The sequence below is a fragment of the Treponema denticola genome, from assembly GCF_024400535.1.
Lineage (GTDB): Bacteria > Spirochaetota > Spirochaetia > Treponematales > Treponemataceae > Treponema_B > Treponema_B denticola_C.
In genome coordinates this window covers 1672471-1787813 of record NZ_CP038800.1, presented here as the reverse complement: position 1 = coordinate 1787813, position 115343 = coordinate 1672471, and the positions used below count along the sequence as shown (strand labels likewise).

Sequence of the window (115343 nt, the reverse complement as noted above, 5' to 3'; positions counted from 1 at the left end):
AATTGAGGCGGTATTTTAGTTTTCAAAACTTTATAGATGTTTTTAAGGTTGCGGCAGGCTTTATAAAGTCCTTTTTTATTCTTTTAAAGTTAAAACCTGTTTTGGTTTTTTCTAAGGGCGGCTTTGTTTCGGTTCCTCCCTGTGCCGCTGCAAAATTCTTAAAAATTCCGGTTATCACTCACGAGTGTGATTTTTCGCCCGGCCTTGCAACAAGGATTAATTCTAAATTTGCAAACCGTATTTTGGTTTCATATCAAGAAACAGCGGAGCTTTTGCCGGCTTCTCTCCGTTCAAAGGTTATATGTACGGGAAATCCCGTCCGCTTAAGTTTTTATTCGGGCAGGCCAGAAAAGGGGCGTTCTTTTTTAAACATAAAATCGAACTTACCTGTTTTGTTTGTTTTAGGCGGAAGTCTCGGTGCAAGACAGTTAAACGATTTGATTTCCGATTCAATCGAATATCTTGTAAAGCATTTTGTTGTGGTTCATCAGATTGGGGAAGCCAATATGGATCAGGGACAAAAAATTAAAGAAGGCCTTTTAAAGTCCTCCCCCGAATTTGCAGAAAACTATAAACCCTATCCCTTTATAAAAAAGGAGATGGCCGATGTTTTAAGCCTTTCTTCGATTGTGGTGTCGCGGGCAGGAGCCAATACGGTTTGGGAATCGGCAGCTGCCGGTAAGCCTATGATTTTGGTTCCTCTTGAAAAGGGAAGCTCCCGCGGCGATCAAATAGAAAATGCCGAATTCTTTAAGAAAAAAGGTTCCGCAGAAATTCTTTTGGGCGAAGATGTAAGGTCCGATATTTTTATAAAGCTTTTGCGGGATCTTGGTTTTGAAGAAAACATAAGCGGAAACGAAAGGCTAAAAAATATGGCTCAGGCTTCTGCCGCCTTGGCAGGTGAAAAACCTGCCCTCGTAATTGCTGACTTTTTAAAAAGCTTTTTTACATCTAAGAATGAAGATCTTTAAGCAGGATTAAGTGATGGAGAATAATTAAATGCGGATAGGAAGTGCCGATATAGTTTTTTTGATTATATTAAGTTTTTTTGTTATTAAGGTTACCGTAACCGGTTTTATAGACGAGTTTTTTTCAAAGGCTGCGGTTATTGTCGGCGGACTTGTAGCTTTTTTGTTTTATAAATTGCTTACCCCTGTAATTACCGAGCTTCTTGGAGGAAAATCCTTATCTGCCGTGATAGCCTTTTTGATTTTATTTTTATCTACTTATTTGATTATAAAATTGGTTCAAGTTTTTTTAGGCTCCCTTTTTTCAAGCGAGTCATTAAAAAATTTGGACAGGTCATTAGGTTTTTGTCTGGGCCTTGTAGAAGGCTTGATTGTCATAGGAGTTATCCTCATGCTTATCAATATCCAAACCTTTGTTTCATTCGATAAAATATTAAGTGAAAGCATTTTTGCGAAAATCCTTTCTCCATTTATTTTAGATATTACCAAGCAGTTTTAGGGTAGGAGTTGTAGATGTTTGAAAATCTCATAGATCAAGAAGCGGGGCTTAGGCTCATTCAAGATATAAAACAAAAAAAACTTCCACCTTCGATTTTGTTTTCGGGGCCTGAATGTTCGGGAAAGCTGACCGCAGCCCTTGAGCTTGCCCGCTCCGTTTCTTGTACCGAATCGGGAAACTGGACATGTACTTGTTCTTCATGCTTGAGGCAAAAAGAGATGATTTCTTCCGATGTTCTTATTTTGGGAGCACGGGACCACAGCCCCGAAATCAAGGCTGCCTGCGAGACCTTATTAAAAACAAAAACTCTTTCTTCGAGATATTTATTTTTGCGGGCTATTAGAAAACTTACCGCTCGATTCGATCCCCGTCTTTGGGATACGGATGAAACAAGATTCGTTAAAGCCGCCCCCGTCATTGCAGAGATTGAAGAACTCCTGGCCGATCTATGTTCCGGCCCTATCGAAACTATAGATGACAAGGTGCTTAACAAAACTGCGGAAGCTCTTGTTTTAAAATCCGCAAAACTTCAAGACGAATGTATGTACGATACTATTCCCATAAATCAGGTTAGAAAGGCCTCCTCATGGGTGCGCCTAATGCCTTCGGGAATAAAAAAAGTATTGATTGTCGAAAATGCCGATAAGATGCAGGAAGGTGCTAGAAATGCTTTTTTAAAAATTTTAGAAGAGCCGCCTTCCTATGCCGTCTTTATTTTAACCACCGCTCATCGGGGAGCGATTATGCCGACGATACTGTCAAGGGTACGCACTTATACTTTTAAAGAAAGAGATAAAAAATCCCAAGAAGAAGTTATAAGACGGGTTTTTAAAGGAGAGCCTTGCCATGAACCCTTCGGTAAGTTCAATCTTTTAAGCTCTTACCTTTACGGTTTTTTACCGGTAAGTTTTCGTATGATTCAAAATGCGGCAGCCTTATTTTATGAGTATGTTTTTTTGCTCATAGACAGGCAAAATAAAATTCTTCCCTCGGCTCTTTATAATTCGATCTCAAATTACAAAAATAAAAACAAGTATGACAATTCAAATTGCACGGTTTCAAACATTGTAAATCTTTTAAATAAATGTAAACCTCATACGATTTATATTTTGTTCTTAAACAGCCTTTAATTTTTTTTACAAGACGGCTTAAAAAATGAAGAATGTTCCGCCTTGGAACTTGAATCTTATTTTAAAATAACGGCTTTAATAAAAAATGCCGAAGCTGCCGTAGATATTTTTAACATCTCGCCTCAAGCCGCTTTAGAAAATTTGGCAGAAGAAATTAAGGAAAAACTTATATGAGAGAGTTTATGAGAAGGGGAATACAAAAATCCCCAAACATGAATGAAGCTCAACTGCGTACCTTTGTAAAGCTGCTTGCAAACGAGTATTCTCTATTGGATTCAGTAATGGATTCTTTAAATGACGGTGTTATAGTTGCAGATTCCGAAAATAAGATTATAAAATCGAATAGGGCTGCAGAAAGAATTTTAGGCACCTCTTTTAGAGGAACCTCTCTTAGAAGCACTTCACTTGGCGGTTCCGCTTTAGGAGAAGGCCATGAAAAAAATGTCTGGGAACATATAAAGATTCAGGATATTGCCGACTTTGTTTCTTCGGTTATTCAAAATGAAAGCGGACAAACTTCAAAAGAGTTTAACCTCAAAGCCGATAAGCCTGAAGGTAAAAATAAATATATTGAAGTTTCGGTTCTTCCCTTGGTAACCGAAAAGAAAATTCAAGGTACGATAATTATGATTGCGGATATTACCGAAAAAAGAATTGAAGAGATTAAAAACCGCCGCCTTGAAAATCTTGCAAGCCTTACAAATGTGGCAGCTGCCGTTGCTCACGAGATAAAAAATCCTCTTGCAGCAATCAGCATTCATTTACAGCTTTTAAAGAAAAATTTTACGGCTTGTAATTTATCCATAAACCAAAAGGCTCAAAAACATATAGGCGTTATCGAAGAAGAAATTGAAAGGCTCAATAAAATCGTGGTGGATTTTTTGTTTGCCGTGCGTCCCTTAAAATTCGAATTTGTTCCCGTAGATATAAATGCTCTTTTAAAGAATCTGTACGATACTTTTTTTGACGAGTTTAATGACAGCGGTATAAGTATTGCTCTTAGCTTTTCAAAGGATCTTCCTAAGATTCAAGGCGATGAAAGATTTTTGCGGCAGGCATTTATGAATGTCCTAACAAATGCAAAAGCCGCAATGCCTAATGGCGGCTTTTTGGATATATCTACAAAGGCAGTAAACGATTTTATTATTGTAACTATTTCGGATTCAGGGCAGGGCATCTTACCCGAGGATATGCATAAAATATTTGAGCCTTACTTTACGACAAAACATGACGGAACGGGCTTGGGGCTGACCATGACTTATAAGGTTATAAAAGAACATGGAGGAGACATAAACGTTTATTCGGATTACGGCATGGGAACAAGTTTTAAATTTTCTCTTCCGATAGAGCGTAAGGGTGCAATGCTTTTACTCTCCGATAAAACTTTCGATTTTGATTCGGTAAAGGATATAAAATGAAATTCAGTATTTTGGTTATTGATGACGAAAAAAATATTCGTGAAGGCCTTGCGATGGCTTTGGAAGATGAAGGCTATGAAGTAATTACTGCCGATAACGGAAAAACAGGTTTGGATATTGCCTTAAAAGACGAAGTCGATCTTGTAATTACCGATCTAAAAATGCCTGAAATAAGCGGTGAAGAGGTCTTACGCGAAGTTATTTCAAAAACTCCGGGGGTTCCCGTAATTGTTTTAACCGGACACGGGACGGTAGAAACGGCTGTTGAAGCCATGAGGATGGGGGCCTATGATTTTTTAACCAAGCCCTTGGATTTGGAACGCCTTTTTCTTTTAGTAAAAAGAGCCTTACAAAACAGGGCCCTTGTTCTGCAAAATAGGGCACTCTTACATGACATTGAAACCAAACAAAGTTTTGAAAATATTATAGGCAAAAGTCCTCTTATGGAAAAGGTTTTTGAGAATATAAAAAAAGTTGCGCCGACAAAGGCCAGCGTCTTAATTACCGGAGAAACCGGAGTCGGAAAAGAATTGATAGCTCGAGCCATTCATAATCTTTCAAACCGTAAAGATAAGCCCTTTGTTCAAGTCCACTGTGCGTCCTTTGCCGAAAGCCTTTTGGAGTCCGAACTTTTCGGTCATGAAAAAGGAGCCTTTACAGGGGCCGTACAACGCAGCCGAGGCCGTTTTGAAATTGCAAACGGCGGTTCTCTTTTTTTGGACGAAATAGGCGAAGTCAATCAAATGATACAGGTAAAACTTTTACGGGTTCTTCAAGAAAAAAAGTTTGAGAGGGTAGGAGGTTCTGAAACTATTAGCGTAGATACAAGGATAATCGCCGCAACAAACAGGGATTTGGTAGAAGAAATAAAAAAAGGAAATTTTAGGGAAGATCTTTATTTTAGATTGAATGTAGTTCATATTCACGTGCCTCCCTTGCGTGAACGCAAGGAGGACATTCCTCTTTTGGTTGCTGCCTTTATCAAAGACTTCGCCGAGGAGAACGGTAAAAAAATAGATTCTATGGAACCTCGTGCAAGAGCTGCAATTTATAATTATGACTGGCCGGGAAATATAAGGCAGCTTCAAAACTGTATTCAAAGTGCCGTTGTAATGAGCTCCGATAATGTAATTCACTTTGACGACTTACCGGAAACATTGCGCGAAAAGGCCGAGGCTTCTTCAATCCGTATACCGATGGGAGTAAATATGGCCGAAGCCGAAAAGCAAATTATTTTGCAGACTCTTGCAAACCAAAATAATAATAAATCCAAGACAGCCGATATTTTAGGAATAGGCCGAAGAACCCTCCATCGAAAACTTGATGAATATGATGCGGAGATTAAAGATGATACTTCGCGAATGTTGGAAGGAAAAGAAAATCAATCCAAAAAGGAAAAAGTAAATGGCAAAAAATAAATACAGCGAACCTGATTATTGGTCAAAAAAAGCTTTTGCCGAAAATTATCCTGCTCGTTCCGTATACAAACTTGAAGAGATGAATAAAAAATTTAATCTTTTTTCTCCTAATGATAAGGTCTTGGATTTGGGAGCGGCTCCCGGAAGCTGGACCGTCTATGTCTTGCGATTTTTAAATAAGGAGGGAAGGGTAACTGCCGTCGACTTAAAGCCCTTGGATTCTTCAGTCTATGATGAGAGGCTTAATTTTTTTCAAGGCGATATGTTCGATAAGGGAATTATAAAATCGGTAAAAGAATTGGGACCTTATGATGCTGTTATCTGCGATGCGGCTCCTGCAACAACAGGAAACAAAACCGTTGATACGGCCCGTTCTTCAGGTTTGGTAGAGCTTGCTCTTTATTATGCACAAGAGCAGCTTAAACAAGGCGGTTCTTTTGTCGTAAAGATATTCCAAGGCGGAGATCAGCAGATTCACTTAAACAATTTACGAAAATGTTTTAAGACGGCAAGGGCCTTTAAGCCTGAAGCATGCCGAAGTTCAAGTTTTGAAACTTATTTAATAGGTTTGGATTTTAAGGGTTAGAATCTTCCCTGTTGATTATTTTATCGATTATAACATTTATCTGAATAATCAATATACCTGTGTACCTCTCTATCTGTTCGATTATATATTTTTGGAGTTGATTGATCTTTCCGGTCAGCTGTGTTCCAAAAGGAATATCAACAGTCAGATCTAGTCTGTATCCGCCTTCTTCTTTTTTGATATTGAGCTTTTTAATAACTACTTCTTTATCGTACTCTTCAATACAATTAAATACCATTTGAGTTAAAGCGGATTCGGATATTTCGACCGTACCGACTTTTGAGAATTCCGGGCGGACTACGGATTTTTCAAAGAGCTTTGATTGTTCGGTTCCTACGAAGGGTGTCTTTTTATTTTTAAAAAATAGGCGTATCTTGTCGTAAAAGATTTGAGGGTAGGTGCGTTGTACCTCTATTGAAGGAACAGGTATAACATGTTTGCCTTCAACACGCCTTGATCTCATTGCGGTTTCGATTTCTTCTCTGCTTGCAATGTCTTCAATTTTAATTATTTTTTGAGGCTGAGGAATTTGAAGGCGGGCGGCAATCTTGTTTACCATTTTTTCGGAAGTTCCCAATATTAAAATCTTTTTAAAGCTATGGGATTGTAAAGCCTTTGCCACCCCGTCTCTATGTTTTTTATCGTCAAATAAGGCAACCTTTACGGCCGCCAAAAGAGTTTTTTCTCTTTTTGCAGATTGGCCTGCAATTATCTTATCGTTATAGATTAAAAGCCCGTCATCGATGATGAGCTTAATGCCGTATTTTTCGGCAAGCAGTTGAGCCCTAAAGCTCTTTCCCGTTCCGCTTTCACCGACAAGGGCATAAACCGAGACTCCTTTAATCTTCCATGAAATTTTTTTTAAAATTTTTTTAAAATCGATCATCGGCTCTTAGTTTCGTTCCGATAAGGTTAAGTTTAAATCGACAAGTTTTTTTCCTCTGATAATTTTAACCTTTACCGTTTCACCGGGTTTTTTGTCCTCCAGTACCGAGTAATAATCGGTTATGTTATTTATTTTTTGTCCGCCTATTTCAACGATTATGTCGCCGCCTATGTAAAAGACGGAGCTGTATCTGCCCACTCCCGAACGCACAGCTTCATTTCCTCCTCGAAGGCCGGCCTTTGCCGCATTGCTTCCTTTTTTTACCTCGGAAACAAGGAGCCCGTAAGAAACGGGGAGTTTTGCATAAGAGGCAAGTCTTCCTGAAACTTGAACCAAATCGGCATCGATAGAACCGCGGATAACCTTTCCGTATTTTAAGATATCTGCAACAACTCTTTTAGCCGTATTTACGGGAACTGCAAAGCCGACTCCGGCCGAGCTTCCCGATGTGGAATAAATCATAGTGTTTATTCCTATCATTCTTCCTTGAGTGTCTAAAAGAGGGCCGCCTGAGTTTCCGGGGTTAATTGCCGTATCGGTTTGAATCATGTTTTTGATGATAATATTTTTATCGTTTTGAATCGGGCGCTTCAGTGCCGAGACTATTCCGTCTGTAAGAGTTCTTTCCAGTCCGAAAGGATTTCCGATAGCTAAAACTCTTTGACCGACTTTTAAATTGGCTGAGTCTCCTAATTTTATTACCGTAAGTTTAATATTTTTAGGCGGATCAAATTTTAAAACAGCCAAATCGTTTTCGGCATCCGTTCCTACTACTTTTGCCTCATACTGACTTCCGTCAGAAAGAGAAATATAAATCTTTGAAGCTTCTGAAATTACATGTGCATTGGTCAATACCAATCCGCTTTCGTCGATTATGGAGCCCGAACCTGAACTGCCTTCAACCGGAACGGGCTCAAAAAACCAGTTTGCTCCCATAGTTTCGGTGGTTATGTTTACGACAGCTTCATTGGTCGATTCATATACATGAATATTCTGTGATTCGGCAGGAGTATAGCCCATGTAGCCTGTTTCATTTGAAGTGCTTACAGCAGCCGTATTTCCATGCTTCTGCATATTTAAATTGTGCGAATTTTCCGCCTGAACAAATCCGTTTCCTGCATTTTTTTCAAAATCGGCAGAGCCGTTTGAGGCTTCACTTTGAATTTCATTTAAGCCGATGTTTCCTGTATTGTATTTTATACCGGCAAAAAAACCTGCACTTGCAAAAATAACCGCTGCAATGAGCGAAAATACTAATGTTTGTCTTCTACTGTAAAGTTTCATAATGCTTAAAATTCTCCTATAATTATAGTCTATTAAAAATACGCCCTATTTGTCAAGCGTGGACGTAAAAATCTCACCGTAGTTATGTGCAGCAATGCGGTACTATACGAATAAATGATACTGTGATATAATGGAATAAAATAAGTGTGATTGTTAATTCTATCTGCAATCAATTATTTTTTTTAAGAAAGTCGATTTTGTTTGTTGACTTTTTATGGGAGCTGTTTATGTCTGCTGGTGAAATACCTATTGGCGAAATTGCTTTGCAAATCGTCCTTTCCGTTGGAATTATCGTTATTGTTGCAAAGTACCTCGGTCTTCTTGCAAAAAAACTGAATATTCCGCAAGTTGCGGGTGAAATTGTTGCAGGGCTTTTATTACGCTACCTGCCTTTTTTTCGTAATTTCGGCGGAGCCGAACCGAACATTATCTATGCCGAAACCAATCAGTTTATCGGATATATGTCGGAAATCGGCGTTATCCTGATTATGTTCTCTGCCGGATTGGGTACTAATTTAAAATCACTTGTTGCATCCGGTATCAAATCCACAGTGATCGCTGCTTGCGGCGTTATCGTTCCATTGGTTTTAGGTACGGCTATGGCCTTAGGCTTTTGGGGCTTCGACGGTTTTGGAACGCCCGTATTTTATCAAGCCCTATTTATCGGGACTATTTTAACGGCGACTTCGGTGAGCATTACCGTTGCTGCATTGAAAGAGCTGGGAAAGATAAATTCGGAAGTCGGGCAAACAATTATCAGTGCTGCAATCATCGATGATGTCTTAGGCATTATTGCATTGACGGTTGTACTCGGTGCAAGTTCCGGTAAGGGCGACTACCTCGCACTTATTATAAAAACGGCAGCGTTCTTTGCCGCTTCGTTGGTAGTAGGCTATGTGATTTACCGAATCTTCAAATGGTATGATAAGAGGCATCCTCATACTCACCGTATTTCGATTTACGGGCTAGGGGTTGCATTGATTTTTGCCTATTGTACCGAACGATTTTTCGGTATTGCCGATATTACCGGTGCCTATGTTGCAGGGGTTGTATTATGCAACTTGCATGACGCTTCCTATATGGAAAAGAAAATAGACATTAATTCGTATATGTTTTTTAGTCCTATCTTTTTTACCTCTATCGGACTTAAAACGGACTTTAGCGGACTGAATATGAGCTTACTATGGTTTTCGATAGCCTTTGTGCTTGTCGGTTGTATCAGCAAAATAATCGGCTGCGGCGGTTCAGCATTGACGTTGGGCTTTAAGCGGAAGGAATCGCTCCAGATAGGGCTGGGAATGATGGTGCGCGGTGAAGTAGCCCTCATCGTAGCTCAAAAGGGACTTGCGGTAGGGATGGTTAAAGCCGAATACTTTGCACCGGTCATTTTGCTGATTATCGTTTCCTCCATGATTGTGCCTATTTTGTTGGGAAAAGCATTTTCGGATAGGACTTTTGAACCTCCAATGAAAGAACAGGTATAAAATTTTTGCCTGCAACTTTTTTAATACGCCCTATTTGCCAAGCGTGGATTGAAAATTCTTCCGTTTTTTGATATACTAGTCACATGTCTGTAGTTTCTCTTGTATTCCAGATGCTTGGAAGTTTAGGTTTAATCTTATACGGAATGAAAATGATGAGTGACGGTATTCAAAAAAGTGCCGGCGAAAGTCTACACCGTACACTCAATTTTATGACGGGAAACAGATTTTTAGCTGTTTTGACGGGTATAATTGTTACCGGCATTGTTCAATCTTCCGGTGCTACAACCGTTATGACCGTTTCATTTGTCAATGCAGGAATGTTGAGTCTTCAGCAAGCTATAGGTGTAATTTTTGGTGCAAACATAGGTACGACCGTTACGGCATGGATAGTTTCTCTCCTGGGTTTTAAATTTTCTATAGCAAGCATAGCCATTCCTGCCTTCGGAATAGGCTATTTTTTAACCTTTTTTAAAAAACTTAAAAAAGACAATCTGGGTGAGGCCATCATGGGCTTCGGTCTCCTTTTTACCGGCTTGGATTTTTTGGCTTCAGCCGTGCCGAATATTTCGGGTGAACATATTGCCCTTTTTTCTCTTTTTAGACAGACAGGTATTCATAGTATTATAATCGGTGTTATCCTCGGTTTGGTACTTACTGTTTTTCTCCATTCATCGAGTGCGACAACTGCGGTTCTTTTGACGATGGCTCATACCGGGGTAGTCGGCTGGGAATTTTCTGCGGCTGTAATTTTGGGAAGTAACGTAGGTTCTACAGTAGATGCGGTATTGGCCTCAATAGGAACAAAGCTCAATGCGAGGAGGGCGGCGGCCGTACACGTTTTGTTTAATGTTGCAGGCAGCGTTTTTACATTAGCTTTTTTTACGCCGTTTTTATCCTTAGTGGATTTGATTTGCCCTTCAAGCAGTCTTATGACTAAAATTGCAGTGTTCCATACCTTGTTCAATGTAATCAACACTCTTGTCGCCATTCCGTTTGTAAATCAGATTGCAAAATTTGTGTGCTGGCTTATTAAACCAAGAGAAAATGAAGAGCCTGCCCGCTATGTTCTTACCTTTCAGGCACCCGGCATGAAAGAAAATACGGAGGCCTATGTGCTTAGGGCCGAGGTTGAAATTCTAAAGATGTCCAATATTGTCCGGGAAATGTTCAGCCTCTTGCGTTCTCTTTTGAGTAAGGAAGAAAATGTTTCAAGAGAATTTGTGATAAGGCAGTTGACCGAAAAAGAAGATTATACCGATCAAATGCAGGAAGAGCTTTCTGTATACCTTATTAAAACTTCTCAGCTTTCTTTATCCGAAAAAAACAGAAAGAATGTACGCCTTATGCTCGGTATTGTAGACGATATAGAAAATATGACCGATCAGATTTTTGAGCTGGGTCTTTTTATCAACCGAAGTATAGAATTAAAGATGCCCATCAGCCAAGACGATATGGATAAACTTTTGCCCTATATGGGAATTGTAAATCAGTTTATTCATTTTGTTCACGAACACTTAAATAAACCTCTTGCAGCGGAGCAGCTTGCAATGGCCCATGAAATGGAAGAATCTATCGATGCGATGCGACAACACCTAAAGCATCTTGCACGTACCCGCTTGGAAAAAGGTGCAAACGTAAAGGCCGAGCTTTTATATATCGACATGGTCCGCAACTTGGAAAAAATAGGAGATTTTGCTTTTAGCATTTCCCGTGCCCTTGCCGAAACCGAATAAGAATTTTTATGTATTTTTTCAATGAGTAGTAGTTTAGCTCTTTACCGCCACTATTTACAATACAATTCTGTCGTTGTCTTGCCTTTTTAGCTTGCCTTCTTTTTCGAGAAGGTTTAGAATCGGAAGAATGTATTTGCGGGAAAGGCCGGTTACTTCCCGTGCATCGGCTATCGAAATCTTATCCCCTGTTTTGTATTTTGCAAATAAGGAATTTACGGCCTTTTTGTAAAAATCCGTATGGTAGTGTAAAAAGTTTTCAAGGCAGATAAGCTTACCTAATTTTATCAGGGCTCTCGCTTCTTTTCTGGCTTGAGGGAGCTTTATCTTGTCTATTTCGATGCCTTCAAAGCCAGCCTTAAAGGCTGCATCCAAAAGGGCCTTTGCATTTTTAGAAATATCGTCGCCCGTTCTTCCGCTCAGTTTATAAATATGAGCTTCTTTTTCCAGCTTTTTTTCATCGCAAAGTTTTTTTAATACTGTAGTTTTTACCCTTTGCGGAACAGGTAAGTCCACTTCTTCAAGGGTAAAACCTGCCTGACTTTCTTGAGCCGTTTTTAAAATTTTATTTTCCCAAAACTCAAGTCTCTTTTTTAAAAAACGCCAAGAGCCATACTCAATGACTTCATTCTTATCCGATGTGAGCTCTTGGGTTTTGATTTTAGTATCCTCGACAAAGCCTTCAATATTAAACTTGTAGCTGTGAATTGAAGGAAGTTCCTTATCCCTGTAAACCTCAAAGGCTTCCTTAAACTGTATTCTTTTGTAGCTTGGAAAACTTGCGAGCACTCTGGCCGAGGCTAGAATTTCGCTTCCGCCGTGCCTTATTAAAACGGCTCTTTGATTCCAAGCAGAAGCAATAGGTTCTTCTAAAGAAAGACGGCCCAAGCTCCTGTCGAATTGGTTTAAGTGAATGCTGCCTATTGCATGAGCGCTTCCGAGGGCTATTTCAATTTCGGCATGATTTTTAAAGCCCCCTTCCTTGTTTGTAAAAACCTCATCGATGCGTACTAAAAGTTCTTTTCCGCTTAAAACAAAATTTGAATCTTTTTCAGCTAAGAGCATTCCTCTTTCAAGATTTGTTTTTTCTCCCAGCTTTAAGTTGAGGGCTGTCCGCGTACCGGGCTCTATTTTTTCCACATCCTTATGATGGTTTTGTATCGATTTAATTCTACATTCTTCATTTGAAGGATATATCTGCAAGCTGTCGCCCGTATGCAGGCCTTTTCCTCTTAATGTTCCGGTAACGGTGGTTCCTATGCCCTTTAGGACAAAGACCCTGTCTACATATAAAAAGGGAGTAGGCGGGCTTTGTTTTTTTGATGAAGAAAGAAGTTTCGTAATTTCGGCTTTGAGTTCCTCGATTCCGCTTCCGGTAAGGGAAGATACGGCAACGGCAGGCAGTTTTCTTCCGATTATTTTTTCGCATTGGGCATTGGCATCTTCGATTAGAAGTTCAAGCATGTCCTTTTCTGCAAGGTCGGATTTTGTGATTACAAGAAGAATGGAGTCTATCTTCATGGCCTTCAGTACACGCAAATGATCGGAGGACATCTGCATCCAGCCGTCATCGGCTGCCACTATTAAAAGAGCCGCATCCAAACCCCATGTGCCTGCAACCATGTTGCGGATAAAACGTTCATGGCCGGGAACATCTACTATGCCGACAGTACCGTGAACAGGATCTTCAAGCGAAGCAAAGCCGAGCTCTATGGTCATCCCCCGCTTTTTTTCTTCAGGCAGATGACTGGTTTCAATTCCTGTAAGCCTTTTTACCAAGGCTGTCTTTCCATGGTCTACATGTCCCGCTGTTCCCAAAATATACGGCATTCTTTCCCCCAATCAATATTTATCGTGTTCAGAGCATTTTAGCATAACTAAGGGATTAGGGGAAGGGGGAGAAGAGTTATGCCTAAGCGCTATTTTTTATTCGGAATACGGTATCTAAGTCCAAGACCGATATGCGGAATCCAATCTATAGATATTTGATCATTTATTTTTTTCTTAAATAATCCGGATTCATTGTTAGGGGCAAAGCTGTGATTCCTTTCTCCATAATAATAAGTAAAACCGATAGCAGGAGCTGCTTCGATAAATAAGTTGAATGCGGATGTTTTTTCAAAGTTTACTTCCCATCTTACGGGGAATAATACCGAAACACCAATACTGGCAGGTTTATACAATACCATCCAACTGTTGATATCAATGGCAGTGCCAATTGTGAGCGGACAGTTTTGACCTTTAACTACCGGTTCCCATACAGTAAAAAGAAGGGCACTACGGATATTCACTATTCTAGCAATAAGCGGTATTCCTGTTGAACCTATCAGTAAATCAAATTCTATCAGATTGTTAAATTCATGTGAATAAGATAAGCCTATAAACGGTACACCCAGCCATGCTCCGATCTTATCTTTCCCTCCATTACCGTTTCCATTTGATAAATCATTAGATTCTGTGAAAATATTTTGAGAAATCAAAACCGCACAGAAAAAAACTGCTAATAATTTTTTCATCTTAAACCTTCCTTTTTAATCGTTAAATTTAAGCTTTGAGAAAAATTAAATTGTAAGCCGATTAAAATTAGTTTTACCATAAAAGTATGCTAGTGTATAAACGATTATTTGTCAAGACTTGAATTTGGGATCTCAATAATTTATGTTAAAAATAATTATAACAAAAGTAAATAATAATTTTATTGAAAAACCATCCAAAAAAGGTTCTTGGGTTACTTTTTTGGGGGAGAAAAAGTTGCTTCCACAAAAAATACTTGACAATACGTGTTAATACGTGCTATAATGCTCTTGTAGGGTGAGCTATGACATCTAATGAAATTATAAAGCTCTTAAAAAAGGCCGGTTATGAAATAATAGCCGGAGCAAAACATGATAAAGCAATTCACAAAGAAAGCGGAAAGATGATAGCAATACCGCGTCATAAAGGTGATATTCCAAAAGGAACTGCACATAATATTTTGAAAGAAGCCGGTATTAAATAGTGTAGTGGAGGCAAAAATGAAATATATATATCCTGTTATTTTTGAAAATGATGACGGAAAAATAGGGGCAAGAGTTCCCGATATTTCCGGCTGCTTTACATTCGGAGACACGGTAACTGAAGCTATAGAAATGGCAGAGGATGCCATAGCTATGATGCTTGCCCATTATGAAGATAACAATCAAGCAATACCAAAAGCCAGTAATATATCGGAGGTAAAAATAAAAGACGGATTTGTAAACTATGTTATAGCCGATACGGATAAATGGCGCAGGCAATTTTCAGAAAAATCGGTGAAAAAGACGGTTACCATTCCGGCATGGTTAAACTACAAGGCCGAAACAGCCAATCTTAATTTTTCGCAAGAATTGCAAAATGCCCTTAAAGCAAAACTACAGGTTGGGGTGTAGAAGAAAATGTAATCAGCTTAGGCTTGCAATAATAATTCTCCTCGAATGCCCTATAATCAAAGAAACATTTTGCTCCCTTATCAAAGACTTAACTTCCTGTAAAGTTTTTTCGGGGTTTAGTATATCGAGTGACGGAACAATAAGTTAAATTCCGTGCTTTTCCAATAGCGTTTTTACTACTTGCCCCGTACCCGAATTTTTATCCGAATTAAGTCCGTGAATAAAGAGAGTTTTTTGCATACAGAAATTATTTTGAACCGATATTGTCATACTCGTACCTCTTATAAAAAATTTACAGTATTGCCGTTTTTGTTTATTTTATAACGGATTTTCCTGCATAATAAACATATTTCTAATCCTACAGGTTCGGCTCAACCGTAATTTGCTCGTCCCGTATTGCGGTGTTCCTTTTCAGCATTGCTTTTACTGCATCGGTTTTTACAGTAAAATGTATCAGTATGTACGTTTTCAAACGCAGTTTCGTCAATATCTTTTATAACAGTAGACTCTATAATTACCGTTTTGAGATTCCTACAGGTGGAAAATGCAAACGGACAAATTTCGATAACACTATCGGGAATAACAATAGCGGGTAAATTGAAACAGCAGGTAAATGCAGCGCTGCCAATCACCGTAACAGTGCGGGGGAGCGTAACGCTTGTTAGAGAAGTGCAGGCGGAAAATGCACCCAAAAAAATCTCAGTGACGCTGTCAGGTATAGCAATAGACTTCAAACTGCCTGCTGCAGTTACCAAGCATTTTTTATCTTTTGTGTAAATAATATTATTTTCACTACAATAGACAGGATTTGCACTATCAACCGTAAGCTCTGTTAAGCTGATACAGTCTGCAAAAGCCATTGGACGGATTTTGGTAACGTTTTTCGGTATTACAACACGTGTTAAAGCAGTGCATTTGAGGAAAGCCTTTTTATGAATTCCCGTAATACCCTCCGGAAGCACAAGGCTCCCTATCAGCTTATTGGGATCGGTTACTCCTATTACCATTCCGTCGGTTATTTCCAAAAGCTGTGCATTTGCTTTTTCTTCGTCAGTAAGCGGTATTTTTGTCTGTTGCATAGTATTATCCCATAAAAAGTCAATGAGAAAATATCAATTTTCAATTTGACTTTTTACGCCGTTTCGCAATATCTGTGAGAAACGGCAATCAATAATGCGATGTTTTGTGCAAAGCACAAAACTCATCAGATAAACAGTGAGGCAGAATTCCTGCAAAACTATTTATCATACCTCCTTTTACTATTATAACCTAATAAAAATACTACTGCTAATACTGTGCCGGTGTTATGTTGTTTCATTTGTTGCAACTCTTTTTTATCTTTATACTGATAATATAGTTCGTATACGAAATAATAATTCAAATAATATACAATTTTAACACTTTTTTGAAGAATACAACTTCTTTCCGGGTTTTTCATTTGTACGTGATATCGAATCAACACCCCCGATGCTCTGTGTCGGGGGTGTTGATTTTCGTAGTTTTACCGCTATCTATAACAAGCAAAGTATTCAACAGCGGAAAAGTTGGTAACATTATTTTTTCAACGAAATAACTGATTGTAATCTTTCCAGCATTTCGGAATATAAATCATTGAGGTATTCGGAAGCATGATATTCGAGTGCTTTTAAGAAATCTTCATAGTATGGCAGTGTGGAATTATAAGATTTGAAAAAATCTAAAAGCTGACTATATCTTATTATTTTGTATTTATCAAATTTTGCATATTTATTTAATTTTGAAGTATCTTTATAGGCATAGTTTGGAAGTAAAAGAAAATAGCCGGTAGTTTTCTTAGATGTCGATTTCTCGGCTTCTTTCTCTGCAAAAACATAATACTTTTCCAATTGTGAAAACTCTTTTTCTTCTTCTGTACTATCGTCTTTTTTCTGTGTCCCATTTATTGATGATTTTATTTTGTTTTCAAAAACATAGATGCTTTGTGAATCTTCATAATAAATGTCAATGTTATTTTTTGATTCTCTGATAATTTCGATATCTTCAAAACTACTTTTAGTCTTCCCGTCTTCATTTGTAAAATGTGTGATAAATCTTTTTAATAATTCCTTATCGTTTTTCAAATAATAGGAAATCCAATTTGAATATGTAATTTCATCATTATTTTTTTTAATTATATTCAGTAGTGAAGTTGATTTTATATTTATGTTATTTATATCAACTTTAGGAGAATTGTCTTTGTCTTCCCAATAAGGAGCGTTGATAAGCCTTTTGATTTCAGAATCTTCAAGATTTTCATAAGTTGCAACACTGGCACCGCACATTCGCTCTCTTTCCGTTAGTCTGAAGTAATGAGTATCCGTATTATCTGTATCACATCTATTGTCGCACAGATAGATAAGCTCTTTCGGCCGTCTGAAATTTACAACCTTAAAAGTAAGATATATAGCATGATCCGAATGTGCCGTATTATTATTTAAGAATAAATCGTATAGTTTTACATTTCCGTATGTTACGGAATGCTTGTCAATATAATCTATTTGTCTTTCATGTATTTTTTTATATGTTTCAATCCGATAAAGAGTTTTGTTATCTTTAGGAGTTCCATCAAGATTATTTTTGTTCATAAAATCTTTATTAATCAATTCATTGACAGATGGAAACATCGTATATTTATTCGGTTCATCAATTTCTGATGCGAAAATTTCTTCTTCAACATCACATATTCCTAAAATTTCAGCTTTATGCTGATCTATATTTCTAACAAGAATAATTTTTTTAATCGAATTGTTATGGGTTTTAGTATCATAATCACCTGCCGACATAGCATAGATATAATGATTTCCATTATCGCATTTAAAAAGGTTTATTACTTCGTGACCAAGATTTCCGGTTTCAAGATAATTTCCTGAATACATATGATTAATTAAAACTTCGTTCATCTTTCCTCCATTTGTGTCCCAATAAGGGCATCCGTTTAACATAATATACTATTTTCAGTATATCTTTGCAAGTATCTATGGCACTGCGAAAGTTGGCAAACTCACTTCCTGACAAAAAAGCCGATAGGTTTTTAATTTCTGGGATATCAGAGTAAGTGTATCATTTTCGCTTTCAGTCATCATTGTGTACTCCGCCTTTGCTTTTTATTTATCTATAAGAGAGATTTTTATTTTTTTTCATGGTACACTCCTTGTGTAGGTAATATAAACTTTAGTTTCCTATCTGCACAAATTGCCTCAGCAAGAAAAGCCGATTCTTTGTTCGTAATCATTGCCGATTTTTTCATGTTTGCAAAGCTCGTGTAGTGTTTCAATATTTGGTTGCATACCGGTTATGACTTCATCCATCATTACTTTGCGGACAATATTGTCTATTTGTCCTCCGCTTAAATCGTAATTTTCTGCAAAAGATGTTAGCTCGCGTTCGTCGAGAAACTTAAGTTTTGATTTCCAGATTTTCCGTTTTGCCTCAACAGACGGATTTTCAAACTTGATCTTAAAAAGGAAACGCCGTTCAAATGCCGTATCTAAATTGTCGGCAAGGTTTGTAGTTGCAATCAAGATACCATCAAGTTTTTCCATCTCTTCCAGAATAATATTCTGCATCGTGTTTTCTGTCTGAGCCACATTGCTCGCATTGGTATCCTTCCGCTTGGAAAAAATCGCGTCTGCTTCATTAAAAAGGAGAATCGGCAATTTTCCCTCTTTTTCCTTACGGCTTGCACGGCAGAGTTGTTTATAGTCGGTAAAAATCTTTTTAATTTTCTTTTCGCTTTCGCCGAACCAGCATGATTTTGCTTGGCTAATATCAACATGCAAAATCATCCGTCCCGTTGCTTTTGCAAGCTGGTACACCGTTTCTGTTTTTCCGGTACCCGGTGCTCCGTACAATAATACGGCGATCCCTTTCGGCAAGCCTTTTTCTGAAAGGCGGGCTTGTATTTCGCAAAAATTTTCTTCCTGCAAAGAAGAGGTAAGACGGGCTATTTCCGCTTCATTTTTTTGCTCATAAAACAGGTCTTTTGCCGTAATTGCGTCCGGTTGAATAATACCGGTTCCCTGTGCCGGTTTTGTAAAAAGATCGATGTTCTCTCCTAACAACATTTCTTTTGCTTTTTGGGTAATCTCAATCGTTGCATCGGTAAGTGTGCCTTTTTGATCGAAAGCGACTAAGTCCTCTTTAAATAAAATAAAACGTTCATCCATACACTCCCGTGCAAGGGCAAACTTTGCACTCGCCGGATACACGGTAGCGTCGAGTAATTCTGCAAGCCCTACTTCATCTCCGGTAATATAATGAGAACAGCAAGTGTAAAACATCATCCGCGCCTGAAGATTTTTTTCACCGGGCAGTAATTGCTTTGTTTCAATAACAAAGGGTTCGTCTGCATATCTTTTTTCTTCTGCATTCATTATCCGCACCTTTATCCCCAAAGAGTGCCGGCAGCATACTTCATGCCTAATTTTATTTACCATATCGAGTACATCCGTTTCAGCCGGTGCGGGGGCGGTGATAACCGGCTTTTCATTCTGCAAAAGACACTGCAAAAATTCTTCCGAAAACTGAAACGAACTGTCTAAACCTATTTTATCATCATGCAGTGCATTTACGGTATACATATACTGTTTTGCAATAATCGATTCGATATCTCCTCTACATGCAAGCATCGTAAGCATTGAGCAGTCGAAAAAATGTGCGATTGTATTTAAACGGCAAGGCTTTTTCCTGTTTTCAAAATGGAGGGCAAGCATACTGCAGAGAAGCCATGTTTGTCGCTCATTCGTTTCAAAGTAGTTATTCAAATGTGCAACGGCATGAGAAAATTCCTTAGAAGCCTTAATCTTGAACTTTGAATCGGCAAGTTGTTCCGCAACAGAGGCAACGGCTTCAATGACATTCATCGTTGATTCAGTAATTTTCGGCATTTAATTCTCCTTAGTTTTAGCTGGGGATTAAACCGCTCAAAATAGTGTGAAGTATTTGAGAGGTTATTTTTAGTATGTTTTATATAATGAATATAGAAAGATAAGGGCGTATATTTTATGAAAAAAAATAAATTTATTGATGATTTGATTAGTAAAAGTATATTGTATACAACAAGATTAAATATAGCAACTGTTTATATAGAAGCATTAAAAGCAAAAATCAAAGATACAAAAAACGTTAAAATATTATTTATACCTCCGACAGTAAAAAAACATCATACTATGAAAACAGTTAATCGATTACCCATCCTGCATCAATCATTTCTGTAATAGAACTGAAAGCGGCAATAATTTTATCATTCGGCATAGGCATAAAACCGCTTTCAATAACCCCTTTAATCACCACGCTGTCGCCTTCTTCAAAATAAATACCATAAGTATGATTTTTGTTTTTCATGACTGCACCGGGAAAAACTTCGTATCTTGTTTTCTCCTGTAATTCTTTACTCCATTTACTCATTTTATACCTCTTATTGTTTAATCAGTTTTTTAGCGGCAAAACGTATAATTTTTTCTTCATATTTTGTGTTCTATAAACCACTCTTGTATTGCTTCTTTTTTTATCTTACCTGAAGCTATTTTTAATCCAAAATCAACGAGTGCCTCCTGCGTATAGTTCAAATCAATACCATTTATTTTAAGAAAAACCAACGATAAATGAATTCCAATTCTTTTATTTCCATCTAAAAAAGGGTGATTTTCAATGAGTGAATAACAAAGTTGAGCTGCTTTGTCTAAAAGCGCCGGATATAATGCATTGCTATCGAAAGTTTGGAATATTGATTTTAGACTTGAATCCAAAAGATTGCATTCCCGAATGCCGTCTATTCCTCCGGTCTTTGTAATTAAAGATGAATGAATTTTTAACCCCTGTGCTTCGGAAAAGAATTTCATTTTGCCAATTCCTTATAGGCTTTTATATTTTTGGTGATTAAGGAATCGGAAGCTTCAAATAGTTGCTTGTTGGAAATAATCTCGTAACTATTTTTTTCATCTGAAACGGGGATTATTGCCTTTTGCTCATTATATTGCTCAACTGTAATCTGTTCGTCCCGTATACTTCGGCAGCTTTTTTTCAGCATTGCTTTTACCGCAGCTGTTTTCACGGTAAAATGTACATCATCATCATATATCGTTTTAAAAACATCGGCTTTGATTTTCTTTACACCGGCAGCGTTTATAATTACTGTTTTAAGCCTCGTACAACCGGAAAACACAAATATGCCAATATTAGTGATACCGGCAGGTATTGTAACACTTACTAAAAAAGCACAGCCTATAAATGCAAAGCTGCTAATTTCAGTAACACTATCGGGTATTTCAACTTTTGTTAACAAAGTACAGCCTGAAAATGCACCCCAACAAATCTTAGTAACACTGTCAGGTATAGCAATAGACTTCAAACTGCCTGCTGCAGTTACCAAGCGTTTTTTATCTTTTGTGTAAATAATATTATTTTCACTACAATAGACAGGATTTGCACTATCAATCGTAAGCTCTGTTAAGTTGATACAGCCTGCAAAAGCCTTTAAACCGATTTTGGTAACGCTTTTCGGTATTGTAACACGTGTTAAAGAAATACAGTTGGAAAATGCGCCCAAACCAATCATAGTAACATCGGCGGGTATTGTAACGCTTGTTAAATTGCCGGCTGCAGCTATCAGTCGTTTCTCATCTTTTGTATAAATGATATTATTTTCAGTGTAATAGACGGAATTTTCACTATCCGCCGTAAGCTCTGTTAAGCTGATACAGTCTGCAAAAGCCATTGGATAGATTTGGGTAACGCTTTTCGGTATTACAACACGTGTTAAAGCAGTGCATTTGAGGAAAGCCCTTTTATGAATTCTCGTAATACCCTCCGGAAGCACAAGGCTCCCTATCAGCTTATCCGGATAGGTTACTCCTATTACCATTCCGCCGGTTATTTCCAAAAGCTGTGCATTTGCTTTTTCTTCATCAGTAAGCGAAGTTTTTATTTCTTGCATATCATACCTCCTAAATTTATTTACAAATTCGGTTCAACTTTAATTTGCTCGTCTCGTATTGTGCTATTCTTTCTCAGCATTGCTTTTACTGCATCGGTTTTCACGGTAAAATGCACATAAGTATGTACGTTAGCAAAAGTGTTTACGCCGATGTGTTTTATGATAGTAGACTCTATGATAACCGTTTTGAGATTTGTGCAGCCTGAAAATGCTTCATCGCCAATTTCAGCAACACTATGCGGTATTATAACACTTGTTAAAGAACTACAATCGGAAAATGCATCTTTCCCGATTTTAGTAACAGTATCGGGAATAACAATATGTATTAAACCACAGAAATAAAAAACTTCATCAGCAATCTCAGTGACACTATCGGGAATAAAAATATTTGTTAAACCGCTACAGCCGATAAATGCACCTGTTTCAATCTTAGTAACGCTATCGGGAATAATAATACTTTTTAAACCGGAACAGCCGATAAATGTAAACATACCAATCTCTGTGATACCCTCCGGAAGCACAAGAGTTCCTAGCAGCTTACGGTGATCGGTTACTCCTGTTACTATGCCATCGGTTATTTTCAAAAGCTGCATATTTGCTTTTTCTTCATCGGTAAGCGGTATTGGGGTTTGTTTCATATTTACTTCCTTATAATGAGTTAGCATTAGGCTCAACTGTAATTTGCTCGTCCCGTATCATGCGGTTCTTTTTCAGCATTGCTTTTACTGCATCTGTTTTCACGGTAAAATGTATATCAGTATGTACGTTTTCAAATGCCTTGTCTTTGATAGTCTTTACGATAGTAGAGTCTATGATTACCGTTTTGAGATTCGTACAGCCGGAAAAGGCTTCATCGCCAATCCATGTAACATTGCTGGGTATTGTAATATGTGTTAAACCGGTGCAGCCGGAAAATACCACATCATCAAGTACCGTAACACTATCCGGTATGATGATATCTGTTAAAGAGCTGCAGTTTGAAAATGCAATCGGACAAAGTGCAGTAACACTATCGGGGATAACAATATAGGTTAAAGCGGAACATCCGAAAAATGTACCCCAAGTAATCACTGAAAGAGTATCGGGCAGCGTAACACGTGTTAAAGCGGTACAGTCGATAAATACTTGTTCATCAATCCATGTAACAGTGCGGGGTATTCTAACATCAGTTAAAGCGGTGCAGTCGGCAAATGCCTCATAATCGATCTCTGTAACACCGTCAGGGATTGTAATATAGTTTAAACGAGTACAGCCTGAAAATGCACAATTACCAATTCGGGTAATACTACCGGGTATATTAATACTTGTGAGAGAACGGCAATCCGAAAATGCATAATCGGCAATCTCGGTAACACCGTCAGGTATAACAATATGCCCTTTTAAACCGCCTGCCGCAGCTATCAGGCGTTTCTTGTCTTTTGTATACAGGATATTGTTCTCACTGTAATAGATAGGATTTCCACTATCAACGTTAAGCTCGATTAAGCCGGTGCAGCCTGAAAATGCACAATCGTTAATTCGAGTAACACTGCGGGGTATATTAACACTTGTGAGAGAACAGCAATCCCGGAATGAAAAAGCAGCAATTTCAGTAACAGTGTCAGGTAGAACAACACGCCCTTTTAAACCGCCTGCCGCAGCTATCAGGTGTGTCTTGTCTTTCGTATAAAGGATATTGTTCTCACTGCAATAGACAGGATTTTTATTATCAACCGTAAGTTCCGTTAAATGAGTGCAGTATAAAAATACAGCATCTCCAATCTTAGTAATGCTATCCGGTATTCTGATACTTGTTAAACTGCTACAGCGGAAAAATGCCTTTTTATCAATCACAGTAACCGTGTCGGGGATAACAATGCTTTTCAAACCGGAACAATCGGAAAATAAGCATTCAGTAATCCATGCAACAGCAGCGGGTATCGTAACACCGGTTAAACCGGTGCGGCCTGAAAATGCATACGGACTAATTTCAGTAACAGTGTCAGGTAGAACAACACACCCTTTTAAACCGCCTGCCGCAGCTATCAGGTGTGTCTTGTCTTTCGTATACAGGATATTGTTCTCACTGCAATAGACAGGATTTTCATTGTCAACCGTAAGTTCCGTTAAATGAGTGCAGTTTGAAAATACATAATCGCCGATCTTGGTAACGCTATCCGGTATGATAACACGTATTAAAGAGCTACAGTCTGAAAATACATCATGTCCAATCTTAGTAACACTGTCGGGAATAACAATGCTTGTTAAACCGGTACAGCAGGAAAATGCATAATCGGCAATCACTTTTACGCTATTGGGAATAACAATATTTGTCAAGCCGGAACAGTCGGAGAATGCAAATTTGTCTATCTTGGTAATACCGTCCGGCAGCACAAGACTGCCTATGAGTTTATCGGGATCGGTTACTCCTGTTAGTATTCCGCCGGTTATTTCCAAAAGCTGCATATTTGCTTGTTTTTCGTCTGTAAGTGGTATTGCGGTTTGTTTCATATTTACTTCCTTATAATGAGTTAGCATTAGGCTCAACTGTAATCTGTTCGTCCCGTATTGCGGTGTTCTTTTTCAGCATTGCTTTTACTGCATCGGTTTTCACGGTAAAATGTATATCGGCATTAACACGTTTAAAAGCATCTCCGCCGATGTGTTTTATAATTGTAGACTCTATGATTACCGTTTTGAGATTCCAACAGCTATGAAATGCCCTCTCGCCAATTATAGTAACACTATTGGGGATAACAATGCTTGTTAAATCGGTACACCACTTAAATGCACATGCTCCAATCTCAGTAACACCGTCCGGCAACACAACACGCCCTTTTAAACCGCCTGCTGCGGCTATCAGGTGTTTCTTATCTTTTGTATAGATGATATTATTTTCACTGTAATAGACAGGATTTTCACTATCAATGGAAAGTTCCGTTAGACGGCTACATCCGAAAAATGCATCATTTCCAATCTGAGCAACACCGGCAGGAATACTAATGCTTGTTAAACCGGAACAATAGGCAAACGCAAGCATACCAATCTCGGTAATACTATCGGGTAGCGTAACACCGGTTAAACCGGTACACTCCGAAAATGCCCACTCGCCAATTATAGTAACACTATTGGGGATAACAATAGCTCGTAAATTGTCACAGCTGGAAAATACCATATCACCAATACGAGTAACACCATCGGGAATAATAATGCTTGTTAAGCTGGAACAATACTGAAATGCACGCATATCAATCTCGGTGATACTGTCTGGCAGCACAACACGCCCTTTTAACCCGCCTGCTGCGGCTATTAGGTGTTTCTTATCTTTTGTGTAAAGTATATTGTTCTCACTGCAATAGGCAGGATTTTCACTATCAACGGAAAGTTCCGTTAGACCGGTGCAGCCGTAAAATGCATTTTCTCCAATCTTAGTAACGCTATCGGGAATAATAATGCTTGTTAAGCCGAAACAATAGGAAAATGCAAGCATATCGATCTCGGTAATACCGTCGGGCAGCACAAGACTGCCTATGAGTTTATCGGGATCGGTTACTCCTGTTAGTATTCCGTCGGTTGTTTCCAAAAGCTGTATATTTGCTTTTTCTTCGTCTGTAAGCGGTGTTTTTGTCTCTTGCATGGTATGCTCCTTTTACACTGTTAGACAGTCTTACTAGCCGTAATGCTTGTAAGCTGCAAACATAAATATGAATACGATGATGAATACTATCGGATTTCTACCAGCTGCGTGCCAAATCCGGTTGAACGTTCCATGAATAAAGTAACTGATGAATTCTAATCCGGGAATAGCTTTAAAAAACCACGCTGCAAACCCGAGTAAAAATATAAACGCTACTATGTTTTTCATAAGGTATACCTTCCTATAATATAGTTTGTATACGTGATAATAGACCTGTTCGATAACTGCGTTGTCAAACAGGTTTAATCAACAACCCCGACGCGAGCGTCGGGGTATTAAACCCTCCGCACGAATAATTTAAATCTTTCCCGGTGCGGTTGCCTTGAATATCGTTTTCTTTTGCATTAAGAACTTTTCTGCATCCGTATATTGCAAAACGATTTCGCCGCGTTCTACTAACTGACGGAGCTGCTCGATAATCTTCTGCCGGGATTCCCGTACTTTCTGTATGGGTACGGTTCCCATATAATCAAGTTCTTCTTTTAATGCTGCTGCTGCCTCTTTTGACATATTGCGTTCCATTTTTTCTTGTACGGCGGGACACGGTGCACTGAACGCCCGCAAGAAGTCTTCTTTATCAATTTCACGCAGCAGTTTGATGATAGAATGATTATGCAGTAGAGCAATATCTTCAAAAAGGAAGATGCGCTCCCGTAATGCTGTGTATGCTTCATAGTTGGTTTTCTCTAAAAAGGATAGTACATTTTTCGTAAACAGACTGTCCGTAAGCCCGATCATCTTTTCTAAAAAATCTATACCGTCAAGCTCGATATACGGCACTTGGGTATTCTGTTCTATTTCGTTCCGTATATGTTCTGCAATACACTCCACCGCATCCGCAGACTCAAAGTTACCTTGTGCAAGGTATTCGATGATCGGAAGCCGTACACTATCGGGAAGCATCTGTAAAAGTTCGGCAGCTTTATGCAAAGACATAGTTCCAATCAGCAGCGGTATGATCAGCTGATCTTCTTGCTGCAAAACCGCACACAGTGTTGCTGTATCGCAGTTTTCAATAAAGTCAGACAATGGTTTGGAAATAAACTCAAGCGGCGGTTTTCGAAAAATAATATTACCCGCCTCTTCCATAAAGTCAAACTCCGGTTTTGGAAGAACAATCTCACCTGTTTTTTCCAACCGGAAGATAGTATCAAGAATGGCAGCTTGTGCATTTTCCATTTTCATACTGAAGGTTTCATATTCATCCTCTGTTTCAGTATCTTCTTCCAACTTTGCGTGGATAGTTTTAATCTCTTCTTCCACTTTCTCCGTAGTATGTTTTGAGAGGTTTATCATTATTTTATGTTTTACCTCACAAGATGCAGTTGCCAACGCGGCAGCCGTTTGTGCAGTATCTGTTTTGTGCATTGTTTTTTGAATGGAACGATCGTCGAGCATAACAATATCTTCAAAAACAAAGGGCTCCGCATGTACTTGTTCATATAACGCCGGATTTGCATTTTTAAGAAGCGTAAGAATTTCCTTTTTTGATAATTCATTCACATTTATCAGTATTTTGTTGACAAAATCAATGCCGCCTATCAGTATAGTGCGTTTTTCCGTTAAGCGTTTTATTTTTTCTGCTATGTCCGCTTCGATAAGCTGCATACTCTCCGCTAATTCACTCGTGCCGAATGTCAGTTCCGTTAGAATGATTTTTTGCTGATCAGCAGTTAGGTGCGGCAACACACCCTCTAAAACGGCAGCTTTTTTTTCAAGCGGCAAACGTCCGATAATAAGAGCCCCCGTATGCGGGTCTTCCGTCCGTAAAACCTTAGCCAACATTTCATTACTGCACTTTTCGATAAGAGTGTGCGGTGTCTCCGTTTTTTGTTTTCCATCTTCTTTTTGCTGAATATCTATCATCATCTATGCTCCTTTAATGTATTAGTTGATAACGGCATCATCATCGTGTCGCGGAATGCTAATTTCTTTTGATTTTTCTAATCGGCACATGATAGTGGCAATACGGTCTTGCATTTCCTCCTTGACCTTAATGAGCTGCGAATAGTGTGTTTTCATATATTTTTCAAGCTCTGTGAATGCCCGTTTTGACATATTGCAGCTCACTTTTTGTTTTAATGCTTCCGGTGCATTGATAAGTACCGCAGCAAATTCTTCAATTTGTGCTTCCCGTAACACTTTTTGTACAGAACGGTTATCAAGGAGCATAATGTCTTCAAACGCAACAATAGCGGAACGTATCTTGCAAGAGCGTTCACTATCCGTTTCTTTTAAAATATTCAAGATGGATTTGACTGTTCGGTTATTGAGTTCCGGCATACTGTCTTCAAGTTCAGTCATAAAACCGGCAGATACCCGCCGCTTTTTGTCCGCCTGTATGTTCCGTATTGTTTCCGCCGCATCAGCAATTATCTTTTCATACACATCGGGATACATTTGAATACTGCGTGTAAGAGATGCAATAATCGGCTTCCTTATGTGTTCGGGCGTATGCTCTAACGTGCAGGATGCTTTTTCCGGTTCCAAAGCGGTAATAACGAGTACGGCTTGCAACAGGCTTTCGGTACGCAAAAAAGTGACCAATGCCTCGATAGGGCTTGTGTTAATAACCTTGAGGGATTCGGAAATCTTTTCGTTGCATTCAAGATTTTTTGTTTGTGTCATATCATTCCTCCTATAGAAACTCAAAAAGAAAGTATCAACTTTTCCGATTGACTTTTTACGCAAGCCTGCAACAAAGAAAGGGCGTGCGTATAATATTCGAGTTATAATTCAGGGTCAACCGTAATTTGTTCATCCCGTATACTATTGTCACTGTTTATGAGTAATTTTTTTTCCGTTTCATTTTTGACTGTAAAGTGTGCATCGGGATTAATACAGTAAAATGTTGATATATTATATTCAGCAACACTACCGTATATGACGATGTTTTTCAAAGAAGTACAGTCCTTAAATGCCCAGCAACCAATCTCAATAACACTGGCAGGTATCGTAACATTTGTTAAAGAAGCACAGCCTGAAAAAGCCCACGCCCCAATCTCGGTAACACCGTCAGGGATAATAATATGCTCCAAACCGCCTGCAGCAGCTATCAAATATTTAGTATCTTTTGTGTAAACAATATTATTCTCACTGCAATAGACAGAATTTTTACTATTCACAATAAGCTCTGTTAAACATTTGCAACCTGCAAAAGCCCTTAGTCCAATTTCAATAACACTAGCGGGAATAACAAGGGAGATTAAGCCGGAACAATCGGAAAATGCCCTTTCACAAATCTCGGTAACACCGTCAGGGATAACAATTCGACCTTTTAGACTGACTGCTGCAGCTAATAGTTTTTTCTTATCTTTTGTGTAAATGATATTATTTTCACTACAATAGACTGGATTTTCACTATCAACCGTAAGCTCTGTTAAGCATGTGCACTCCGAAAATGCATCCTCTCCAATTATAGTAACGCCGGCAGGTATCGTAATATCGGTTAAAGCGGTGCAGCCGGAAAACGCAGCGGTCCCAATCTCGGTAATACTATCGGGTATCGTAACACCGGTTAAGCATGTGCAGTCTGAAAATGCACACGCCCCAATTACGGTAACACTTTCAGGTATAACAATACCGGTTAAACCGGAACAGCCGGAAAATGCATGTTCTCCAATCTCAGTAACACCGTCAGGGATAGCGACACTAGTTAAACCCTTTGCCGCAGCAATTAGTTTTTTCTTGTTTTTTGTATAAATACTGTTGTCCTCACTGCAATAGACAGGATTTTTATTATCAACTGTAAGCTCTTTTAAACCGGTGCAGCCGGAAAATGCCCATATATCAATCTTAATAACACTGGAGGGTATTGTAATACTTGTTAAAGAACTGCAATTTTGAAAAGCACACATACCAATTTCACTAACGCCGTCAGGTATAATGATATGCTCCAAACCGGCTGCCGCAGCTACCAGTTTTTTCTTATCTTTTGTGTAAATGATATTATTCTCACTACAATAGACAGGATTTTCACTATCGACCGTAATATCCGTTAAGCAAGTACAGCCTGCAAAAGCCTTTGAACGGATCAGGGTAACACTCTTCGGTATCACAACACGGTTCAAAGAACTGCAATTTTGAAAAGCACCAAAGCCGATCTTAGTAACACTATCGGGTATTACAATACTTGTTAAAAAAATACAATTTTTAAAAGCATAAACTCCAATTTCTGTAATACAGTTGGGCAGTACAAGGCTCCCTACCAGTTTATCGGGATTGCTTACTCCTGTGATTCTTCCGTCAATTATTTCGAGAAGATTTACATTTGCTTTTTCTTCATCGGTAAGCGGTAATTGTGTCTGTTTCATAGTATTCTCCTTAGTATAGGTTGATATAAATGATTTGTTAAAATAGATATTGTTTTTTATAGTTATAATATAGTTTGTATACGTGAAAATAATTCAAATTAAATGCAATTTTAACACATTTTTTTTGAATACCATCCAAGAAACAATAAATAACCCCGACGCAGAGCGGTGCCGAGAAACGGCGGGTATTAAACCCTCCGCACGAATAACACGGACAGGTTTTTGATATTCGTCGTAAAAGTTCGGATTTTTATAAAATCTTCCGCTTCCAATAAGCCAAAGAACTTTATCAAATTCATAACACGAAATATTCGCATCATTTGCTATCTTAGAAAATGTGAGCCGCATTTTTGCGGCTCACATTTTTTTAATTAAATCTGTCTAGACGAGACTTCATTTCCGTTTTCATCATACACATATATATAATTGTCTCTTTTAAGACTTACAGTTGTCGCAGTGCTCCCTACAACTTGATCATCATCGTCAACCTGTTTATCCCAAAGCCGATTTCCATTCTCATCATAGACCTCAAGCCAACCATCTTTTATATTTGCATAAGCTATCATTTGTCATCTCCTTTCGAAGCATTGTGCTACTTCGACATATCAAAAAATTTTTTATGGCGGTTTTTACACAGGAGTACCGCCTGTCTCCTTCTTTTTTCACAACTTAGGCTGTTCTGTGAAATAACTTCAGTTTTTTCATAGTTTCACCTCCTTTCAATTTATATGGTTTATCTTCACCGTTTTTGTATTTATAAAAACGGTGAATACAGTAAATTGCAAAATCAAAATGCGGCTATTTTTGAGCTCGTTCTTTTCCAAGTTTCCAAAGATAAAGATCAATTTCTCTTAACTTAAAATCATTTAGAGCAAAGTTTTTTATAAATTCTGTATAAACTTCATAGTATTTTTTATAGTCCCTTAGATCAGCATTTTGAAACTTTGCAAAATGCGTCTGCTTCCGAAAATAACGCAGCATCTTATCGACAAAGCTGTCATAGATCGGGAAGATATCAGGCTGATGTATTGCACAGTATTTTGTAGCAAAGGAGTAAAAGTATTTTTCTTTTCCGTTCAGTTTGTTGCGGGCAATGTCATCGACAAGCGATATATCGCCTTTTTTAAGCCTCTCATCGATGTTTAAATCGACAATATGCTTTGCAACAGGATACGTTCTAAAGATGTTGGTTGAATAGAAATCGTTCAAAAGCGAAGCTTTTATCAGCACTTCTTCAATCACAGTATTTTTAGGGTATAGCTTAAAAACTTTCTCAACGGTTTTTCCTTCTACAATGTAATGTTCGTCAAGTTCTTTTTTCAAATACTTTGAACATTCTTCTTTTGATGGATTTGGAATTTTATGCATAAATTTGCTCCTTTTTTTCCACTTTTAAGCGGCTATTTTGAATGTGTGTTATAATATAGGGAAATAACTTTGTAAATTTTCTAAAAAAAAGTATGAAATTTTGAAAAATTAAATACGGCTTAACCCTTTGTTCTTTAAGTTTTAGGATGTAAAAAGAATTTTTTATATGAGAATAAAAATAAAATCTATCGATTAGAGATATTAGAGCTAATATAGAAAATAGGGGGGGGGTAAACTTAGGCTAACGTTTTTCTCTGTATCTTTCAGTACTAAATTTGAGTTTTGAGAAAAACTAAATTGTAAGCCGATTAAAATTAGTTTTATCATAAGGGTATACTAGTGTATAAACGATGATTTGTCAATGCTTGAATTTGGGATTTTGGGAGAGAAAAATAATCTTGACGGAATGTGTATAAATGCGTATAATATTACTATGAATGAACGAATGTAAGCAATAAAAGCGTTAGAAAAAGCAGGGTATTTTTTAAACCGGCATAGAACAGGATGCAATAAAGCAAATGGAAGATGCAATGTCGGCTTGGCTTTGTGTTGCAGAAGATGAAGGCTTTGATATTCCTAATGCGACGCCTCAACAGAAAATTATACATACTCAAAATGATACACTTTCTATTATCAAAGCTGATACAAAAAAATATCGAGCTATGACATATTCTAGGGCTGTGCGAAAAAATGTATCTCTTCCCGCATGGCTTGCAGAAGCTGCCGAAAATGCCAATCTTAATTTTTCGCAAGAATTGCAAAATGCCCTTAAAGCAAAATTACAGGTTGGGTTGTAGCAAAGAATGATTTTATTTAACCGCAAGGGGCGCAAAGAGCGCAACGAATTTTAATAGCTATGTATAATTTTAAGAACTTTCCCATTTGAGTAAATTGGAGACTTTAAAATAGTTAACGATAATTACATATTTTTTGCAATTTAGCCAACAAGATAAACTCTACAAAAAACAATTGACAACACGTGTTAATACGTGCTATAATACTCTTGCAGGTAAAAATGAAATATACATATCCTGTTATTTTTGAAAATGATGACGGAAAAATAGGGGTAAGAGTTCCCGATATTTCCGGCTGTTTTACATTCGGAGACACAGTAACTGAAGCTATAGAAATGGCAGAGGATGCCATAGCTATGATGCTTGCCCATTATGAAGATAACAATCAAGCAATACCAAAAGCCAGTAATATATCGGACGTAAAAATAAAAGACGGATTTGTAAACTATGTTATAGCCGATACAGATAAATGGCGCAGGCAATTTTCAGAAAGATCGGTGAAAAAGACGGTTACCATTCCGGTATGGTTAAATTACAAGGCCGAAAATGCCAATCTTAATTTTTCGCAAGAATTACAAAATGCCCTTAAAGCAAAATTGCAGATTGGGTTGTAGCAAAAGAATGATTTTATTTAACCGCAAGGGGCGCAAAGAACGCAAAGATTTTGAATGTGTTTTTTATATCTATAAATCAATCAAATCATATTTTAGAGCGAATAGTAGAAAATACATCTTCATGAGAAAGCCTAACAAAATATTCAATACGGCTATATAAAAAATTATGCCATATCGGCTTGACAGCGCAGCCTTGATATTTTATTATTTTATAAGGAGGCGGTAAAATTATGTGGGCGGTTTTTGCGTTTTTATCCGCTGTTTTTGCGGCACTTACTTCTATTTTGGCAAAAGTTGGAATTGAAGGGTTAAATTCAAATCTGGCGACAGCATTGAGAACAGTTGTTGTATTAGCAATAGCATGGGGGATGGTTTTTCTTACAAATACACAACACGGAATTATCGATATCAGCAAAAAAAGCTGGATATTTCTGACTCTTTCGGGCCTCGCAACAGGAGCGTCTTGGTTGTGTTATTACAAGGCCTTGCAAATAGGTGAAGCATCAAAAGTTGTTCCTATCGATAAATTAAGTGTAGTAATTACATTAATTTTGGCAGTGATTTTTCTGCATGAGAATCTCAATGCAAAATCGATATTGGGTTCGCTGCTTATTACGGCAGGTACACTTTGTATGGTTTTGTAAGGGCAGAACAGAGCTGCAAAGCTCTGATTCGTTATCCGCTTTAGCGGATATGATGAAAAATTTCCTTACAGAACAGAGCTGCAAAGCTCTGATTCGTTATCCGCTTTAGCGGATACGATGAAAAATTTCCTTACAGAACAGAGCTGCAAAGCTCTGATAATCCTTGCAAAAAGTTTTTATGGGGGAATGAAAATGACAGCTGAAAAGATTTTTGAAATTCCGCAAATGTCTGCGGATTGGATCAGGAATGAACTGAATAAGAAATTTCAACCTGATGAGGCCGAAAAAAAGTATCGGGAGGTTATTGAAACCTACGAAAAGTTTGCAAATGATGCACCGAGTATCGGCGGCAAAGACAATCCGATGTCTAAAAACTTTTACGGAGCCATTTCGGCCTTTGCGTATTATGAATGTATGAACCGCAGTATGCTGCCCGATGAAATTACGGCTATGTGTTACGGTATGATGATCGGCAATAAAAAAGGCGGTCAGCTTTCGCGGTTCAACCTTAACAATAGGCTGGTGCAAAAACTCTTTCACGGACTTTTCGGTCTGAGAGCACGCAAGCTGAACAAGCACAAAGAAGACGGCTCATGGAACAATACATGGGGAATGAAAATAAACCCGCTGCATCACAAAGAAGGAATCAGCATTCATCTGGTAGGATGCCCCATTGCCGATTTTGCAAAAAAGAACGGATACGGTGAATTGATGCCGTATTTTTGCGAAACGGATAAGGCGGTTATGGAACATTTCGGAGGCACTCTTTACAGAGAACACACCGTTGCCGACGGATACGAAGACTGCGACTATTGGATTAAAAACAAAGGCGAGTAAATCTAAGACAAACATCGAAAAATTGAGGCTTTTAGATGTTTGTTTCCTTTAAAAATTTTCCCATTGGAATAAAATTATCGGCAATATAAAATCCTGATTTTTTATAAAAATGTATATGTGCTTTATCATTAACACTTGACAGTTCTATAAGTGTGACACCATTTATTTTAACAATATCTTCCATGGCTTTTATTAGTGATGTGCCGTATCCCTTATTTTGATGTTTTGTATCTATTACTATTTCATCTAAAAAATATGCCAATAAATCATCGAATTGTTTATAATATCCTAAAGTAAAACCTATCAATAATCCTTCTTTATACATACCCAGACACATTGAATCGCTAATAGTAATAAGTTGAGAGATTCTTTTACAGGCCTTCTCTTTTGTCCAGCAGCCGTTTTCAATGTTATTATAGTAGTTAATATAAATTTGCGCTATACTGTTAATATCTTCAATCGTTAATTTTTTATATTCCAAATCAAACGTCATGCCACATTTTACATAAGTCCGGAAGTTTTTTCAATGTCTTGCTTTTTTGTAAAAAATCGCTTATAATCGGCTTCCAATGAATCTTGAAGCTTTTATTTTAGGCTGCGGCGGAATGATGCCGCTTCCATATAGACATTTAACATCGGTTTTGCTTCGCCGTGAGGGCGATTTGTTTTTGTTTGATTGCGGAGAGGGTACTCAGGTTGCCCTGCGCCGCCTAAACTTGCGCTGGAAAAGAATCAATGCTATTTTTATAAGCCATACCCATGCCGACCATATAACGGGTCTTCCGGGACTTCTGATGCTTTCATCCCAAGTTGACAGGGAGGAACCTCTTTACATAATAGGTCCTCCAAAGGTTGCCGAATATGTGGAAACCAGCCGGAAAGTTTTAGATATGTATATCAATTATGAAATTATCGTAAAAGAAATAAAGGAACCGGGAGTCGTTTATTCTACCGAGGAATTTCAGGTACGTTCTTTTTGGCTGGATCATACAAAGCCCTGTATGGGATACACCTTTGAAGAGTTTGAGAGGCCGGGGGAATTTAATCCCGAAGCTGCAAGAGCCTTAAATGTTCCATGCGGGCCACTTTGGTCAAAGCTCCAAGGCGGAAATGAAGTAGTCTCTGCTGACGGAAAAACTATCCGCCCCCAAGATGTTATGGGGCCTAAAAGAAAGGGCAGAAAATTCAGCTTTGTAACCGATACAAAATATTTACCATCCATTGCTCAAGAAGTAAAACATTCCGACTTTTTTGTATGCGAGGGGATGTTTGAAAAAGGTATGGAAAAAGATGCTGCCGAAAAAAAACACATGACCTGTACGCAGGCGGCTCAAATCGCTAAGGATGCCGAGGTCAAAAAGATGGCCCTAATTCATTACAGTCCGAGGTACACCGATAACGAGCTTAAAGTTCTTTTGGACCATGCCAGAGAAGTTTTCCCCGAAACGATCCTTTCAAAAGACAGAATGAATATTCAATTGGAATATGAAGACTAAAATTTTTGGCAGCCTTATCCCTTTACCTTCATCGCTCTTAAAAGCTCTTTTACTTCATTCGGAATGCGGTAGCTTTCGATGGCTTTTTGGATAGCCTTGTTGTGGGTGAAGGTATCAAGTTTTTAATTTTTGATGTAGGGGAGGGCTGTTTTATATTGCTTGATGAGGGCAAAGCTAAAATACCAAGCTATCATCATATTTACATAGTACTCATCGGATCTGAGTTTTGAAACAAGCTCCAACATTTCAGGTTTAAAATGCTCATCGAGATAATTTGATAGTAAAAGTCCGATGGCATACCTAATGGTATAGGTATGCTTCGATTTTATCCATATCAAAATTTTTTTGTAAATTTCTTCATGGTGCTTTTTGAATATCTTAGGAGAAAAGCTGTCGCAGGTTGCCCAGTTGTCAATGTAGGGCAAAAACTTTTCGGTCTCTTTTAGCGCCTCATTAAAATCTTTTATGTTTTCGATAAAGAATCCGTGCAGGTTGTTTTCTTCAAAATACTTGTGAGGTACGTCCTTCATAAAATCCGAAACTTGTTCCGGCTCGGTCTTAAAAAACTCTTTTGCAAATTTACGCAGGACGGGAGTTCTGATTCCTATCATCGTATTTTCGTCAATATTGGGAATCAGCTTTTTATTAAAGTCTCTGTACTCTTTATCTTCAAATGAAAAAAGTTTAGTTTGGATTATGGTTTGTTTGGTTTTCATTAAAAGTATTATACCGCTTTTTTTTATTTTTGTCGAGGAGAAGGATGCGGGAGACAGGGCAACCGCATCACAAAAGTTGAAGAACAGAGAATAAGAACTCATCGCTAATCATACAAAGACCTAGTTTTTGTTTCATTGAGGCTTTTTTCTTTGTCGGCCGTTGACGTACCGGTTCCGGAGCTAGTTTGATTAAATTCATAGTTATTTTTCTCAAAATAGCCGTATTTTGATATGAGCAAGTACCCGTAAAATAGTGTCTGCACTTGGAATACCGTTTTTCAGCTCAATAAACTTTTTCAATCTGCCGATTTCATATTCTGCCCAAAAGACTGGCGCTTATCCGTATGACCGAATATAAATCCTATGACACACAAAAGCAGAATGTCTACCAATGCGTGTTTTTTTCCGTGTTCTCTTCTAAAGTCGCTTATTTGTGATAAGGCTGCTTTTATTTCCTTATATATACCACCCAACCAGTAATATCGGGTTATTTATTCTTATTCATTATTTTTTATTTATTTATTTATTTATTTATTTATTTATTTATGGTGCGGTTGCCCTGTATCTTTTTTCCGGTCTGCTTGATTAAAGGCCCTATAATATGTTAGAGTAGGCCAATGGTAAAAGCTGTTTTTGCAGGATCCTTTGATCCGCCCACCTTCGGGCATTTAAACGTAATTGAGAGAGCTCAAAAGATATTCACCGAGGTGCATGTAGTAATCGCCGTAAATAACAACAAAAACTATTTGTTTTCGGGTGAAGAGCGTAAACATATGATGGAAGAACTGACCCAAAAATGGGATAATGTTTTTGTAAATACTTGGAATTCGCTGATAGTAAACTATGCCGAAAAAATCGGTGCCAATGTTTTAATCCGCGGTGTACGGAATGTTTCCGATTTTTCCTATGAATTCGATCTTGCCGTTATGAATAAGGGCTTAAATCAAAAGATAGAAACCGTATTTATGGTTCCCGACACAAAGTACTTTGTATTGCGTTCAAGCTCCATAAAAGAATTGGCAGCCTTCAAGGGCAATCTTTCCGGCATGGTTCCTCCTATAGTCGAAAAGGCCTTAAAGGAAAAACTGGTGGAAATATAAAACCCTTTGCGTAAGGGGGTATAGATGTTTATTATAGAAATTTTAGTTCCTATTTTCCTTTTGGTGTGGTCTATTTCATCTTTTTTAGGGTATTTATACACCCGTTATTTAATAGATAAATACGATAGAGCTGTCTTACCCGGATGCCGTATTAATGCCCAAAAATATCAATGGAGCTCAAAAGAGGTCTGGGAAGACTCTTTTACCCTGCTTTCCGGCTTGTGGTTAAAATTTTTTAGTATCTTTGCACCTATAAGCTTGGTTATTGATAGTCTTTGGTTCTTCCTTAAATCCTTCCGCTCATATATCTCGATAGCCGGAGGCCTGTTTTTTCTAATTTTTATGCTTATATTTATTATAAAGGGAATAAAAATACACAAGTCTTTTTGCTCAAAAGGGTGGTTTTGGACTTCTTATAATACCGGAAAATCAAACGGATTTAAGATAATTTAAGACGGTTTCAATTTATGATTATTCTATTTGAAACCATTTTGATAAGGGCATGGTCCGTCCTGCCTTGTTCCAATTATGGTAGTGTTCAAAAACCTTGAATACTGTATGGAATTTTTGAACCAAGATATCGATTGCCAAAAAACTGCGCCAGTAATTATAAAAAATTGAAGTATAATTCTCATCATAGGTTTCTTGTCCGAAACTTTCTATAGATGAAATGCCGTATTTTTCTTCAAAAAGTTTGACCAGACTAGTATTAATTTGTTTTTCTTTTTCAAATTCTTCGGTTGTAAGAAAAAATTTTTTGCTTATATATTCGACCATCCCTTCTTCAAACCAAATGCCTTCTGTCAATTTTTTTTCATCTTCGAAATCGTCAAGAAAGAGTTCGCTTTGATGCATTAATTCATGTCCTATTATTTGCAAAATACTATTTTCATTTATGTCATTTGAATAGTAACTTTGAATATTTTCCACAGCCTTGAGTTCGTAGACTTCGAGTTGTTTTAAATATATGGATTTCCAAATATTAAGTTCAGGTGTGATAACCATTCTAATTTCATTGGTATATGCCGGAATACTTATGCTGCTGTGTACCCTTGTTGCCATATCAAAATCTGCAAAAACTATATATTCAGGCAGATCTTTTACACTGTAGGAATTTTGAATAAAATCAATATAAGCCGCTATTTTACTTTTATGAGTTTCTAAAAATAAATTATATTCTTTAAGTTTATTGATGCTTCTAATTGAATATGCATATTCCATATGTTTTATCATAATACCAATTCTTTTAATGATGTTTCCAAGACTTGAGAAAAATTTATGCCTTGTTGTTCTGCTTTTAGCTTTAAACCATAGGGGATAGTACAGTTTGTCTTAACACGCCTGCTTTCTATTTCATTTTTTACAAGGTCAGGGTAAATAGTAATAGCACAAACTATATCTCCATCGTTTGTCTGTATGCCTGAAAACTCCTCAACAGGCAGTTTTTCTCCGTCTTTTTCCATTCCATATATATGAAGTTCTAAAGCTTCTTTTGCCATTTTTTGTGCATCAATAAAGTCTTTTCCATAGCTTACACAACCTAAAACATGCGGAAAATACACACTATATGCTCCATCGCCTACCGGTTCAAAAACAGCCAAATATGTTTTATTTCTCATTTTATACCTCTTATTTTAATCCTGCTTGTTTTAAAATACTATTCAATGTTCCTGCCTTCAAATCGCCGCTATGAAAGGGAATAGTTATTTTTCCTCTTATTTTCAAGTGTTTTAATTGATAATGTGAACCTTTAGTTTCACAAATATACCATCCGTTTTGTTTTAAGAGCTTTAACACTTCCTTTGCCGTCATATGTAAATTATATGTATAAAAAATGCGTATGTCAATGGTTGAAATTTATTTTCAATCTTACTGTTTTTTCCTCATCATAAAATAATAAAGGCCCGCGATAAGATAAAGACAGGCAGAACTTATAAAAAATGAATCGGTTTTGATAAGGCCTGCTGTAATTCCTCCGGCTAAGAAAAAAAGAATGTTGAGGCTGTAAAACAAAAAAAATCGGAATTTGTCTTTTTTGCCCCTAAGGCACATAGCTAGGGCAAAGGCTGCATCTGTAAGGTAGCCTGTTATGTGGGTGGTTCTTACAAGGATGTCTCCATAGAAGATAAACATGGCGTTTTGAACTCCTGCTGCGAAGCTTAGGGCAGATATTTTGAGGATTTGGGGTGTTTTAAGCAATGCCAAACTTAAAAATATCATAGCCAGCCCCATCAGCAAAATGCCGTATCTTTTCTTTAATCCGAATTTTCTTTGGTGGAATAAAAGACCTGAAAAAAAAGCTCCCGCAAAAAAAGCAAGAATCGCCGAAGCAACCATAAAAACTTCCGTTATATTTTTGTTTGCAATTGAAAGGGCAAGATGACTTACATTCCCCGTATGGTGGCTTACAGGCAAAGAAAAGCTGCGGATTGCTCCTACATTTATAAAACCTGACAAGAAAGTTAAAAAGGCTATCCAGATTTTAAATCTCAGGTCTTTTAAGGTGTCGGTCATAATCAACCTATCGGCCTAAAATCCGGCAGCTTGTTTTAAGTATCGGATTTATAATCAGCTTATAAATAAGCGGCTTATTTTTCTTCATCGAGGATAGAGTTATATATCGAAGAATATTCTTCTTTTCCTTTTTCCATTTCGAATCTGGAGGCTCTCTCCCTCAAAAGGAGCTTAACAGCGTAGGCAAAAATTCCATCGGAAGAGAAATTTTCGGCCCCTCTTACCGTATCGGCAGCCTGAAACCTTGCATTATCCAAAAAAGTTTCGGCCTCAAGAGGATTTTGAATTGAAGCGGCTGTTCTTGCAATTTGTACCGGTGTAAAAGCCGAAGAAAGCAAAACTCTTTCGTCATAGGAAATAGGAGCTTCCCATTTCAGCTTTGCCGAGCGTACCTGCTCAAGGGCTATTCTAAGAGAACGCTCAAACTCATACCACTTATCCAAATAGGCGGAGCCTGTGCTTTTTTCTTCTCTTGGAGGCTCAAGGGATAGATTTTCCAAAATTTGAGCATCTTTTTTTGAAAGAGAACGCAAAGCCAGTTCTTTAAAGGCTTTAAAGCTCATAGGAGGCTGTAGATTAGGAAAAATTGAAGGCAGTTGAGCCGTCAAATAATAGTAGGAGGCCACCTTTTAAAGCTCCTTTGCCGCATTCTTTAAAATTTCGGCTGTTTTGGGGCTTAGATATGACGAAAATAAATCTGCAACGGCTTCTGCCGAGAAGTCATAATAAGCCGCTCCGTCTTTAGTACCGATTCTAAATCCGCCTGCTATCTTGCTGTCGGCTTTAAGTTCCATGCCCTTAGCAATATGATCTTTTAAGGCTGCGCTTAAAGAGGATTCAAGCTCTTTAAGGTCCTTGTCCGCAAGAATTACGGATAAATTCTCGGTATTGCCGGTTTTTACCCAGCCCTTGACTGCTTCGGGAATCAGATTTTTTAGAACTGCTGAATCGTAATTTTTGGCTGTTTCAGCCTTTATAATGGCATTAAGTTCATTTAAAAGACCTTGTCTGAATGAAATTAGTGTATTTCTGCCGGCTTGGTCTATAGAAGATTCGGCAGCTTTTTGGAATCTAAGAGCTTCAGCTTCAGCTTTTTTTATGCTTTCTTGTGCTTCAGCTTCGGCCTTTTCGATAATATTTTTTGCTTTTTCCTCTGCTGCTCTGATAATTTCAGCTGCTTTTTCATCGGCAGCGGCAACTCCGTCTTTTTTTATCTTATCAACAAGCTCTTGTAATTGAACTTCCATATATGTCTCCTTAACAAAGTTATGCTTTCAACATTGTAACAGAAAATTTAATTCTTAGCAAGATAGGACTTGACAATTTTTTTAAATTTATTATAATTATATTTGAATATATGAGCATTTGTTCATATGAATAGGTGATAGAATATGATAGAAGATGATGAAATAGGTGTTTCGAATGAAGAAACTGTGGCTCATGCTAGGGCTAAGATGCCCGATGAACAGACAATGAGCGACTTGGGAGATTTTTTTAAAAACTTCGGCGATTCTACGAGGATTAAGATTGTTTCCGCTCTTATTTCAGGGGAGCTCTGTGTAGCCGATCTTGCGGAAGTTTTGGAAATGTCGGCTTCGGCCGTTTCTCACCAGCTTAGAATTTTAAGGCAGGCTAAAATAGTAAAAAGCCGCCGAAACGGAAAACAGGTTTATTATACAATAGATGACAACCATGTCGGAATCCTATATTCCGTAGGTTTGGAGCACATTAGGGAGGGCAGGTAAATGGATTTAAAAAAAGAAAACGAACACAAGCATGAGCACAGTCATGAAGAACATCATGACCACCATGATCACAGCCATGATGAACATCATGAACATGATCATCACAAACATGACCACCATGAGCATAAGCACGATGAACATTGTTCCTGTGGACATGACCATCATGAACATGATCATCATGGACACGGACATCACGAACATGACCACCATGAGCACTGCTCTTGTGGGCATGAACACCACGACCACCATGAACATGATCACCATGGGCATAGCCATCACGAGCATAAGCACGATGAACATTGCTCTTGTGGGCACGACCACCATGACCACCACGGACACGATCATTCAGGCTGCGGGTGCGAACATCATCACGGCTCATCAAAAGAGATGGTAGTGCAATTCGGTATTTCGGCCTTGTTTTTTGCCGGAGGTATTTTTGCCCGTATTTTTTTTGCGGAAGCCGGAATACAAATTAAGAATTTTTATGCAGCTTTTTCGACGGTTTTATTTGTCATAGCTTGGCTGACAGCGGGCTACAAGGTCTTGTTGACTTCGGTAAAAAATATTTTAAAGGGTCAAGTTTTTGATGAAAATTTTTTGATGTCTGTTGCAACAATCGGAGCCTTTATTTTAGGCGACTGGACCGAGGGTGCAGCGGTTATGCTCTTTTACAATTTAGGCGAGGTGGTACAGCACTCGGCCGTCGAAAAATCGAGGCGCTCAATCATAGATCTTATGGACCTCCGCCCGGACTTTGCCCGCCTTTATGATTCCGATTCTAAAGAAAAACTTGTAGATCCTGCAAGCGTAAAAATCGGTTCCTTGGTTCTTGTAAAAGCAGGTGAAAAAATCCCCTTGGACGGCGTAATTTATGAAGGAAGTGCCGAACTTGATACCTCATCTATGACGGGTGAAAGCCTTCCGCGTACTGCAGAAAAAGGCAGCCCCGTACTTGCAGGTTTTGTAAACTTAACGGGGATTATAACGGTAAAGACAACAGCTTCCTTAGAAAATACCGCTGCCTCAAAGATGCTTGAGCTGATTGAGTCTGCACAAAACAGGAAGGCTAGGGTAGAACGGTTTATTACCTCCTTTGCAAAGGTTTACACTCCGATAGTTACGATAGGAGCGGTTCTTCTTTCGGTTTTACCGCCTCTTTTAAGTGCGCTTATTTTTTCAACGCCTATTAACGGCTGGGAAAGTTTTGCTCCGTGGATTTCACGCGGCCTTGTATTTTTGGTAATTTCCTGTCCTTGTGCCTTTGTTATTTCGGTTCCGCTGGGTTATTTCGGCGGAATAGGAGGAGCTGCAAAACGGGGTATACTGATTAAAGGTGCCGATTACATAGACGCTCTTTCAAAGGCCGATGCCGTCGTCTTCGACAAAACGGGAACTCTTACCAAGGGAGTTCTAAAGGTTATGACCTTAATGCCTGCGGAAAATGTAGAAAAATATGAGTTTTTAAAATTGGCCGCCCTTGCCGAATTTAATTCTCATCATCCTATAGCTAAAGCTATTCAAGATTGTGCCCTAGTTAATTTGTCCGAAGAGGTAACAAAGACTTTTCCAAATGCCGAGCTTACAGACTATTACGAAAAGGCTGGAAAAGGTATCTCGGTAAATTACAAAGGAAAGAATCTTTTAGCCGGAAAAAATTCCTTTATAAGCGAAAGCATAGGAAAGGAAATTCCTTTATATGGAGATGAGATAGGCGGAACTCAAGTTTATGCCGCTTATGACGGTGAGTACATCGGCTGCTTGATTTTAACCGATACGCTTAAAAATGAAGCTAGGGAAGCTATATCCGATTTAAATAAATTGGGGCTTTCGAGGGTAGAAATACTTACCGGCGATAATGAAAAATCGGCCAAAAAGATTGCAGAAGATTTGGGCATAAAAAATTACACCTCAATGCTTTTACCCCATGAAAAGGTTTCAAGGTTCGAGGAAATTTCCGATGAAGTAAAAGCAAAGAATAAGAAGGCTTCTGTTATCTTTGTAGGAGACGGTATAAACGATGCTCCCGTATTGGCTCGCTCGGATGCAGGTATAGCTATGGGGGGCATAGGAAGCGATGCTGCCATTGAAGCGGCTGATGTTGTTCTTATGAACGATAATCCCCGTCTTGTTGCTGCGGCCGTAAAACATGCAAGATTTACCCGAAAAATAGTTTGGCAAAATATAGCCTTGGCCTTCGGTATAAAAATCGGTTTTTTAACCTTGGGAGCTCTCGGTCTTGCAAACCTTTGGGCTGCTGTTTTTGCAGATGTCGGAGTTGCCTTATTGGCCGTCTTTAATTCTTTAAGAGCAAAAAGATAGGTCAATATTGATAAATTACAAAATTAAGATAAACCGGCTCAGCTTTTAACTTGGCTCAGGGCCGGTTTGTCTTACTATAAAAAATATACATCTGGTGTTATCATTTCCGTTTCAGTGTAAATAATCCAATCGCTCATGTATTCTATTTATAATAAATCAAATTTTTAAGCTTGAAGAATTTAGAGAAAAGATTTAAAATTGATATAACAAATAAAGGAGAAAGTTTTATGGAAAAAGTTAATGTAATTGTTCCCCCTCCGCCAAAAAAGATTTTGGTTTTTGATCTATTTACCAATTTTGGTTGGATTTTTGGCAATTTTTTTACCTCTATTTTTGTCGGAAGTTCTTCTAATTTGAAGGCTGTTATAAGTTCAAAAACTTTTATAATAAGTATTCTAATTGCTGTTTTAAGTCCTATCATAAAACAGAAACTTTTTTTTCCTGCAATTATAAACTGGAAAGAAAATCCCGAAAAAGCAAAGAAAAACATACTAAGATATGAAGCCGTTTTGTTGGCGATGCCATGTTTGTTTACTGCCGGTGTCCCCCTTATTTCTTTAGAAGTGGGAATTATTGGTAAAACAGGTGTGTTTCTATCTTCTCTTTTTAGTACTATAGGAAATATATTTTTACTGGGTACTATATTTTCTTCAAGCACCATTAGAGCTTTTGAAAGATGGGTTTCCTTTGTTCCTGTCGAAGAAAAATTTTTATCTTTTTCGATGATGAAAAAAGTTACTATTGCAAGTATTGCCTGTATTATAGCAGTTATCCTCCTTGTACTTGCTCCTATTGTCCGTTTTGAAAACCAAAATATTTATAAAAGACTTATAAATTCCGTTTTGCCCTTGTTTATTTACGGATTGGTGCTATCTGTTTTAAGTTTGAGAATTATAGTAAAATCTATCGAAGTTCGAATCTTTTTGATTCAAAGAATAATAAAAGATTTGGCTGATGGAAATTATAAGAGTGACCCTGTTGCAAGCTGGAACAGGGATGAGATAGCTCTTTTGCTGGTGGATATCGGTAAGCTTTTGAGTTTTAACAAAACCTTTATAAAGGATCTTAATGAAAGTGTAGGTCTTTCCGGAGACACGGCCGAATTTCTTTCTTCAAACATGGATAAAACATCAGAGGCTGTCAGAAAAATAACCGATAATATTTCTTCAGCCAGAAATCATATCCAAGATCAATCTTCAGGTGTTGTAAAGATGCAGGGAACCTTAAATCAAATGGCCTCAGGTATAGAAAAATTAGGAAAGAATATTGAAAGTCAGTCTGCAGCCGTTACGGAATCCGTTTCAACGATAGAAGAAATGGTTTCCAATATTCAGTCCGTAACAAAAACCGTAAAAGAAAATGTCGACTCCATCGAAAAACTAAACGCTTCTGCCGAATCAGGCAATCAAGCCGTTTCTACAGCACACTCTATAGCAAAAAATATTACCGATGATTCAGACGGCCTTTTGGAGGCTTCTAATGTTATTCAGCATATTGCAAGTCAAACAAACCTTCTTGCAATGAATGCGGCTATTGAGGCTGCTCATGCGGGAGAGTCCGGGAAGGGCTTTGCCGTAGTTGCTGACGAAATCCGCAAACTTGCTGAGGAATCCAGTCTTCAAGGTAAAACAATTACAAGCGTATTAAATAATCTTAAAACCAAAATAGAGGAATTAAATTCTGCTGCTGAAACGACTGAGGTTCAATTTGCCGAAATAATGAAAATTCTTTCAATTGTAAATAACGGTACGGCTTCTATAATGAGTGCTATGACAGAGCAAAATTCGGGAAGTACTCAGGTCTTGGATGCTATAAAGGAAATAAGCGATATAACTTATAAGGTAAAAAACGGTTCTTTGGAAATTCTTAGGGGCAATACCGAGGTAAGCAAGGAAATCACAAAGTTAGTTGAAATTTCGGGAATGATAGAACAAGGAATGAGCGGTATAGGAAACGATACAGGACAAATAAATGAAATTATAACTCAGGTAAGTGAAATAAGCGAAACAAACAAGGATGCTGTTGCTAAGATTACGAAGTACCTGTCTCAGCTAAGTTTTTAAGTTTGTCAAATCTAAAAATCCAACAAGGTTTTTAGAGGTACTCTTAAATAAACTTTTGACCGCCCTCTTAAAATTTTCAGGAAGGGGGGCGGTAATCTCCTTTGGTAAGTCATCTAAAAACGGTTCCGAAAATCTTAACTTATAGGCGTGTAAAAAATATGCAGCTTTTTTTGACAAATCTTCAGAAAATACTTTTTTTTGTTTTGAGCCGTATTTTTTATCGTTTAAAAGGGGAGTGCCGAACTGCGAGCATTGTATTCTTATTTGGTGCTTCCTTCCGGTTATAAGGTTAAAAAGCACAAGATTTAATCAAATTATAAAAATTATACGACATTTTATGCGACAGTCCATCAAAAAGAGAAAAGAAAGTGAAGTTTTCAAGGGGATTGAAAATCTATAACTCTATACTAGATATAGACTTACAAAACTGGGCAATACTGGAATCGAACCAGTGACCCCAAGCGTGTCATGCTTGTACTCTAACCAACTGAGCTAATTGCCCTTAAATTCTTCAAATATAGTCAGATAATATCTTATTTTTGGCTTTACGTCAAGCCCTTTTTTTGTTATATTATATAAGTTGCAGATTTTGTTCTGTAAATTCATAAATTTTAGGAGTATAACTAATGAACAAAGAAATAAGCTTTTTTTTATGTAAAGAGAAAAAAGGAACTATTATCGGGATTGACTGCTGTCCGGATGCTGAGGTTTCATGCTGCGGTGAAAAACTTTCAGCCGTTAAAATCGGAAGTGTTGATGCTGCAAAAGAAAAGCATGTGCCTGTAATCGAAGTAAACGGAAACACCGTAAAGGTAAAAGTAGGCTCCGTTGCCCATCCTATGACTGAAGAACATCATATAGCTTGGGTATGCCTTAAGACGGAAAAAGGTGTCCAATTTAAGGAGTTACCCGTTACAGGTGCTCCCGAAGTTGAATTCTCCTTAACTTCAGATGACAAGGTTATTGAGGCTTACGAATTCTGTAATCTTCATGGCGTTTGGTCAGGCAAATAAGGTTTAAATTTTTTATCGGCCTTCTAAAAGTTTTAGAAGGCCTTATTTGTGTTTGAGTGTGTAAGTTTAATTTTTAGGGGTTAATTTTGATTAAAAGAGTATTGGTTACAGGAGGAGCCGGATTTATAGGTTCCCACATCGTTGCAGATTTATGCGAAAAAGGCTATGAGCCCATTATTTTGGATAATTTTTCTAATTCTTCACCTAAAATAATTCCCGTATTGGAAAAAATATGCTCTAAAAAATTGGAGCTTGTACAGATAGATATAAAGGACAAGGAAAAGCTTTTTAACTTTTTTAAAAGTGCCTCTATTGATGCAGTAATTCACCTTGCCGCATATAAGGCCGTAGGGGAGTCCGTAGAAAAGCCTTTAAAATACTATGAAAACAATATTTCCGGGCTTGTCAATCTTTTGCTTGCTATGCAGGAGCACAAGGTAAAAAACTTTATATTCAGTTCTTCGGCTACAGTCTACGGCGATGCAAAGGTTGTCCCCATACCTGAAAATTCTCCTATTTCTGCTGCAAATCCTTACGGAAGAACCAAGCTTATGTCCGAAGAAATTTTAAGGGATACGGCCTTTTCGGATAAGGATTTAAGCATAATCGCCTTGCGTTATTTTAATCCCATAGGAGCCCATAAAAGTGCCGATATAGGAGAACTGCCTTCGGGTATTCCCAATAACCTTTTTCCATATATCGCTCAAGTAGCCTTAGGAAAACTGCCTCATCTAAACGTCTTCGGAAACGACTATGACACCCCTGATGGTACCTGTATCCGCGACTATATCCACATTTTGGATCTTGCATCGGGACATACTGCCGCCCTGGAAAAAATAGCCTCAGGTTTTAAGGGCTTTGATGTATATAACCTCGGAACAGGAATCGGTTATTCGGTTTTAGATATAGTAAACGCCTTTAAAAAAGCCTCCGGTATCGATCTTCCCGTAAAACCGGCTGCACGCCGTGCAGGAGATGTTCCGCGTTCTTGTGCAAACCCCGACAAGGCCAACAAAGAGCTTGACTGGAAGGCAAAATACAACCTTGAAGAAATGTGCAAAGACGGCTGGGCTTGGTATAAAAAACACCCCGATGGCTTTAATAAAAATGCGTAAATATTATCCTTTTATCTAACTTAAGGCTCTGGCCTCTTGTGGAAATTACTTTTCAGGCAGGCTGTCCAGAGGTTTTTCTTCTTCCGGGGCCTTTGAGATAAAACAGCCTTTTTCGTTATTTCTGTGCTGAACAATTATTTGAGCATCAGGATTGCCTCTTTCTTTAATTCCGCTCATTAAAAGGGGGTATATTTTAGCCTCTTTTTTGGGGCTTCTGTTAAAGATTAGGATTAAGGCCTCGTCTTTAAAAGCATCCATCATGTAAAAATCGCCGTCCCCGTCGCCTGCTATTAAAACGGGAGCTTTGTTTTGGTGTTTTGGGGCTAGGACTTTTTTTATTGCTTCGGCCTTTCCTTCTTTTCTTGTTGCAGGAATCGAGGTGTCATCTATAACTGTAAGCTTTTTATTTTTATCAAAGAGCCTTCTTCTTCCGAAAACATTTTTGCTCTCCAGCTTATATCCGTATTTTGGGTTGGAAGCAAAAACGCGGACATTGTCTTCTTGGGAGGCCGAGCAAATATAGACTTCGATTCCGTTTTTCCTTAAAGCCGAAAACAGGTCTTGCATTTCTTCTTGAACACGCAAGCCCTTTCTATAGCCGCCTTCTACTTCTCCGGCTCTTCCTTTTAAAATCGATGAAGATCTTACCTTATAAGTGTTTATTTCGTCTTTTAGACCTTGGTCTATCGCCTTTTCGGTAAGGGCTGAAAGTTCTTCTATCGTCATACCGGTGCTTACGGATTGGCCGATGTCCACACCGCAAAGAGAGGCTGCTCCCCGCATTAAAACGAGCATCTTAGCCTTAAAATCTATAAATTCTTCGGTCGATGTAATTTCTGCAAGGCTCATTTTTCCGCTAAGACTCAAATAATTTTTATATAGAAACTTATAGCGTTCGTTTAAATCGTCCGAAAGTTCTTCGGCAGTTAAGACCCTGCCTTCAATGTTTACCGTATGGGGCAAAATCTCGTCTTGAGGAATTCCCGCCCTTATGGTCTGATTGAATTCTTCGGGGTTTAAATTAAAACAAAGATTTTCAATCTGGTACACAAAAAGATTATCCTGTGTGTCATAAAAAATTGAAGTAAAATCCCAGTCAAAAACGGCATAATTCCCGTTAAAGGCTTTTTCTCTTATCAGTTTTTCCAGCCTCTTTTTATTTTGAGGCTCCCAGTTTCCTGTTTTTAAAATTAAAGCATCATCATTAAGCATAATGGCATTATGAATAAATTGCAAAATAAAGTCAATCGGAGGGGGGAAGAATACACGGAAATCAATTTTACTAAAAACTGCCGATAATGTAGGTATGGAAATAGAAAATATATTTGATTACTTTAACGACATCAAAATAATAAGCAATTACGACGGATATTTTTACAGCGTAAATGAAGCTTTAAAAATATTACTACTTGGACTTCTTTGCGGCCGTAAAAACATTAGAGAAATACACGAATGGGCAACTGCCGACATTATAAAAGATAGGCTCAATAAAGATTCGGCATAAAAGATACCTTGCTATTATTGGCTAACCTGTCTACTTAAATTGATAAACATAGACTCATTAAACGAATGTTTTATGAATATGGCTGAGGCTCTTATCAAAGAATACGGTACAGAAAAGCCTCTTACAATAGCGATAGACGGAAAAACTATCCGTTCAACAGATAAAATGAGCAGCTATGAAAGTCCGCTGCACATAGTCTCTGCACAAGTTGCAGAATTTGGTATAACATTGGCACAAAAGTGTGTTAAAGGAAAGACAAACGAGATACCTACGGTTCAATCTCTTATAAAAACTCTTAATATAAAAGGGCATATAATCGTTGCAGATGCCTTAAATTGTCAAAAAGAAACGGCAAAAATCATAAAAGAAGGAAAAGGGGACTATTTATTGTCGGTAAAAGGGAACCAGCCTTTATTAAAAGCGGATATTGAAGAATATGTTCAAGATGAAATTCTAAGAAAACAAATGGACACAGCTTGTAAAAGTGAAAAAAATCGTGAAAGAGTTGAAAAGCGAACAGCCTTTTGCACAACTAATTTAGGTTGGATGGATAATACAGATGAATGGGAGGGGTTAAGCTGTATTGGAGCTATTCATTCAGAGTTTAAGAGTAAGAAAGGAAAGAGTGATGAATGGCATTATTATATTTCGAGTAGAAAACTTACAGCGCAACAGCTATTGGATATAGCAAGAAAAGAATGGGTTGTAGAAACCATGCATTGGTTATTAGATGTTCATTTTAGAGAAGACTTTTGTCGGCTTTTAGATAAAAATCTACAACAAGCCTTGAACATAGGACGGAAAGTGGCGTTAAATTTGGTCTCGCGATACAAACAAAAAAATGCACCTAAATCTTCTTTGTCACACATTATGTTTAAAGCTCTCATGGATATATCTTTTATCAAAAAAATATTACAAAATTGATTTCCATGGGAAGAATACACGACAAGAGTATGAAAGAAAAAGTAAAGCATAACGATAAATGAACCGATATAATTGAATGCAAAATTTTACCGTAAGAGGCAATAAATAATAGAAAAAGAAAAGTGTAGAACAACGATATTTTATAAGTTCTCTTGCCTTAAATATTGAATTGTTTTCAAAAGCTGTAAGGAGCCATTGGTCTATTGAGGCTATGCATTGGCTGTTGGATGTAACATTCAAAGAAGATGCTAATACAACCATAAATAAGACGGCAGTTATGAATCAAAACATCATACGAAAATGGGCATTATCAATTCTAAAGCACATAGATACCATTCTTGGAAAGAAATATTCACTTAAAGCTAAACGATATGCTATGAGTTTAGACCCTTTTGGTAATTTAGCTAGGGCTCTAGAGATATAATGCTTATCATTTTTTTTCAAAAACTATGTGCGCTTATTTATATAATCTTCGTGCTCTTGTCGTGCTTTCAATTGACTTATGATAATGATTGTGTTATACTTTTTTTAAGAGGTATAAAAATGTTTTTAAACAGTGTTGCCATCCGCACGGATGAAATGGAAAAATCACTTGAATTTTATGAAAAAGTACTTGGATTTACTTTTAATTATATGATGTCGGCCGCTCCGGGAAAAAGAATTGCTTTTTTAACGGAACCTGATAGCGGAATGAATCTTGAGCTCATAAGCCATGATGTCCCAAAAGCTCAAAACGGCAGCCGGCTTTCTCTTACCGTACAGGTAGACCAGATAGGCGAAGCCGAAAAGTACCTAAAATCTAAAAATGTCCGTATAACGGCTCCTCCAAGAACCGTAAAAGACGGTAAAAAGATTTTAACGGCCGTAGATCCTAACGGGGTTGAAATAGACTTCATCGAATTCAAAAAAGAAAATGATAAAATTTAAAGGCTTAAAATAAAAAATTGTTGGAGGTAATATGATTAAGACTGTAAAAGATGTAAATTTAAAGGATAAGCGCATAATAATGCGTGTCGATTTTAATGTTCCTATGAAGGACGGTGTAGTGCAGGATGATACGCGGATTAGGGCGGCTCTTCCTACAATAAAATATATATTGGAACAAGGAGCAAGAAGCCTTGTTTTGATGAGCCATTTGGGCGATCCTTCAAAAGATGCAAAAAAAGCCAAGGAAAAGGCCGAAAAAGACGGAAAACCCTTTGATGAGGAAGCTTATATTAACGGAAAGCACAGGATGAAACCTGTTGCAGAATATTTATCCGGCCTTCTTAAACTTCCTGTTGATTTTGCTCCTTCCTGCATGGGACAGCTTGAAAGGGTAAAAGCTCTCCCTCAGGGCGGGATCCTCATGCTTGAAAACACCCGCTTCCACAAAGAAGAAACTTCAAAGGAAAAGGCCGAACAGCAAATCTTGGCAAAAGAGCTAAGCTTGTACGGCGATATCTATGTAAATGACGCTTTTGGAACGGCTCACCGCTCTCATGCTTCTACAGCCGAAATTGCAAATTTTGTCAATACAAGGGTAGCCGGCTTTCTCATGGAAAAGGAAATTAAATACCTTGAGCCCATGTTAAATAATCCTGCAAAGCCCATGACGGCAATTATAGGAGGAGCAAAGGTTTCTTCTAAAATCGCTGTCTTGGAAAGCCTTTTAAAAAACGCCTCTTCTTTAATTATAGGAGGAGGAATGGCCTACACCTTCTTAAAGGTTCAAGGAAAAAAGATAGGTAAATCCCTATTTGAAGAAGATTTTATGGATACTGCTAAAAATCTTTTGGATAAGGCTGAAAAACAGGGTGTAAAGATAATCCTTCCTGTTGACCATATCTGTTCCGAAACCTTTTCTCCCGATGCCGAAGCGGTTTTGGTTGAAAGCACCGATATTCCGGATAATCTTATGGGAATGGATGTAGGGCCTAAGACCTTGGCTCTTTATAAAGAGATTATTTTGTCATCAAAGTCGATTGTCTGGAACGGACCTGTAGGCGTTTTTGAGTTTGAGGCCTTTTCAAAAGGAACGGAAGAAACTGCCCGCCTTGTAGCAGCTGCAACCGAAAAAGGAGCACTTACAATTGTAGGCGGAGGTGATTCGGTTGCTGCCGTAAATAAGTTCAATCTTGCCGATAAGATGAGCCATGTTTCTACCGGCGGCGGAGCATCCCTCGAATTCCTTGAGGGGAAAATTCTCCCTGGTATTGAGTGTCTTGATACTATTTAATTTTTAATGAGAGATAGTAAAAGGACTTTTTTTTCTATTTTTCTCTTGATTTTTCTTTATTTAAAAGCTTTTTCTGCGGGCGTTTCGGTTACAGATGCCGCAGGAAAGCTTGATCTTGATATTTCGTGGGATCCTCTTTCTCAAGAGCTTATTTTTATGAAGGATAACTCTCAGGTCAGCTGCAAAATAGGGGAAAGTCTTATAATTTATGATAATCAAAGGCCTGATTTTATTTCTCCTCCCTATCAAAAAGACGGACTTACCTTTATAAGCGGTGAAATGTATAAAAAGCTTGAAACTTTTTTTTCGGTTCCTCAAAAAGAAACAAAGTATAGGGTAGGGGTTATCTTGATAGATCCGGGACATGGCGGAAAAGATCCCGGTTGTATCGGTTCTTATGTTGAAAATAAAAAAACAATAATACTAAATGAAAAAACGGTAGCTTTAAATGTAAGTTTAGACCTATACAATATGCTAAAAAAAGCTTATCCCGATAAAAAAATTCTTTTAACCAGGGATAAGGATGTTTATCCAACCCTTGAAGACAGGGTAAAAATGGCAAATTCGGTAAAATTGAAAAAAAATGAAAGTATTCTCTATGTTTCCGTTCATGTAAATGCCTCTCTTAATTCCAAGGCTGCCGGTTTTGAAGTTTGGTATCTGCCTCCGGAATACAGGCGTGAAGTAGTGGATAAAAACACGGTTCCAAAAGAAATTCATCCAATATTGAATTCGATGATGGAAGAAGAATTTACGATGGAAAGTATTTTAATGGCGCAAAATATTTTAGACGGTTTGGATGCTCAAATCGGAAAAAAAAGCCCTAATAGGGGAATACGCGAAAATCAGTGGTTTGTGGTGCGTAATGTTAAAATGCCCAGCGTTTTAATTGAATTAGGCTTTATCAGCAATAAAACCGAAATTAAGCTTTTAAATTCTCCCGACTACTTGAAAAAATGCTCCTTGGGTATATATAATGGTCTGTCTGCTTTTATAAGCAATTTTGAAAATAATTGATTTCGGGGTATGTAATGAATTACATAAAAACAAAGATTATTTCGGCTTTTTTATTAGTTGTAATAGTAATCATAGTATTTTTTACATCTTTTTTAAATGAAAAATATAATCGGTATGTTCTTTTTTTTAAAAATTCGATAACCGGTAAAATTGATACGGAAATACGATATGTTCAGACACAAGATATTCAGGCTCAAGAATCTTCCTTTTTTGAAGAATTAATGCTTGGTCCTGTAAATCATCTTTGTTATTCTTTTGTACCTTCAGGAACTAAACTCTTATCCTGCTTTGTAAAGGATGGTATCCTATATGCGGATTTACCATTAGTCTTTGTAGAAAATATAAGACCCGAATTTGATTCGGATGCGATTAAAGAGCTCCTAGAGAAGAATATATTTACCAATTGTAAGACTCTTCAGGCCGCCTGTATTTTTGTAGAAGGTGTGGAGATTTACGAATTATTAAAAAAATAACATTAAAATCATAAAAAAAGTGTTGACAAAATTGAATTATTACGTATACTTATAGTAACAGGGCATAAATTAAGTGCATAAAAGGAGTTTTTGAATGAAAAAAACATTTATACTTGTGGCTATGGCTTTCCTTTTGATGGGAGCCGTTGCAGTTGCTGAAGAAGCGATTATTGTTGATTTCGCGCTGTTGAATGCCGATATTATCGCAGATTCTAATGGTAAGATGACACAAAACCGCCGTACCGTTATGGATTACGGTGCAGTTGCCGGAGCTTCTTATACAGATGAGCAAAAAGCTTTGATGAGATCTTCTTTGGCTATCGAACAGTGGGAAGTTAAATTGAATTCTTCTTCTCAAAATCCTGTTTCAGTTGCTGTTTCGACTGTTAAGGAAGCTGAAGTAAGAGCTGAGGGAGATAAATTCGCCGGACAGAAATTGATGGGTGTTCATATTTTATTCCCGACTTGGGCAAATAATGCCAATGCAGAGATTAAACCTGCTTTTTTAATTCCTGCTTATGAAAAAATGGCTCAGGTTGATGATCAGGGTAATATACAGGATCCGACCGATGAAGACAAGGCCTCAGGAAAGTCCAGATTTGAAGAAGGCTATGGTGTTGTCCGAAATACAGGCGTTATCAAGGCAATTGCCGTAAATACTTATGGTATGAATTATCCTCATGGTCTTTATGTTGTTCTTAGAGATCAGAACAATGTAACAAAGAGATACTTTATGGGTTATCTTTTGTTTGACGGATGGAGAGAAATGATCTGGAATAACCCCTCATATGTTTCACATGTAAAGGCAAGAGAATTGAGGCTTTATCCTGTATATCCCGTAGCTCTTCCTCACGTTGCCTTTGAAGGATTCCTTGTTACACGTGATGCAGCTCATGACGGCGGCGATTTCGTAGGTTATTTTAAAGATGTTAAAGTCATTTATGACAAAGCAGTATTGACAACAGTACGTGACTTTGCTGATGAAGACATCTGGGGTATTCAAACTGAAAGAGATATGAAGCGAAAGAAGATTGAGGTTCAAAAGTTTGGACATACTCAAGTTTTACGCTTCCTTGAACAAGAGAAGTTGGCAACTGAAGAAGGATTCACTCCTTCAGAAGGTTCCGAAAAGAAACAACAATAAGTCTTAACAATTTAAAATAAAAGCGGTCGAGGCGACTCGGCCGCTCTTTTGTTGATGTCCTGTTTATTTTTATCGTGATATGTTGTCTGAAGACTTACCTTGGATCCCTAAAAAAGAAAAATTGAGGGAATTGTATAATTCTTATGTTCCTCATCTAAATGTGCTGATAGTGCGTATAGAGGAATTTTTGCGTTCCATAGTTAAAATATCATCTGCCCCTACTTATAAAACGAGAGTTAAGAGTTTTGGGAGTTATTATCTTAAGCTTTTAAAATTCCCGCCTAAAGAAGATACCGGTGATTTGCCTGTTCTTACGGATATTATGGGCGTGCGTATAATATGCCCTTTTTTACAGGACATAAATGAAGTTGAGCAGATTTTGCTAAAGAATTTTAGCATAATAGAGGTAGAACGGAAGGGATCGGACAGAACCTTTAGAGAATTCGGATATGAATCGGTCCATTTTTTGATTGAAATACCGGAAGAATTTAAGGTTGGTCTTGTTTTACCTAAAAAATTGATTTTTGAGATACAGCTTAGGACAATTCTACAAGATGCTTGGGCGGAGGTTGAGCATGAACTTGTTTATAAGTCTGAATTTTCTCCCTTTGATCAACCCTTAAAAAGAAAGCTTGCTTCGATAAACGCAAGTTTGAGTTTGGCTGATATTATTTTTCAGGAAATTCGCGATTATCAAAACAAACTTAATACTGAGCTTGAAAAAAGGCGCTTTGAATTTTATTCGATGGCTGATGAATATACTGCTCAAGTTTTACCTGAGACGGGTGCTGCATCCCATGATAGTATGGATCATGGTGAAGAACTTAAAGTTGCTGAGACAATTGATGATTTGATTTTAGCTGCAATTGAGGCTCACAATCAAAATCTTTTTGATAAAGCAGAAAAAATTTATACAAAAATAATTGCTCAACATCCTAATGATATAGTTCTTTCCGTTGTTTTTAAACATCGGGGTATGGCTTATTTTGCTCAGGCTAACTATGAAGCGGCTTATGAGGATTTTATGCAGAGCTGTAAATATAACTCTGCAAATTTTCGTTCTCATTATTATGTAGGAATTGCTTTAACCTTATTGAATCGAGATGATGAGGCTATAGACTATTTTACAAAATCTCTTGAAATAAATAAGTTTCAAGCTCATGTTTATTTTAGGAGAGCTTTATCTTATTTTAAGTTGGCATTATATCCTGAAGCTGCTAAAGACTTGGATTCTGCTTCAGATCTTGGCTTGGCTGAAGAAGATATAAAAAAATTACGTATAGCTATTGCAAAAAAAATTGATATGGTGTAATCTAAGCGGCTGTATTATGTCATATACAATAGTTTTAAATTAATTACGGAGGTACCTTAAGTGAAAAATCGATCTGCGATTAAAAGACATAACCAAAGTGAAGTTCGCCGAATGCGGAACCGCTCTACAAAAAGTGAAGTACGTACAACTGCAAGAAAGTATACTGAGGCTGTTCATGCTGCTAATGCAGAAACTGCTGCAGCCTTACTGCGCGAGCTCTCCAGTCAGCTTGATTCTGCTGCCCGCAAAGGAATTTTGACAAAAAATTCTGCTGCCCGCAAAAAATCAAGAATGCAGCTCTTGTACAATGCTTCATTTGCTGCTAAATAAGCAATTGAAAACCGCAAAACCTAAGGGGATTGCGGTATTTTTTTGTAGTTTATAAAATGAAACAAAAACATACAAAAATAGATATAATCGATTCTATTTACAGAAATAATCCTCAATATCAGCTTAAACAGGTTCAGGATATAATTAATTTATTTTTAGATGAACTTAGTCTTCTTTTAAAAAAAGGCGTGCCTGTGGAGATTCGCGGTTTAGGTTCCTTTGATTTTGCTGTTTTAAAGGAACAAGAAAATGCCAGAAACCCTAAGACCGGAGAAATGATTCAAACTCCGGCAAGGTGTAAAATAAGATTTAGACCCGGTAAGGGGCTTAAGGAATCCTTGCACATGATGGATGCAAAAGAGTTTATTACAGATGAAAAATAAATTAATTTTTTTTGTTCAAAACCTTTTACTTTCCGTTTTAGGTGCCGTTTTTTTTGCCTTATCTCATCCTAACTATTTGATTTTAAATGGCTTGCCTTTTTTGGCATACATAGCTCTTGTTCCCTTTTTTTTATTGGTTAAAAGAGTCAATTTTAAATTTTCTTTTTTATGGGGTGCATTTTCCGGAGCTTTGTCATATTTTATCTTTAATTTTTGGATAATATTTTTTCATCCTGTAGCTATTTATATAATAATTGCAAAATATTCTATCATGTACGGGATCTTATTTTTTATATTAAAAATATTTGACTCTTATTTTCCAAAATACTGTTTTTTTTATCAAACACTGGCTTGGTCTGCTTTTGAATATATAGGTACATTAGGTTTTTTAGGATACTCTTACGGCCTTATAGGCTATACTCAATGGCGTTTTCCTCTTTTAATAAGAGCCTCTTCTATTTTTGGTGTTTGGGGAATTTCATTTTTAATTGTTTTCTTTTCAGCTTGTATTGCTGCAATAATTTTTGATTTTTTTGAAGAGAAAAAACTCCTGCAAGTGTATTCAAAATATCTTATGATTTGGCTGGGAGTTTTTTTTGCATTCCTTTTGTACGGAGCTTTTACAAATATAGATCTTGCAGAAATTGAGAAGACAAGGATTGCCCTTGTTCAGCCTAATAGAGATCCATGGCTTGGAAATTTGGAAGTTTATAGAAATAATTATGAAGAACTTAAAAGCTTATCTGAAAAAGCTCTTAAAAATTATCCGGATATCGAATTAGTAGTTTGGCCGGAGACTGCTTTTATTCCTATGATAAGGTGGCATTATAAATATACTTCAACCTCTAATCCTAATTCTCTTTTGGTGCGGGAATTGCTGCATTTTTTGGATAATCAAAAGGTTCCTTTTTTAATAGGAAATGATGAAGGGGTTTTGGATGAAAAATTTTCAGATAACAACTTTGATAATCTTGAGGATAAGAGACTGGATTATAATGCAGCCCTGCTGTTTATTCCGAATGTGAATGTGATGCCTCCTGAGCCTCAAGTTTACCGAAAAATGCGCTTGGTACCCTTTACTGAGCACTTTCCTTACCAAAAATTTTTTCCTGATTTTTATGAATTTTTAAAAGAGAATGATACTCATTTTTGGGAAAAAGGAAAGACTTTAAATCTGCTTCAATTTAAGAATTTAAAAATCGGCACTCCAATTTGTTTTGAAGATACATTCGGTTATATTTCAAGAGGTTTTCCAAAAAACGGAGCAAATATAATTATTAATCTTACAAACGATGCTTGGGCTCAAAGTGCTGTGAGTCAGTATCAGCATTTGTCTATGGCTGTTTTTAGGGCTGCCGAAAACCGTATACCCGTTTTAAGAGCCGCAAGTTCCGGTCAAACTGTCTTTATTGATCAAAACGGTAAAATAAGAAAAATACTTCCCCCGTTTACCAAAGATGTTTTAGTTGCGGATGTACCTGTCTTGACAGAATGTCCTAAAACGGTTTACTCTTACTTGGGAGATTTTTTCGGATTATTTTGTACAATAGCTTTAATTATGATTTTGTGTTTTATTATATTGAATAAATTTATTAAGAAAAACCGGAGGTTAAATGAAAAGAAATAAATATAAAGAGAAGAATATTACTGTTTTAGGAAAAGAAACCGTCTTTGACGGAGTTATGAAATTTTCAGAGGCCTTACAAATTGAAGGAAAATTTATAGGCGCTATTGATTCTCAAGGCTCTTTACATATATCAAAGAGTGCCGATTGCAGAGTGCAGTATGTAAAAGCCGCTTCCATCACTGTTGAAGGCTCTGTTGTAGGTTCGCTTTCTGCTGCAGATAAAGTCGATTTAAAATCAGGCTGCTCAGTGAAGGGAGATATTAGCGCAGGAAAGTTAAGAATAGCCGATAAGGTTTCATTTGAGGGTGCTGTCAGAATGATTAAAAACAACAGCTTTCCTGAAAAAAATTTTTTTTCTATAAAATCCGATCAGCTTAAAGAACAGCTTAGCCGTCAATAACCCCTAAGCTTTCATGAGAGGATATAGTGATTGATGTTGAGCTTATAAAGCGAGTCTTTTTTATTCTAAAGGAAAAAGATATTAAACTTATAACATGCGAGTCTTTGACCGGAGGTTTAATATCTTCGGAGTTTACAAAAATTCCTGGTACTTCGGAAGTGTTTTGGGGCGGTTATGTTGTGTACACGCCTCAGGCAAAAATTAACCTCCTAAATGTAAATCCTGAGACTTTAAAGAATTTTGGCCTTGTAAGTGTACAAACCGTGGAAGAGATGAATTTAGGTGCCGTTAAAAATTTTTTAAAGGCATCTTCAAAATCCATATCTGTTGTATCCATTGCTGTAAGCGGGGCGGCTGGACCTTCAAGTCTTGAAGGCAAGCCGCCGGGGACTGTCTGTATTTCTTCTGCTTTTTTTAATAGCAAAAATTTTGATCTGAAAATTTTAGATAATTTTAAAAAGGATTCCCTTATCTTTAAAACATCATCTTATGAATTTTTAGGTTCACGCGATGAAGTGAGAGAGGAAACTTTAAATAAGGCTTTTGAACATATTCTATCCTTAACTAAAAATTATGGATGATGTATCAGTCATTGACAATATACTTAAGTACTTCCTTATAAAAGTTTTATTCGTAAGGAATAACCTCGGTTCTCCACAAAATCATAAAATGAATAGCAGAGTCCTCGTATTTTGTACCCTTATACACATCCAATATGGTAATCTTAACATCTTCTTGTTCGGGTAAAAAACTTATGTCCACAGTTTGCGGGTGGGGTGTATCCTTTACGGTGAACTCTTTTTTCTTGCCGCTTGTAAGGCCCTCAACCGATATTTTTTTTATTCTTCCGTTTTCATCGTAAAGTTTAGGATTTGAAGCGGAAATATAACCGTTCATCAAGAGTATGTATTTATCATTACTGCTCTTCCATGTTTTTATAACAAAGGACTCTCCTATGCCCCAGCCCTCTACACCTTCTACCCAAGGGGTGTCTTCTCTCATGTCGCATAGATTTTCTATTCTGTACTCTCGTTTTCCTTCGACAAGATAAGAACTTACATTTTCATAGTAAAAATAAGGTGTTTCTCCTGTTCCTCCCATGGGAAAATTAGAAAAAAAGTCTGAAGCTTTTTTACCCTTGCTTGCAGGCAACATACCTAGGCCTATAACGGCATCCTCGTTTTCTCCCCAAGCTTTTTTTGCCAAACCCGTTAAAAGCATAAATTTATTGCCTAAATATTCTTTTGATTGAGGATCAAGGTTTGCATATAGGTCATCGGGCATATCGGCATCCAATTCAAATAAGGGAAACCTACCTATGTACTTTTTTTTGTAAGTATAGAGCTTTTTTACCTTTTCTTCTTTTGCATTATACCAGCTTATTTCGAGCTTGTTTCCTTTTTGAAATTCGATAAAATAAGAGACTGGAGGTCCGTCAGTATATCCGAAGCCTGCCAAATCAAAGTTTTGTCCTATTGCAAAACTACCCATAATTAAAAAAAGACATAAAAATAAGCTTTTTTTAAATAAACCGATCTTAGTTTTTAAAAGCATTTTCTTTTCTCTCCTTCATTGGTCTGCTCGTGCATAGATAAGTCCTACAACTTCAGTATTTTTCTTATCGGGAAACCAAATTTCAAGTTGTGTATTGCCGATATTTTTAGTAAAAAATTTGACTGTTATAGAAACAATATTATCTGAATCCTCTGTGACGGTAAAGTCAAATTTCTTTTTTTCGAGTTTTTTAATAATTTGTAAGTATGTATTACCTCTTTCGATAATAAGTCCCTTTACATCAACTCTATGAAAAATCTCGAAATTAATACCTATATATTCAAAAATACCGTCATTCGTGAGACTAATTATAAAACCATCATCCTCATACACAACATCGTATCTTCCCGGTTTATGCCTATAAAAGGTCGGCTTACCTAACTTTTTTTCAATATCTTCCTTGGTGTGTGCTTTATAAAATTCAAACTTTTTTCCACGCAATATGATGGGACCGTCATTGATTTTAACTTCACTAACGTCATTGGCATATATTTGTATTAAAAAAATACACAACAAAACACAAATAAAAATATTCTTTTTTCTTTTTAGAAACATTTTCTTTTTCTCCTTATCAATGAATAGTAGTTTTATTCATGAATAATATCCATATATAGTACTGTAACAAGCAGCACATGCTGCTTTTCATATTGTGAGCATACAATCGCTACGTTTACTTTTCCGAATTTTTTGCTGACAAATTCCATATCTATCATGGGATTAGAACCTGCTTGTTCATAAAGATTGTATGTGATCTTGAGAGCCTTTATTTTCTTTTGAATACTTTCATATGTATCACCTAGTTGTATTTTTAAATCATATATTATAATCGGATCTTTATCTTCTTTCATCATAAAGAATTCGAGCCCGCAAAAATAATTCTGACGGTCAAGTGTGAATACCAACCCTTCATCAGTATAAAAAATTTCAAGAAGTTTTGCTTTATTTCCAACTCCGTAAGCTTTACCTACTTTTTCTTGTAATTCTTGAGGCGTATATTGTTTACCCTGAATGAATTTTTGATTTCTAAAGATAAAGGGGGCATCGTTGATGATAAACTTTGCTTTTTCTGCAGCATTAAGAGTTGCTGCAAAACTACCCAGAATTAAAAAAAGACATAAAAATAAGCTTTTTTTTAATAAATCGATCTTTCTTTTTAAAAACATTTTCTTTCTCTCCTTAATAAAAACCAGAAGACAAACAGTAAGGCAGAATTCCTGCCAAACTGTTTATCATACTTTTTTATAAAAGTTTTATTCGTAAGGGATAACTTCGGTTCTCCACAAAATCATAAAATGAATGGCTGTGTCCTCGTATTTTGTACCCTTGTACACATCCAATATGGTAATCTTAACATCTTCTTGTTCGGGTAAAAAACTTATGTCTACAGTTTGAGGATGGGGCGTATCCTTTACGGTGAACTCTTTTTTCTTACCGCTTATAACACCCTCAACCAATATCTTTTTAATCCTTCCGTTTTCATCATAAAGTTTAGGATTTGAAGCTGAAATATAACCGTTCATTAAGAGTATGTATTTGTCACTGGTGTCATTCCATGTTTTTATAACAAAGGACTCTCCTATACCCCAGCCGTCTACACCTTCTACCCAAGGAGTGTCTTGTTCCATGATCGATAAATTTTCTATTTTATATTCTCTTTTCCCTTCTTTTGATTTTTCCACAAGATGAGAACTTACATTTTCATAGTAAAAATAAGGTGTTTCTCCTGTTCCTCCCATGGGAAAATCAGAAAAGAAGTCTGAAGCTTTTTTACCCTTGCGTGTAGGCAGCATACCGAGGCCTACAATACCGTCTTTATTTTCTCCCAAAGCTTTTTTTGCCAAACCCGTTAAAAGCATAAATTTATTTCCGTAATAGTTTTTTGATTCGGGATTAAGTCCTGCATATAGGTCATCGGGCATATCGGCATTCAATTCAAATAGAGGAAAGCGGCCTATATACTTTTTTTTGTAAGTATAGATTTTTTTTACTCTTTTCTGATTTGCATTATACCAGCTTATTTCAATCTCGTTTCCTTTTTGGAATTCGATAAAATAGGGGCATGGTACCGTATCCGTATATCCGAATCCTGCCAAATCAAAGTTTTGCCCTATTGCAAAACTACCCACGATTAAAAAAAGACATAAAAATAAGCTTTTTTTTAATAAATCGATCTTAGTTTTTAAAAGCATTTTTTTTCTCCTCATAAAAGTTTTTAATTAATTTTTTAAAACCGGACAGGCCGTAAAGACCTGTCCGGAAGACGTCACTAGTAAATAATTATATATCTACATGCCGTTTAGATGTTATGGTAACGTTGATATTTTCGGGAGTGATTCCTGTCAGCATATTCATAAAATCATCATGTGTGGACTGTCCTCCTGTTATGGACGAAATACATCCTGCAGACCAAGGATTAATCCATATTCTATTCCCGCCGTTTTTCGGTATAAAACCTTTTTTATATTCGGTAGCATGAAAAAGATAGTATTTGGAATTTATATCATCCCTAATATTTTTAGGAATGTTTGAATCCTTAGTTTGCAGTCTCAATGTATTTTGAAAACAATCAGAATTATATGTACCATCTGATTGCTTTGTTAGTTTTTTTGCCGTAAGATAATATTTGCCGTCAGGTAAGGTCATACCTTTATGCTTGTCAGCGAATGCCTTGCTTTCTGCATTAGCACCAACCATGTCCTGAATATTGCATTTTACAACCTGCCCGTTTGCTAACTTTACGGTTTCAATAGTCCGAACCGAATCGAATTTATTTCCGTAACCGTCATGCTCACGCTTAATCGAAATATCCATACCATCTACCTTAAAATCATCCAGAGTCACATCTCGGCCCTGTGTGTCATAGTCTACAATAATACTCGCAGGCTTATTTCGACGGAATTCAAGGATATCTCTTCGAGATGTGTGAGAAAACTCTGCCAAAGCAGCATTATCGGTACTACCTCTTTTACTTAACAGCAGATCTCTAGCTTTTGTTTTCGGAGAAACTTCAACATGCTCAGTTTGCCGGTGATTTATTTCGGCAGCATTTTTCTGCAATGCACTGTTTCCTGTATTTGCAGCTGATTTTATTTCATCATTTTTATCAATTCCCTTTGTTGAAGAATCATCAGCAAGTTTAATACCAAAGCTATTACCTATTTTTGTACCATCATTTGTACTGTTACTAGGATTAGGCTCAACCCGATTAGTATCTGTGGCGGTTAGTTTTTCATCTCTAACCGGCGGGGTACCCGGATTAGGCTCAATCGGGTTAGTATCCGTGTCGGCAGATCTTTCAGGTCTAACCGGCGGGGTACCCGGATTAGGCTCAATCGGGTTAGTATCCGTGTCGGCAGATCTTTCAGGTCTAACCGGCGGGGTGCCCGGATTAGCCTCAATCGGGTTAGTATCCGAGTCGTCCGGTCTTTCAGGTCTAACCGGATGTGTAACAGGATTAGGTTCAATAGGATTAGTATCCGTATTGACTGGTTTTTCCACTCTAACCGGCGGGGTATCCGGGTTAGGCTCAATGGGGTTAGTATCCATGTCGGCCGGTCTTTCAGGTCTAACCGGATGTGTAACAGGATTAGGTTCAATAGGATTAGTATCCGTATTGACTGGTTTTTCCACTTTAACCGGCGGGTTACTAGGATTAGGCTCAATCGGGTTAGTATCCGAGTCGGCCGGTTTTTCAGGTCTAACCGGATGTGTAACAGGATTAGGTTCAATAGGATTAGTGTCCGTGTTGACTGGTTTTTCCACTCTAACCGGCGGGGTCCTCGGATTAGGTTCGATCGGATTAGTATCCGAGTTGGCCGGTATTCTAGGTCTAACCGGAGGATTACTCGGATTAGGTTCAATAGGATTACTTATTGTATGACTATTTGATGCCCGTCCGGTTTTTGTATTGGGAATATTGCTTCCATTATTACCATTACCTATAGTCGGATTATCTAAATCTCTTAAGTAATAAGAATTTCTCCAATTTTCCATAAACTTCTCCTTAAGTTAAATTTTTTCCATGCATAGAAAATATGAAAGCTATAGGAAATCGATTACTTTTCCTCCTGCTTCCACTATATTATAGGTTTTTGTTAAAATCAAGACTACTTTTTTAAATAAATTTGGTTTACTTAAAAAGTCAAAGAAATATCCTGTATTTGCTTTCTAAAATAGTTTTAGTTGCCAATATTTATCTTGACAAAACTATATATAATATGTTACAACTGGATGACATGAGAGCCTTTTTTGTTACAATTTTTATTGTTTTGAGTTTTGCATTATTTTCCGAAGCCGATGTTAAAAATATGCATGAGTTTTCTTATGGAATAGAAGCCGATTTATCGAGAAAGGGTAGGCTGGAAGCTTTTTCGTATCTTATGAATTACGGTTTTTCCATTTCCAAATTTTCATCAGGGCTTGGAGTAAAAACCGGATCTGATTCTATTAGCGGAACTGTGTACGGAAAATATTCACCTCTTAAGCTTAAATATTTTTCCCTTGGTGTTCATGCTATATATAATTTAAACCTTTTTACCGGATACTGCATTGAAAATAATTTTTTGCTTGGAGCTAATCTTTCTGCCGGAAAATTGGATAAAGTTTTATTTTCTTTCGATATATCATATTTATTAAAACTTACGGGTTTTTATAAGTTATCTATCATACCATTAATAGATAATACATTAGCCTTATCATTAAAATTAGAAAGCCTTATCAAAGATAAATTTTTACTGGCATTTAAGATAGCTTCGTATAGTATGCATAATTATCCTTTGTTTTTTACTCCTATTTTCAGTCTTGAAACGGCATGGATTTTATCGCCTGAGATTAGACTGAATAATTTCTTTTCAGTAAAATATTCGGATATGTTTACCCTTACATCTTATCTTTCAAATATGATGATGGGTATTTCTGTTGTTTTTAAAATTCCACCTAAGAAGGTATAAAATGATAAAAAAAATAAAGCTGCTTGTTTATATAATTTTTGTATGTTTCGTTCTTATTTCTTGCGGACATGGTTTAAGTGAGTTTTTGTACAGACCTAATAGTGTTTCAGACAGAAGTACAAAGATAGTAGATTTGGCCCCCCCCCATACATTGCCTGCTTCAAAAAAATTTACATGTGTAATATTTACAGATATTCACTTTGGTGCCGATAGAAGACGCTATGATAAAGAATTTATTGACTGGTTGAAAGATAAAAAAGCTTCAAATAAATTTCCTTCTTTTATTATTTCAATGGGAGATATTGTTGAGCATGGAAAAGAAGAAGAGTATAAACAATATGTTTCTTTTGTAGCAGATATAAAAAAAATACAGGATGTTCCCGTATATACAGCCCTCGGAAATCATGACCTTCATAATTCCGGATGGCGACATTGGAAAAAATATATTTATCCCCATGTACCTTATTACCGCTTTAAAACTAACGAATTTTCATGGTACTTTATTGATTCAGGGGATGGAATGTTGGGAGAGCCTCAGCTAAGAAATCTTGTAGAAGAAATGAAAGCTGATCCGAATCCTAAATTCGTATTTTCTCATTATGCAATTTATGGAGGAGGTATTCCATATTTTGTTATGTTAAATACAAAAGAACGGGCAGTTTTGATTGATACCTTCTCAAGAAATAATGTAAAAGTCTTTTTTGCCGGCCACTATCATCCGGGAATGCTTATTTATAGCTATGGCACATTTTCGGAGTTAGTTGTAAGAAGTATTTTAAAATCTTCATCATGGGTTGAGCTTTCCATAGATGAAACTAATTCTTCCTTTTTAGTTAAAGAATATAAGTAAGTGAAACACATATAATACGCGCTCTTGACACTATAATCCCTATCGTATAATATTAGCCTTAATTGGAGGACTATATGAAATTGGTTTTGGTCAGACATGGTGAAAGTGAATGGAATAAGCTTAATTTATTTACAGGCTGGACGGATGTCGATTTAAGCGAAAAAGGTGTAGAAGAAGCAAAAGAAGGCGGAGCCTATTTAAAAAAAGAAGGTTTTGACTTCGATATTTGCTATACTTCCTATCTAAAACGGGCAATTCATACCCTCAATTATATTTTAAACGAGCTGGATAGGGAATGGCTTCCCGTTATAAAAACTTGGAAGCTGAATGAAAGGCATTACGGGGGCTTGCAGGGCCTAAACAAGGCGGAAACGGCCGAAAAATACGGAGAAGATCAGGTAAAAATTTGGCGCCGTTCCTTTGATATTGCTCCTCCCGTTTTGGAAGAAGGAGATAAGCGCTGTCCCTATTTACAGGAACAATACAGGGGTATTGAAAAATCAGAGCTCCCCTTGACCGAAAGTTTAAAAGATACCATAGCCAGAGCCGTTCCTTTTTTTGAAAAGACCATAAAACCTCAAATGCTCGAAGGAAAAAGGATTCTTATCACTGCCCACGGTAATTCCCTCAGAGCCTTGGTTAAATATTTTGAAAATTTAAGCGATGAAGAAATAATTTCGGTAAATATTCCGACCGGCGTTCCATTGGTTTACGAATTCGATAAAAATTTTAAGGTTCTTAGTAAACGCTATCTTGGAGATCAAGAAAAAATCAATGCAAAAATAAATGCAGTTGCAAATCAAGGAAAAAAGAAATAAGGTAAGAGTATAAAATGAAGCGAATTTTAGTAGGATGCATAAATCACGAGTCGAACAGCTTTAACCCCATTATTACGGGGATTGAAGACTTTGTTATTTTTAGAGGAGAAGAGGTTTTAACAAAGGGCTTAAAGCCCTATTATTCTTCTACGGGAATTATTGAAACCATTCAAAAATGGGGCTGGGAGGTAGTACCTGCCGTAGTTGCAAGAGCTGTGCCGAACGGCTTGGTTGATTATAATCTATACACCGAACTTAAAAAAGATTTTTTAGCTTATATAGATAAGGCTCTTTTGGATGCTCCGATTGACGGCATCTGTCTAGGTCTTCACGGTTCATTAAAGGTTCAAAACATAGGGCCTGCAGAAGGAGATCTTTTAAAGGCTATCCGTGAAAAACTTCCCCGTATTCCTTTAACGACAGCCCTCGACATGCATGCTACGGTAACCGATGATATGATTAGGTATTGTAACGGCATTGTAGGCTATAAAACAGCACCCCATATTGACTGCTATGAAACTGGAGTTCATGCAGCTGAGCTTTTAAAAAAGGCTTTGGACTCTTCAAATAAGCTTTGTATAGGAAGGGTAAAAATCCCAATGTTGGTAGCAGGCGAAAAAAGTGAAACTGCTGCAGAGCCTATGAAAAGCTTAATAGCTTCATGCGTTGAGGCAGAAAAAGAAAAAGACTTACTTGCTGCCTCAGTTCTTTTGGGCTTCCCTTGGGCAGACAGCAAGGATAACGGCGTAACCATAGTAACGACGGCCTTAAACGATCAAGGCCTTGCAGATAGGACTGCCTTAAAAATAGCTAAGGAATTTTGGGCCGAACGTCATAATTTTAAATTTAAGGTAGAGCATTATGATTCCTTTACTTCAATAAAAACCGCTATAGAATCGGTAATGCAAAATAAAGAAGGTCCTGTTTTTGTCTCGGATTCGGGGGATAATCCTACAGCCGGTTCTACCGGAGATTCTACAGAGTGCTTCGAAGCTCTTTTAAAACAAAAAGAAGCTTTAAAAGCTCTTCCCACAAAGGTGCTCTATTCGGGATTTTTCGATAAGGCTGCCGTTGAAAAATGCTTTGAGGCTGGGGAGGGAGCTTCCCTGGAAATAACTATAGGCGGAACATGGGATAAAATTAACGGAAAAAAGATTCCTTGCTCCGTAAGGGTCTTAAAACTTGTAGAAAACTACGGCGTTTATAATTCCCGTTTAGCCCTTGTTGAAATGGGAGATATAAGAATAGTTTTAACCTCAAATCACATAGGTTTTGGAGACGAAGAGCTTTTGCCTGCCCTAGATGTAAAAGCAGAGGATTATTGTATAGTTATCGTAAAGCTGGGCTATTTGGAGCCCTGTTTTCAGAGTATAGCAAAGAGGGCAATATTGGCGGAATCTAAGGGCTGTTCAAATGAGGTCTTGGAAACTTTAGACTATCCTCAAACTCCACGCCCAATATATCCATTGGATAAGGACATGGATATAAAACTATAATTTAAAATAGGTTGGTGTTATGAATAGAGAGACTGTGCTGCGCTTAGGAATAGATGTCGGTTCTACAACCGTAAAAGTTGTTGTCTTAGAGGATAACGGAACAATACTTTTCAGTAAATATCAAAGGCACAGGGCCGATATAAGAACGACTATTATATCAGTGTGCGAACTTGCTGTTGAAGCTGTCGAAAAAAAATACGGCGAAGATGTAGATCTCTCTCTCATTGTAACCGGATCGGGAGGCCTTGCCGTATCGCACTGGCTTAACATTCCCTTTATCCAAGAAGTAGTAGCATCTACCGCGGCTGTCCGTAAGATAATTCCTCAAACCGATGTTATTATAGAGCTCGGCGGTGAGGATGCGAAGATTACTTATTTTGAGCACGCGAATATCGAACAAAGAATGAACGGCACCTGTGCAGGCGGTACGGGCTCCTTTATAGACCAGATGGCAGCCCTCTTGGAAACCGATGCTCTTGGTTTAAATGAGCTTGCAAAAAATGCTCAAACCATTTATCCGATAGCCGCCCGCTGCGGGGTCTTTGCTAAAACCGATGTTCAGCCCCTTATAAACGAGGGCGCAAAAAGAGAGGACATAGCAGCAAGTATCTTTCAAGCTGTTGTAAGCCAAACTATTTCGGGCCTTGCCTGCGGTAAGCCCATCCGCGGAAAGGTAGCCTTTTTAGGAGGCCCCTTACACTTTTTAGATCAGCTAAGGCACAGGTTTATCGAAACCTTAAAGCTTAAAGATGACGAAATTATCACGCCTGAAAATTCCGAGCTTTTTGTAGCCATGGGGGCTGCCCTAAGTGCTGCAGGAGGCCTTAATATGTCTACAGTATCAAGCTCTCCCTTTAAGCCGGCAGTTCCATTGGATCTAAAAAAGGCTCAATTTAAAACATCCTTAAAAAAAGAAGAAAACAAAGCGCCTCTTATTTTTGAAGAAGAGCCTGCGGCTAAACCTCATTTTATAAAGCTTTCTCAATTTAAAAAAGATATTTATAAGATAGCATCTTCTGAGATGCCTGAGGTTCAGCGTCTTCCTCCTCTTTTTAAAAACGAAGAAGAACTTGAAAGTTTTAGAATAAGGCACGCAAAGGAGACGGCTCCCTCAGCCGATATTTTCGGTGCTTCAGGCCCCTTATTTTTAGGGCTTGATGCAGGCTCAACTACAACCAAGGCCGTTTTAATCGATGGGGACGGAAAAATCCTCTGGCGTTTTTATGATGTAAATGCAGGAAATCCCGTCGAGCTTGCAGTAAGGGTTTTAAAAGATCTGTACAAGATGCTCCCTCCAAAGGCATTTATAGCCCGATCGGTTTCTACCGGATATGGGGAAAGCCTTTTTCAGGCAGCTTTGGGTGTAGATTCAGGAGAGGTTGAAACAATAGCACACTACCGTGCCGCCGAATTCTTTTTACCCGGAGTGGATTTTCTTTTGGATATAGGCGGACAGGATATGAAATGCCTCCGCATGAAAAACGGAGCGATAAGCTCTATTCAGCTAAATGAGGCCTGCTCCTCAGGCTGCGGAAGCTTTTTGGACAATTTTGCCCGCTCCCTCGGAATGAGCATAAACGAATTTGCAACCAAAGCCCTTCTTGCCGAAAAACCTGTAGACCTCGGTACAAGGTGTACGGTCTTTATGAATAGCCGCGTTAAGCAGGCTCAAAAAGAAGGAGCCTCCGTAGGAGATATTTCTTCAGGCCTTTCATATTCCGTTATAAAAAATGCCCTTTTTAAGGTTATTAAATTGCGCGATGCCTCCGAGGTAGGAAGCAAGGTAATAGTGCAGGGTGGAACATTTAATAATGATGCGGTTTTGCGTGCCTTTGAGCTTGTTTCAGGTAGAGAGGCTGTCCGCCCCGATGTTGCAGGGCTTATGGGGGCTTACGGAGCTGCCCTCATTGCAAAAGACCAATGGCATGACCTTCAAGAAGAAAATCTTTCCGAAGAAACAATAAGATCGAACATTGCAGATATGGAAGGCTTGGAAAATTTTAAGGTAAAGCTTGACTTATTACGCTGTCCTAAATGCCCCAATAACTGCCTCTTGACGGTAAATACCTTCGACATATCCGGAGTAAAACGCCGTTTTATCACGGGAAACAGGTGTGAAAGGGGGGCTGAGCTTGATAAAAACAGCGGAGTTGAAGAATGTTCATCCCCTGCTTCCATTAAAGATAAAGAAAATGTAAATAAAAAAGATATTCCGAATTTATTTGACTGGAAATATAAGAGGCTTTTTAAATATAAGCCAATTCCTAAAAATGATGCACCCAGAGGAGAAATAGGAATTCCAAGGGTTTTAAATATGTATGAAAACTATCCGTTCTGGTTTACATTTTTTACGGATCTTGGTTTTTCGGTTAGAATTTCTCCGCGCTCCACACGGGGAACTTATGAGATGGGGCTTGAGTCAATCCCTTCCGAATCGGTGTGCTATCCTGCAAAGATTGCTCACGGCCATATCGAAGCCCTATTAAAGTTAGGAGTAAAAAATATTTTCTACCCCTGTATTCCATACGAAAAAAAAGAGGATGAGGGAGCCGGAAATCATTATAACTGTCCCATCGTTACAAGTTATCCCGAGGTCTTAAAAAACAATATTGATGTTCTCAGGCAGGACGCGAATATAATTTATCTAAATCCCTTTTTACCCTATTACGATAAATACCGTTTAATTGACCGGCTTTATCAAGAATTGGGTTCAAAGCTTTCGATAAGTTTTGAAGAGATAAGGGATGCCGTTAATTCCGCTTGGGAAGAAGAAAATAATTTTAAAAAAGAAACGGAAGAAAAAGGCGAAGAAGCCTTACGCTTAATCAAGGAAAAAAATCTAAAGGGTATTGTGCTTGCAGGCCGCCCCTATCATATTGACCCTGAAATTAACCACGGCATCCCTGAGATGCTCAACGGCCTAGGCCTTGCTGTTTTAACCGAGGATTCCGTAGCTCATTTAGGAAAAATAGAACGCCCCTTGCGTGTTGTAGATCAATGGAGCTATCACAACCGCTTATACAGAGCGGGAAATTTTACCTCAACTCAAGATGACTTGGAATTTATACAGCTTACCAGTTTCGGATGCGGCTTGGATGCGGTAACAGCCGATCAAGTACAGGAAATAATAGAATCCAAGGGAAAAATGTACACCCTTATAAAAATAGATGAGGGCTCGAATCTGGGGGCTGTAAGGATAAGGGTAAGAAGCCTTTTAGCTGCCGTTAAGGAAAGGAAAAGAAGTAAGCTCATTTTAAGCAAAAAATCGGCAGCCTATGACAGGATAGTTTTTCCAAAAGAGATGGAAAAGCGGTATACGATCTTAGCACCTCAAATGTCTCCCATTCATTTTGACCTTATAGGGGCAGCTATATCTCATTCCGGCTATAACCTTGAAATTCTTACCGAGATCAATCAAAACGCCGTCGAATACGGCTTAAAATATATAAATAATGATGCCTGCTATCCTGCAATCATAGTTGCAGGCCAGATGATAGCAGCTCTAAAGTCCGGCCGCTATGATTTACGCACTACGGCCTTAGCCATAACCCAGACCGGAGGCGGCTGCCGTGCAACAAACTATATAGGCTTTATAAGGCGTGCCCTCATAGATGCAGGCTTGGGCTTTGTTCCGGTAATAGGTATCAGTGCCCAGTCCATCGAAAAAAACCCCGGCTTTAAATTAAAGCTTCCTGTTTTGCACAGGGTCGCTCAAGCTATGTGCCTCGGCGACCTTTTAATGAGGGTGCTTTACCGTACGCGTCCCTACGAAAAAGTTCCCGGTTCTGCAAACGAAATATATAAAAAATACGCCGTTCTTATCAAGGATGCTCTAAAAAAAATGTCGGCCGGAAAATATAGGGAAATCATAAACGGCATTGTACATGAGTTCGATAATCTACCCTTAAAAAATATCAGAAAACCTAGGGTCGGTGTAGTAGGGGAAATATTGGTTAAATTCCACCCTGCCGCAAATAACGATATTTTCAGTACCATTGAAAGGGAAGGGGCTGAATGTGTTGTTCCCGATCTTTTAGATTTTTTCCTTTATTCTTCAGCTACAGGGATATATAAAAACACATATCTTGATAATTCCTTAAAAAAGAGGTTTATTTCTAAGGCAACTATTTGGGTAATGGAAAGATATAGAAAACCTATAAAAAAAGCCTTAAACAAGAGCAGGCGTTTTACTTCTCCTGAGAGCATATACAGATTAGCCGATTCGGTTGACGGAATTTTACAGCTTGGAAATGTTACCGGAGAGGGCTGGTTTTTAACTGCCGAAATGATAGAGCTCATTCATTCGGGTGTGTCAAACATCGCCTGTGTTCAGCCCTTTGCCTGTCTTCCAAATCATGTAACAGGAAAAGGAATGATAAAGGAATTACGGCGCCGTTATCCGGAGGCAAATATTTCGGCTATCGACTTTGACCCCGGCGCCAGCGAAGTAAACCAGCTAAACCGTTTAAAACTTCTCCTAGCGAATGCAAAACCCGGTCTACACCCCGATGAGACAAAAAAGTTTTAACTTTTTTTAAAAAAACTTGATAAAACCGGATAAGTGAAATATAATTATTAATATAAGGAGGTGTGATAAACAGTTCGGTACAAATGGTGCCTCTCTGTTTATCTGCCGAGTTTGCCTTTCAGGCAAACGTCGCATTATATTATGTGCTTTTTCACTTTGTTGCAAAAGCACTGAAAAACCTTTTTTCAAAAATTTGATAATTTTTTCAAAAAGTTTTTATGGGAGGTATGATAAAATAGTAAACAAACAAACGGTAATGTGATAAACTGAACTAAAAAGAAGTTCAGTGGAAACCAGGCAATAGTTCGTCATGTTTAGTGGAGGCAATGACCTCCGAATGGGAGAATGAAGAGCTTTTGCCGCATCATACAGTAGTCGTTAAAGACTGAATGGGAGATTGGAATATATTACCGAAAAGACTTTCCGCTGAAACACAAAGGGAGGGAGGTCGAAATGACATTTTTTATTGGTGTGGATTTGCACAAAACACAGTTTACAGTTCATGTAAGAACGGAAGAAAGGTCTGAAACCCTAAATCAGATAAGACAATATAAAACTGATGACAAAGGTTATGCCGACTTTATGACAAGAATAAAAGCTTACAAAGAAATCGGAGCTGTTGTAAAAATTGGAGTTGAATCAACAGGGAACACCCGTTTTTTCAAACACGAGGTAGAAAAGGCAGGAGCAGAAGTTACAGTCATAAATACTTTGAAGTTCAAGGTTATAACCGAATCTGCTAAAAAAACGGATAAGCATGATGCTTGTACAATTTCAGAGTTTCTATCAAAAGACATGCTGCCTGAAAGCTATCTTTGCAGTAAAGAGACTGAAAATATGAGGCGGCTTTTAAAGTCGAGGGAAAGGCTGGTTCGCTCGATAGTGGGACAAAAGAATGAAGTGCATGCTCTTTTGGTAAGCATGGGGCTAAAAGATGAAAGCCGGAGCCTGCAAAGTAAAAAAGGACGCCAGAGAGTTCTGGACGTCCTTGAGTCGAATAACGACAACGTGCTCGAGGCACAATCAGTACAACTGATGTTTGAAATTATAAGGCAAATGGAAGAAAGTGTCAAGATAATAGAAAAACAACTTACAGAATTGACAAAGGATGATCAAATGGTAAATCGTCTTTTGAGTATACGAGGTTGTGGAAAGATAACGGCATGGACCATAAGAGCCTATACTGAGGATATGGGAAGGTTTGCAAGTGCAAAAAAATATGCAGCCTTTTGCGGACTTGTTCCATGGGTGTCTGATTCTAATGAAAGTATTAGGCATGGAAAAATTACGAAGCGAGGCCCGCAGGAATTAAGAGTGAGCTTTGTACAATTGGTAATGGGTATAAGACGTTGCAAAGATACTGCCTGTTGGCGTTTAATGCAGCGTTATGAATATATGAAAACACATAAGGGCAGCGGAAAGTCAATCATAGCCGCTGCGAGGAAGTTGGCAGAGATTGTATGGGCAATGCTCAGCAATAAAGAAGATTTTGACTGTGAAAAGATGAAAGGAACATACAACCGTATGAATCTTGCAGTTTAATTTTTATCTGCCATCTATTTTAATTTTTTTTAAGAAAGTCGATTTTGTTTGTTGACTTTTTATGGGAGAAACAAAATGAAAAAATTAAGTTTTACCGTAGCGGCAGCTGCGGTTGTTGTTGGGATGGTTTTGCTTTGTACTTCCTGCATAAATATGTTGACATATTCCACGGGAACATATAAATGGTCAGCCGATAAAAAAACACTAACCATCACGAGCAATGTATCAACGTTCGAATTATGGTTTGCAGGAAGTGGCGTAAAAGAAGTTGAACTTAAAAAAAAGACGGTAAATAGTGTTGACTATCTTACAAACGGCAACCTCTATCTCGATGTAAGAGAAATAAATCCCGGCAGCGGTATTTGGGAGGGGATTTATTATCTTAAGGGTAGTGGTTTGCGTTATGTTTCGATTACGCTTGAAAAATACAGCAATCGCTGTAAGATTCAACCGAGCGGATTTAGAGACGATTCTAAAATTCAATTCCCGGAAGATTTAACGATAAAGGGATTTTTTAGGGGATCAGATCATGAGAGTAATCCTGAGGTAACTTATCTCTCCGCTATGCCGACATACGCTGACCAGTTTAGTAAAGCTATAGGATCCGGTTCGTTAAAAACAAAATGGATAGAGTATGAAGTTGAAACATTTGCAGGCTCCACGGAAAACACTAACGGCAATGTAACTACAACAACATGGAAAGGCTCATCGGAGTTCTTTATAGAAAATCCGCCCGTGGAGGAAGTTTACTACAAGAAAATTCTGACTAAAAACGGTTCAGGTGTTGTTACTTCCGGTAGATTTGAAATATTTATTAAAAAAGGCACGGTACTGCGCTGGAAAGATTTTAAGAAAAATTAACTTTCCATTTAATTTAATCATCCTTGCTATGCGGTAAGATTTTACTGCATAGCAAGGAATTTCTTATTAAGATTTCCTTAAAAAATTCTTAGCACCTGTTGCAATTAAATCCTCCCAGTGTGATTTTTCCACCTTCTTGACATTAGACCTTTTATTTTAGTACAATTGACAATTATCAAATTTGCAGCAATAAGGAGTTTGTTTTGACAAGAGATTTAGGAGTATTAAAAGGAATTTATCTTGCTCCTTACATGCAGGTTGCTACAGTCTTAATCGGAAAGGCCCGCCATGCAGGAGGAAATATGTTCCGGCATCAGGTAGATACTATGGCTATTCTTATAGACTACGGATATATCGACAGTGTTCTTTTAAAGGCATCGTTAATCCATGATGTTATTGAAGATATCGAAGATTTTAATGTAAACGAAATCTTAAACATAGATTCCGAATCGGGACAGGTTTATGAACTTGTTTTGGAGGTTACAAAGAAAAAGGGGCAAGAAAAGACCGAGTACTTAAAAAATATAATAAAAAACGGCTCGGAAAAGGCTAAAATTTTAAAATGTGCCGATAGAATAAGCAATATGATAAGTTTGGGCTTTGTAACGGATCCCGAATTTATTGAGCGCTATTGTAATGAAACAGAGCTTTATATTTTTCCTATAGCTTTGGAAGTTAATTTTGAAATGTACAAGGAGCTCATGGCCTTGGTTGTTTCACGCAGGCAATATTTGCTTGAATGCGGTTATCTCGAAGAAAGCGTAAAGAAAATGCGCAAGGCAAGGTAAAGGGGCTTATGATAAACAGTTCTGAAGAAATTCAGCCTCACTGTTTATTTTATTAAAGGGAGTATTTATGATTGAAATTTCAAATGTTTCAAAGGCCTACGGCTCTTCTAAAACAAAGGCTGTAGACGGTATTTCGGTAAATGTAAAAAACGGCGAAATCTTCGGTTTTTTGGGGCCTAACGGAGCCGGAAAGACTACTACAATTAAGATGATAACCGGAGTTCTTAATCCGGATTCAGGCTCTATAATCGTTGACGGTGTAAATATAGCTGAAAATTCAATGGAAGCTAAAAGAAGAATAGGCTATGTTACCGATAATCCTGAGCTTTTTTCTCAGCTAAAGGCTGCCGAGTACTTAAATTTTGTCGGCGATGTTTATTCCGTACCGACAGATCTTAGAAGAGAAAGGGTTGAGCATTATACTAAGCTTTTCGGGATAAACGATGCCTTAAACGGCAGTATCGGAAGCTTTTCTCACGGAATGAAACAAAAGCTTTTGGTTACGGCCAGTCTCTTGTCCGATCCTCCTGTTTGGATTTTAGATGAACCCATGGTAGGTTTGGATCCTAAATCCGCCTTTTCCTTAAAAGAAATTATGAGAGAAAGAGCCGATGCCGGAAAGGTCGTTTTCTTTTCTACCCATGTTATGGAAGTGGCAGAAAAACTTTGCGATAGGCTTGCAATTATAAATGCCGGTAAAATTATGTTTGAAGGCTCTTTACAGGAATTACGCGAAAAAAGGGGTGAAAATGCTTCCCTTGAACAGCTTTTTTTGGAACTTGTCGATGACAAACATTCTTCAATTTTCGGAAACGGAGATAACAACTAAAATATGAAAGTTTTTTTTAGATTGGTTAAAATTTATTTGGCTTCTGTTTTTAACTTTAAAAATTTTAAGACTCAAATTCAAAAAAGAAAAAAGAAGGGTGATCAAACCCTTACGAAAAATTCCAAGGCTAAGATACTGGGCTTGGCAATTCTGTTTTTGTTTGTTTTAGCGGAATTTTTACTTATCTTCGGCTTTTTGATTTTCGGTTTATACGGCACTGCAAAGGCGGCAAATAATATCGGTATTCTTTTTGAAATAACTGTAGTTTTTATTTCTTTTATGAGTTTATTATTCGGCTTTATGCTTACAATTTCAACATATTACATAGGAGAGATTGAAGAACAGTTTTTGTCGATGCCCATTAAGCCCCGAACATTGTTTGGGGCAAAGTTTTTTGCAAATTCCATAAATTCTTTGATTACTTCTATTGCGTTTTTTGCAGTTTTAATGGGAATATACGGGTATATGGAGTCTCCTCCCCTTATATTTTATTTCTGGGCTGTCATCTGCGCTCTTGTGATTCCTATGCCTATGATTTCCGTTTGTTATTTTTTTAATATCCTCATTATGCGTTTTACTCGAGTTTTTAAAAATAAAAATATTATCATGGCTGTGAACGGAATTTTAGGAATGGCTCTTGCATTGGGTTTTAATTATATAATCCAATCGGCTTCGGGTTCCGATCCTGAGGCTCTTTATAATATGGTTGAATCTAATGCTGCCGCTTTTCAAACTTACGGTTTATACTATCCTCCGGTAAAACTTGTAGGTTATATTTTGAGTAATCCCGTTTCAGTTTTAAGTCTTTTATATATGATACTGCTTATCGTCTTTTGTGCAGCCCTCCCTGCATTGGTTATAAGTTTTATGTCTAAAATGTATACGGAAAGCTTGATAGGATTTAACGAAAAAAATATAAAAAAATTAGAAACAAAACAGCTTGCGAGTTTTTTAAATAGAAATATAAAAAAATCAAATACCTTTATCTCTTATGTAAAAAGAGAAATTAAAATGATGAACCGCACACCTGTTTATCTTTTAAACGGCCCTTTTTCCATTATATTTATGCCTATATTGATGATCGTAATAAGCATTGCAAAGGGTGTAAATTTAACCGATCTACCTCCTAATATTACCGATTTTATGAACGGCAATGCAGGTTTTGTAATTACCGGTCTCGTTGTAGGCTTTTTAGGTTCAATGACAAATATAGCCGACACAGCTCTTTCAAGGGATGCAAAATTTATACCCTTTATTAAAAGTTTACCTGTAGATATTGCAAGCTTTATGTATGCCAAGCTTGCTCATGCTATGATTTTTGCCGTATTGGCTGTTGTAATAGGGGTCGGTTTTTCAGCTTTTGTTTTTAAGTTCGGTATTTTACATATAATTTTTTCATCATTGATAGCTCTCAGCTTTTCAGCCTTTATGAATTTAGTTTCTTTGTTTTTGGATACAGCTCATCCTAAACTGCATTGGGATAATCCTATTGCTGCAATGAAACAAAATACAAATGTAATTTTTATTATGCTTTTTAATATGATTATTTTGGCTGCATCTGCTTTTGTTATATTTCTTACGATGAATTCTTATATGTGGATTTTGCTGATTTATTTTTGCGGTATTCCTGCAGCCTTGTTTGCAGTATTGATTAAACCATACGGCATTTATGCTGAGAAAAAGATAGCAAGTATTGAATTATAATTACCCGCTAGACTAAAATGACTTTTTCTTGTAAGCTCTTAATATATTATGGAACGACTTAAGTTATATTTTTATTATCTTAAAAACAAGATTCAAAAAAAATATGAATCTAAAAAAGCTCAACCGATAGATAATGAAGAGATTAAGGAAGAAATTTGGGAAGCTGACTTTTCTAAAAAAGAAAAAGCCCGCTTTATTGAAGAAACAGGAGACGGTTATCGCTCTTTGTTTGAAGAAAATCCTAAAGGTAAACCTGCATATTCCTTAGAGTTAAACAGAAAACATCTTTATGCTTGGACTGTAAATCCTGTCTTTAGATATAAAGATTTTATTCTCGATGCAGAAATTGACCTTCCCGATTTTAAAGATGATTTTTTAACCGAAGAAAATAATATAAGTGCAGGCTATTGCGCCGCAGGTTTTTTATTCCGTCATATAAGCGACAAGGCTTTTTACTCTCTCCTTGTTTCGGATAAGGGCTGGATACGCCTTGATGCTGTCGTGAATTCAACACCTATGCCTATTTTAGGCTGGACAAAACCCCTTACCGATATTGATTCGTCCAAATTTAAGATAAAGCTTATTTGTGCGGGAACAAGTATTACTGTTCTTGTCAATAATACGTGGCTGGGAAAATTTGAATCCGATATTGTTCAAGCTGCAGGAAAGATCGCCTTTACAGGTCAAAATTGGGAGTCTCATTCAAAAGTAAAATTTTACTTAAACGAATTTAAAATTATTTCTCAGCCCATTCTTGTTGAAAATACCGACTCTGCTGCAAATAATCCGGATGCAATTTCTCCGGAAGCCTATATTAACCTTGCATCTACCTATTATGCAATGGGCCAATATGTTGCAGCCATATACCAAATAAAACAGGCATGGAAGCTGCGGGAGCCGATTATTCAAGATCATATTTTGGCCGGAAGAATATATTTTGCCCAGCGTTTAAGTGAGGAAGCTGAAAAAGAATTTTTATCGGCCCTTGATATTGAGCATGATAATTATGAAATAATGGCCGAGCTTGCAGGTCTTTATTATCAATCCGGAAATATGAAAAAACTGGGAGCTCTTTTAAAAGATATTCCGAATGATGAAATTGAAAAGTCGGTCTTGCTTTGCTCTTTAAAGGGGCATTTTTTAAATTCTCAAGGAGACCATGAAAAATCGGCTGCCTTTTATGCAAAGGCCTTTGAGCTAAAACCGGATCAGGGCTTATTAAAATATAATGAAGCAAACGAGCTTAACCTTGCCGGTAAAAAGAATGAAGCAATTGATGCTTATGTTGAAGCAGGTAAACTTTTCTTGGCTGAAGAACAATACAATGAAATGGCTGATGTTATAAATGCTCTTGAGCGTCTAGCTCCTGAAGATGAGCGCACTTGGTCTATAAGCGGTAAATTCCATTATGCTTTAGATAATAAAGATGAAGCAAAGGCTAATTTTAAAAAACTATGCGATGCAAAAACAAGTGATTCTACAATATGGTATCTATACGGCCTTCTTATACATGATGAAAGGCCTGAGGAGGCTATAAAGTTTTTTAAAAAGGCTTGTAAGTTGGGACCGGAGCATGGTTTATATCATTTCCGCTTGGCAGAAGCTTTATATTTGATTGGAGAAGACTGCTCGGCATCTCTTTCCGAAGCCTCTGCTCTTGAACCCCATAACGGATGGATTTTTAATTTAAAAGCTCTTTGTGCAATCGATGAAGATGCCTTTTTTGATGCTCAAATCGAAATCGAAAAAGCCCGTAAGCTGCTCCCCGATGAGATAGTTATTTTGGAAAACTATGTAGAGGTTATGCGCCTTCAGGGACGATTAAAAGAATGTGCCCCTCTTTTTGATATTGAAGGCGGTACAGCTGATTTGGCTGCCGAGAGAAACAGAGCGGAAGCTTTTCATATTTATGCCAATGCCTTGTTCTTTGACGAGCAATATGATGAGGCGGATATTTGGTATCAAAAAGCCTTAAAACTTCATCCTACAGATCCTGTTCTTTTAACGGACAAGGCTGAAAATTCTATAGAAATAGGATATTTAAACGATGCTGACGGCCTTTTGGTTAAGGCTATGGATATAGAACCTTCAGAAAGAATATACAGGCTTATTGCCCTCCTTGCTGTAAAAAAGGGAGATTATGCAAGAGCTGAAATTACCCTGCGTAAGGCTATTGAAGAACTGGGCGAATCTGATGAGCTCTTGTTTGATCTTGCAAATCTTTATATTCAAACAAACCGAAAAGAAAAGGCCAAGGAAACAATAAAACTCTTAGCTGATTGTGAAGACCAAAACCGCTTAAAGGAACTTAAAGCTCTTTTAAAAAAATGATTTTAAAGATTAAAAAATCAAAACCTATATCTCCCTTGCCCATTGAGGTCCCTCCTTCAAAAAGCCATTCTATGAGGGCTCTTGTTTTAGCTTCATTTGCTGAAGGTCCTTCCCAAATAAAAAATCTCCTTATGAGCGGAGACACTAAAACGGCTGTATCGGTATTTGAGTCCTTAGGTGTAAAATTTAAAATAGAACAAAAAACTGATTTCTCTGCCGATATAATTGTTTTTCCGCCGACAGGAGGCTTAAAAAAAAGAATCGAAAAGGAAAAACCGATAAAAATCGATGCAGAAAATTCCGGTACTCTTTTTAATTTTTTAGGTTCTATTCTTTCTTTAATGTCTTCCGATTTTATTTTAACCGGAGATTCATCGATTTTAAAGCGGCCCGTGAAGCCCTTAATCGAAATTTATGAGGGGTTAGGCTTAAAATACGAATTTATTGGCAGCTATGAAAAAGCTCCCATACGGGTTTTACCCGGCTCATCTTTAATCAAAAACCTTAAAGAAAAAACACTCTGTCTTGAGGGTGATTTTTCTCAAGTTGTAAGCGGACTCCTGCTTGGAGCCGGCTTACTCAACTTTCCATTACAAATAAACCTAAAAAGAGCAGGGGAGCTTCCCTATTTAAAAATGACCCTTCATTGGCTTAAAACTTGCGGTATTAAATTTGATGTTTCGGACGATTTTAAAACTTTTAAGATTATGGAAGGTCAAAAAATTTCTTCCTTTTCGGCAAGCATTCCGGCCGATTGGTCCAGTGCTGCATTTCCCGTTGCCTTAGCCCTGATTACTGCTTCCTCTCTTGTCATAAAAAATATAGATATAAATGATGTACAAGGGGATTCGAGGATAGTAAAAATATTAAAAGAAATGAATGCGGATATCCGCTTTGAGGAGAAATCTCAAAGCCTTAAAATTTTTCCTTCAAATTTGAAGGGCGGAACCTTTGACTGTTCCGATATTCCGGATGCAGTTCCGGCTCTTTCGGCGATGGCCTCTTTTGCAAATGGTAAAACTATTTTAAAAAATATAGAAATCTGCCGTTACAAAGAGTGTGATAGGCTTTTTGCAATTGCCTCAGAATTAAAAAAACTTGGGGCAGATATTACGGAGGGAAGGGATTTTTTAATTGTTCGCGGAACCGGAGGAAAAGACCTAAGACCTGCTAAAGTTTCTTCCCATGGAGATCACCGAATAGCTATGATGCTTATGGTGATGGGTGCCGGTATCGATAATCAAGATGATTCTGATTTTATCCTTCAAGATGCCGGATGTTTTGATATAAGCTATCCATCTTTTTTGGATGAGCTTAAAAATATGAATGTAAGTATAACTGAAAAATAAATGGACGGAACATAAAACATAAAATTCCTATTGACCATTGCAAAAATAAGGTGTAGACTGTTTCTTATGAAAGATAAGATAATTGACGCAGCGATTAGACGCGTTCCGGACTTTCCTAAAAAGGGAATTCTTTTTTATGATATTACAGGTATTTTGGTTAATCCAAAGGTTTTTAGTTATTGCCTTGACAAAATGACGGAAATGTACAAGGGAGAAAAGATAGATGCTGTCGCAGCCATTGAAGCGAGAGGCTTTATCTTTGCCGCCCCCTTTGCCTATAAAATGGGAATACCGCTTATTTTAATCCGCAAAAAGGGAAAACTCCCCGGAGAAACTTACTCCGCTTCGTATGACCTTGAGTACGGACAAGCCTCTGTTGAAGTACATAAAACCGATGTAGTAAAAGGTCAAAACGTCCTTCTTTTAGACGACCTGATTGCCACAGGAGGAACCTTAAATGCCGCCCGAAGTATTTTAGAAGAGGGCGGGGCAAAGGTTGTAGGTTTTTGCGGAGTTGTAGGCCTTCCTTTTTTAAATTATACCAAGGTGCTTGGAGATTTGCCTGTAAAAACCCTTATAGAATATGACAGTGAAAAAATTTAATTCTGTTTTTAAGATTTTTGATTTTTTCTGCCTTGCATATTTTTGATTTATATGGTAAAATCTAAAAGTCGTTTTGTAATTTTTGCTAAACGGTTTTTAAAATTAGGATTTATGCTTTATTATACAGTATTTGGAGTTATGATATGACTAAAACAAAAGGAAAAGTAGTCGGTATTAACGGTAACATGATAAGCGTTGCTTTTGAAGGCTTGGTTACCCTTAACGAGGTAGGCTATGTTGAGGTTGGTTCAAAAAAACTAAAAAGCGAGGTAATCCGTATTCGGGGAGAAGTAGCTCAGCTTCAAGTATTTGAAATTACAAAGGGAATAAAGGTCGGTGATATCGTAGAGTTTACCGGAGATCTTCTTTCCGTTGAGTTAGGCCCCGGTCTTTTAGGCCAAGTTTATGACGGCCTGCAAAACCCCTTGCCTGAGCTTGCAGAACAAGCCGGCTATTTTTTGGAAAGAGGTATCTACTTAAATGCTCTCTCCCGCACGGCAAAATGGCATTTTACTCCCTCTGCTAACGAAGGAGATACATTAAAGCGAGCAGACTTGCTGGGAACCGTACCTGAAGGCAGTTTTACCCACCGTATCATGATTCCTTTTAATATGTATGGAACTTATAAATTAAAATCTATAAAATCTGAAGGCGATTATACCGTAGACGATACAATAGCCGAGGTTACGGACGAAAGAGGAAACGTAATACCTATTACCATGAGTTTTAAGTGGCCTGTAAAACGTGCAATCGACTGTTATGCAGAGCGCTTAAAGCCGACGGAAACCTTGGTTACAAAGATGAGAACAATGGATACATTTTTCCCTGTTGCTAAGGGCGGAACCTATTGTATTCCCGGTCCATTCGGTGCAGGAAAAACCGTTTTGCAGCATGCTACCAGCCGAAATGCCGATGTCGACATCGTTATTATTGCAGCCTGCGGTGAGCGTGCCGGTGAAGTTGTAGAAACTCTTACCGAATTCCCTGAGCTTAAAGACCCCAAAACGGGCCGAACCCTCATGGAGAGAACTATAATTATCTGTAATACGTCTTCAATGCCTGTTGCTGCCCGTGAAGCTTCGGTTTATACAGGCGTAACTCTCGCAGAATACTACCGTCAAATGGGCTTGGACGTTCTTCTTCTTGCAGACTCTACCAGCCGATGGGCTCAGGCTCTTCGAGAAATGTCGGGCCGCTTGGAAGAAATTCCCGGAGAAGAAGCATTCCCTGCCTATCTTGAATCCTACATCGCCGCCTTCTACGAAAGAGCCGGTATTGTCCGTCTAAGCGACGGTTCAAAGGGTTCCGTTACAATCGGCGGAACGGTATCTCCTGCGGGCGGTAACTTTGAAGAGCCCGTAACTCAAGCTACCTTAAAAGTAGTAGGAGCCTTCCACGGTCTTTCACGAGAAAGATCCGATGCCCGAAAGTATCCGGCAATTCATCCCCTCGATTCTTGGTCAAAATATCCCAGCGTTCTTCCTTTAGAACAAGTTAAATACGGAAGAAGTTTTTTACGCCGAGGAACCGAGGTTGAGCAGATGATGAAGGTTGTAGGTGAAGAAGGAACAAGTATAGAAGACTTTATCGTTTACTTAAAAGGCGACTTACTCGATGCCGTTTACTTACAGCAAAACTCATTTGATAAGGTAGACGATGCAGTTTCGGTTGAGCGCCAACAGCACATATATAATATTTTGATTGAAATTTTAGGTACTTCATTTAAATTTATTTCAAAGGATGAAGCCCGCTCTTATTTCAGCAAACTTAAACTTATGTTTATCGACTATAACTACTCGCCTTGGGGCTCGGATGCATTTAAATCCCATGAAGACGGAATTAAAAAGCACATCGCCGAAAAAGCGGATAGCTTAGATGAGAGTGCAAAAAAATTATTGAAGCAGGCGGTGTAAGATGAAAAAGGTATATAGTAAAATAGAATCGATTAACGGTTCGGTTATTACGGTTAAGGCCGACGGCGTATCATACGGAGAATTGGCTGAAGTTCAAACCCGTTTCGGAGCCTCTCTTGCAGAAGTCAATAAGCTTGACGGAGACTTGGTTTCATTGCAGGTTTTTGCAGGAGGCCGAGGTGTTTCAACTGGAGATGAGGTACGCTTTTTAGGCAAGGAAATGCAGGTAAGCTATTCAGAAGACTTGCTCGGCCGTATTTTTAACGGTTCAGGTGATCCGCGGGATTCAGGCCCTGCCTTAAAGGATAACATGATTCCCATAGGCGGCCCTTCGGTAAACCCTTCAAAACGTATTCTTGCAAACAGAATGATTAGAACCGGTATTCCGATGATCGACGTATTTAACACCCTCGTCGTTTCTCAAAAGCTTCCCATATTTTCAAGTTCCGGTGAGCCTTATAACGAGCTTTTAGCCCGAATAGCCATGCAGGCCGAGGTTGATGTAATTATCTTGGGCGGAATGGGCTTAAAATATGACGATTATCTTTATTTTAAGGACACCCTTGAAGAAGCCGGTGCTTTGAGCCGAACGGCCATGTTCGTTCATACGGCAGCTGACCCTACGGTTGAGTGCCTTATGATTCCCGATATGTGTCTTGCGGTTGCAGAAAAATTTGCCATTGCGGGCAAGAACGTTTTGGTTCTTTTAACCGATATGACAAACTTTGCAGATGCAATGAAAGAAATAGCCATTATTCAGGAACAGGTTCCTTCAAACCGAGGTTATCCCGGAGACCTTTACAGTCAGCTTGCAGCCCGCTATGAAAAGGCTGTAGACTTTGCCGATGCAGGTTCCGTTACGGTCTTGGCCGTTACAACAATGCCCGGAGATGATGTAACGCATCCGGTTCCCGATAACACCGGTTATATTACCGAGGGGCAGTTCTATCTTAAAAACGGACGAATCGAGCCCTTCGGAAGCCTTTCACGATTAAAGCAAAACGTAAACGGTAAAACAAGGGATGACCACCGTGCCTTGATGGACAATATGATTAAGCTCTACGCCTCATATAAAGATACCTTGGAAAAGAAGTCCATGGGCTTTATGATGAGCGAATGGGACGAAAAGCTCCTAAAATACGGTGCAAAATTCGAATCGGGAATGATGGACTTGTCCGTAAACATTCCGCTTGAAGATGCCCTCAATCTAGGCTGGAAAATTCTTGCCGAATGTTTTACCCGTGAAGAGACAGGTATTAAATCCGAGTTGGTAAATAAGTACTGGCCGGCAAACTAAAGGGTAGGCTATGGCGATAAAACTGACAAAAAATGAGCTAAAGAATCAAAAAGAATCTTTAAAAATGTACAGAAGATACTTGCCGACTCTTCAGCTCAAAAAACAGCAGCTTCAAACCGAAATCCGCACCATCGAAGCAAGGGCTAAAGAAGTAAGGCTTCACAGGGATGCCCTTAATCGGGAATTCGAAGACTGGGTAGCGGTATTCGGCGAGCAAGATGTTTTTCAGCCCTCGATGGTTAAGATAAAAGAGCTTTTAACTTCAACCGGAAATATTGCGGGGGTGAGTATCCCTGTTTTTTCCGGTGCTGAATTTGAACGCTCTAAGTATGATCTTTATAAGACTCCTCTTTGGGTTGATACGGCTGCCGAAAAATTGCAGGAAGTTTTGAGCTTAGACCTTGAGGCAAAGGTACTTGATGAACAAGTCCGCCTATTAAATTCGGAGCTTAGAACTACTACCCAGCGCGTAAACCTCTTTGAAAAGGTTAAAATACCCGAAACTAGGGCAAACATAAAAAAGATTACGGTTTATTTGGGAGACCAGCAGGTTGCAGCTGTTGTTCGCGGTAAGATTTCAAAAAAGAACCTTGAAAAGGTTCATCATAAGGATGAAGCTCTATGATTGTACCGATGAAAAAAGTAACTCTTTTAGTCTTAAAAAAAGAGCAGCGTCATGCCTTAAAAGATTTAAGAAAATTAGGGCTTTTACATATTGAAGACCGTCCTGCAAGCGGTACTTTAATAAACGAGCTAAGATCCGAAAAAAACGATATAACTCTTGCTATGAGCCTTTTAACGGAATATCTTCCCAAAAAAGAGAAAAAAGGAGTAACGCCTCCCTCTCTTTTAAGCGAAGAAGATACCCTTACCTTTGTAGATTCCGTCTTGTCCTTAACTGCTTCTTATAAGAGCAATATGGAAGAATCTGCAAGGCTTTCAGGCGAAATAGCATCTTATGCAGAGTGGGGAGAAATAAATACTTCCGATTTTAATTTCTTGGAAGAAAAAGGTATCTATCTTTTTCCTGCAACTACCTCATTAAAAACTTATTCTTCCCTTTCCGAAGATATTAAGACTATTTTAGTGGGGAAGGGGAAAACGGGGGTAAGGTTTTTAATCTGGAGTGAAACAAATGCTCTTCCGGCTGACTTGCCTCAGGATATTATCCCCTTAAAACTTCCTGAAACTTCCGTAAAGGCCTTAAAAGAGAAACTTAAAAGTTTAATGGCTAAGATTTCTTCTTACAAGCAGGAAATGACAAAGATGTCTGCCTACTTAAACTCTCTCCGTGCCTTGGACGAAATTGTAACCAAGAAGCTTCAATTTGAGATTGTGCATGAGGGTATGCAGACAATAGATTTCGGAGATCAAGATGATAAAGAGAGGGTTCAGCTTGTTTGGCTCACGGGTTATATTCCATGCGAAGATGAAACTAAACTTTCCTCCCTTGCAAAGGAAAAGTCTTGGGCCTATATTTCTCAAGATCCCGAAGAAGAAGATCCTGTACCTACAAAGATAAAGCGAAATAAGATTGTAAATCTGATTTCTCCCTTAATCGACTTTTTGGGTACTGTTCCGGGATATACGGAGCCTGATATTTCTCTTTGGTTCCTGCTCTTTTCCGGAATTTTCTTTGCAATGATATTCGGGGATGCCGGTTACGGTGCCGTTTTGTTATTGATTTCAATTATTTTGATTTTAAAAACAAAGGCAAAAAAACAAAAAGTTCCTACAGCTTTTTATATGTTCGGCTATTTGGGGCTTATGACCGTTATTTGGGGTACCTTGGTTTGTAACTGGTTCGGTATGTCTACCGAAATTGTACCGTCTTTTCTTAAAAAATTGGCTGTACCTGCGATTGCAAACTTTACCCCTGAGGATGTACGCAATCAAAACCAGATTTTGCTTTGCTTTACCCTAGGCTTAACCCAGCTGATGATAGCCCATGTAGTAAGTTTATTTAGGAACATTAAGTCCCCTAAATTCCTTGCCGATGTAGGCTCTCTTTCGATGCTTGGCGGAATGTATTTTGTGGTTTTAAACCTTGTTGTAGATTCCCAAAAGTATGCAATAAATAATACCGTGCTCCTTGCGATAGGTGCGGGTTTTGCTTTAAACTTTATCTTTGTAAACTATTCTACAGGAATAGGGCAGGCTATTGTTGAAAGCCTAAAAAATATTATCAATATGCTTTTGGGCGTAGTAAACGTATTTGCAGATATTATGAGCTACATAAGACTTTGGGCTGTAGGTCTTGCAGGAGGCGCTATAAGTGCAACCGTAAACGAGATGGCAGGCCCTGCCTTAGGAGGTTTTATAATCTTTGCAGGTGTCTTACTTTTATTGTTCGGACACGGTCTTAACTATATTATGAACGTGCTTTCCGTTATAGTCCACGGTGTTCGATTGAATACCTTGGAATTCTCTAATCATGTGGGCTTGACTTGGTCGGGCTTTAAATATGAACCCTTTAACGAATAAATTTGGAGGAAGGATATGACTTTTGGTTTTTTTGGTGCTGCTGCTGCGTTGGGTATTTCAGCTATCGGTTCTGCAATCGGTCTTGCAATTGCAGGTCAGTCAACAATCGGTGCATGGAAGCGCTGTTATTTAAATAACAAGCCCGCTCCCTTCAGTTTGGTCGCCTTTGCAGGCGCTCCTCTTACGCAGACTCTTTACGGTTTCTTGCTTATGAACAGGATGCTTACATCATCCCAGAGCGATTGGTTCTTATTGGGCTTAGGCCTTGTTTGCGGTGTTTCTATCGCAGCATCTGCTATTGCTCAAGGTAAGGCTTCTGCTTCAGGTTCCGATGCTATGGCTGAAACAGGAAAGGGCTTTGTACAGTACATTACTATCGTAGGTCTTTGCGAAACCGTTGCTCTTTTCGTAATGGTCTTCGGCATGATGAAATGCTAAAGCCTACAGTATGCGGCATGATGAAATGCTAGGCCTTAGCCGGTTTTAGCCGGGTATTGACTAAGATAGTATTTTTTGATATTCTATGAAAACTCCGGCTCGCAGAAAATGCGGGCCTCAGAAATGTGTCCATAGGAGGGAACATGAGAAACTATGAACTTATGACGGTTTTTCCGGTTGAAGAGGATCTCTATAAACCGGGAATAGATGCTCTACATTCAATTCTGGCGGATTTCGGTGTTCAGATCAAATCTGAAGAGCCTTTCGGCGATCGGGATTTAGCTTATGAAATCAAAAAGAAGACAAAGGGACGTTATGTGCTTTTCAACATTGAAGCAGATCCTGCAAAGATGATTGAATTGGACAAGCGTTTTAAGCTGATCACTCAGATGTTGACCTATCTTTTTGTTCGTTTAGAGGACTAAAAAGGAGACTTTATGGCAGATATAAACCATGTAGTATTGGTAGGCCGCTTAACTAGAGATGCTGAGCTTAAATATACGTCTTCCGGTATTGCGGTTTGTAATTTTGCTATAGCTGTCAACAGAAGACGGAAAACAGGCGATGACTGGAGCGAAGAAGCAAGTTTTTTTGACGTGGTTCTTTGGGGCCGGCAGGGTGAAGCCCTAAACCAGTACCTTGTAAAAGGTAAACAGGTTGCTATTGACGGAGAGCTTAGGCAAAACCGTTGGGAGCAAGACGGACAAACCCGCAGCAAGGTTGAAATTGTAGCTAACAATATTCAGCTTGTCGGAGGCTCGGCAGGTCAGGGCGGACAATCACAGTCCGCACCGCAGCGCCAAGGATCATATCAGGGCGGCGGAAATAATCAGTATAATGATGGAAATCAGGCACCTTCTGCTTATCAAAGAAGACAGGATCCTTCTTATGATGATTACCAGCCGGATATGGGAAATTCAGATTTGGATAATATTCCATTTTAAGGAGATTTAAATGTCGGATGAAACAATGAATGATGTAGACATGGAAGCTAACATGCAGGATAATATTCGCGAAGGCGAAGACAAAAGAAAGGGCAGAGCTTTTTACCGCAAAAAGGTTTGCCGTTTTTGTACGCAAAAGTTAAAGATCGATTATAAAGAACCGGATGCCTTACGTCGCTTTATAACCGAGCGAGGTAAGATTCTTCCCAGAAGAATTACCGGAACTTGTGCAAAACACCAGCGAAAACTTGCCGTTGAAATTAAGCGTGCAAGAGCTGTTGCATTGCTTCCTTTCGTTATGAACGAGTAGAATTTTTAGTGTAAGCAGCGGCCTAAAGCTTTATTGCGTTATGGTTTTTGCTTACATTAAATAAAACTATTAAGCCCTTTCCGACTCCCGGAATTGGGCGGATATTTTTTTAGGAGCTTGTATATGAAAGTAATTTTAAATGAAGATGTTAAGTATCTCGGAGAAGAAGGAGATATTAAGAATGTAGCCAAGGGTTATGCCCGAAACTACCTCTTCCCCAGGAACTTAGCTGTTCCTTGTAATGAGTTTACTCTGGCTCATTTTGAATCACGCAAAGAAGAAATTGAAGCTAAAAAGGCTGCAAAACGCCAAGATGCAGCAGGCCTTAAAGAAAGACTTGAGGCTCTTTCAATTAAGGTTCTTATGCCTGCAGGACCTAACGGAAAACTTTATGGTGCCGTTACAACCCAAACTCTTTTTGATGAGCTTCAAAAACTTGATTTCGATATTGAAAGAAAGCGTATCGAAATTCCGGGTCAGACCGTTAAGAGTACCGGTGTGCATAAGGCCATTATAAAACTTTATGAAAATACCTCGGCAGAAATATCTTTTACGGTAGAAGCTCAAATTACCGAAGAAAAACCGGCTAAGACTTCAGATCGAAAGGGACGCAAGCCTCGCAGAGAAGATGTAGTTTCGGCTGAAAATACTTCGGCTGAGGGTGCCGAAGAACCATCCGTATCTGAAGAAGTTCAGATTTCAGAATCGGAAAATTAGTATTTTACTAAAAATATGCGGATTAATATCCGCATATTTTTAATTTTTTTAGGCAATATGAATGGTAAAAATATAAAACCGGACTCCAAATATAAGCAGTTTACTATTCGTTTTTTAAATCGTTCAATTAGATTTTTAACCGTATCCGTTTTTGTTCTTCTATTTTTTAATTTTTTTAGTAATTTTCAAGATTTTTTAGATGCCAGTCTTTTTGTTATATTAAATGTTTTGATAAGTTTTTGTGTGCTGCTGGCAATCTTCACTTTTTGTTCTATTTTATTTAAAGTTTTTTTTATGATCCGCTATAAAGAAAAAGCTCATATTTTAAAATTTATTGCAGATGCCTTTTTGTTTTTTATGTCGATTATATTAGCTCTTATTTTTTCGTTTCTTGTAGTGCTGGCCGCCGGAAATGCTTAAAAAAACTGCCGTTAGGTTTAAACAACCTTGCCGGCAGTCTATTAGGTTTATGCTGTTTTTTCGTCGATTAAGCGTATTTTAGGCTTTATTGAGGAGTTCTCAATCATTTTTTTATTTACAACAAGTTCTTTTTTTCCTTGTAAAGACGGTGCCTCAAACATTGCATCCAGCATAAGTTTTTCGACTATAGAGCGCAATCCCCGTGCGCCTGTGTTTTGATCGATTGCCTGTTGAGCTATGGCCGTGATTGCTCCATCGTCAAAATGAAGATCTACATTATCAAGTTTAAAAGTCGCTTGGAATTGTTTGATTATGGCATTTTTAGGTTCAACCAAAATACGGGTTAAATCTTCTTTTGTAAGCTCATTTAAGGCTACCTTTATCGGGATTCGACCTATTAATTCGGGGATAAGGCCGAACTTTACCAAATCATCGGGTGAAACCTGATCATATAACTCCGTAAGATTTTTTTCGTTCAGTTTTTTTACTTCGGCACCGAAACCTATGGGCTTTGTAGAGATACGGGCTTCCACTATCTTGTCCAGACCTACAAAGGCTCCGCCGCAGATAAAAAGAATATTTGTTGTGTCTATTTTAAGCATATCCTGATTAGGATGCTTTCTGCCGCCCTGAGGAGGAACAGAGGCTGAGGTTCCTTCGATTATTTTTAAAAGGGCCTGCTGAACACCTTCGCCCGATACATCTCGCGTAATGGAAACATTTTCGCTCTTTCTGGAAATTTTATCTATTTCATCGATAAAGATGATACCTCTTTCGGCTTCCTTTATATCCCCGTTTGCATTTTGAATAAGCTTAAGCAGGATATTTTCGACATCCTCTCCTACATAGCCTGCTTCCGTTAAGGTTGTTGCATCGGCAATTGCAAAAGGTACCTTCATCTTTTGAGCAAGAGTTCTTGCTAAAAGAGTTTTTCCCGATCCTGTAGGTCCAAGCAGGAGGACATTAGATTTTTCGATAACTACATCATCTTTAGCGGGAGGATTCATAATTCTTTTATAATGATTGTATACGGCAACCGATAATACTCTCTTAGCCTGTTCTTGGCCTATTACATATTCATCAAGGTAGTCTTTTAATTCTTGAGGGGTAGGGATAGGTCCGGATCTTGCTACGGGGCGTACCGTTCGGTATGATTTTATATAACTTTCGCAAAGGTCAACACATCTATCGCAGATACATATTCCTCCGGGTCCGGGTACTATGAACCTATCATCGCTTTCCGGTTTATTGCAAAACGAGCATATTAAAGCCCCGCCCATTCTATTTCTAGCCATCTTTTCTCCTATTCATAACAGAATCTATTATACCGTATGTTAAGGCTTCTTCGGCAGACATAAAAAAATCTCTTTCCATATCGGCTGCTACCTGCTTTTCCGTTTTGCCGGTATTTTCCGCAAAGTATTTAATGGTAAGTTTTTTTAATCTTACAATTTCCTTGGCTTGGATATTTATATCTACGGCCTGTCCTTGCACCCCGCCCCATGGTTGATGAATCATAACACGGGATGAAGGAAGGGCATAGCGTTTGTTTTTTGCTCCTCCCGCCAAAAGGACTGCTCCCATACTTGCACATTGCCCCAAGCAAATTGTTTGTACATCGGGACGAATATGCTGCATAGTATCGTAAATCGCAAGGCCTGCCGTTACAGAGCCTCCGGGACTGTTTATATAAAGGCTGATATCCTTATCGGGATTTTGGGCCTCTAAAAATAAAAGCTGGGCTACAACCAAATCAGCCGACATATCGCTTATTTCTCCGTCTACAAAGATAATTCTATCCTTTAAAAGACGCGAGAAAATATCATAACTGCGTTCTCCGTTTCCGGTTTGTTCAATTACATAAGGTACAAGTGTACTCATTTTTTTTCCTTAAAACAGCAAAATTTAATCTTTTAAGAGTTCTTCAAAGGTAATTTTTTTGCCTTTTTTGATTGTCGATTTTTCATAAAGAGCTTTAAAAAGTTTTTCTTCTTTTAGACCTTCGCTTAAATATTCTTTTTCGCGAGGGTTGGAATAATATTTTTTCAGCTCATCAAGAGAAATATCCATTCTTTCGGATAAACGGACATATTCGGCTTCAATCTCGTCATCGCTTACTTCAATATTTTTTTCTTTAAGAAGGGTTTCAATTAAAACTCTTTCTTTTAAGGTCTTTTCGGAATCCTCTCTCCAGCCTTCTAAAAGAGCTGCTTTTGATTGCGGGCCTTTACCGAACATTTTTTCAAGTTCTTCAGGCGTGGTTCTAAATTGATTAGCCATCATCATCCATCTGGATTCAAGTTCTGCTCTTACCATAGATTCGGGCAGGTCTATTGTATGCTCCTTAACCATTTGTTCGGTTAAAGCATTTTTTTGTAAAGATTTGATTTTTTCTTCTACACTTATTTCAAACTTTTTCTTGATATCGGCCTTTAATTCGTCCAAGTTCTTATACTTTTCGTTTATGTCTTGAGCAAAGTCATCATCAAGTGCCGGTAAATCCTTGTACTTAAGGGCTGTAAGAGTTACCTTTATTTTCTTTGTTTTTCCGGCAAGGTCCTTGTTTGAATCGTCCTCGGGGAAGGTCTTTGTGATTTCCTTAGATTCACCTTTTTTCATGCCGATTATATCATCATCAATCTTATAGATATTTAGACCTGAACCTATTGTAAATACAAAGTCTTGTCTTTCAGTGCCTGAAATAGTTTTTCCTTCATCGTCAAGTTCGCAATAATCGATTGTTGCAATATGATCTTTTTCAGCTGAAGTTCCTTCTTTGCAGGCTGTAACGAGGGCATTCCTTTCTTGAAGTCTTTCAAGTTCTTTTTTTATGTCGTCATCGGAAACGCTTGCTTCCGGCACTTCAATAGTAAAGCCTTCGGTTTTTTTAATTTCTACCTTGGGGAAGACATCATAGTTGACCGTAAAAGAAAAGTCTTCATCAACTTTTAATTCCGGTTTTTCGTTTAGTTCGGGATAAGAGTAGGGGAGAGGTCTTTCATATTCATCAAGAGATTCAAAGATTTCTTTTAAAGAATCTTCGATTAGGTCTCCTGCAAGGTCTCCCTTGATAGCATCGCCATATTTTGTTTCAAGTACGGATACGGGAACCTTTCCTTTTCTAAATCCCGGTATTTGAAGCTCTTTTGAATATTTGTTGAGCAATTTTTTATAGCTTTCTTGAACATCAGATTTTTTTATTTTTACTGAAAGTTCCGCATGTGATTTTTCTTTAAGAGTTATGTTCTTTTCGTAGTCCATTTTTCCTTCCTTAGAGTTGATTTTAAGACAGCCCTTTATATAAAAGGGTATAAAAAAAAGCGATCCGTTCACCGAATCGCTTTAGAAGCGGGAAACGAGGATTGAACTCGCGACATCCACCTTGGCAAGGTGGCGCTCTACCACTGAGCTATTCCCGCAATTCTACTCCACTTTTTGTTTTGTGGAATTGTGCGAGAGGAGGGACTTGAACCCTCACGCCGAAGCACTAGATCCTAAGTCTAGCGTGTCTGCCAATTCCACCACTCTCGCTTAACAGTGAGCGTGTGTATAATATACATAAACCCAAAAAATGTCAAGTATTGCAATTTTATGAGCAAGTCATCTAAAAGCCTTACTCACGAGGAGGAGTATATGCTTTTTTTATATTTTTGTCAATACTTTGAGATAAAAAAGATGACAAAAATACCTAAAATGATTATAGTATTATTATGATTGATATTAAAAAACAGCCTAGAGAAGATTATAATTTAGGCTTTATTTTGCAATATGAAAATGTTGCTTGGTTTGATGAAGAATGCGGAGAAGTGCGTATTTTAGACAGGCGTATTTATCCCGAAAAAAAAGAATTTTGTATATGTAAAACATATGCGGAAGTTGCAAAGGCTATTGCCGATATGGTAACCCAAAGCGGAGGGCCTTTTGCAGCGGCTGCTATGGGTATGGCTCTTGCTGCTTATCAAGGAAAAAATCTTTCAAAAACGGCGTACCTTGAGTTTATGAAAGAGGCAGCATATATTCTATCCCATGCCCGTCCTACCACAAGCAAGGCGATGCAGCTTATTACAGCCGAATCATTTAGCCTTTTGGAAAGACTCATCCAAAGCGGATTGTCTTCAAATGAAATTATTACCTCCTTAAAACAAAATGCGGTGGAACAAAACAATCTCAGGTATAAAAAAAATACGGCAGCCGGCTCTTTTTTTGCCGATTTGGTTCCGGACGGCTCTTCAATTTTAACCCAATGTTTCGGAGAAACTACAGTCGGCGGATATTTACGCAGGTTTAAAGAAACCGGTAAAAATATAAAGGTTTTTTGTGCCGAAACCCGTCCATATTTTCAAGGAGCCCGATTGACCGCTTCTTTGGCCTATGACATGGGTTTTGAGACAACCGTTATTACCGACAATATGATAGCCCTTTTAATGAGCGAAAAAAAAATTGACTTTTGTGTTTCAGCTTCCGACGTTATAAGCCTTGACGGTTCTATCATAAACAAGATAGGAACCCTTCAAATTGCTATAGCTGCAAGTTACTTTGGTATTCCTTATTATGCAATAGGCTTTCCCGATAAAAACTATGTTTCGGCAAAAGAGGTAAAAATCGAATATAGAAATCCCGAAGAAGCTCTTTATGCTATGGGAAAAAGGACGGCTATTCTGCCTGATGAGAAAAGCAGAAAAAATCGAGGTTCAATCTCAGGGCTTTATCCTGCCTTTGATATAACGCCTTATGAGCTTTGTACAGGTATAATTACGGATGAAGGCTTTTTCAACCCGGAGGCTAAGCTATAGTTTAAATATAAGACTGATTGCAACGGCCTCAAAAAACATACCTATCTTCTTTTTTGAATTGATTATTTTTTGCGTAAAATGAGCTTCATCTTTGTAATTATAATAGATTGGAGCTGTCTTCCATACTGCTTGAAGTTTTATGCGTGTTTTTTCGGAGGCTTTAAACAATAGTTCATTCTTTAATTCAAAAGTCCATAATTGTTCGGCCTTATTTTTAGTAAAGGGAAGGGGTTTATATAGGTTTTTATGGCTTATAAGCTCTACTCTTATCGTGTTTAAGTAAAGAGGCATATTGTATTCTATCGAGTATGTTCCGGTATAACGGGCTCCGTTTCTGTTTTCACCATCATCATTATCGAAAAACCAAAACTCGGTATTTTTTGAAGGAATAAGAGCCATATAATTTATAATATGAGAGGTTTTTAAGATAAGATTTGCCCATTCACTTTCTATTTGGGAGTTTAGATCAAAATAAAGCTCAATCCCGCCTTGAGCTTTTAAAAAAAAACTTTGAAAAATACAGAGGCTTGATAACTTGCAAATTATTGACATTTTGATTTTCTGCAATACCGTAAAAATTTAGGCTGGAGTAGGCCCAGCCTGTACCTAAAGTTGTACTTGCAATAAAATTTACAAAAGGAATATAGGTTAATTTTAAATTAAAATCTCCCAAAATATTTGCCGGTTTTAATGAGGCCTTAAACTCAAGTTCCGTGTATTTTGAATCCGAATTTTCCTTGTAAAATCTTAAAAAATGTGATATAGAAATATTAAAATTTAAGGGATAGCTTAACTCGGTTTCGATTTCCGTTTGTGCTCTTATGTTTTTTATTTCATAGGTATTTGCTGCAGCTCTTGTAAGGCTGACGAGAATAAAAATTATAAAAAAAAGCTTTTTTAATTTCATACCTAAAATCAATTTTAAATTATTTTGGCAGGTCTGTCAATTGAGTAAGTGAATTGATTAAATTTACTTTGCATATCCTTAAAAATTATGCTATACTATTTGGGCTATGATTCAATTTGAAGATGATGTTTTTTTATCTGGAAACCGAGAACTCAAGTTATTGGTTCCGTATAAGTCCCTACGGCCACTTGGAAACCGTGCATTACGGTAAAAAGATGGAAAGAGGCGATATACAGGGGCTCCTTGTAAAAAGAACTGCACAGACAGGTTCTTCCGTTTGCTATGACGAAAAAGACCCCCTCTATGTGCTTGATAATATCCCCTTGCAATGGTCGGGAAACGGCAGAGGAGACTACCGTTATTCTCCTTGCGAAATAAGAATGCCCGATTCTTCTTTTACGCATGACTTTGTTTATCAATCCCATAAGATAGAAAAGGGCTCGAAACCTATGCAGTCCCTTCCTTCCGCAATTGACGGAGATGGAGACGCCGAAACCCTTATCATAAATTTAAAAGATATAAACGATGTTGGTCTTGCACTCTACTATACGGTGTTTCCCTCCTTTAATCTTATAACAAGGCGTGCTGTCTTGACAAATAATAATGAAAAAGCCTTGGAAATACGCCGCCTTATGAGTATGATGATAGATCTTCCGGACAGGGGCTTTGATATGTTCACCCTTGACGGGAGCTGGATTAAAGAAGCTCATCTCCACAAAAAAGAAATTTCCTATGGGATGTGGGTAAACGAGTCTACAACCGGAGCAAGCTCTAACCGTCACAATCCGGGCTTTCTTGTTGCAGCTCACGGAGCAGAGGAGAATAGGGGAGAGGTCTACGGGTTTAACATTATCTACAGCGGCAATCATTTAGGCTTTGTTCAAAAGAGTCATTTGGACTTAATCCGCATCGGTATCGGGATAAGTCCTCATTGTTTTTCTTGGGATTTAAAAAAAGGTGAAAGCTTTGAAACCCCCGAGGCTCTTCTTTCTTTTTCCGATATGGGATTTAACGGGCTTCGTTCAAATATGCACGGCTTTATAAATAAGTGCATTGTAAGGGGTGAATGGAAAGAAAAAGAAAGGCCTGTTTTAATAAACAATTGGGAGGCCGATTTTTTTAAGTTTAACCGCCGAAGCCTTTTACGCTCTGCCCGTCAGGCAAAAAAGCTGGGGCTTGAGCTTTTTGTGCTTGATGACGGCTGGTTCGGAGACCGGAATAACGATAGTGCAGGCCTAGGAGACTATCGGGTAAATACAAAAAAGCTTCCCGGAGGAATTAAAAAACTTGCCGATAAGGTGCGAAAAATCGGACTTGACTTCGGGCTTTGGTTTGAGCCTGAAATGGTAAACGAGGACAGCGATTTATTCCGTTCTCATCCCGAATGGGCCCTAAAAGAGCCTTTCAGGGAGCCGGTCAGAGGAAGACACCAGCTCGTCCTTGACCTTTGTCTTAAAGAAGTGAGGGATTATATAGTTGAAAATGTTTCACGGATTTTAGATGAGGCGGATGTCTCTTATGTAAAATGGGATATGAACCGTTACATATCGGCAGCTTTTTCTCCTTCTTTAAAAAATCAAGGAGAGTTTTATCACCGTTATATTTTAGGCCTTTATGAAGTCCTAACGAGGATTTTTTCTCCCCGTCCTCATATCCTGCTTGAAAGCTGTTCCTCAGGAGGAAACCGCTTTGATCTTGGAATGCTTTGCTTTTCTCCCCAGATATGGACTTCGGATAATACCGACCCTGTGGAAAGGCAGGAAATACAAAGCGCTTTAAGTCTCCTATATCCTCTTTCGGCTATGGGAGCCCATATTTCGGCCTCGCCTCATCAGCAGACCCTAAGGCAAACCTCCTTGAGTACCCGCTTTAATACCGCCTGTTTCGGGGTCTTAGGTTATGAATTGGATTTAAAATTTTTAACCCATGCCGAAAAAAAAGAAATAAAAGAACAAATTTCTTTTTATAAAAAATACAGAAAAATTTTTCAGTTCGGTTCTTTTTCGGTTATAGGTACTCATAAAGATAATCAGAGACATTGGCAATGTTCTGACGGCAGGACTGCCGTATCAGGCCTTTTTCAGATGAAGGCACGGACTGCCGACGGGCACAGTATTTTAAAAGTTAAGGGAATGAAGAAAAATGCCTTATACGATGTTGAAACAAAACCTCAAAGCCTCTATATAAAGCGTTTCGGAGGCTTGATTAAGCATGTGCTGTCCATTTCTTTAAACCCTGAGGGGCTTGTTTTAAGAACGGTAAACAAGTATTATGCTCTTTTAGATTGTGTAGAAAAATATCGAGCCTCAGGAAAGCTATTGGACTACGGTATTCTTTTAAATAATCAGTTTATGGGCACTTATTATAATGATAAGACTCATCTTTGGGGAGATTTCGGTTCCTGTTTATTTGTAACAAAGGAGGTCATTTAAAATGAAACAAAACAGATGGACTTTCGGCCTTGGAACTATAGGCCGAGATATGGTGTACTCTTTGATAAGCATGTACCTTATTTTTTACATGACCGATGTAATTTATGTTCCTACAAATGTATTGTGGAGTATTACGGTTATTGTTCTTGCAGCCCGCATTTTTGATGCCTGTAATGATCCGATTATGGGTCTGATAGTCGATAATACCAAAACCAAGTACGGAAAATTTAAGCCTTGGATAGCCTTCGGAGCCTTGACCTCAGGGATTTTTACGATCCTTCTTTTTACGGATTTTGGGATTAAGGGAGGTGCCTATGCTGTCTTCTTCGGCATTATCTATCTTTTATGGGGCATTGCTTTTACCACAAACGATATAAGCTATTGGTCAATGCTTCCTTCTTTAAGTGTGGATCAAAAGGAAAGAGAAAAAATAGGATCTATTGCCCGTATTTGCGCAAATGTGGGGCTTTTCTTTGTTGTTGCCGGCATAGTTCCCATTACAACCGCATGGGGTAATAAGACAGGAAGCCTTGCAAAGGGATATTTTTTCTTTGCAATTATGGTTACTGTAATTATGTGGTTCGGTCAAATTATAACCTTAATCGGCGTAAAAGAACCTAAAATAACAAAGCCTCAAAAACATACCTCCCTTAAAGAGCTTTTGAGCGTTATAGTAAAAAACGACCAACTCCTTTTAACTGCTATAGCCATGACTCTTTTTATGATAGGCTATATGACCACGACGGGCTTCGGACTTTACTTTTTTAAGTATGCCTACGGCGATGAAAGCATGTATTCAGTCTTTGCAATTATCCTAGGCCTTTCCCAAATTTCGGCCCTGATTATTTTTCCGGTTTTAAGTAAATTTTTTGTAAGACAAAAAATTTATACGGCTTCGACAATAATGGTTTTGGCCGGTTACACCATCTTCTTTTTTGCTCCTACAAATACTATGTTTTTTATCGGTATTTCGGGAGTTCTTATCTTTGTGGGACAGGCCTTTATTCAGCTTATGATGCTCATGTTCCTTGCCGACTGTGTTGACTATGGCCATTGGAAATTGGGCAAACGGAATGACAGCATTTCGTTTTCGATTCAGCCCTTTATCAATAAACTTTCAGGAGCTATCGGAAACGGCATCGTAAGTGCAGTCGTCATTCTTTCAGGAATTAAAGAAGCCTCATCCGCGGCCGAGGTTACAAAGGAAGGCCTTTTAATGATGAAGACAGCCATGCTCGTCTTTCCTCTTTTTTGTATAGTCGGCAGCTACATCCTCTACCGCCTCCGCTATAAAATCGACGAAAAAACCTATGCTAACATTTTAACTGAACTTGAAGAGCGGGGCGAGCTGGTTAAAAAGGAGTAAGGAAAGACGCAGTTATTGAAATTTTATCATAATTATGATAAATTAAGTATGGGAGGTTTGCTATGAATACAATACGGCCTGTTTCAGATCTGCGTAATAATTTTGCCGATATTTCAAAGATTGTACATCAAAGTCAACAACCGGTATTTTTAACTAAAAATGGCTACGGTGATATGGTTGTAATGAGTATGGAAACTTTTGAAGATATGAGATTTGAAAGCGATATTTATTCTAAATTACAGGAAGCTGAAAAACAAGCTTCTTTAACAGGAAAACGTTTTTCATCAAAAGATGTATTTGAAGAAATTCAAAAGCTTATTAGTGAATAATGTATAAAATTGAATATCTGCCGTCAGCTCTTGATGATTTAAAAGAAATTATAGGTTATATTGCTCACTCCTTACAAAATCAAAAAGCTGCCGAGAATTTACTGCATGAAATTATTAAGCAAGTTGATTTACTTAAAGATTTTCCTTATTCTGCCCCTTGTTACACACCCATAAAACCTCTAATACATGAATATCGTAAATTATTGGTTAAAAATTACTTTATATTTTATTGGGTACATGAAAAGGAAAAAACAATAACAATTGCACGTGTTATCTATGCCCGCAGAAATATAGGTAATTTACTGGAAAAAAACGGTAAAGATTTATGACCATTCTTATTTTTCACTGATGATTTGAGATTTTTTTAAGTTCGTTTTAATTGTATTTTGGTTAACAGGTACATGATTAACCTTAATTATCCGAAATAAATTCCCTGTATTTTTCAGGATTTACCCTAAAGGCAACTATTGGATCTTCATTATTATTTATAGCACGGTTTACCGCTGCTTGAGCTTCTTCAATCATTCTTCCTGAAGAAATAAGACGGGAGGTTCTTGTTGTGATACCTATCGAAACCGGTTCAGAGATATCATATTCGTTTAATATGCTTTTAGTGCCTTTATATATTTCCTCCGCTTTTTTCATAGCCTCATCTAAGTTGGTGTCTTGAAGAATAGCCGCGAATCCGTTTTCATCGAATTCAAAAATCATATCTCTAAATTTTATAAAATCGATCAAAAGGGCTGCAATCTTTTTTCCTATTAGACTTTCGAGAGTAAAATCCTTGAGCTTCATAATAACTAAGGCTATGTCCTGTTCGGATGATGCAGCTCTTCGTAGTTCCGATTCCAGATATTCAGGCAGATATTCTTGCCAGCTTATTCCCGTAATAGGTGAATAAAGGCCTCGAACCTTGTCTATATCGGTATTTCCTGTATTCGGTACAGAGTTTTTTTTGGTGTTTTTTAACTCAGTATATTCATCCGAATCGGAGCTTATATATGTAATATTTTTTTTGTCGTCCGGTATTGGTTCTACTCCTGATTCATAGGGGAAATGTTTGGTAATACTTAGGTTATCTAGGTCTTCAAGGCTGTAGACATCATCATCCGTATAGTCCGGCTCGGCTGGCTTATCTGCCTTCAAAGCTTCACTATCGCCTGAACTATCAAAATCTCGGTTATTTTCATTATAGGTATTTTCAATATTCGAATATACATCTTCTTTTATATCAGGATAGACTTCATCTTTTGGTGAGGCTTCATCTATCGTTTCATTTTTTATAAAGAAGCTTGTTTGATCACCGTAAGTCTTTTTATTAACCTCCGGTATATCCGCATATACTCTTTCGGATGTAGTTGAAAGATTTGTAATCAAGATTACTATTGCGGTTAAAAGAACTATTGTCAGCATAATAAAAAAAGCACTTCTAAGTCTTATATAAATTATACCGGATTTCAATGTTGGAATAGAGGCCGTTAAGATAAGGTCCGTATTATAATCCTTTATAGCTTTTACGCTTATATTTCCGCTAAAATTTTTTACAAATAACGAGTCTGGCCTGATAATAAAGTTTCCTTGTTCATCATAGCTGATAAGCTCGGAATTTTTAGGCCATGATACTACAATATTTTTATTGTCTTTTGAAATAATAAAGGCTTTAAGCTCCAGCTCTTCTGCGATGGAGTATAAATTTTGATTATATGCTTTGTCGGCAAAATTTTCTTTTTCGGCTGAAACTATAATTTGTTTTGCAAAGTAAGCAAAAATTGAGCGAGCTTCCTCTGCACCGGCATCGGAATCCTTTATGATTCCAAATACAAACCACGAAAATGTTCCCAATATAATTAATAGCGCAATTACGGCATATATGCCAATATACATCTTTTTCATTAGTTTATAGTATACTCCAGAATTTCAGATAGTACAAGTTCTAAATCGGCAAAATCCGATATATTTTTAGATAATTTTTTACTTAAATATGTAAAATAAGGTAAAAAAAGTCTTTTAAACATGGGATTGTTTGTTTTCAAAGATTGTTTTAAGCTTTTGATAAAATCGTTGTATGGAAAAATTGAAAAATCTTTTTTTTCCCAAAGTTTTTTATTTAGAGCGGCATCATTTGAGTAAAAAAAACTTTTATAGCCTTCCAATAGCTCTGTTGTATAAGTTATTTTTCCGTTTTTTTCAATTTTTTTTACCGGTGTTCTAAACATCAGATCACAAAATTTTGTCTCTAAATTTGAAAACCTGTTAGCCGTTTTTATAAATTGTTTTGATAAATAGGTTTCATTGGAATAGGCCTTGCCGTCAGTATAAGCAAAGTCTAAGCCTGCAAAATATATATCCTTAAATCCTAATGAAATAGCAGCAGATTTTGCCGCAAGAGCGACTGTGCCGCCTCCTGTTTCCATGTAGGGGAATGGGGAGCTTTGAGCTGCATATTGAGCAAACGGATGGGAGCCGCTTGTAAAAAACAGACTATTTCCGTTTTGTAAAAATTCACGGGGAAGGATGGGGTTTGCACAAAGGTCAAATATACCTATGACATTTTTTGTAAAGGGTTTAAAGCAATGAGCATAAGAAATATTTTGAGGGTCGATACTTACAAAAAAATCGGCTTCAATTCCTGCTGCTTCCAGAACAGAAAATGCCGTGTCTGAAGCAAAAAGGTATAATGAACTTCTTTTATCGATTATAGTATTTAAGGCTTTTTCAAGAGAAGGTCCGGCTCCTAGGATATATGCAGATTTATTTAAATCAAGCTTCGGCATTTTCGGATTGATAAGAGATGCTGTTTTTAAATTAAGCAAGATATTACGCATCCAAATCTTTCCAAATACGGCTTGAGTTGAAACATCCGTCTTTATCTTTTCTAAGGAGTTTTTTATCTTTGCCTGAAAATAAGGTATTTTTTCTTTATAAAAATCTTCCCATGGCTTTAGAAGCTTTACCTCTAAATTTCCATGCAGGATCGGAATATAATTATTTATAAATTCACTCTCAAAATTTTCAGATTCTAATGGCGGTAAAAAATAAAGATTAGGGTTTGATAATATCCTTGAAAAATCTATTATTTTAAATAAAGCCTTTAAATTTGCAAAATCCGTGTCTGTTACTGCACAAGCCTTTGTTGTAAAATTATTTAAAAAATATTCTATATGAATACCTGAGCCTAAACCGCAAAAAAGAACAAAATTTTCATTTCCGGTAAAAAAACGCTCAGCTTCTTTCAGAGGGTCATATTTCGAATGCAGATGTTTTCCATTTTTTAATATTGGAAGTGTAAGGCCTGTTTTTGACAGCTCGGTTTGTGAGTAGTCGGACTTTTCCTCGGCTCTTATTATTTCTTTAACAAGTTTATAATTATTTTTTTTTAAGGCATCAATATTTTTATCAAATATACTCATATTTCAAGCCTTTTAATTTGTTCTTTTAAAAATATTTCCATTTCATCTTCAAGTTTAAGCCTAATTTCCTTTTGATTATCCGAACCTCTTTCTTTTAAGAAATTTATATAAGTTTGAAAAGAGATAAATTCGCATAACTCTTTTTCTATGTTTTTTTCTTGTGAGGTTAATATTTTTCCAAAAAAAACATCGGCCTTTATTTCTTTCTGTATATTTTTATAAATATCGGATAATATGATTTTTTTTTCTTTTAAAGTTTTTTTTTCTAATTTTTTTAAGCTTAATGTCTTTTTTTCTTGTTTAATGACTTCAAGACTGAATTCGTCATCTGTTTTTGATTTTATGTTTCCTAGAGGTTCGAGGTATGTTCCCAGCCTAAACAGTCTTTTTGCTTTATTATCTGGAATCCGGCTAAACCATTGTTTATAAGTTTTTAAAGAGCGAAGATCAAAGTTAGAGACGGCTGCAAAATTAGACATGGGCTCAAGCCTGCCTGCCGAATAATTTTTTAAGTTTTGGCTCTCATGAGGAATGCAATGCGAAAAACCTTTAGATTTCATTAGATCTAATCCTGCAATAAAAATATTACCTTTAGTATTATCTAAAAGAAAATCAACCGCTGTTCCTGAAACACTTCCGTTTCTTCGTGCTAAAATAGGTTTAATATTAAGCTTTTCAAAAAAAAGAGATTCAAGAGCTGAGCCGTAGCTTAAAAAAACACAAGATTTATTTTTTAAAATATTGTATGGAATTTTTGCCTCCATAGGAAAGGCTAGCAATGTTTCTTTAAATGTATCTGCGGTTAAATACTTTAAATGGTTTCCTGCCCAGAAACCTCCATCGGTTGATATACAAAGGTCAGGTTTTATATTTCTAGCTTTAAAGGCCGGTAAAGCCGATGCTGCAGCAAGGGTAAATACTTTATTGATATTTTTACTGCAATTATTTAATATCATGTCTAGGCTTGGACCTGCAGCTGCAAAAAAAGAAAGACCTATATCGGCTGTAGAATTCTCTTCTAAATTACTTATAGCCGCAGGAGTTTCGGCAAAAATAAAGTTGTCTCCCATGTTTTTTAGCCATTTTTTTCCAAAAAAAGACCTTGTAGCGATTATACTTTGAATTATTTTTACCGCTTCCGAAATATCTTTCCATGTGGAATCGGCTGATTTGGGCCAAATATTTTCAGCCGCCTTCCAAGGTAAGAAAACAGTTGCGGGTAAATATTCATCAGGAATATTATTGACTAAAAAAAATACTGCATTTCCGGAAGCCGGTCTCCACACATTATCCCAAAGTTTATCTGAATCTAAAAAAAATGTATCGGTATACCTCATTGCTATCAATTTAGCTTCAGGAAATTTTTTACGCAAAGCAGGAGCTAAATAGGACTCCCCCGGTTCTGTTACAATTATAATTTGAGGGCTGCCTTTTATCGAATCACAAAAACGTTCTGCTTCTTTTTGCGGATTATACGATGAATGAAGTTTAAATTGTTTTATCATTTATTCCGGCCTTAAAAAAATCTTTTATTTTATTTATATTTTTTGAGGTTCCGGTATATTCCACTATGAGTTTTGAGCAAAGTTCTTCCCCGTAAATAGTGTAAAGATTATCCAGTATTTTTTTTGTATAAAGCTCCATTGGGATATTTTGTGCCGAAAAGATACAAATATAAATACTGTTATCCATTCCTAAGATAGCAATATTGGATTTTCCTATTAAGTTATATATTTTATTTACCATGGAATAATAAAGACTCAGCGAATCCAGATCGCTTTGAAGTTTTATGACATCCGGAAAAATATTCTTAAATGAAATACTTACTAAGTGTGCCTGATTATTAAAATTAAGAGCCGATTCTATCTTAAGTATTATTGTATCCATTCCATGCTGAGAAGGGTAGGCCGGCCGTGCCGTTCCTATAATTGATTTATATTTATCATACTTAGATAGATATTGACGTAGTATTTGATCTGCATTTATCAAGTTAAAAGAGTTTCTGTATGTGTCTTTTTGTGATTTTATTAAAAATAAAAAAGTTTTATCTTTTTCGATTGAAAATAAAATAATATCCGTAATGCTTATGTATTCTTGTGAAGAAAAGAAGTTTTTAATTGAACTTAAATTTGTATCTGAAAGCATATACCATTTATTTTCTTCAATATTAAAATTATCGATAATTTCTGCAGGTATTAGGCAACGATGGAATGTTGTTATATCAATACCTGATGCAAAGCAAAGACTGTAAAAATCTTCATCTATTTTTACTAAAAAGCCTCCTTTTTCGACTTCTAAACCTGTAAGAAGAGATTTAAAATCATGCTTTGCACTAAAAAAAGTAGAATGTGAATCTTGATTTGGCTCTTTTAGAGGCTGCTGATGTTTTAGATTAACAACCTCCGCTATATGCCTTAATCCCATTAAGATATCCCCAGCTCATCAAAAAGGCGTTTATAAGTGTCAAAATATTCCGATTTTGCAAATTCTTCTATTTTTTCTTCAGGTAAGCTTTCAAGAAGCTGGTCCATATATGTCAAAACAGACTTTATCTCATCTTTTAAATGTATCGGCAGCGTTTCTGTTTTTATCTTTTGTTGTTCTGCCGCTGTTTCCTCAAGGTCAAGTCTGGGAATCTCTTTAGAGGCTTGATCAAGCTCTTCTGCTGAAAATACGGTGTCATCATGATTTTCAACATGAGCCTCGGGAATGTCTTTAAATCCCATGCCATCATCAACGTCTAAGTTATCAGCCTCTTCAATATAATCTTCCTGTACTTCTGCAGGTTTGATTTCATCGGCTATATCTAAACCTGTGTTATCTTCATCTATTTGAGTTTTATCTTCGGTAAAGCTTAGATCTGCAATATCAGAGGCTTCATCATGTCCTTCTTCAACATTTTCTGTGATGGTGTTAATATCTATGTACTCATCACCTAAAGGAATACTTTGTCCATCAGGTAATTCAAGCTCTGTGATTTTTAAATCAAAGTCATCAAAATCATCTGTTTTTACATTTTGTTCATCCAATCCATCATCAGTGTCAATACTTACATTAGGTTCCTCACTTTCGTCAAGATAGCTCAGATCTTCATTTATATCATTTATATGCTCCGGTTCAACAGAATTTAATAAATCTTTATCTGTGTAAGTTTCAGTATTATCAGAAACTTTATCATCAGTTAGAAAGGCATCATTTATGTCATCCAATGTTTCCGGAATTTCGTAATCTTTTTCAGCATTTTCTTCAGTAAAGTCCGCCGTAATCAATATATTATTAAGTTCATCACCTGTAAGCGCTATTGTTTCATCTCCGTCATCATCATTGAAAAAACCGCTTTCATCTTTTTCAGTAGTTACTTCATTCAATATATTCTCGGTTACCGAAGTTTGTTCAGGTGTAAAATCTTTAGGCTCTTCTGCTTTCTGTTTTGCTTGAGCCATTTCGGATTTTAAAGTTGCAAGTTCATTTTTAATGCTGGACAATTCTCCCGCAATTTGAATCAATATTTCGGTTGCTCTGTCATTTGCTAAGGCTGTAGATTGGTGTACTTCCGTATTTTTCTCGGCCTTACCTGTATCTTCATCTTTAATATTTTGTGTATTATCTGAGTCTAAAAGATCATTTTCAAGAGCTTGAATATCGTCAAAGAATATATCGTCATTTTGTTTAGCCGATTTTGATTCATCTATTGATTCTGTTGTTCCCATAACATTATCCAGCATTGAATCAAAGTCATCAATGGGTTCTTCTTTTATCTCTTTTTCTTGATTGATGTTTGCCGAAGATGAATTGTCCATAATTTTTCTATTTTCTTCTCTGATTTCTTCTATGTTTCCAGCTTCAATTATTGTACTTTCAATAATCAGACCTTTGTCTTCATCTTGTTTTTTATTATCTTCGTTAACGTCTTCAAAGTTGGTAATGTCTGTAAATATAGCTACATCTTCCAACTCATCATCGCTTCCCATATTTTTCCCTGCAAGAGAGGATATATCCGAATCTTCATCTATTGCAATATTTAGAGGAATTTCATTTCTTGTATCAGTTTTAGTTATATCTTCATTTTTCTGGTCATTAGAGTCGAGTTCATCTATAATTTGATCTAAATCTGCAATATCATCAATTTTTCGTTCAGGTAAATTTTCCATACCTGAATGAAAGATCTCTTGTTCGGATAAAACTTCCGGCGCATCCATTTCATCGCTGATTACTTCAAAATCATCTCCTTCAAAGTCTATAGCATCGCTTTCTTTGTTTTCTAAGTAATCTTCATCAAAAGAAAGGTCTAGTTTTATATTATTTTCAGACCCGGTACCTTCCTGTGTAATGCTGTTCTCCTTTTCATCTGTTTCAGAAGATGCTCCGAATTCTTCATCGCTTAAAAATTCATCTACATCAAGATTTTCGAATTCATTTATATCCGCATTTTTAGATACTTCGTTTTCAGATACGCCGTCTTTTTCAGTTTCTTCAATATCGTCAAAAATAGGCTCTTCAAGAGAGGATTTATCTTCAAATTCATAATTTTCGTTCTTTACCTCTCCTTCATCGATGAGCACTGCATCCGGTTCATCGAAAATATCAAATTCATCATTAAAAAATTCAGATTCCGTCGGAGTATCGGTGTTTTCGAATATATTATCATCAATTTTGTCGAAATCATCAGATGCTGTTAATTCTTCAAACTCTAAAGAGTCATCCGATGCGTCCAAATCGATTATATCATGATCATCAAAACTTAATATATCATCGTCCAAAGGATTTTCAGCAGTGTCATTTTCTATAGGTAAAATATCACTCTCTTGGTCATCTTTTCTTTCAGGACTTTTTTTAACCCATACGCCGTACATGTCAAGATTTGAGTCGTCTTCAAGTTTTACCGGAAAAACCGAATCATCCGGTTCTTCTATTTTGTTAAAATCTAATGCCATGCTATTTCTCCCGTATAAACTATATCAATAATTATACTATATATCGACAGAATTTGTAAATAACCTAAACAGTTTACTTGAATAATTATACATAGTTTGATAAAAAAATTCAAGAAAAAATTAAAAATGCCGTTATATACTTAGGCTATGAAAATGTATTTTAAAGTACTTATTCCTATTTTTGTCTCTATTTTTGCCTATACTGCTTTAGCCGTTTCTTTTGGCCCTAAGGGAGTGTATTCAAAACAATTTATAGAAGTTCAAAGAGATGTTCTTATGGCTCATGTCTTATCTCTTAAAGAAATAGGGGATGATTTGGACAGCCATATAAAAAATTTAACTTATGATCCCGAAACTATCGCCATTTATGCCCATGAATTAGGATATATATATAATAATGAGGGTATAATCAAGCTTGCGAACTTCAATGCCGGTTTTGGAAGAAGTTTAAAACCTGGGACTATCTTAGAAATTGAAAAACCTTATTATCTTTCCGACTATATTTGTAAAACAATAGCAGTTTCTCTAGGCATAATTGTTATTATTTTTGAAATGTTGAGGGTAAAAAGAAATGCTTATTCTAAAAAAAGATCTTAAATCTTTAGATATAGCTGCTTCTTTGTTAAAAAAAAATGAAGTTATAATACTTCCCACAGATACTGTTTACGGTTTTTCAGGTATTGTTCCTTTTTCAAAGGATAAAATAATGAAAATCAAAAGAAGAGAGGCTGAAAAAAGCTTTATAAGTCTGATTTCCGAGCCGGATGATATTTATAAATATACGGATACTATTATACCGGATAATATATTTCATTTATGGCCCGGGCCATTAACTATAATAGTAAAGGATAAACAGGGCGGGGGAACTTCAGCTTTTAGATGCCCCGGCGATTATTGGCTTAGAAATTTAATAAGCAAAACAGGCAGCCCCATATATTCTACCAGTGTAAATTATGCCGGATGTCCTATTTTTAACGATATAGACAAAATAATTGAAGAATTTGAAGATAAGGTCTCTTTGATTGTGGATGGTGGAAATTTAAACGGATTATCATCTACTATTGTTAGCTTAACGGATAAAGAACCTTGTATAATAAGGCAAGGTAGTTTAATTTTGACCTTTTAGTTTTTACTCCAGCGTACTTTTTTTACTACTTCATTTATTGATATGGTATTTCCTTGATAGACTACCTCAATATCGTTTTTTTCTCCCACTAAAATTTTATTATTTGAGGAAACTAAAAATTTCCATGACGGTGTTTTACCCATTTCAGCGGCCTTTTTTGCTATTTGGTCAGGTAAATTTTGGAATTGTCTAGGAAGGGGTGTGCCGGATTGGGTTATAATTAAATAACCGTCATTTATCTTCATTTGTAAAAAAAGGGAAATTCCGCTGGAAAGAACTGCTATAGCTCTTCCTCCCCTCATAATTTCAATGCGTTCTATGCCTTCTTCTCCATGCCAAGAACCTGAAAGAACATCTATGTTTTTAACTTCTAAGACTTCATCCTGAATATTTTGACTGACGGGGCTCTCAAAATTGTACATCTCCGATAAATTTACCGACTTATCGAAAATATCTGAAACCAATATCCTGGAATCTAATAAAATCAAATTAACACTTTGATATATCTTTGATATACGCCGTGTGATTTTATCCGAAGAATTTTTTAACATCAGTTCAAGCTGTATTCCGTTTTCCAAGCCTATTATTTTGCCTGCAAAAACATAATCAAACCTCATCTGTGCATCAGTCTCGCTTACGGGGGTAGAGCGCATATCCACTATATCATATCTTCTTAATTCTTTTACAAAACTAAAAAGAGCATTACTTATGGCTGCAGTCGTTTGCTCGGTTATATTTTTGGATTCTATTTTAAACACTCCAACGGTAGGGTTTGCATATACGGCTGTAGTAAAAGCCATTAGTAGAATTAAGAGTAAATATCTTGGAATTTTATAAAAAAATTGCATTTTCATTATTTATGTACTCCTTATTTTAATTTCCCTTTGCATATCCCTCTTGATATCTCTTTCTTTTATGTCTGCACGCTTGTCAAAGGTCTTTTTACCCTTACAAACACCTAAGAGTACTTTAACGATACCGTTTTTAAAATAAAATTCCAGCGGAATTAATGTATAGCCTTTTTCTTCTACTTTTCTTTTTAGTCTTTTTATTTCATCCTTTTTTAAAAGAAGCTTTTTTGGGCGTAATGGATCATGGTTAAAAACCGAAGAATAAATATACTCTGAAATATGAAAATTCTTGACCCATACTTCATCATCCTTAATCTCGGCAAAAGCATCAGGAAAAGATATCCGTCCTTCCCTTAAAGATTTTACCTCTGTGCCTTTTAAAACAAGACCGCATTCTATTTTTTCTTCAACTGCATAGTTAAAAAAAGCTTTTTGGTTTTTTGCTATAATTTTTATAGGCTCTTTTTCCATAGATATATTATATGCATAGATTTAATACTTGTCAACGACGGAAGAAAATGATATTATGCAGTGAGGTTTAAAATGACGGCAAAGTATCGAAGTTATTCATATACGGAAAAAAGAGAGTACAGGAACAAGGTTATTTTTATTGCTTTTTTGTTTATTTTTGCTTTTTGTACTTATACATTAATAACATCTTATTTGGTAAAAACTTATCGACTGCAAACCAATACTATGCTTCCGGGAATTTCAAAAGGAGATATGGTTTTGTCTACACCTATTTATAATCCTTATTCTGCAAAAAGAGGGGATTTGGTAATTATTGACGGATCCTATTCTGATTCAAAGTCGTTTTTTAAAAATGCTGCTAATTCTATTATAGGTTTTATTACTTTTCAGCTTTTTCAGCCATTTGAATCTCAAAATTCTGGTCTTTATTCTATTAGAAGGATTGTGGGTTTGCCCGGAGATACGGTTTATATGGAGAATTTTGTTGTCCACATAAAAACAAAGGATTCCGAGCATTTTTTAACGGAATTTGAATTGGCTCAAAAAAATTATGATATTGAAATAAAGGAATTGCCTAAAAATTGGGATTCCTCCATTCCGTTTTCAGGCTCTTATCCTAAAACCGTCCTAAAAGAAAATGAATATTTTGTATTATGTGATAATCGTATAATTACTGATGATTCCCGTCTATGGGGAGCCGTAGACGGAGACAAAAAAATATGCGGAAAAATAATTTTTAAATACTGGCCGATTAATAAATTTAAAATAGACTAATGAATTCAGGCTTATATATTCATATTCCTTTTTGTGTACAAAAATGTTCTTATTGCGATTTTTTTTCGGTTAAAGCTGGACAGTTTAACAATATTTTAGGCTGTAAAGGTATAAGTCCCTTTGCACGAAGACTGGTTACCGATATACATATTCAAGCAAAAAAATATGGAATAGAAGAGTGGGATTCGGTATATATAGGAGGCGGTACACCATCTCTTTTATCCCCGGATGATATTTATTTTATCTCCTCTCAAATTTTAAAAGATCAAAAAAATCCTCCTAAAGAGTTTTCAATTGAAATTAACCCTGAAGATTTAAGCCGAGACTTTTTATCTGCTGCCGTAAAAGGCGGTATTAACCGTATTTCTGTGGGTGTTCAGTCTTTATCTGATGAGGTATTAAAAGCATGTAATCGGAGGGGATGTAGACAAAAAACTCTTTTTGCTCTTGAGCTTTTGAGGCAAGAAAAAAATATTCTTTTGTCATGTGATTTGATTGCAGGCTTAAAGAATCAAACTTCAGGTATTATTAAAGACGATATAAAAACTTTATTAAAGTTTATACCCGAGCATTTTTCTTTATATGCTCTTTGTTCAAATACAAAGATTAGTTCCGAAAAAGATGATGAGATTGCTGCTCTATGGCTTTATGGAAAGGATATTTTGGAGAAAAATAGCTATACTAAATATGAAGTGTCTAATTTTTCATACAAAAATTCATATAAAAGTATACATAATGAGAAATATTGGAGGTTGCAAAATTATATAGGTATAGGTCCGGGTGCTTTTAGCTCAATTTTTTTCGATAGAACTGAAAATCTACCTGCTCATGCTATCAGATTTTCTGCCATTAAAAATATTCATAAGTGGCTTTCTTGTGAAAATAGGGATGAAGTGTATGAATACGAAACTATAGATGAAAAAGAATTTATAGAAGAAACTTTTATGATGGGTTTAAGATTAAAGGATGGATTAGATCGGAAGTTTTTTAAATTAAGATTTGGAAAAGATATCAGCGCCTTTATTGAAAAAATAATGTTCAAATACAGGGATTATGCAGTTTTGACGGCTGAAAAATTTTACTTAACTGATAAAGGTTTTCTTTATTTGAATTTATTTTTACAGGATATTTTTCAGCAAATCGACTCTTTTTTTGTGTAAAATTATATTGCTTTATTATGGTCTTTATTTTGCTTCCAGATATAATCAAATTCCTTTGTTATACCTTTAAATACTTCAATTATACTCGGATCAAAATGACTTCCAGAGCCTTGCAAAATACACTCAACCGTTTCTTTATGTGAAACACCTGCCTTATAAGATCTTTTCATACGCAGGGCATCGTAAACATCCGCTATTGCTACAATTCTGGCTGATAAGGGAATCATTTCTCCTGCAAGTTTATATGGATATCCGCTTCCATCCCATTTTTCATGATGGCTTAATGTAATTTCTTTTGCCATAGGTATGGGATAATTTGCAAGAATTAAGGTTCCGTTAATTGTGTGGTCCCTCATTACTCCCCATTCGACATCAGTAAGTTTTCCTTTTTTTTGTAAAATATAATCGGGAGTTCCTATTTTTCCTATATCATGAATAGCTGCAAGAGATGAAATATTATCAATGAAATCTGCATCTATTTGAGGATATAAATTAGACTCAAAGACAGCTTCTGATAGAACCTTTGAATAGTAATTTAGTCTTTCATTGTGAAAGCCTGTATCATTATCCTTTAGTTTTGAAGCATTTAATAAGCTTCTCATCATATCCCTATACTGACTTAAATAAGCGTTGCTTATATCTTC

At 37.3% G+C, this 115343-nt stretch carries 110 protein-coding genes, 3 tRNA genes and 5 pseudogenes (2 of these 118 only partly in view); 68 read left to right on the top strand and 50 right to left on the bottom strand.

What is annotated here, in order from left to right:
• The 6 genes and pseudogenes from murG to E4N78_RS08420 all read left to right on the top strand — a co-directional run.
• Positions 1 to 971, top strand: the 3' portion of a protein-coding gene (murG, locus tag E4N78_RS08445; RefSeq protein WP_255810116.1) for an undecaprenyldiphospho-muramoylpentapeptide beta-N-acetylglucosaminyltransferase. The gene continues 205 nt to the left of window position 1, outside the view; only the last 971 of its 1176 coding nucleotides appear in the window; its start codon lies beyond the left edge, outside the window; it ends in the stop codon at positions 969 to 971.
• A 28-nt stretch (positions 972 to 999) separates the two neighbouring features.
• Positions 1000 to 1467 carry a CvpA family protein gene (locus tag E4N78_RS08440; protein WP_002679705.1) on the top strand — a complete coding sequence of 156 codons (468 nt, stop codon included), beginning with the start codon at positions 1000 to 1002 and terminating at the stop codon, positions 1465 to 1467.
• Between the two features lie 14 nt (positions 1468 to 1481).
• A pseudogene (locus tag E4N78_RS08435) lies at positions 1482 to 2771 on the top strand (hypothetical protein).
• Positions 2768 to 4015, top strand: coding sequence for a two-component system sensor histidine kinase NtrB (locus tag E4N78_RS08430; protein ID WP_255810115.1), 1248 nt, complete (start codon positions 2768 to 2770; stop codon positions 4013 to 4015). Before E4N78_RS08435 ends, E4N78_RS08430 begins: the two are co-directional and overlap by 4 nt.
• Positions 4012 to 5433 (top strand): sigma-54-dependent transcriptional regulator, encoded by a 1422-nt coding sequence (locus E4N78_RS08425; RefSeq protein ID WP_255810114.1) that lies wholly within the window; start codon positions 4012 to 4014, stop codon positions 5431 to 5433. Before E4N78_RS08430 ends, E4N78_RS08425 begins: the two co-directional genes overlap by 4 nt.
• Entirely contained in the window at positions 5420 to 6019 is a 600-nt protein-coding gene (locus E4N78_RS08420; protein ID WP_002669797.1) for an SAM-dependent methyltransferase, read from the top strand. The genes E4N78_RS08425 and E4N78_RS08420 overlap by 14 nt, the downstream gene beginning before the upstream one ends.
• Here the strand turns inward: E4N78_RS08420 and E4N78_RS08415 are convergent.
• On the bottom strand, positions 6009 to 6905 hold the full coding sequence (locus E4N78_RS08415) for a P-loop NTPase family protein (protein WP_255810113.1): 897 nt from the start codon (positions 6903 to 6905) through the stop codon (positions 6009 to 6011). The two genes, E4N78_RS08420 and E4N78_RS08415, sit on opposite strands and share 11 nt — an antisense overlap.
• Before the next feature lie 6 nt (positions 6906 to 6911).
• Positions 6912 to 8189 carry a S1C family serine protease gene (locus E4N78_RS08410; protein WP_255810112.1) on the bottom strand — a complete coding sequence of 426 codons (1278 nt, stop codon included), beginning with the start codon at positions 8187 to 8189 and terminating at the stop codon, positions 6912 to 6914.
• A gap of 227 nt (positions 8190 to 8416) precedes the next feature.
• Between E4N78_RS08410 and E4N78_RS08405 the strand changes: the two genes are divergently transcribed.
• Together E4N78_RS08405 and E4N78_RS08400 are read left to right on the top strand one after the other, a co-directional pair.
• Positions 8417 to 9673, top strand: coding sequence for a cation:proton antiporter (locus E4N78_RS08405; protein WP_255810111.1), 1257 nt, complete (start codon positions 8417 to 8419; stop codon positions 9671 to 9673).
• A gap of 83 nt (positions 9674 to 9756) precedes the next feature.
• Positions 9757 to 11406, top strand: coding sequence for a Na/Pi cotransporter family protein (locus tag E4N78_RS08400; RefSeq protein WP_255810110.1), 1650 nt, complete (start codon positions 9757 to 9759; stop codon positions 11404 to 11406).
• Between the two features lie 54 nt (positions 11407 to 11460).
• Here E4N78_RS08400 and selB read toward each other — a convergent pair whose 3' ends face one another.
• A complete protein-coding gene (gene selB / locus E4N78_RS08395) occupies positions 11461 to 13233 on the bottom strand; it encodes a selenocysteine-specific translation elongation factor (RefSeq protein ID WP_255810109.1) in 1773 nt (590 codons plus the stop codon).
• An 89-nt stretch (positions 13234 to 13322) separates the two neighbouring features.
• Positions 13323 to 13919 carry a hypothetical protein gene (locus E4N78_RS08390; protein ID WP_255810108.1) on the bottom strand — a complete coding sequence of 199 codons (597 nt, stop codon included), beginning with the start codon at positions 13917 to 13919 and terminating at the stop codon, positions 13323 to 13325.
• Between the two features lie 302 nt (positions 13920 to 14221).
• Between E4N78_RS08390 and E4N78_RS08385 the strand changes: the two genes are divergently transcribed.
• Together E4N78_RS08385 and E4N78_RS08380 are read left to right on the top strand one after the other, a co-directional pair.
• Positions 14222 to 14401, top strand: a complete 180-nt coding sequence (locus E4N78_RS08385; protein WP_253683984.1) for a type II toxin-antitoxin system HicA family toxin — start codon at positions 14222 to 14224, stop codon at positions 14399 to 14401.
• Positions 14402 to 14417: 16 nt separating this feature from the next.
• Positions 14418 to 14810 carry a type II toxin-antitoxin system HicB family antitoxin gene (locus E4N78_RS08380; protein ID WP_255810107.1) on the top strand — a complete coding sequence of 131 codons (393 nt, stop codon included), beginning with the start codon at positions 14418 to 14420 and terminating at the stop codon, positions 14808 to 14810.
• Between the two features lie 144 nt (positions 14811 to 14954).
• On the opposite strand, the gene E4N78_RS08375 is transcribed toward E4N78_RS08380, so the two are convergent.
• The 15 genes from E4N78_RS08375 to E4N78_RS08305 form a co-directional block, all read right to left on the bottom strand.
• Entirely contained in the window at positions 14955 to 15080 is a 126-nt protein-coding gene (locus E4N78_RS08375) for a hypothetical protein (RefSeq protein WP_255810106.1), read from the bottom strand.
• A gap of 101 nt (positions 15081 to 15181) precedes the next feature.
• Positions 15182 to 15889 (bottom strand): leucine-rich repeat domain-containing protein, encoded by a 708-nt coding sequence (locus tag E4N78_RS08370; RefSeq protein WP_255810105.1) that lies wholly within the window; start codon positions 15887 to 15889, stop codon positions 15182 to 15184.
• A 474-nt stretch (positions 15890 to 16363) separates the two neighbouring features.
• Positions 16364 to 17728, bottom strand: coding sequence for a PD-(D/E)XK nuclease family protein (locus E4N78_RS08365; protein ID WP_255810104.1), 1365 nt, complete (start codon positions 17726 to 17728; stop codon positions 16364 to 16366).
• Between the two features lie 297 nt (positions 17729 to 18025).
• Positions 18026 to 19714, bottom strand: a complete 1689-nt coding sequence (locus E4N78_RS08360; RefSeq protein ID WP_255810103.1) for an ATP-binding protein — start codon at positions 19712 to 19714, stop codon at positions 18026 to 18028.
• Positions 19715 to 20006: 292 nt separating this feature from the next.
• Positions 20007 to 20234, bottom strand: coding sequence for a hypothetical protein (locus tag E4N78_RS08355; RefSeq protein ID WP_255810102.1), 228 nt, complete (start codon positions 20232 to 20234; stop codon positions 20007 to 20009).
• Positions 20235 to 20290: 56 nt separating this feature from the next.
• Positions 20291 to 20668 (bottom strand): type II toxin-antitoxin system death-on-curing family toxin, encoded by a 378-nt coding sequence (locus E4N78_RS08350; RefSeq protein WP_255810101.1) that lies wholly within the window; start codon positions 20666 to 20668, stop codon positions 20291 to 20293.
• On the bottom strand, positions 20665 to 21762 hold the full coding sequence (locus tag E4N78_RS08345; RefSeq protein ID WP_255810100.1) for a leucine-rich repeat domain-containing protein: 1098 nt from the start codon (positions 21760 to 21762) through the stop codon (positions 20665 to 20667). Before E4N78_RS08345 ends, E4N78_RS08350 begins: the two co-directional genes overlap by 4 nt.
• 20 nt (positions 21763 to 21782) lie before the next feature.
• Positions 21783 to 22400, bottom strand: a complete 618-nt coding sequence (locus tag E4N78_RS08340; protein WP_255810099.1) for a leucine-rich repeat domain-containing protein — start codon at positions 22398 to 22400, stop codon at positions 21783 to 21785.
• A 10-nt stretch (positions 22401 to 22410) separates the two neighbouring features.
• Complete coding sequence (locus E4N78_RS08335) at positions 22411 to 24252, bottom strand: leucine-rich repeat domain-containing protein (RefSeq protein ID WP_255810098.1); 1842 nt, start codon at positions 24250 to 24252, stop codon at positions 22411 to 22413.
• Positions 24253 to 24262: 10 nt separating this feature from the next.
• Positions 24263 to 25378, bottom strand: coding sequence for a leucine-rich repeat domain-containing protein (locus E4N78_RS08330; protein WP_255810097.1), 1116 nt, complete (start codon positions 25376 to 25378; stop codon positions 24263 to 24265).
• Positions 25379 to 25735: 357 nt separating this feature from the next.
• Positions 25736 to 27307, bottom strand: coding sequence for a FliG C-terminal domain-containing protein (locus E4N78_RS08325; RefSeq protein WP_255810096.1), 1572 nt, complete (start codon positions 27305 to 27307; stop codon positions 25736 to 25738).
• A gap of 18 nt (positions 27308 to 27325) precedes the next feature.
• Positions 27326 to 28066, bottom strand: coding sequence for a FliG C-terminal domain-containing protein (locus E4N78_RS08320; RefSeq protein ID WP_255810095.1), 741 nt, complete (start codon positions 28064 to 28066; stop codon positions 27326 to 27328).
• A 101-nt stretch (positions 28067 to 28167) separates the two neighbouring features.
• On the bottom strand, positions 28168 to 29751 hold the full coding sequence (locus tag E4N78_RS08315; RefSeq protein ID WP_255810094.1) for a leucine-rich repeat domain-containing protein: 1584 nt from the start codon (positions 29749 to 29751) through the stop codon (positions 28168 to 28170).
• Positions 29752 to 30122: 371 nt separating this feature from the next.
• On the bottom strand, positions 30123 to 30317 hold the full coding sequence (locus E4N78_RS08310) for a hypothetical protein (protein ID WP_255810093.1): 195 nt from the start codon (positions 30315 to 30317) through the stop codon (positions 30123 to 30125).
• Positions 30318 to 30549: 232 nt separating this feature from the next.
• Positions 30550 to 31119 carry a hypothetical protein gene (locus tag E4N78_RS08305; RefSeq protein WP_255810092.1) on the bottom strand — a complete coding sequence of 190 codons (570 nt, stop codon included), beginning with the start codon at positions 31117 to 31119 and terminating at the stop codon, positions 30550 to 30552.
• 518 nt (positions 31120 to 31637) lie between these two features.
• Here E4N78_RS08305 and E4N78_RS08300 point away from each other — a divergent pair.
• The 4 genes from E4N78_RS08300 to E4N78_RS08285 all read left to right on the top strand — a co-directional run bounded on the left by E4N78_RS08300 (position 31638) and on the right by E4N78_RS08285 (position 34008).
• Positions 31638 to 31916 (top strand): HicB family protein, encoded by a 279-nt coding sequence (locus E4N78_RS08300; RefSeq protein ID WP_255810090.1) that lies wholly within the window; start codon positions 31638 to 31640, stop codon positions 31914 to 31916.
• 218 nt (positions 31917 to 32134) lie between these two features.
• Entirely contained in the window at positions 32135 to 32527 is a 393-nt protein-coding gene (locus tag E4N78_RS08295) for a type II toxin-antitoxin system HicB family antitoxin (protein ID WP_255810089.1), read from the top strand.
• Between the two features lie 227 nt (positions 32528 to 32754).
• Positions 32755 to 33171 carry an EamA family transporter gene (locus E4N78_RS08290; RefSeq protein ID WP_255812337.1) on the top strand — a complete coding sequence of 139 codons (417 nt, stop codon included), beginning with the start codon at positions 32755 to 32757 and terminating at the stop codon, positions 33169 to 33171.
• 192 nt (positions 33172 to 33363) lie between these two features.
• The gene (locus tag E4N78_RS08285; protein ID WP_255810088.1) at positions 33364 to 34008 is read left to right on the top strand and encodes an L-2-amino-thiazoline-4-carboxylic acid hydrolase; all 645 of its coding nucleotides are present in this window, start codon (positions 33364 to 33366) and stop codon (positions 34006 to 34008) included.
• A 31-nt stretch (positions 34009 to 34039) separates the two neighbouring features.
• On the opposite strand, the gene E4N78_RS08280 is transcribed toward E4N78_RS08285, so the two are convergent.
• Positions 34040 to 34501: a GNAT family N-acetyltransferase gene (locus E4N78_RS08280; protein WP_255810087.1), complete on the bottom strand. Its 462-nt coding sequence runs from the start codon at positions 34499 to 34501 to the stop codon at positions 34040 to 34042.
• A gap of 76 nt (positions 34502 to 34577) precedes the next feature.
• Between E4N78_RS08280 and E4N78_RS08275 the strand changes: the two genes are divergently transcribed.
• Positions 34578 to 35504 carry a ribonuclease Z gene (locus E4N78_RS08275; RefSeq protein ID WP_002674953.1) on the top strand — a complete coding sequence of 309 codons (927 nt, stop codon included), beginning with the start codon at positions 34578 to 34580 and terminating at the stop codon, positions 35502 to 35504.
• A 14-nt stretch (positions 35505 to 35518) separates the two neighbouring features.
• Here E4N78_RS08275 and E4N78_RS08270 read toward each other — a convergent pair.
• Positions 35519 to 36220: pseudogene (locus tag E4N78_RS08270) on the bottom strand (DNA alkylation repair protein).
• A 617-nt stretch (positions 36221 to 36837) separates the two neighbouring features.
• Here E4N78_RS08270 and coaD point away from each other — a divergent pair.
• Both coaD and E4N78_RS08260 read left to right on the top strand, forming a co-directional pair.
• Entirely contained in the window at positions 36838 to 37320 is a 483-nt protein-coding gene (gene coaD, locus E4N78_RS08265; RefSeq protein WP_255810086.1) for a pantetheine-phosphate adenylyltransferase, read from the top strand.
• Between the two features lie 24 nt (positions 37321 to 37344).
• The gene (locus tag E4N78_RS08260) at positions 37345 to 37773 is read left to right on the top strand and encodes a hypothetical protein (protein WP_255810085.1); all 429 of its coding nucleotides are present in this window, start codon (positions 37345 to 37347) and stop codon (positions 37771 to 37773) included.
• Between the two features lie 18 nt (positions 37774 to 37791).
• Here E4N78_RS08260 and E4N78_RS08255 read toward each other — a convergent pair whose 3' ends face one another.
• From E4N78_RS08255 to E4N78_RS08230, 6 genes are all read right to left on the bottom strand, one after another.
• Positions 37792 to 38541 carry an elongation factor Tu gene (locus E4N78_RS08255; RefSeq protein ID WP_370645033.1) on the bottom strand — a complete coding sequence of 250 codons (750 nt, stop codon included), beginning with the start codon at positions 38539 to 38541 and terminating at the stop codon, positions 37792 to 37794.
• Between the two features lie 8 nt (positions 38542 to 38549).
• Positions 38550 to 38939, bottom strand: coding sequence for a type II toxin-antitoxin system HicB family antitoxin (locus E4N78_RS08250; RefSeq protein WP_255810083.1), 390 nt, complete (start codon positions 38937 to 38939; stop codon positions 38550 to 38552).
• Positions 38940 to 38949: 10 nt separating this feature from the next.
• Entirely contained in the window at positions 38950 to 39132 is a 183-nt protein-coding gene (locus E4N78_RS08245; RefSeq protein WP_255810082.1) for a type II toxin-antitoxin system HicA family toxin, read from the bottom strand.
• Positions 39133 to 39189: 57 nt separating this feature from the next.
• Positions 39190 to 39834 carry a YoaK family protein gene (locus tag E4N78_RS08240; RefSeq protein WP_255810081.1) on the bottom strand — a complete coding sequence of 215 codons (645 nt, stop codon included), beginning with the start codon at positions 39832 to 39834 and terminating at the stop codon, positions 39190 to 39192.
• Positions 39835 to 39908: 74 nt separating this feature from the next.
• Positions 39909 to 40460 (bottom strand): hypothetical protein, encoded by a 552-nt coding sequence (locus E4N78_RS08235; RefSeq protein ID WP_255810079.1) that lies wholly within the window; start codon positions 40458 to 40460, stop codon positions 39909 to 39911.
• Positions 40461 to 40463: 3 nt separating this feature from the next.
• The gene (locus tag E4N78_RS08230; RefSeq protein WP_255810078.1) at positions 40464 to 41081 is read right to left on the bottom strand and encodes a V-type ATP synthase subunit E; all 618 of its coding nucleotides are present in this window, start codon (positions 41079 to 41081) and stop codon (positions 40464 to 40466) included.
• A gap of 144 nt (positions 41082 to 41225) precedes the next feature.
• On the opposite strand from E4N78_RS08230, the gene E4N78_RS08225 reads away from it, so the two are divergent.
• The 3 genes from E4N78_RS08225 to E4N78_RS08215 all read left to right on the top strand — a co-directional run bounded on the left by E4N78_RS08225 (position 41226) and on the right by E4N78_RS08215 (position 45961).
• Entirely contained in the window at positions 41226 to 41579 is a 354-nt protein-coding gene (locus E4N78_RS08225) for an ArsR/SmtB family transcription factor (protein ID WP_002668756.1), read from the top strand.
• Entirely contained in the window at positions 41580 to 43898 is a 2319-nt protein-coding gene (locus E4N78_RS08220; protein WP_255810076.1) for a heavy metal translocating P-type ATPase, read from the top strand.
• A 227-nt stretch (positions 43899 to 44125) separates the two neighbouring features.
• The gene (locus E4N78_RS08215) at positions 44126 to 45961 is read left to right on the top strand and encodes a methyl-accepting chemotaxis protein (RefSeq protein ID WP_255810075.1); all 1836 of its coding nucleotides are present in this window, start codon (positions 44126 to 44128) and stop codon (positions 45959 to 45961) included.
• Here E4N78_RS08215 and E4N78_RS08210 read toward each other — a convergent pair.
• Both E4N78_RS08210 and E4N78_RS08205 read right to left on the bottom strand, forming a co-directional pair.
• Positions 45950 to 46270: pseudogene (locus E4N78_RS08210) on the bottom strand (pseudouridine synthase); the annotation flags it as partial. The gene E4N78_RS08215 and the pseudogene E4N78_RS08210 overlap by 12 nt on opposite strands.
• A 119-nt stretch (positions 46271 to 46389) precedes the next feature.
• Positions 46390 to 46463 (bottom strand) — tRNA-Val (locus tag E4N78_RS08205).
• A gap of 124 nt (positions 46464 to 46587) precedes the next feature.
• On the opposite strand from E4N78_RS08205, the gene E4N78_RS08200 reads away from it, so the two are divergent.
• A complete protein-coding gene (locus tag E4N78_RS08200) occupies positions 46588 to 46974 on the top strand; it encodes a desulfoferrodoxin family protein (RefSeq protein WP_255810073.1) in 387 nt (128 codons plus the stop codon).
• A gap of 86 nt (positions 46975 to 47060) precedes the next feature.
• On the top strand, positions 47061 to 48089 hold the full coding sequence (galE, locus tag E4N78_RS08195) for a UDP-glucose 4-epimerase GalE (RefSeq protein ID WP_255810072.1): 1029 nt from the start codon (positions 47061 to 47063) through the stop codon (positions 48087 to 48089).
• A gap of 45 nt (positions 48090 to 48134) precedes the next feature.
• Here galE and E4N78_RS08190 read toward each other — a convergent pair whose 3' ends face one another.
• On the bottom strand, positions 48135 to 49301 hold the full coding sequence (locus tag E4N78_RS08190) for a haloacid dehalogenase-like hydrolase (RefSeq protein WP_255810071.1): 1167 nt from the start codon (positions 49299 to 49301) through the stop codon (positions 48135 to 48137).
• Positions 49302 to 49395: 94 nt separating this feature from the next.
• On the opposite strand from E4N78_RS08190, the gene E4N78_RS08185 reads away from it, so the two are divergent.
• From E4N78_RS08185 to E4N78_RS08125, 14 genes and pseudogenes are all read left to right on the top strand, one after another.
• Positions 49396 to 49593, top strand: coding sequence for a hypothetical protein (locus tag E4N78_RS08185; RefSeq protein ID WP_255810070.1), 198 nt, complete (start codon positions 49396 to 49398; stop codon positions 49591 to 49593).
• Between the two features lie 3 nt (positions 49594 to 49596).
• Positions 49597 to 50517, top strand: coding sequence for an ISAs1 family transposase (locus E4N78_RS08180; protein ID WP_255812336.1), 921 nt, complete (start codon positions 49597 to 49599; stop codon positions 50515 to 50517).
• 127 nt (positions 50518 to 50644) lie between these two features.
• Positions 50645 to 50941 (top strand): annotated as a pseudogene (locus E4N78_RS13830) (ISAs1 family transposase); the annotation flags it as partial.
• Between the two features lie 119 nt (positions 50942 to 51060).
• On the top strand, positions 51061 to 51444 hold the full coding sequence (locus E4N78_RS08175; protein ID WP_255810069.1) for a VOC family protein: 384 nt from the start codon (positions 51061 to 51063) through the stop codon (positions 51442 to 51444).
• A 31-nt stretch (positions 51445 to 51475) separates the two neighbouring features.
• A complete protein-coding gene (locus tag E4N78_RS08170; protein ID WP_255810068.1) occupies positions 51476 to 52735 on the top strand; it encodes a phosphoglycerate kinase in 1260 nt (419 codons plus the stop codon).
• 6 nt (positions 52736 to 52741) lie between these two features.
• The gene (locus E4N78_RS08165; protein WP_255810067.1) at positions 52742 to 53752 is read left to right on the top strand and encodes an N-acetylmuramoyl-L-alanine amidase; all 1011 of its coding nucleotides are present in this window, start codon (positions 52742 to 52744) and stop codon (positions 53750 to 53752) included.
• 14 nt (positions 53753 to 53766) lie between these two features.
• Entirely contained in the window at positions 53767 to 54225 is a 459-nt protein-coding gene (locus tag E4N78_RS08160; protein WP_255810066.1) for a GerMN domain-containing protein, read from the top strand.
• Positions 54226 to 54319: 94 nt separating this feature from the next.
• On the top strand, positions 54320 to 55369 hold the full coding sequence (locus tag E4N78_RS08155) for a flagellar filament outer layer protein FlaA (protein WP_255810065.1): 1050 nt from the start codon (positions 54320 to 54322) through the stop codon (positions 55367 to 55369).
• A 79-nt stretch (positions 55370 to 55448) separates the two neighbouring features.
• Positions 55449 to 56681, top strand: coding sequence for a (p)ppGpp synthetase (locus E4N78_RS08150; RefSeq protein ID WP_255810064.1), 1233 nt, complete (start codon positions 55449 to 55451; stop codon positions 56679 to 56681).
• A 60-nt stretch (positions 56682 to 56741) separates the two neighbouring features.
• Positions 56742 to 57011, top strand: coding sequence for a 30S ribosomal protein S20 (rpsT, locus tag E4N78_RS08145; RefSeq protein ID WP_255810063.1), 270 nt, complete (start codon positions 56742 to 56744; stop codon positions 57009 to 57011).
• Positions 57012 to 57067: 56 nt separating this feature from the next.
• Positions 57068 to 57394 carry an HU family DNA-binding protein gene (locus E4N78_RS08140; RefSeq protein WP_255810062.1) on the top strand — a complete coding sequence of 109 codons (327 nt, stop codon included), beginning with the start codon at positions 57068 to 57070 and terminating at the stop codon, positions 57392 to 57394.
• Positions 57384 to 59021, top strand: a complete 1638-nt coding sequence (gene lnt / locus E4N78_RS08135; protein WP_255810061.1) for an apolipoprotein N-acyltransferase — start codon at positions 57384 to 57386, stop codon at positions 59019 to 59021. Before E4N78_RS08140 ends, lnt begins: the two co-directional genes overlap by 11 nt.
• Positions 59008 to 59421: a bactofilin family protein gene (locus E4N78_RS08130; protein WP_255810060.1), complete on the top strand. Its 414-nt coding sequence runs from the start codon at positions 59008 to 59010 to the stop codon at positions 59419 to 59421. Before lnt ends, E4N78_RS08130 begins: the two co-directional genes overlap by 14 nt.
• Positions 59422 to 59447: 26 nt before the next feature.
• The gene (locus E4N78_RS08125; protein ID WP_255810059.1) at positions 59448 to 60002 is read left to right on the top strand and encodes a CinA family protein; all 555 of its coding nucleotides are present in this window, start codon (positions 59448 to 59450) and stop codon (positions 60000 to 60002) included.
• A gap of 46 nt (positions 60003 to 60048) precedes the next feature.
• Here E4N78_RS08125 and E4N78_RS08120 read toward each other — a convergent pair whose 3' ends face one another.
• The 5 genes from E4N78_RS08120 to E4N78_RS08100 all read right to left on the bottom strand — a co-directional run bounded on the left by E4N78_RS08120 (position 60049) and on the right by E4N78_RS08100 (position 64968).
• Complete coding sequence (locus E4N78_RS08120; protein ID WP_255810058.1) at positions 60049 to 60975, bottom strand: NADase-type glycan-binding domain-containing protein; 927 nt, start codon at positions 60973 to 60975, stop codon at positions 60049 to 60051.
• A gap of 15 nt (positions 60976 to 60990) precedes the next feature.
• Positions 60991 to 61530: a hypothetical protein gene (locus E4N78_RS08115; protein ID WP_255810057.1), complete on the bottom strand. Its 540-nt coding sequence runs from the start codon at positions 61528 to 61530 to the stop codon at positions 60991 to 60993.
• Between the two features lie 32 nt (positions 61531 to 61562).
• The gene (locus E4N78_RS08110; RefSeq protein ID WP_255810056.1) at positions 61563 to 62138 is read right to left on the bottom strand and encodes a hypothetical protein; all 576 of its coding nucleotides are present in this window, start codon (positions 62136 to 62138) and stop codon (positions 61563 to 61565) included.
• Between the two features lie 87 nt (positions 62139 to 62225).
• Positions 62226 to 63164, bottom strand: coding sequence for an NADase-type glycan-binding domain-containing protein (locus E4N78_RS08105; RefSeq protein ID WP_255810055.1), 939 nt, complete (start codon positions 63162 to 63164; stop codon positions 62226 to 62228).
• Between the two features lie 88 nt (positions 63165 to 63252).
• Positions 63253 to 64968, bottom strand: a complete 1716-nt coding sequence (locus E4N78_RS08100) for a hypothetical protein (RefSeq protein WP_255810054.1) — start codon at positions 64966 to 64968, stop codon at positions 63253 to 63255.
• Positions 64969 to 65192: 224 nt separating this feature from the next.
• On the opposite strand from E4N78_RS08100, the gene E4N78_RS08095 reads away from it, so the two are divergent.
• The 23 genes from E4N78_RS08095 (at position 65193) to E4N78_RS07985 (ending at position 92146) form a co-directional block, all read left to right on the top strand.
• Positions 65193 to 65924: a hypothetical protein gene (locus E4N78_RS08095; protein WP_255810053.1), complete on the top strand. Its 732-nt coding sequence runs from the start codon at positions 65193 to 65195 to the stop codon at positions 65922 to 65924.
• A 1-nt stretch (position 65925) separates the two neighbouring features.
• Positions 65926 to 66774 carry a metallophosphoesterase family protein gene (locus E4N78_RS08090; RefSeq protein WP_255810052.1) on the top strand — a complete coding sequence of 283 codons (849 nt, stop codon included), beginning with the start codon at positions 65926 to 65928 and terminating at the stop codon, positions 66772 to 66774.
• 74 nt (positions 66775 to 66848) lie between these two features.
• Positions 66849 to 67592, top strand: coding sequence for a 2,3-diphosphoglycerate-dependent phosphoglycerate mutase (gene gpmA / locus E4N78_RS08085; RefSeq protein ID WP_255810051.1), 744 nt, complete (start codon positions 66849 to 66851; stop codon positions 67590 to 67592).
• 14 nt (positions 67593 to 67606) lie between these two features.
• Positions 67607 to 69088 carry a M81 family metallopeptidase gene (locus tag E4N78_RS08080; RefSeq protein ID WP_255810050.1) on the top strand — a complete coding sequence of 494 codons (1482 nt, stop codon included), beginning with the start codon at positions 67607 to 67609 and terminating at the stop codon, positions 69086 to 69088.
• A 19-nt stretch (positions 69089 to 69107) separates the two neighbouring features.
• Complete coding sequence (locus E4N78_RS08075) at positions 69108 to 73616, top strand: 2-hydroxyacyl-CoA dehydratase (RefSeq protein ID WP_255810049.1); 4509 nt, start codon at positions 69108 to 69110, stop codon at positions 73614 to 73616.
• A 453-nt stretch (positions 73617 to 74069) separates the two neighbouring features.
• On the top strand, positions 74070 to 75158 hold the full coding sequence (locus tag E4N78_RS08070; RefSeq protein WP_255810048.1) for an IS110 family RNA-guided transposase: 1089 nt from the start codon (positions 74070 to 74072) through the stop codon (positions 75156 to 75158).
• Positions 75159 to 75233: 75 nt separating this feature from the next.
• Entirely contained in the window at positions 75234 to 76019 is a 786-nt protein-coding gene (locus tag E4N78_RS08065) for a hypothetical protein (protein WP_255810047.1), read from the top strand.
• Between the two features lie 203 nt (positions 76020 to 76222).
• Positions 76223 to 76807: a nucleotidyltransferase family protein gene (locus tag E4N78_RS08060; protein WP_255810046.1), complete on the top strand. Its 585-nt coding sequence runs from the start codon at positions 76223 to 76225 to the stop codon at positions 76805 to 76807.
• A 67-nt stretch (positions 76808 to 76874) separates the two neighbouring features.
• Entirely contained in the window at positions 76875 to 77636 is a 762-nt protein-coding gene (locus E4N78_RS08055) for an ABC transporter ATP-binding protein (RefSeq protein WP_255810045.1), read from the top strand.
• Between the two features lie 3 nt (positions 77637 to 77639).
• On the top strand, positions 77640 to 79340 hold the full coding sequence (locus E4N78_RS08050) for a hypothetical protein (RefSeq protein ID WP_255810044.1): 1701 nt from the start codon (positions 77640 to 77642) through the stop codon (positions 79338 to 79340).
• Positions 79341 to 79388: 48 nt separating this feature from the next.
• Positions 79389 to 81671, top strand: coding sequence for a tetratricopeptide repeat protein (locus E4N78_RS08045; RefSeq protein ID WP_255810043.1), 2283 nt, complete (start codon positions 79389 to 79391; stop codon positions 81669 to 81671).
• A complete protein-coding gene (gene aroA / locus E4N78_RS08040; protein ID WP_255810042.1) occupies positions 81668 to 83020 on the top strand; it encodes a 3-phosphoshikimate 1-carboxyvinyltransferase in 1353 nt (450 codons plus the stop codon). Before E4N78_RS08045 ends, aroA begins: the two co-directional genes overlap by 4 nt.
• Positions 83021 to 83086: 66 nt before the next feature.
• Positions 83087 to 83623: an adenine phosphoribosyltransferase gene (locus E4N78_RS08035; RefSeq protein ID WP_255810041.1), complete on the top strand. Its 537-nt coding sequence runs from the start codon at positions 83087 to 83089 to the stop codon at positions 83621 to 83623.
• A 143-nt stretch (positions 83624 to 83766) separates the two neighbouring features.
• Positions 83767 to 85536, top strand: a complete 1770-nt coding sequence (locus E4N78_RS08030; RefSeq protein WP_255810040.1) for a V-type ATP synthase subunit A — start codon at positions 83767 to 83769, stop codon at positions 85534 to 85536.
• A 1-nt stretch (position 85537) separates the two neighbouring features.
• Positions 85538 to 86833 (top strand): V-type ATP synthase subunit B, encoded by a 1296-nt coding sequence (locus E4N78_RS08025; RefSeq protein ID WP_255804388.1) that lies wholly within the window; start codon positions 85538 to 85540, stop codon positions 86831 to 86833.
• 10 nt (positions 86834 to 86843) lie between these two features.
• On the top strand, positions 86844 to 87458 hold the full coding sequence (locus E4N78_RS08020) for a V-type ATP synthase subunit D (RefSeq protein WP_255804387.1): 615 nt from the start codon (positions 86844 to 86846) through the stop codon (positions 87456 to 87458).
• A complete protein-coding gene (locus E4N78_RS08015) occupies positions 87455 to 89317 on the top strand; it encodes a V-type ATPase 116kDa subunit family protein (RefSeq protein WP_255810039.1) in 1863 nt (620 codons plus the stop codon). Before E4N78_RS08020 ends, E4N78_RS08015 begins: the two co-directional genes overlap by 4 nt.
• A 15-nt stretch (positions 89318 to 89332) precedes the next feature.
• The gene (locus E4N78_RS08010) at positions 89333 to 89755 is read left to right on the top strand and encodes an ATP synthase subunit K (protein ID WP_002669353.1); all 423 of its coding nucleotides are present in this window, start codon (positions 89333 to 89335) and stop codon (positions 89753 to 89755) included.
• Between the two features lie 143 nt (positions 89756 to 89898).
• A complete protein-coding gene (rpsF, locus tag E4N78_RS08005) occupies positions 89899 to 90180 on the top strand; it encodes a 30S ribosomal protein S6 (protein WP_002669351.1) in 282 nt (93 codons plus the stop codon).
• Positions 90181 to 90192: 12 nt separating this feature from the next.
• Positions 90193 to 90699 (top strand): single-stranded DNA-binding protein, encoded by a 507-nt coding sequence (locus E4N78_RS08000; RefSeq protein ID WP_255810038.1) that lies wholly within the window; start codon positions 90193 to 90195, stop codon positions 90697 to 90699.
• A gap of 40 nt (positions 90700 to 90739) precedes the next feature.
• Positions 90740 to 91009, top strand: a complete 270-nt coding sequence (gene rpsR, locus E4N78_RS07995) for a 30S ribosomal protein S18 (RefSeq protein ID WP_370645032.1) — start codon at positions 90740 to 90742, stop codon at positions 91007 to 91009.
• Between the two features lie 123 nt (positions 91010 to 91132).
• On the top strand, positions 91133 to 91726 hold the full coding sequence (gene rplI / locus E4N78_RS07990; RefSeq protein WP_255810036.1) for a 50S ribosomal protein L9: 594 nt from the start codon (positions 91133 to 91135) through the stop codon (positions 91724 to 91726).
• Positions 91727 to 91783: 57 nt separating this feature from the next.
• Entirely contained in the window at positions 91784 to 92146 is a 363-nt protein-coding gene (locus E4N78_RS07985; RefSeq protein ID WP_255810035.1) for a hypothetical protein, read from the top strand.
• A gap of 47 nt (positions 92147 to 92193) precedes the next feature.
• Here E4N78_RS07985 and clpX read toward each other — a convergent pair whose 3' ends face one another.
• The 5 genes from clpX to E4N78_RS07960 all read right to left on the bottom strand — a co-directional run bounded on the left by clpX (position 92194) and on the right by E4N78_RS07960 (position 95677).
• Positions 92194 to 93441 carry an ATP-dependent Clp protease ATP-binding subunit ClpX gene (gene clpX / locus E4N78_RS07980; RefSeq protein ID WP_255810034.1) on the bottom strand — a complete coding sequence of 416 codons (1248 nt, stop codon included), beginning with the start codon at positions 93439 to 93441 and terminating at the stop codon, positions 92194 to 92196.
• Positions 93434 to 94027 (bottom strand): ATP-dependent Clp endopeptidase proteolytic subunit ClpP, encoded by a 594-nt coding sequence (clpP, locus tag E4N78_RS07975; RefSeq protein WP_255810033.1) that lies wholly within the window; start codon positions 94025 to 94027, stop codon positions 93434 to 93436. The genes clpX and clpP overlap by 8 nt, the downstream gene beginning before the upstream one ends.
• A 24-nt stretch (positions 94028 to 94051) precedes the next feature.
• Positions 94052 to 95407, bottom strand: a complete 1356-nt coding sequence (gene tig / locus E4N78_RS07970; protein ID WP_255810032.1) for a trigger factor — start codon at positions 95405 to 95407, stop codon at positions 94052 to 94054.
• Between the two features lie 86 nt (positions 95408 to 95493).
• A tRNA-Gly gene (locus tag E4N78_RS07965) sits at positions 95494 to 95565 on the bottom strand.
• Between the two features lie 32 nt (positions 95566 to 95597).
• Positions 95598 to 95677, bottom strand: a tRNA-Leu gene (locus tag E4N78_RS07960).
• Positions 95678 to 95856: 179 nt separating this feature from the next.
• Here E4N78_RS07960 and E4N78_RS07955 point away from each other — a divergent pair.
• The gene (locus E4N78_RS07955; protein ID WP_255810031.1) at positions 95857 to 96939 is read left to right on the top strand and encodes a s-methyl-5-thioribose-1-phosphate isomerase; all 1083 of its coding nucleotides are present in this window, start codon (positions 95857 to 95859) and stop codon (positions 96937 to 96939) included.
• Here the strand turns inward: E4N78_RS07955 and E4N78_RS07950 are convergent.
• Both E4N78_RS07950 and E4N78_RS07945 read right to left on the bottom strand, forming a co-directional pair.
• On the bottom strand, positions 96934 to 97491 hold the full coding sequence (locus E4N78_RS07950) for a hypothetical protein (RefSeq protein ID WP_255810030.1): 558 nt from the start codon (positions 97489 to 97491) through the stop codon (positions 96934 to 96936). The two genes, E4N78_RS07955 and E4N78_RS07950, sit on opposite strands and share 6 nt — an antisense overlap.
• Positions 97418 to 97846, bottom strand: coding sequence for a hypothetical protein (locus tag E4N78_RS07945; RefSeq protein WP_255810029.1), 429 nt, complete (start codon positions 97844 to 97846; stop codon positions 97418 to 97420). The genes E4N78_RS07950 and E4N78_RS07945 overlap by 74 nt, the downstream gene beginning before the upstream one ends.
• Positions 97847 to 97952: 106 nt before the next feature.
• On the opposite strand from E4N78_RS07945, the pseudogene E4N78_RS07940 reads away from it, so the two are divergent.
• From E4N78_RS07940 to E4N78_RS07925, 4 genes and pseudogenes are all read left to right on the top strand, one after another.
• A pseudogene (locus tag E4N78_RS07940) lies at positions 97953 to 100278 on the top strand (alpha-galactosidase).
• 1 nt (position 100279) lies between these two features.
• Positions 100280 to 101644 carry a glycoside-pentoside-hexuronide (GPH):cation symporter gene (locus E4N78_RS07935; RefSeq protein ID WP_255810028.1) on the top strand — a complete coding sequence of 455 codons (1365 nt, stop codon included), beginning with the start codon at positions 100280 to 100282 and terminating at the stop codon, positions 101642 to 101644.
• Between the two features lie 62 nt (positions 101645 to 101706).
• Positions 101707 to 101973, top strand: a complete 267-nt coding sequence (locus tag E4N78_RS07930) for a type II toxin-antitoxin system Phd/YefM family antitoxin (protein WP_255810027.1) — start codon at positions 101707 to 101709, stop codon at positions 101971 to 101973.
• Positions 101973 to 102302 carry a type II toxin-antitoxin system RelE/ParE family toxin gene (locus E4N78_RS07925; protein ID WP_255810026.1) on the top strand — a complete coding sequence of 110 codons (330 nt, stop codon included), beginning with the start codon at positions 101973 to 101975 and terminating at the stop codon, positions 102300 to 102302. Before E4N78_RS07930 ends, E4N78_RS07925 begins: the two co-directional genes overlap by 1 nt.
• An 82-nt stretch (positions 102303 to 102384) precedes the next feature.
• On the opposite strand, the gene E4N78_RS07920 is transcribed toward E4N78_RS07925, so the two are convergent.
• From E4N78_RS07920 to E4N78_RS07900, 5 genes are read right to left on the bottom strand one after another with little or no spacing between them, the layout of a single operon-like run.
• On the bottom strand, positions 102385 to 103866 hold the full coding sequence (locus E4N78_RS07920) for a diguanylate cyclase domain-containing protein (protein WP_255810025.1): 1482 nt from the start codon (positions 103864 to 103866) through the stop codon (positions 102385 to 102387).
• The gene (locus E4N78_RS07915; protein WP_255810024.1) at positions 103866 to 105383 is read right to left on the bottom strand and encodes a motility associated factor glycosyltransferase family protein; all 1518 of its coding nucleotides are present in this window, start codon (positions 105381 to 105383) and stop codon (positions 103866 to 103868) included. The genes E4N78_RS07920 and E4N78_RS07915 overlap by 1 nt, the downstream gene beginning before the upstream one ends.
• Positions 105380 to 106888 carry a 6-hydroxymethylpterin diphosphokinase MptE-like protein gene (locus E4N78_RS07910; protein ID WP_255810023.1) on the bottom strand — a complete coding sequence of 503 codons (1509 nt, stop codon included), beginning with the start codon at positions 106886 to 106888 and terminating at the stop codon, positions 105380 to 105382. Before E4N78_RS07910 ends, E4N78_RS07915 begins: the two co-directional genes overlap by 4 nt.
• Complete coding sequence (locus tag E4N78_RS07905; RefSeq protein ID WP_255810022.1) at positions 106872 to 107807, bottom strand: hypothetical protein; 936 nt, start codon at positions 107805 to 107807, stop codon at positions 106872 to 106874. Before E4N78_RS07905 ends, E4N78_RS07910 begins: the two co-directional genes overlap by 17 nt.
• Positions 107807 to 110317, bottom strand: a complete 2511-nt coding sequence (locus E4N78_RS07900; RefSeq protein ID WP_255810021.1) for a midas domain-containing protein — start codon at positions 110315 to 110317, stop codon at positions 107807 to 107809. Before E4N78_RS07900 ends, E4N78_RS07905 begins: the two co-directional genes overlap by 1 nt.
• Before the next feature lie 147 nt (positions 110318 to 110464).
• On the opposite strand from E4N78_RS07900, the gene E4N78_RS07895 reads away from it, so the two are divergent.
• Positions 110465 to 110914 (top strand): septum formation initiator family protein, encoded by a 450-nt coding sequence (locus E4N78_RS07895; protein ID WP_255810020.1) that lies wholly within the window; start codon positions 110465 to 110467, stop codon positions 110912 to 110914.
• On the top strand, positions 110889 to 111443 hold the full coding sequence (locus E4N78_RS07890; protein ID WP_255810019.1) for an L-threonylcarbamoyladenylate synthase: 555 nt from the start codon (positions 110889 to 110891) through the stop codon (positions 111441 to 111443). Before E4N78_RS07895 ends, E4N78_RS07890 begins: the two co-directional genes overlap by 26 nt.
• On the opposite strand, the gene E4N78_RS07885 is transcribed toward E4N78_RS07890, so the two are convergent.
• Together E4N78_RS07885 and smpB are read right to left on the bottom strand one after the other, a co-directional pair.
• A complete protein-coding gene (locus E4N78_RS07885) occupies positions 111440 to 112297 on the bottom strand; it encodes a TP0183 family DNA metabolism protein (protein WP_255810018.1) in 858 nt (285 codons plus the stop codon). The genes E4N78_RS07890 and E4N78_RS07885 overlap by 4 nt on opposite strands.
• 3 nt (positions 112298 to 112300) lie before the next feature.
• Entirely contained in the window at positions 112301 to 112765 is a 465-nt protein-coding gene (smpB, locus tag E4N78_RS07880; RefSeq protein WP_255810017.1) for an SsrA-binding protein SmpB, read from the bottom strand.
• Between the two features lie 72 nt (positions 112766 to 112837).
• On the opposite strand from smpB, the gene lepB reads away from it, so the two are divergent.
• Together lepB and hemW are read left to right on the top strand one after the other, a co-directional pair.
• Entirely contained in the window at positions 112838 to 113539 is a 702-nt protein-coding gene (gene lepB / locus E4N78_RS07875) for a signal peptidase I (protein ID WP_255810016.1), read from the top strand.
• A complete protein-coding gene (gene hemW / locus E4N78_RS07870) occupies positions 113539 to 114699 on the top strand; it encodes a radical SAM family heme chaperone HemW (protein WP_255810015.1) in 1161 nt (386 codons plus the stop codon). The genes lepB and hemW overlap by 1 nt, the downstream gene beginning before the upstream one ends.
• Positions 114700 to 114701: 2 nt before the next feature.
• Here hemW and E4N78_RS07865 read toward each other — a convergent pair whose 3' ends face one another.
• Positions 114702 to 115343, bottom strand: the 3' portion of a protein-coding gene (locus E4N78_RS07865; protein WP_370645031.1) for an HD-GYP domain-containing protein. Its footprint extends 378 nt past the window's final position; 642 of the gene's 1020 nt are visible here — the last part of the coding sequence; the start codon falls outside the window, past its right edge; it ends in the stop codon at positions 114702 to 114704.

Bases quoted from the DNA above. Each gene is read 5' to 3' on its own strand.
- E4N78_RS08440 (WP_002679705.1), top strand. From the start codon at position 1,000: ATGCGGATAGGAAGTGCCGATATAGTTTTTTTGATTATATTAAGTTTT.
- E4N78_RS08430 (WP_255810115.1), top strand. From the start codon at position 2,768: ATGAGAGAGTTTATGAGAAGGGGAATACAAAAATCCCCAAACATGAAT.
- E4N78_RS08425 (WP_255810114.1), top strand. From the start codon at position 4,012: ATGAAATTCAGTATTTTGGTTATTGATGACGAAAAAAATATTCGTGAA.
- E4N78_RS08420 (WP_002669797.1), top strand. From the start codon at position 5,420: ATGGCAAAAAATAAATACAGCGAACCTGATTATTGGTCAAAAAAAGCT.
- E4N78_RS08415 (WP_255810113.1), bottom strand. From the start codon at position 6,905: ATGATCGATTTTAAAAAAATTTTAAAAAAAATTTCATGGAAGATTAAA.
- E4N78_RS08410 (WP_255810112.1), bottom strand. From the start codon at position 8,189: ATGAAACTTTACAGTAGAAGACAAACATTAGTATTTTCGCTCATTGCA.
- E4N78_RS08405 (WP_255810111.1), top strand. From the start codon at position 8,417: ATGTCTGCTGGTGAAATACCTATTGGCGAAATTGCTTTGCAAATCGTC.
- E4N78_RS08400 (WP_255810110.1), top strand. From the start codon at position 9,757: ATGTCTGTAGTTTCTCTTGTATTCCAGATGCTTGGAAGTTTAGGTTTA.
- selB (WP_255810109.1), bottom strand. From the start codon at position 13,233: ATGCCGTATATTTTGGGAACAGCGGGACATGTAGACCATGGAAAGACA.
- E4N78_RS08390 (WP_255810108.1), bottom strand. From the start codon at position 13,919: ATGAAAAAATTATTAGCAGTTTTTTTCTGTGCGGTTTTGATTTCTCAA.
- E4N78_RS08385 (WP_253683984.1), top strand. From the start codon at position 14,222: ATGACATCTAATGAAATTATAAAGCTCTTAAAAAAGGCCGGTTATGAA.
- E4N78_RS08380 (WP_255810107.1), top strand. From the start codon at position 14,418: ATGAAATATATATATCCTGTTATTTTTGAAAATGATGACGGAAAAATA.
- E4N78_RS08375 (WP_255810106.1), bottom strand. From the start codon at position 15,080: ATGACAATATCGGTTCAAAATAATTTCTGTATGCAAAAAACTCTCTTT.
- E4N78_RS08370 (WP_255810105.1), bottom strand. From the start codon at position 15,889: ATGCAACAGACAAAAATACCGCTTACTGACGAAGAAAAAGCAAATGCA.
- E4N78_RS08365 (WP_255810104.1), bottom strand. From the start codon at position 17,728: ATGAACGAAGTTTTAATTAATCATATGTATTCAGGAAATTATCTTGAA.
- E4N78_RS08360 (WP_255810103.1), bottom strand. From the start codon at position 19,714: ATGCCGAAAATTACTGAATCAACGATGAATGTCATTGAAGCCGTTGCC.
- E4N78_RS08355 (WP_255810102.1), bottom strand. From the start codon at position 20,234: ATGAGTAAATGGAGTAAAGAATTACAGGAGAAAACAAGATACGAAGTT.
- E4N78_RS08350 (WP_255810101.1), bottom strand. From the start codon at position 20,668: ATGAAATTCTTTTCCGAAGCACAGGGGTTAAAAATTCATTCATCTTTA.
- E4N78_RS08345 (WP_255810100.1), bottom strand. From the start codon at position 21,762: ATGCAAGAAATAAAAACTTCGCTTACTGATGAAGAAAAAGCAAATGCA.
- E4N78_RS08340 (WP_255810099.1), bottom strand. From the start codon at position 22,400: ATGAAACAAACCCCAATACCGCTTACCGATGAAGAAAAAGCAAATATG.
- E4N78_RS08335 (WP_255810098.1), bottom strand. From the start codon at position 24,252: ATGAAACAAACCGCAATACCACTTACAGACGAAAAACAAGCAAATATG.
- E4N78_RS08330 (WP_255810097.1), bottom strand. From the start codon at position 25,378: ATGCAAGAGACAAAAACACCGCTTACAGACGAAGAAAAAGCAAATATA.
- E4N78_RS08325 (WP_255810096.1), bottom strand. From the start codon at position 27,307: ATGATGATAGATATTCAGCAAAAAGAAGATGGAAAACAAAAAACGGAG.
- E4N78_RS08320 (WP_255810095.1), bottom strand. From the start codon at position 28,066: ATGACACAAACAAAAAATCTTGAATGCAACGAAAAGATTTCCGAATCC.
- E4N78_RS08315 (WP_255810094.1), bottom strand. From the start codon at position 29,751: ATGAAACAGACACAATTACCGCTTACCGATGAAGAAAAAGCAAATGTA.
- E4N78_RS08310 (WP_255810093.1), bottom strand. From the start codon at position 30,317: ATGATAGCTTATGCAAATATAAAAGATGGTTGGCTTGAGGTCTATGAT.
- E4N78_RS08305 (WP_255810092.1), bottom strand. From the start codon at position 31,119: ATGCATAAAATTCCAAATCCATCAAAAGAAGAATGTTCAAAGTATTTG.
- E4N78_RS08300 (WP_255810090.1), top strand. From the start codon at position 31,638: ATGGAAGATGCAATGTCGGCTTGGCTTTGTGTTGCAGAAGATGAAGGC.
- E4N78_RS08295 (WP_255810089.1), top strand. From the start codon at position 32,135: ATGAAATATACATATCCTGTTATTTTTGAAAATGATGACGGAAAAATA.
- E4N78_RS08285 (WP_255810088.1), top strand. From the start codon at position 33,364: ATGACAGCTGAAAAGATTTTTGAAATTCCGCAAATGTCTGCGGATTGG.
- E4N78_RS08280 (WP_255810087.1), bottom strand. From the start codon at position 34,501: ATGACGTTTGATTTGGAATATAAAAAATTAACGATTGAAGATATTAAC.
- E4N78_RS08275 (WP_002674953.1), top strand. From the start codon at position 34,578: ATGAATCTTGAAGCTTTTATTTTAGGCTGCGGCGGAATGATGCCGCTT.
- coaD (WP_255810086.1), top strand. From the start codon at position 36,838: ATGGTAAAAGCTGTTTTTGCAGGATCCTTTGATCCGCCCACCTTCGGG.
- E4N78_RS08260 (WP_255810085.1), top strand. From the start codon at position 37,345: ATGTTTATTATAGAAATTTTAGTTCCTATTTTCCTTTTGGTGTGGTCT.
- E4N78_RS08255 (WP_370645033.1), bottom strand. From the start codon at position 38,541: ATGGAATATGCATATTCAATTAGAAGCATCAATAAACTTAAAGAATAT.
- E4N78_RS08250 (WP_255810083.1), bottom strand. From the start codon at position 38,939: ATGAGAAATAAAACATATTTGGCTGTTTTTGAACCGGTAGGCGATGGA.
- E4N78_RS08245 (WP_255810082.1), bottom strand. From the start codon at position 39,132: ATGACGGCAAAGGAAGTGTTAAAGCTCTTAAAACAAAACGGATGGTAT.
- E4N78_RS08240 (WP_255810081.1), bottom strand. From the start codon at position 39,834: ATGACCGACACCTTAAAAGACCTGAGATTTAAAATCTGGATAGCCTTT.
- E4N78_RS08230 (WP_255810078.1), bottom strand. From the start codon at position 41,081: ATGGAAGTTCAATTACAAGAGCTTGTTGATAAGATAAAAAAAGACGGA.
- E4N78_RS08225 (WP_002668756.1), top strand. From the start codon at position 41,226: ATGATAGAAGATGATGAAATAGGTGTTTCGAATGAAGAAACTGTGGCT.
- E4N78_RS08220 (WP_255810076.1), top strand. From the start codon at position 41,580: ATGGATTTAAAAAAAGAAAACGAACACAAGCATGAGCACAGTCATGAA.
- E4N78_RS08215 (WP_255810075.1), top strand. From the start codon at position 44,126: ATGGAAAAAGTTAATGTAATTGTTCCCCCTCCGCCAAAAAAGATTTTG.
- E4N78_RS08200 (WP_255810073.1), top strand. From the start codon at position 46,588: ATGAACAAAGAAATAAGCTTTTTTTTATGTAAAGAGAAAAAAGGAACT.
- E4N78_RS08190 (WP_255810071.1), bottom strand. From the start codon at position 49,301: ATGCTTAATGATGATGCTTTAATTTTAAAAACAGGAAACTGGGAGCCT.
- E4N78_RS08185 (WP_255810070.1), top strand. From the start codon at position 49,396: ATGGAAATAGAAAATATATTTGATTACTTTAACGACATCAAAATAATA.
- E4N78_RS08175 (WP_255810069.1), top strand. From the start codon at position 51,061: ATGTTTTTAAACAGTGTTGCCATCCGCACGGATGAAATGGAAAAATCA.
- E4N78_RS08170 (WP_255810068.1), top strand. From the start codon at position 51,476: ATGATTAAGACTGTAAAAGATGTAAATTTAAAGGATAAGCGCATAATA.
- E4N78_RS08165 (WP_255810067.1), top strand. From the start codon at position 52,742: ATGAGAGATAGTAAAAGGACTTTTTTTTCTATTTTTCTCTTGATTTTT.
- E4N78_RS08160 (WP_255810066.1), top strand. From the start codon at position 53,767: ATGAATTACATAAAAACAAAGATTATTTCGGCTTTTTTATTAGTTGTA.
- E4N78_RS08155 (WP_255810065.1), top strand. From the start codon at position 54,320: ATGAAAAAAACATTTATACTTGTGGCTATGGCTTTCCTTTTGATGGGA.
- E4N78_RS08150 (WP_255810064.1), top strand. From the start codon at position 55,449: ATGTTGTCTGAAGACTTACCTTGGATCCCTAAAAAAGAAAAATTGAGG.
- E4N78_RS08140 (WP_255810062.1), top strand. From the start codon at position 57,068: ATGAAACAAAAACATACAAAAATAGATATAATCGATTCTATTTACAGA.
- lnt (WP_255810061.1), top strand. From the start codon at position 57,384: ATGAAAAATAAATTAATTTTTTTTGTTCAAAACCTTTTACTTTCCGTT.
- E4N78_RS08130 (WP_255810060.1), top strand. From the start codon at position 59,008: ATGAAAAGAAATAAATATAAAGAGAAGAATATTACTGTTTTAGGAAAA.
- E4N78_RS08120 (WP_255810058.1), bottom strand. From the start codon at position 60,975: ATGCTTTTAAAAACTAAGATCGGTTTATTTAAAAAAAGCTTATTTTTA.
- E4N78_RS08115 (WP_255810057.1), bottom strand. From the start codon at position 61,530: ATGTTTCTAAAAAGAAAAAAGAATATTTTTATTTGTGTTTTGTTGTGT.
- E4N78_RS08110 (WP_255810056.1), bottom strand. From the start codon at position 62,138: ATGTTTTTAAAAAGAAAGATCGATTTATTAAAAAAAAGCTTATTTTTA.
- E4N78_RS08105 (WP_255810055.1), bottom strand. From the start codon at position 63,164: ATGCTTTTAAAAACTAAGATCGATTTATTAAAAAAAAGCTTATTTTTA.
- E4N78_RS08100 (WP_255810054.1), bottom strand. From the start codon at position 64,968: ATGGAAAATTGGAGAAATTCTTATTACTTAAGAGATTTAGATAATCCG.
- E4N78_RS08095 (WP_255810053.1), top strand. From the start codon at position 65,193: ATGTTACAACTGGATGACATGAGAGCCTTTTTTGTTACAATTTTTATT.
- E4N78_RS08090 (WP_255810052.1), top strand. From the start codon at position 65,926: ATGATAAAAAAAATAAAGCTGCTTGTTTATATAATTTTTGTATGTTTC.
- gpmA (WP_255810051.1), top strand. From the start codon at position 66,849: ATGAAATTGGTTTTGGTCAGACATGGTGAAAGTGAATGGAATAAGCTT.
- E4N78_RS08080 (WP_255810050.1), top strand. From the start codon at position 67,607: ATGAAGCGAATTTTAGTAGGATGCATAAATCACGAGTCGAACAGCTTT.
- E4N78_RS08075 (WP_255810049.1), top strand. From the start codon at position 69,108: ATGAATAGAGAGACTGTGCTGCGCTTAGGAATAGATGTCGGTTCTACA.
- E4N78_RS08070 (WP_255810048.1), top strand. From the start codon at position 74,070: ATGACATTTTTTATTGGTGTGGATTTGCACAAAACACAGTTTACAGTT.
- E4N78_RS08065 (WP_255810047.1), top strand. From the start codon at position 75,234: ATGAAAAAATTAAGTTTTACCGTAGCGGCAGCTGCGGTTGTTGTTGGG.
- E4N78_RS08055 (WP_255810045.1), top strand. From the start codon at position 76,875: ATGATTGAAATTTCAAATGTTTCAAAGGCCTACGGCTCTTCTAAAACA.
- E4N78_RS08050 (WP_255810044.1), top strand. From the start codon at position 77,640: ATGAAAGTTTTTTTTAGATTGGTTAAAATTTATTTGGCTTCTGTTTTT.
- E4N78_RS08045 (WP_255810043.1), top strand. From the start codon at position 79,389: ATGGAACGACTTAAGTTATATTTTTATTATCTTAAAAACAAGATTCAA.
- aroA (WP_255810042.1), top strand. From the start codon at position 81,668: ATGATTTTAAAGATTAAAAAATCAAAACCTATATCTCCCTTGCCCATT.
- E4N78_RS08035 (WP_255810041.1), top strand. From the start codon at position 83,087: ATGAAAGATAAGATAATTGACGCAGCGATTAGACGCGTTCCGGACTTT.
- E4N78_RS08030 (WP_255810040.1), top strand. From the start codon at position 83,767: ATGACTAAAACAAAAGGAAAAGTAGTCGGTATTAACGGTAACATGATA.
- E4N78_RS08025 (WP_255804388.1), top strand. From the start codon at position 85,538: ATGAAAAAGGTATATAGTAAAATAGAATCGATTAACGGTTCGGTTATT.
- E4N78_RS08020 (WP_255804387.1), top strand. From the start codon at position 86,844: ATGGCGATAAAACTGACAAAAAATGAGCTAAAGAATCAAAAAGAATCT.
- E4N78_RS08015 (WP_255810039.1), top strand. From the start codon at position 87,455: ATGATTGTACCGATGAAAAAAGTAACTCTTTTAGTCTTAAAAAAAGAG.
- E4N78_RS08010 (WP_002669353.1), top strand. From the start codon at position 89,333: ATGACTTTTGGTTTTTTTGGTGCTGCTGCTGCGTTGGGTATTTCAGCT.
- rpsF (WP_002669351.1), top strand. From the start codon at position 89,899: ATGAGAAACTATGAACTTATGACGGTTTTTCCGGTTGAAGAGGATCTC.
- E4N78_RS08000 (WP_255810038.1), top strand. From the start codon at position 90,193: ATGGCAGATATAAACCATGTAGTATTGGTAGGCCGCTTAACTAGAGAT.
- rpsR (WP_370645032.1), top strand. From the start codon at position 90,740: ATGGAAGCTAACATGCAGGATAATATTCGCGAAGGCGAAGACAAAAGA.
- rplI (WP_255810036.1), top strand. From the start codon at position 91,133: ATGAAAGTAATTTTAAATGAAGATGTTAAGTATCTCGGAGAAGAAGGA.
- E4N78_RS07985 (WP_255810035.1), top strand. From the start codon at position 91,784: ATGAATGGTAAAAATATAAAACCGGACTCCAAATATAAGCAGTTTACT.
- clpX (WP_255810034.1), bottom strand. From the start codon at position 93,441: ATGGCTAGAAATAGAATGGGCGGGGCTTTAATATGCTCGTTTTGCAAT.
- clpP (WP_255810033.1), bottom strand. From the start codon at position 94,027: ATGAGTACACTTGTACCTTATGTAATTGAACAAACCGGAAACGGAGAA.
- tig (WP_255810032.1), bottom strand. From the start codon at position 95,407: ATGGACTACGAAAAGAACATAACTCTTAAAGAAAAATCACATGCGGAA.
- E4N78_RS07955 (WP_255810031.1), top strand. From the start codon at position 95,857: ATGATTGATATTAAAAAACAGCCTAGAGAAGATTATAATTTAGGCTTT.
- E4N78_RS07950 (WP_255810030.1), bottom strand. From the start codon at position 97,491: ATGTCAATAATTTGCAAGTTATCAAGCCTCTGTATTTTTCAAAGTTTT.
- E4N78_RS07945 (WP_255810029.1), bottom strand. From the start codon at position 97,846: ATGAAATTAAAAAAGCTTTTTTTTATAATTTTTATTCTCGTCAGCCTT.
- E4N78_RS07935 (WP_255810028.1), top strand. From the start codon at position 100,280: ATGAAACAAAACAGATGGACTTTCGGCCTTGGAACTATAGGCCGAGAT.
- E4N78_RS07930 (WP_255810027.1), top strand. From the start codon at position 101,707: ATGAATACAATACGGCCTGTTTCAGATCTGCGTAATAATTTTGCCGAT.
- E4N78_RS07925 (WP_255810026.1), top strand. From the start codon at position 101,973: ATGTATAAAATTGAATATCTGCCGTCAGCTCTTGATGATTTAAAAGAA.
- E4N78_RS07920 (WP_255810025.1), bottom strand. From the start codon at position 103,866: ATGAAAAAGATGTATATTGGCATATATGCCGTAATTGCGCTATTAATT.
- E4N78_RS07915 (WP_255810024.1), bottom strand. From the start codon at position 105,383: ATGAGTATATTTGATAAAAATATTGATGCCTTAAAAAAAAATAATTAT.
- E4N78_RS07910 (WP_255810023.1), bottom strand. From the start codon at position 106,888: ATGATAAAACAATTTAAACTTCATTCATCGTATAATCCGCAAAAAGAA.
- E4N78_RS07905 (WP_255810022.1), bottom strand. From the start codon at position 107,807: ATGGGATTAAGGCATATAGCGGAGGTTGTTAATCTAAAACATCAGCAG.
- E4N78_RS07900 (WP_255810021.1), bottom strand. From the start codon at position 110,317: ATGGCATTAGATTTTAACAAAATAGAAGAACCGGATGATTCGGTTTTT.
- E4N78_RS07895 (WP_255810020.1), top strand. From the start codon at position 110,465: ATGAAAATGTATTTTAAAGTACTTATTCCTATTTTTGTCTCTATTTTT.
- E4N78_RS07890 (WP_255810019.1), top strand. From the start codon at position 110,889: ATGCTTATTCTAAAAAAAGATCTTAAATCTTTAGATATAGCTGCTTCT.
- E4N78_RS07885 (WP_255810018.1), bottom strand. From the start codon at position 112,297: ATGAAAATGCAATTTTTTTATAAAATTCCAAGATATTTACTCTTAATT.
- smpB (WP_255810017.1), bottom strand. From the start codon at position 112,765: ATGGAAAAAGAGCCTATAAAAATTATAGCAAAAAACCAAAAAGCTTTT.
- lepB (WP_255810016.1), top strand. From the start codon at position 112,838: ATGACGGCAAAGTATCGAAGTTATTCATATACGGAAAAAAGAGAGTAC.
- hemW (WP_255810015.1), top strand. From the start codon at position 113,539: ATGAATTCAGGCTTATATATTCATATTCCTTTTTGTGTACAAAAATGT.